Source organism: Pseudomonas sp. 3B-A001-10F, assembly GCF_056313565.1.
This window is the reverse complement of sequence record NZ_JBQYFW010000016.1, coordinates 57672-142636: the sequence shown is the minus strand read 5'-3', so window position 1 is coordinate 142636 and position 84965 is coordinate 57672. Positions and strand designations below refer to the sequence as shown.

Annotated in this window: 69 protein-coding genes, 3 tRNA genes, 1 other RNA gene and 1 pseudogene (1 of these 74 only partly in view); 28 read left to right on the top strand and 46 right to left on the bottom strand. The window is 59.0% G+C overall.

The window, feature by feature from the left end:
- Positions 1 to 234: 234 nt before the first annotated feature.
- Positions 235 to 1818, bottom strand: coding sequence for a peptide chain release factor 3 (locus tag AC0ZWN_RS16660; RefSeq protein ID WP_095049730.1), 1584 nt, complete (start codon positions 1816 to 1818; stop codon positions 235 to 237).
- 358 nt (positions 1819 to 2176) lie between these two features.
- Between AC0ZWN_RS16660 and AC0ZWN_RS16655 the strand changes: the two genes are divergently transcribed.
- From AC0ZWN_RS16655 to AC0ZWN_RS16635, 5 genes are all read left to right on the top strand, one after another.
- Positions 2177 to 2866 carry an ABC transporter permease gene (locus AC0ZWN_RS16655; protein WP_169844036.1) on the top strand — a complete coding sequence of 230 codons (690 nt, stop codon included), beginning with the start codon at positions 2177 to 2179 and terminating at the stop codon, positions 2864 to 2866.
- 21 nt (positions 2867 to 2887) lie between these two features.
- Positions 2888 to 3793: a glycine betaine ABC transporter substrate-binding protein gene (locus AC0ZWN_RS16650; protein WP_476335786.1), complete on the top strand. Its 906-nt coding sequence runs from the start codon at positions 2888 to 2890 to the stop codon at positions 3791 to 3793.
- Between the two features lie 12 nt (positions 3794 to 3805).
- Positions 3806 to 4459: an ABC transporter permease gene (locus AC0ZWN_RS16645; RefSeq protein ID WP_476335785.1), complete on the top strand. Its 654-nt coding sequence runs from the start codon at positions 3806 to 3808 to the stop codon at positions 4457 to 4459.
- Positions 4456 to 5613: an osmoprotectant ABC transporter ATP-binding protein OsmV gene (locus AC0ZWN_RS16640; protein WP_476335784.1), complete on the top strand. Its 1158-nt coding sequence runs from the start codon at positions 4456 to 4458 to the stop codon at positions 5611 to 5613. The genes AC0ZWN_RS16645 and AC0ZWN_RS16640 overlap by 4 nt, the downstream gene beginning before the upstream one ends.
- 632 nt (positions 5614 to 6245) lie before the next feature.
- Positions 6246 to 7409: a type III PLP-dependent enzyme gene (locus AC0ZWN_RS16635; protein WP_007915304.1), complete on the top strand. Its 1164-nt coding sequence runs from the start codon at positions 6246 to 6248 to the stop codon at positions 7407 to 7409.
- Between the two features lie 254 nt (positions 7410 to 7663).
- On the opposite strand, the gene AC0ZWN_RS16630 is transcribed toward AC0ZWN_RS16635, so the two are convergent.
- A complete protein-coding gene (locus tag AC0ZWN_RS16630; protein ID WP_476335783.1) occupies positions 7664 to 8419 on the bottom strand; it encodes a tetratricopeptide repeat protein in 756 nt (251 codons plus the stop codon).
- Positions 8416 to 9096 carry a Fe2+-dependent dioxygenase gene (locus tag AC0ZWN_RS16625; RefSeq protein WP_095049726.1) on the bottom strand — a complete coding sequence of 227 codons (681 nt, stop codon included), beginning with the start codon at positions 9094 to 9096 and terminating at the stop codon, positions 8416 to 8418. Before AC0ZWN_RS16625 ends, AC0ZWN_RS16630 begins: the two co-directional genes overlap by 4 nt.
- A gap of 206 nt (positions 9097 to 9302) precedes the next feature.
- On the opposite strand from AC0ZWN_RS16625, the gene AC0ZWN_RS16620 reads away from it, so the two are divergent.
- A complete protein-coding gene (locus AC0ZWN_RS16620; RefSeq protein WP_476335782.1) occupies positions 9303 to 11618 on the top strand; it encodes a TonB-dependent receptor in 2316 nt (771 codons plus the stop codon).
- Positions 11619 to 11854: 236 nt separating this feature from the next.
- On the top strand, positions 11855 to 14383 hold the full coding sequence (locus tag AC0ZWN_RS16615) for a PepSY domain-containing protein (protein WP_476335787.1): 2529 nt from the start codon (positions 11855 to 11857) through the stop codon (positions 14381 to 14383).
- Positions 14384 to 14592: 209 nt separating this feature from the next.
- On the opposite strand, the gene AC0ZWN_RS16610 is transcribed toward AC0ZWN_RS16615, so the two are convergent.
- The 4 genes from AC0ZWN_RS16610 to ptsP form a co-directional block, all read right to left on the bottom strand.
- A complete protein-coding gene (locus AC0ZWN_RS16610; protein ID WP_476335780.1) occupies positions 14593 to 16134 on the bottom strand; it encodes an alkaline phosphatase D family protein in 1542 nt (513 codons plus the stop codon).
- A 186-nt stretch (positions 16135 to 16320) separates the two neighbouring features.
- Positions 16321 to 18054 (bottom strand): PTS fructose-like transporter subunit IIB, encoded by a 1734-nt coding sequence (locus tag AC0ZWN_RS16605; RefSeq protein ID WP_476335778.1) that lies wholly within the window; start codon positions 18052 to 18054, stop codon positions 16321 to 16323.
- Between the two features lie 11 nt (positions 18055 to 18065).
- Positions 18066 to 19007, bottom strand: coding sequence for a 1-phosphofructokinase (gene pfkB, locus AC0ZWN_RS16600; protein ID WP_093435812.1), 942 nt, complete (start codon positions 19005 to 19007; stop codon positions 18066 to 18068).
- A complete protein-coding gene (gene ptsP / locus AC0ZWN_RS16595) occupies positions 19007 to 21868 on the bottom strand; it encodes a phosphoenolpyruvate--protein phosphotransferase (RefSeq protein WP_476335777.1) in 2862 nt (953 codons plus the stop codon). The genes pfkB and ptsP overlap by 1 nt, the downstream gene beginning before the upstream one ends.
- A 307-nt stretch (positions 21869 to 22175) precedes the next feature.
- Here ptsP and cra point away from each other — a divergent pair, with 307 nt between their 5' ends.
- Positions 22176 to 23171, top strand: coding sequence for a catabolite repressor/activator (gene cra / locus AC0ZWN_RS16590; protein ID WP_093435805.1), 996 nt, complete (start codon positions 22176 to 22178; stop codon positions 23169 to 23171).
- A 3-nt stretch (positions 23172 to 23174) separates the two neighbouring features.
- Positions 23175 to 23951 carry a TatD family hydrolase gene (locus AC0ZWN_RS16585; RefSeq protein ID WP_095049721.1) on the top strand — a complete coding sequence of 259 codons (777 nt, stop codon included), beginning with the start codon at positions 23175 to 23177 and terminating at the stop codon, positions 23949 to 23951.
- Here the strand turns inward: AC0ZWN_RS16585 and AC0ZWN_RS16580 are convergent, their stop codons facing one another.
- The 5 genes from AC0ZWN_RS16580 to AC0ZWN_RS16560 all read right to left on the bottom strand — a co-directional run bounded on the left by AC0ZWN_RS16580 (position 23952) and on the right by AC0ZWN_RS16560 (position 30458).
- A complete protein-coding gene (locus AC0ZWN_RS16580) occupies positions 23952 to 24341 on the bottom strand; it encodes a hypothetical protein (RefSeq protein ID WP_095049720.1) in 390 nt (129 codons plus the stop codon).
- Positions 24342 to 24587: 246 nt separating this feature from the next.
- Positions 24588 to 26618: a methyl-accepting chemotaxis protein gene (locus AC0ZWN_RS16575; RefSeq protein ID WP_258709243.1), complete on the bottom strand. Its 2031-nt coding sequence runs from the start codon at positions 26616 to 26618 to the stop codon at positions 24588 to 24590.
- Positions 26619 to 26816: 198 nt separating this feature from the next.
- Positions 26817 to 27656 carry a regulatory signaling modulator protein AmpE gene (ampE, locus tag AC0ZWN_RS16570; RefSeq protein ID WP_258709242.1) on the bottom strand — a complete coding sequence of 280 codons (840 nt, stop codon included), beginning with the start codon at positions 27654 to 27656 and terminating at the stop codon, positions 26817 to 26819.
- Positions 27653 to 28213 carry a 1,6-anhydro-N-acetylmuramyl-L-alanine amidase AmpD gene (gene ampD / locus AC0ZWN_RS16565; RefSeq protein WP_007915273.1) on the bottom strand — a complete coding sequence of 187 codons (561 nt, stop codon included), beginning with the start codon at positions 28211 to 28213 and terminating at the stop codon, positions 27653 to 27655. The genes ampE and ampD overlap by 4 nt, the downstream gene beginning before the upstream one ends.
- A gap of 64 nt (positions 28214 to 28277) precedes the next feature.
- Positions 28278 to 30458 (bottom strand): DUF1631 domain-containing protein, encoded by a 2181-nt coding sequence (locus AC0ZWN_RS16560; RefSeq protein ID WP_476335775.1) that lies wholly within the window; start codon positions 30456 to 30458, stop codon positions 28278 to 28280.
- 370 nt (positions 30459 to 30828) lie between these two features.
- Here AC0ZWN_RS16560 and nadC point away from each other — a divergent pair, with 370 nt between their 5' ends.
- Positions 30829 to 31677, top strand: coding sequence for a carboxylating nicotinate-nucleotide diphosphorylase (gene nadC, locus AC0ZWN_RS16555; protein WP_099757973.1), 849 nt, complete (start codon positions 30829 to 30831; stop codon positions 31675 to 31677).
- A gap of 51 nt (positions 31678 to 31728) precedes the next feature.
- On the opposite strand, the gene AC0ZWN_RS16550 is transcribed toward nadC, so the two are convergent.
- From AC0ZWN_RS16550 to rlmE, 17 genes are all read right to left on the bottom strand, one after another.
- Positions 31729 to 32028 (bottom strand): DUF6388 family protein, encoded by a 300-nt coding sequence (locus AC0ZWN_RS16550; RefSeq protein ID WP_123452824.1) that lies wholly within the window; start codon positions 32026 to 32028, stop codon positions 31729 to 31731.
- Positions 32029 to 32269: 241 nt separating this feature from the next.
- Positions 32270 to 32345 (bottom strand) — tRNA-Thr (locus AC0ZWN_RS16545).
- 126 nt (positions 32346 to 32471) lie between these two features.
- Entirely contained in the window at positions 32472 to 34577 is a 2106-nt protein-coding gene (gene pnp / locus AC0ZWN_RS16540; RefSeq protein ID WP_007915263.1) for a polyribonucleotide nucleotidyltransferase, read from the bottom strand.
- 193 nt (positions 34578 to 34770) lie between these two features.
- Complete coding sequence (gene rpsO, locus AC0ZWN_RS16535) at positions 34771 to 35040, bottom strand: 30S ribosomal protein S15 (protein ID WP_003177875.1); 270 nt, start codon at positions 35038 to 35040, stop codon at positions 34771 to 34773.
- Between the two features lie 143 nt (positions 35041 to 35183).
- Entirely contained in the window at positions 35184 to 36101 is a 918-nt protein-coding gene (gene truB / locus AC0ZWN_RS16530) for a tRNA pseudouridine(55) synthase TruB (protein WP_093435771.1), read from the bottom strand.
- A gap of 4 nt (positions 36102 to 36105) precedes the next feature.
- Entirely contained in the window at positions 36106 to 36507 is a 402-nt protein-coding gene (gene rbfA / locus AC0ZWN_RS16525; protein ID WP_016986495.1) for a 30S ribosome-binding factor RbfA, read from the bottom strand.
- 160 nt (positions 36508 to 36667) lie between these two features.
- On the bottom strand, positions 36668 to 39199 hold the full coding sequence (infB, locus tag AC0ZWN_RS16520) for a translation initiation factor IF-2 (protein WP_095119526.1): 2532 nt from the start codon (positions 39197 to 39199) through the stop codon (positions 36668 to 36670).
- Between the two features lie 27 nt (positions 39200 to 39226).
- On the bottom strand, positions 39227 to 40708 hold the full coding sequence (gene nusA, locus AC0ZWN_RS16515; protein ID WP_093435760.1) for a transcription termination factor NusA: 1482 nt from the start codon (positions 40706 to 40708) through the stop codon (positions 39227 to 39229).
- A 47-nt stretch (positions 40709 to 40755) separates the two neighbouring features.
- Positions 40756 to 41214 carry a ribosome maturation factor RimP gene (gene rimP / locus AC0ZWN_RS16510; RefSeq protein ID WP_007915250.1) on the bottom strand — a complete coding sequence of 153 codons (459 nt, stop codon included), beginning with the start codon at positions 41212 to 41214 and terminating at the stop codon, positions 40756 to 40758.
- Positions 41215 to 41353: 139 nt separating this feature from the next.
- A tRNA-Met gene (locus AC0ZWN_RS16505) sits at positions 41354 to 41430 on the bottom strand.
- A 97-nt stretch (positions 41431 to 41527) separates the two neighbouring features.
- A tRNA-Leu gene (locus AC0ZWN_RS16500) sits at positions 41528 to 41613 on the bottom strand.
- 21 nt (positions 41614 to 41634) lie between these two features.
- A complete protein-coding gene (gene secG / locus AC0ZWN_RS16495) occupies positions 41635 to 42021 on the bottom strand; it encodes a preprotein translocase subunit SecG (protein WP_016986497.1) in 387 nt (128 codons plus the stop codon).
- Between the two features lie 4 nt (positions 42022 to 42025).
- Positions 42026 to 42781 (bottom strand): triose-phosphate isomerase, encoded by a 756-nt coding sequence (gene tpiA, locus AC0ZWN_RS16490; RefSeq protein ID WP_016986498.1) that lies wholly within the window; start codon positions 42779 to 42781, stop codon positions 42026 to 42028.
- A 65-nt stretch (positions 42782 to 42846) separates the two neighbouring features.
- Positions 42847 to 44184 carry a phosphoglucosamine mutase gene (gene glmM / locus AC0ZWN_RS16485; RefSeq protein ID WP_476335771.1) on the bottom strand — a complete coding sequence of 446 codons (1338 nt, stop codon included), beginning with the start codon at positions 44182 to 44184 and terminating at the stop codon, positions 42847 to 42849.
- A gap of 16 nt (positions 44185 to 44200) precedes the next feature.
- Positions 44201 to 45052, bottom strand: a complete 852-nt coding sequence (gene folP / locus AC0ZWN_RS16480; protein ID WP_476335770.1) for a dihydropteroate synthase — start codon at positions 45050 to 45052, stop codon at positions 44201 to 44203.
- A gap of 8 nt (positions 45053 to 45060) precedes the next feature.
- Complete coding sequence (gene ftsH, locus AC0ZWN_RS16475; RefSeq protein ID WP_016986501.1) at positions 45061 to 46968, bottom strand: ATP-dependent zinc metalloprotease FtsH; 1908 nt, start codon at positions 46966 to 46968, stop codon at positions 45061 to 45063.
- A gap of 202 nt (positions 46969 to 47170) precedes the next feature.
- The gene (gene rlmE / locus AC0ZWN_RS16470; protein ID WP_007915237.1) at positions 47171 to 47800 is read right to left on the bottom strand and encodes a 23S rRNA (uridine(2552)-2'-O)-methyltransferase RlmE; all 630 of its coding nucleotides are present in this window, start codon (positions 47798 to 47800) and stop codon (positions 47171 to 47173) included.
- 101 nt (positions 47801 to 47901) lie between these two features.
- Between rlmE and AC0ZWN_RS16465 the strand changes: the two genes are divergently transcribed.
- A complete protein-coding gene (locus AC0ZWN_RS16465; protein ID WP_003221534.1) occupies positions 47902 to 48210 on the top strand; it encodes a YhbY family RNA-binding protein in 309 nt (102 codons plus the stop codon).
- A gap of 9 nt (positions 48211 to 48219) precedes the next feature.
- Here the strand turns inward: AC0ZWN_RS16465 and AC0ZWN_RS16460 are convergent, their stop codons facing one another.
- The 8 genes from AC0ZWN_RS16460 to grpE form a co-directional block, all read right to left on the bottom strand.
- On the bottom strand, positions 48220 to 48624 hold the full coding sequence (locus AC0ZWN_RS16460; protein ID WP_095049710.1) for an MFS transporter: 405 nt from the start codon (positions 48622 to 48624) through the stop codon (positions 48220 to 48222).
- A 28-nt stretch (positions 48625 to 48652) separates the two neighbouring features.
- Positions 48653 to 49129, bottom strand: coding sequence for a transcription elongation factor GreA (gene greA, locus AC0ZWN_RS16455; RefSeq protein ID WP_003221530.1), 477 nt, complete (start codon positions 49127 to 49129; stop codon positions 48653 to 48655).
- A complete protein-coding gene (gene carB, locus AC0ZWN_RS16450) occupies positions 49126 to 52347 on the bottom strand; it encodes a carbamoyl-phosphate synthase large subunit (protein WP_007915231.1) in 3222 nt (1073 codons plus the stop codon). The genes greA and carB overlap by 4 nt, the downstream gene beginning before the upstream one ends.
- 125 nt (positions 52348 to 52472) lie before the next feature.
- Positions 52473 to 53609: a glutamine-hydrolyzing carbamoyl-phosphate synthase small subunit gene (gene carA, locus AC0ZWN_RS16445; protein ID WP_476335768.1), complete on the bottom strand. Its 1137-nt coding sequence runs from the start codon at positions 53607 to 53609 to the stop codon at positions 52473 to 52475.
- A 257-nt stretch (positions 53610 to 53866) separates the two neighbouring features.
- Positions 53867 to 54673 (bottom strand): 4-hydroxy-tetrahydrodipicolinate reductase, encoded by an 807-nt coding sequence (gene dapB, locus AC0ZWN_RS16440; RefSeq protein WP_476335766.1) that lies wholly within the window; start codon positions 54671 to 54673, stop codon positions 53867 to 53869.
- Positions 54674 to 54682: 9 nt separating this feature from the next.
- The gene (gene dnaJ, locus AC0ZWN_RS16435) at positions 54683 to 55807 is read right to left on the bottom strand and encodes a molecular chaperone DnaJ (protein ID WP_476335765.1); all 1125 of its coding nucleotides are present in this window, start codon (positions 55805 to 55807) and stop codon (positions 54683 to 54685) included.
- 297 nt (positions 55808 to 56104) lie between these two features.
- Positions 56105 to 58021, bottom strand: coding sequence for a molecular chaperone DnaK (gene dnaK, locus AC0ZWN_RS16430; protein WP_007915221.1), 1917 nt, complete (start codon positions 58019 to 58021; stop codon positions 56105 to 56107).
- 102 nt (positions 58022 to 58123) lie between these two features.
- Positions 58124 to 58690, bottom strand: a complete 567-nt coding sequence (grpE, locus tag AC0ZWN_RS16425; RefSeq protein ID WP_007915219.1) for a nucleotide exchange factor GrpE — start codon at positions 58688 to 58690, stop codon at positions 58124 to 58126.
- A 240-nt stretch (positions 58691 to 58930) separates the two neighbouring features.
- On the opposite strand from grpE, the gene recN reads away from it, so the two are divergent.
- Positions 58931 to 60604, top strand: coding sequence for a DNA repair protein RecN (recN, locus tag AC0ZWN_RS16420; protein WP_007915217.1), 1674 nt, complete (start codon positions 58931 to 58933; stop codon positions 60602 to 60604).
- Between the two features lie 75 nt (positions 60605 to 60679).
- Here the strand turns inward: recN and fur are convergent, their stop codons facing one another.
- Positions 60680 to 61084: a ferric iron uptake transcriptional regulator gene (fur, locus tag AC0ZWN_RS16415; RefSeq protein ID WP_003221515.1), complete on the bottom strand. Its 405-nt coding sequence runs from the start codon at positions 61082 to 61084 to the stop codon at positions 60680 to 60682.
- A gap of 97 nt (positions 61085 to 61181) precedes the next feature.
- Between fur and AC0ZWN_RS16410 the strand changes: the two genes are divergently transcribed.
- Positions 61182 to 61709: an outer membrane protein assembly factor BamE gene (locus tag AC0ZWN_RS16410; protein ID WP_093435741.1), complete on the top strand. Its 528-nt coding sequence runs from the start codon at positions 61182 to 61184 to the stop codon at positions 61707 to 61709.
- A gap of 60 nt (positions 61710 to 61769) precedes the next feature.
- On the opposite strand, the gene AC0ZWN_RS16405 is transcribed toward AC0ZWN_RS16410, so the two are convergent.
- The 3 genes from AC0ZWN_RS16405 to AC0ZWN_RS16395 are packed head-to-tail and all read right to left on the bottom strand — an operon-like array spanning position 61770 to position 63922.
- Positions 61770 to 62084 carry an RnfH family protein gene (locus tag AC0ZWN_RS16405; protein ID WP_095049704.1) on the bottom strand — a complete coding sequence of 105 codons (315 nt, stop codon included), beginning with the start codon at positions 62082 to 62084 and terminating at the stop codon, positions 61770 to 61772.
- Complete coding sequence (locus AC0ZWN_RS16400) at positions 62077 to 62511, bottom strand: type II toxin-antitoxin system RatA family toxin (protein WP_016986510.1); 435 nt, start codon at positions 62509 to 62511, stop codon at positions 62077 to 62079. The genes AC0ZWN_RS16405 and AC0ZWN_RS16400 overlap by 8 nt, the downstream gene beginning before the upstream one ends.
- A 7-nt stretch (positions 62512 to 62518) precedes the next feature.
- On the bottom strand, positions 62519 to 63922 hold the full coding sequence (locus AC0ZWN_RS16395) for a sodium-dependent transporter (RefSeq protein WP_093435729.1): 1404 nt from the start codon (positions 63920 to 63922) through the stop codon (positions 62519 to 62521).
- 119 nt (positions 63923 to 64041) lie between these two features.
- Here AC0ZWN_RS16395 and smpB point away from each other — a divergent pair, with 119 nt between their 5' ends.
- Complete coding sequence (gene smpB / locus AC0ZWN_RS16390; protein ID WP_007915208.1) at positions 64042 to 64524, top strand: SsrA-binding protein SmpB; 483 nt, start codon at positions 64042 to 64044, stop codon at positions 64522 to 64524.
- Between the two features lie 103 nt (positions 64525 to 64627).
- Here smpB and AC0ZWN_RS16385 read toward each other — a convergent pair whose 3' ends face one another.
- The gene (locus AC0ZWN_RS16385; protein ID WP_414926682.1) at positions 64628 to 65395 is read right to left on the bottom strand and encodes an FCD domain-containing protein; all 768 of its coding nucleotides are present in this window, start codon (positions 65393 to 65395) and stop codon (positions 64628 to 64630) included.
- Between the two features lie 262 nt (positions 65396 to 65657).
- Here AC0ZWN_RS16385 and AC0ZWN_RS16380 point away from each other — a divergent pair, with 262 nt between their 5' ends.
- The 7 genes from AC0ZWN_RS16380 to ssrA all read left to right on the top strand — a co-directional run bounded on the left by AC0ZWN_RS16380 (position 65658) and on the right by ssrA (position 74149).
- Complete coding sequence (locus AC0ZWN_RS16380; protein ID WP_320413892.1) at positions 65658 to 67352, top strand: lactate permease LctP family transporter; 1695 nt, start codon at positions 65658 to 65660, stop codon at positions 67350 to 67352.
- A 150-nt stretch (positions 67353 to 67502) separates the two neighbouring features.
- Positions 67503 to 68327, top strand: coding sequence for a (Fe-S)-binding protein (locus tag AC0ZWN_RS16375; RefSeq protein WP_186623055.1), 825 nt, complete (start codon positions 67503 to 67505; stop codon positions 68325 to 68327).
- Positions 68324 to 69778, top strand: a complete 1455-nt coding sequence (locus AC0ZWN_RS16370) for a LutB/LldF family L-lactate oxidation iron-sulfur protein (RefSeq protein ID WP_476335761.1) — start codon at positions 68324 to 68326, stop codon at positions 69776 to 69778. The genes AC0ZWN_RS16375 and AC0ZWN_RS16370 overlap by 4 nt, the downstream gene beginning before the upstream one ends.
- Positions 69778 to 70449, top strand: coding sequence for a LutC/YkgG family protein (locus AC0ZWN_RS16365; protein ID WP_460097871.1), 672 nt, complete (start codon positions 69778 to 69780; stop codon positions 70447 to 70449). The genes AC0ZWN_RS16370 and AC0ZWN_RS16365 overlap by 1 nt, the downstream gene beginning before the upstream one ends.
- Complete coding sequence (locus AC0ZWN_RS16360) at positions 70446 to 73256, top strand: FAD-binding and (Fe-S)-binding domain-containing protein (protein ID WP_476335760.1); 2811 nt, start codon at positions 70446 to 70448, stop codon at positions 73254 to 73256. Before AC0ZWN_RS16365 ends, AC0ZWN_RS16360 begins: the two co-directional genes overlap by 4 nt.
- A 130-nt stretch (positions 73257 to 73386) precedes the next feature.
- On the top strand, positions 73387 to 73665 hold the full coding sequence (locus tag AC0ZWN_RS16355) for a hypothetical protein (protein WP_476335759.1): 279 nt from the start codon (positions 73387 to 73389) through the stop codon (positions 73663 to 73665).
- Positions 73666 to 73760: 95 nt separating this feature from the next.
- Positions 73761 to 74149, top strand: a transfer-messenger RNA (tmRNA) gene (gene ssrA / locus AC0ZWN_RS16350).
- Positions 74150 to 74326: 177 nt separating this feature from the next.
- Here the strand turns inward: ssrA and AC0ZWN_RS16345 are convergent.
- Together AC0ZWN_RS16345 and AC0ZWN_RS16340 are read right to left on the bottom strand one after the other, a co-directional pair.
- Positions 74327 to 74953, bottom strand: a complete 627-nt coding sequence (locus AC0ZWN_RS16345; protein ID WP_258709227.1) for a hypothetical protein — start codon at positions 74951 to 74953, stop codon at positions 74327 to 74329.
- Between the two features lie 76 nt (positions 74954 to 75029).
- The gene (locus AC0ZWN_RS16340) at positions 75030 to 76070 is read right to left on the bottom strand and encodes a DMT family transporter (RefSeq protein ID WP_476335757.1); all 1041 of its coding nucleotides are present in this window, start codon (positions 76068 to 76070) and stop codon (positions 75030 to 75032) included.
- A gap of 204 nt (positions 76071 to 76274) precedes the next feature.
- Here AC0ZWN_RS16340 and AC0ZWN_RS16335 point away from each other — a divergent pair, with 204 nt between their 5' ends.
- The 5 genes from AC0ZWN_RS16335 (at position 76275) to AC0ZWN_RS16315 (ending at position 81619) form a co-directional block, all read left to right on the top strand.
- Complete coding sequence (locus tag AC0ZWN_RS16335; RefSeq protein ID WP_476335756.1) at positions 76275 to 77198, top strand: hypothetical protein; 924 nt, start codon at positions 76275 to 76277, stop codon at positions 77196 to 77198.
- Between the two features lie 84 nt (positions 77199 to 77282).
- Complete coding sequence (locus AC0ZWN_RS16330) at positions 77283 to 78689, top strand: DUF2252 domain-containing protein (RefSeq protein WP_476335754.1); 1407 nt, start codon at positions 77283 to 77285, stop codon at positions 78687 to 78689.
- A 211-nt stretch (positions 78690 to 78900) separates the two neighbouring features.
- On the top strand, positions 78901 to 79275 hold the full coding sequence (locus AC0ZWN_RS16325) for a DUF6124 family protein (RefSeq protein ID WP_095049694.1): 375 nt from the start codon (positions 78901 to 78903) through the stop codon (positions 79273 to 79275).
- Between the two features lie 248 nt (positions 79276 to 79523).
- Positions 79524 to 80111, top strand: coding sequence for a ribosomal protein S5-alanine N-acetyltransferase (rimJ, locus tag AC0ZWN_RS16320; protein WP_476335752.1), 588 nt, complete (start codon positions 79524 to 79526; stop codon positions 80109 to 80111).
- 29 nt (positions 80112 to 80140) lie between these two features.
- The gene (locus tag AC0ZWN_RS16315; protein WP_476335751.1) at positions 80141 to 81619 is read left to right on the top strand and encodes an ArnT family glycosyltransferase; all 1479 of its coding nucleotides are present in this window, start codon (positions 80141 to 80143) and stop codon (positions 81617 to 81619) included.
- Positions 81620 to 81687: 68 nt separating this feature from the next.
- Here the strand turns inward: AC0ZWN_RS16315 and AC0ZWN_RS16310 are convergent, their stop codons facing one another.
- Complete coding sequence (locus AC0ZWN_RS16310) at positions 81688 to 82503, bottom strand: phosphatase PAP2 family protein (protein ID WP_476335749.1); 816 nt, start codon at positions 82501 to 82503, stop codon at positions 81688 to 81690.
- A complete protein-coding gene (gene pmrG, locus AC0ZWN_RS16305; protein ID WP_414926698.1) occupies positions 82500 to 83171 on the bottom strand; it encodes a lipopolysaccharide core heptose(II)-phosphate phosphatase PmrG in 672 nt (223 codons plus the stop codon). Before pmrG ends, AC0ZWN_RS16310 begins: the two co-directional genes overlap by 4 nt.
- A 253-nt stretch (positions 83172 to 83424) precedes the next feature.
- Here pmrG and AC0ZWN_RS16300 point away from each other — a divergent pair.
- Positions 83425 to 84486: pseudogene (locus AC0ZWN_RS16300) on the top strand (methyl-accepting chemotaxis protein); the annotation flags it as partial.
- Positions 84481 to 84965: the 5' portion of a methyl-accepting chemotaxis protein gene (locus AC0ZWN_RS16295; protein ID WP_371748303.1), read on the top strand. It continues 379 nt past the right edge of the window; 485 of the gene's 864 nt are visible here — the first part of the coding sequence; it begins with the start codon at positions 84481 to 84483; the stop codon falls past the right edge of the window. The pseudogene AC0ZWN_RS16300 and the gene AC0ZWN_RS16295, both read left to right, overlap by 6 nt.

Genomic DNA, 84965 nt, shown 5'->3' with positions numbered 1-84965 from the left:
CGCCCGGATCGATCCCGCAGCGAAGGAACCCCGAGCCCCAGCGAGCGGGCCGCACGTAGGAGCAAGCGTTTTTTTGCTTACTTTTTTTAGGCGTTTGTAAAAAAAGTGAGTCGCCGTAAGGGCGAAACCGTAATCAGCAACACCCGCAGAAACGGATATACCCCCAAAACCAACCAAACAAAAAAGCCCCCTAGGCATACACCTAGGGGGCTTTCGAACAAACCAGCTCAGAGCTTAGTGATGCTCACGCGTCGCCCGGAATTTCACATCCGGCCAACGCTCTTCCATCAACGCCAGGTTAACCCGAGTCGGCGCAAGGTAAGTCAGGTGACCACCGCCATCGACCGCCAGGTTCTCCACAGCCTTGTTGGAAAACTCCTCAAGCTTCTTCTTGTCGCTGCATTCAATCCAGCGCGCGGAATACACAGTAATCGGCTCGTAAGAGCACTCAACCTTGTATTCCTCCTTCAAACGGCTGGCGACCACATCAAACTGCAGTACACCCACGGCGCCCAGAATGATGTCGTTGCTGCGCTCCGGGAAAAACACCTGCGTCGCGCCCTCTTCAGCCAGTTGCTGCAGCCCCTGACGCAACTGCTTGGACTTCAGCGGATCACGCAGACGCACACGACGGAACAGCTCCGGCGCAAAGTGCGGAATGCCGGTAAACCCGAGGGTTTCACCTTCACTGAAGGTATCGCCAATCTGGATCGTGCCGTGGTTGTGCAAACCAATGATGTCGCCGGCAAACGCTTCTTCAAGCTGTTCCCGCTCGGAGGAGAAGAACGTCAAGGCGTCGCCGATACGCACGTCCTTGCCGGTGCGCACGTGGCGCATCTTCATGCCTTTCTCGTACTTGCCGGAGCAAATGCGCATGAAGGCAATACGGTCGCGGTGTTTCGGGTCCATGTTCGCCTGGATCTTGAAGATGAAGCCCGAGAACTTCTCTTCCACCGGCTCAACGGTACGCTCGTTGGCGACACGGGCCAGCGGACGCGGCGCCCAATCAACAACGGCGTCGAGTACATGGTCAACACCGAAGTTGCCCAGTGCAGTACCGAAGAACACCGGGGTCAGTTGACCGTCGAGGAACTCCTGCTGGTTGAATTCGTGGCAGGCGCCCTGCACCAGTTCCAACTGCTCGATGAAACGGTCGTACTCGTCGCCCAGATGCGCGCGGGCTTCGTCGGAGTCGAGCTTCTCGATGATCTTGGTTTCGGTGCGTTCGTGACCGTGACCGGCGGTGTAGACAATGATGTAGTCGTCAGCCAGGTGGTACACGCCCTTGAAGTCACGGTAGCAACCGATCGGCCAGGTGATCGGCGCAGCCTTGATCTTGAGAACGGCTTCGATTTCATCGAGCAGTTCAATCGGGTCGCGGATGTCACGGTCGAGTTTGTTGATGAAGCTGACGATCGGCGTGTCACGCAGACGGCAGACGTCCATCAGCGCAATCGTCCGTGGCTCAACACCTTTACCGCCGTCGAGGACCATCAATGCCGAGTCCACCGCTGTCAGGGTGCGGTAGGTGTCTTCGGAGAAGTCTTCGTGGCCCGGGGTGTCGAGCAGGTTGATCATGTGTTCGCGATACGGGAACTGCATGACCGACGTGGTAATGGAAATACCCCGTTGTTTCTCCATCTCCATCCAGTCGGATGTCGCATGGCGATCGGATTTACGGGATTTCACCGTACCGGCCACTGCAATCGCCTTGCCCATCAACAGGAGCTTTTCGGTGATCGTGGTTTTACCGGCATCGGGGTGGGAAATAATGGCGAAAGTGCGGCGTTTCGCGACTTCGGCGGCCTGGTTGGTCATGGGAAATCGCCTGGCGGTGATTCAAAAAAGGGCCGCGATTATAGCCCAACTCGCCGCAATAACCGAACCGTTGAACACATTAAGGGTGGCCAAATGCTGCCGCAGATGGGAACCTTTTAAAGCCCGGAGACGTCCATCCCCTGTTACGAATTTTCGTCAGGGGCTGAAAAATCAGCAAGTTAGCCTGACGAGGCTGCGCTCATGGCTCGCTTTCAGACCGCTTTTTGCCGGTGCTGAGGGAGCTGCTTCTCGCGAACGTTTATTCCCGGCAGCCATGTATGGCATGCCACACGGGAGGGCGTTCGCCGACTACAAAAAAAGGAGTCCGCCTGTGGCTATCCGCTATGGCAAAGGGCTGATGGGAGGTGCGGTGGTGATCGCGCTCCTGGCCCTGCTGGTCCACTGGATCGGCATCAACACGATCGAACACTACCGCGACGATTTGTTGTTTTACCTGCAAGCTCATCTGATTCTCGTCCTCGCTTCAATGCTGGCCGCCCTTGTCGTGGGCATCCCCGCCGGCATCTTCCTCAGTCGCCCGACCATGGTCGGCCGTGCTGAACGCTTCATGCAGATCTTCAATATCGGTAACACCGTGCCGCCGCTGGCCGTGCTCGCGATTGCTCTGGGCGTCCTCGGCATTGGCAGTGGCCCGGCGATCTTTGCTTTATTCCTCGCTTCGTTGCTGCCGATTGTGCGCAACACCTACGAAGGCCTGAAAAATGTCCAGGGTTCGCTGAAAGAAGCGGCCGTCGGCATCGGCATGACCCCGCGCCAGGTGCTGTGGAAAGTCGAATTGCCCAACGCCGTGCCGATCATCGTCGGTGGTGTGCGCGTGGCGCTGGCAATCAACGTCGGCACCGCGCCGCTGGCGTTCCTGATCGGCGCCAACAGCCTCGGCAGCCTGATTTTCCCTGGCATCGCCCTGAACAATCAGCCGCAACTGCTGCTCGGCGCCGCGTGCACCGCGCTGCTGGCCTTGCTGCTCGATGGCGTCGTCACCCTCGCCAGCCGTCTCTGGCTGGAACGCGGTTTGCGCCCGTCTTAAGGCTTTTGCGAAGGAATATTTATGAAACGATTTAGCTCGTCTTTGGGATTGATAGTGGGCTGCATCCTGCTGTTCGCAGGTGTCGCCCAAGCCGCTGAAAAACCGGTTATCCGCCTCGGCGCCCGAGTCTTCACTGAGCAAACCCTGCTCGCCGAAATCACCGCGCAATACCTGCGCAGCAAAGGTTACGACGCGCAGATTACCGGCGGTCTGGGCAGCAACCTCGCCCGCAGCGCCCACGAAAGCGGGCAGCTGGACATGCTTTGGGAATACACCGGCGTGTCGCTGGTGGCCTACAACCATGTCACTGAAAAACTCGACAGCGCCCAGTCCTACGCCCGGGTGAAAGAACTCGACGCGAAAAAAGGCCTGGTCTGGCTGACCCCGTCGAAATTCAGCAACACCTACGCCCTCGCCCTCCCTGAAAAGGTCGCCGAGGAATATCCGCAGATCAACAACATCAGCCAGTTGAACGAAGTGCTGCGCGCCGAGGCCAAGACCAATCATCTGGTGGCGCTGGACACCGAGTTTGCCAACCGCTCCGACGGTCTGATCGGCATGGTCGATCTCTACGGCATGAACCTGACCCGCAAGAACATCCGCCAGATGGACGCGGGTCTGGTCTACACCGCGCTGCGCAACGGTCAGGTGTTCGCCGGTCTGGTCTACACCACCGACGGTCGCCTCAACGCCTTCGGCCTGAAACTGCTGGAAGACGACAAGCATTACTTCCCCGACTACACCGCCGCACCGGTGGTGCGTCAGGCTTACCTCGACGCGCACCCGCAACTGGCCGAGCAACTCAAGCCATTGGCCGAACTGTTCGATGACGAAACCATGCGCCAGCTCAACGCGCGGGTCGACGTCGATCACGAGAGCCCATCGAAAGTGGCCGCCGATTTTCTGCGCCAGCACCCACTTAATTAAGGAGGAAAAGTCATGGAATTTCTGAACGCCTTTTCCCACCTCGACTGGCAGCAGGTGATGCACCTGACCTGGCAGCACATCACCCTGGTCGGCATCGCCGTGACCCTGGCGATTGTCGTTGGCGCGCCACTGGGCATCCTGATGACCCGCTTTCCGACCCTTGCCGGGCCATTGCAGGCCAGCGCCACGGTGCTGCTGACCGTGCCGTCGATTGCCCTGTTCGGCCTGCTGCTGCCGTTCTACTCCAAATTCGGCCAGGGCCTCGGGCCGATGCCGGCGATCACCGCCGTGTTCCTTTATTCACTGCTGCCGATCATGCGCAATACCTACCTCGCCCTCACTGGCGTGGAACCGGGCATCCGTGAAGCCGCACGCGGCATCGGCATGACCTTCGGCCAGCGCCTGCGCATGGTCGAACTTCCGATCGCAGTGCCAGTGATCCTCGCTGGTGTGCGCACCGCCGTGGTGATGAACATCGGCGTGATGACCATCGCCGCGACCATCGGCGCCGGCGGCCTCGGTGTGTTGATCCTCGCCTCCATCAGCCGCAGTGACATGTCGATGCTGATCGTCGGCGCGCTGCTGGTCAGTCTTCTGGCGATTTTCGCCGACCTCGTTTTGCAGTGGCTGCAACGCTCGCTGACTCCAAAAGGACTCCTGAAATGATCGAACTTCAAAATCTCAGCAAGACCTTCCAAAGCAACGGCAAAGACGTCAAAGCTGTGGACTCGGTAAGCCTGACCGTCAATGAAGGCGAAATCTGTGTGTTCCTCGGGCCCTCGGGCTGCGGCAAAAGCACCACGCTGAAGATGATCAACCGCCTGATCAAACCGACCTCGGGCAAGATCCTCATCAACGGCGAAGACACCACCGATCTCGACGAAGTAACCCTGCGTCGCAACATCGGTTACGTGATCCAGCAGATCGGCCTGTTCCCGAACATGACCATCGAAGAGAACATCGTGGTCGTGCCGAAACTGCTCGGCTGGGACAAACAGAAATGCCACGACCGCGCCCGCGAATTGATGAGCATGATCAAGCTGGAGCCCAAGCAGTATCTGCATCGTTACCCACGCGAACTGTCCGGCGGTCAGCAACAGCGTATCGGTGTGATCCGCGCACTGGCGGCGGATGCGCCGCTGCTGCTGATGGACGAGCCGTTCGGCGCGGTCGACCCGATCAACCGCGAGATGATCCAGAACGAGTTCTTCGAGATGCAGCGCGCGCTGAACAAGACCGTGATCATGGTCAGCCACGACATCGATGAAGCGATCAAACTCGGCGACAAGATTGCGATCTTCCGCGCCGGCAAACTGCTGCAGATCGATCATCCGGACACGCTGCTCGCGCACCCGGCAGACGACTTTGTCAGCAGCTTTGTCGGCCAGGACAGCACGCTCAAGCGTCTGCTGTTGGTGAAGGCTGAAGATGCAGCGGACAACGCGCCATCGGTGAGCCCGGAAACCCCGGTGGCCGACGCTCTGGAGTTGATGGACGAACATGACCGTCGCTACGTGGTGGTCACCTGTGCCGAGAACAAGGCGCTGGGTTATGTGCGTCGTCGCGATCTGCACCGCCAGACCGGCACGTGCGCGCAGTTCCTGCGTGAGTTCAACGCCACCGCCGCGTACGACGAGCATTTGCGCATCCTCCTGTCGCGGATGTACGAGTTCAACCGTTCGTGGCTGCCGGTGATGGATGCCGAGCGGGTGTTCCTTGGCGAGGTGACGCAGGAGTCGATCGCGGCTTATCTGAGTTCGGGTCGTTCGCGCGGGATGAAGACCAATATCGTCTCGCCGGCTGAAGCGGTAGTCGCATAAAACACGAAACCTGTGGGAGCGAGCCTGCTCGCGAAAGCGCAATATCAGTCAACAATGATGTTGGCTGTGAAAATGCCTTCGCGAGCAAGCTCGCTCCCACAGGATCCGGGTGATTTTTTCTTCATTCGCCTAGCGGAAAAGAATCTCAACACCTGCGGATCGGACAGCACGTATGAGACAACCCGCGAAACAGCCAAAATCCCCTTCACCCTCACCTCTCGCGGCCAACGTCGCCGATATTGCCGCCATCACACTTACCCACGACTTCGCCGACAAAATCCACGAACGTGCAGGTATTTTTAACACTCGAAAATTCCCGGGGAACATCTGCCCGTCATCTCGGTCGGCTACAAAGAGTGCTGAACGCGACGCACGTCAGAAGCGTGCAAAAACGCGACATTTTTAGTTGATCTCACGCCCCTCACGCCCTAAAGTTCGCGCCGAACGTCCATGCTGGAAACGATCCATCCGGCTCAAGTACTGACGACGAGACAGCAAGGCCAAGGGCAACGCCCCATGGCCTTTTTGCTTTCGGCGACATGCCTTGGGAAGTAGGCGAACCAAAGTGGGGATACGGAGGACGTTCATTTGCACCCATTGATTAACGACGTTTGCCACTAGGAGTCCCAAGTATGTCGATCCAGGTCGAAGACTATTTCGCGCGCGCTACATTCGACAAAATGAAGGCGTTCGCCGACAAACAGGAAACCCCGTTCGTGGTGATCGACACCGCGATGATCGCCCAGGCCTACGATGACCTGCGCGCCGGTTTCGAATTCGCCAAGGTCTACTACGCGGTCAAAGCCAACCCGGCCGTCGAGATCATCGACCTGCTCAAAGAAAAAGGTTCGAGCTTCGACATCGCCTCGATCTACGAGCTGGACAAGGTAATGGATCGTGGCGTCAGCCCGGACCGTATCAGCTACGGCAACACCATCAAGAAATCCAAGGACATCCGCTACTTCTACGAGAAGGGCGTGCGTCTGTTCTCCACCGACTCCGAAGCCGACCTGCGCAACATCGCCAAGGCGGCCCCGGGTTCGAAAGTCTATGTGCGCATCCTCACCGAAGGCTCGACCACGGCTGACTGGCCACTGTCGCGCAAATTCGGCTGCCAGACCGACATGGCCATGGACCTGCTGATCCTCGCTCGCGACCTCGGCCTGGTGCCTTACGGCATCTCCTTCCACGTCGGTTCGCAACAGCGCGACATCAGCGTCTGGGATGCGGCGATCGCTAAGGTCAAAGTAATCTTCGAGCGCCTGAAAGAAGAAGACGGCATCCACCTGAAGCTGATCAACATGGGCGGTGGCTTCCCGGCCAACTACATCACCCGCACCAACAGCCTGGAAACCTACGCCGAAGAAATCATCCGCTTCCTGAAAGAAGACTTCGGTGATGACCTGCCGGAAATCATTCTCGAGCCGGGCCGTTCGCTGATTGCCAACGCCGGTATTCTGGTCAGCGAAGTGGTATTGGTTGCACGCAAGTCGCGCACCGCCGTCGAGCGTTGGGTGTATACCGATGTGGGCAAGTTCTCCGGCCTGATCGAAACCATGGACGAAGCGATCAAGTTCCCGATCTGGACCGAGAAAAAAGGCGAGATGGAAGAAGTGGTCATTGCCGGCCCGACCTGCGACAGCGCCGACATCATGTACGAGAACTACAAGTACGGTCTGCCGTTGAACCTGGCGATTGGTGATCGTCTGTACTGGCTGTCGACCGGTGCGTACACCACCAGTTACAGCGCGGTTGAGTTCAATGGCTTCCCGCCGTTGAAGTCGTTTTACGTGTAAGCGCTGAAGCGGTAATGCAAAAAGCCCATGACGTGTCATGGGCTTTTTTGTGTCTGTGCGTTCGGCTTGAAGTTTTGCCGGGTACTTGAGACCGAGGCCCCTCACCCCAGCCCTCTCCCGAGGGAGAGGGAGCCGATGTGTAAGCTTTTCAAAATTGAGTTCGACTGGATATCTCAGGTCGATGTATAGCGCCAGAACGACGCGGTCAGTCCCCTCTCCCCCTGGGAGAGGGCTAGGGTGAGGGCTTTGCGAATTCAGACGCGCTGCAAGTCTGTGCATCGAAGCGCGAACTGAGCAGCCATCCCCTGAATTCTGTGATCTTTCGCACTTAACAGCGCCTGACTCGCCACCCGCAGAAAATTCAGATTGCCGCCGGCCAAAGCTTTCTCAAGCCAATCGACCGCCTCATCAATCCGCCCCTCATCCGCTAAAACTGCAGCGAAACTGAACTGCCCACGAAAATCCCCACCGTCGGCCGAACGCCGATACCACTCACGCGCCGCAACCGGATCCGCCGGGCACACCCGCCCTTCTTCCAGATACCGCCCCAGCAGATTCATCGATTTCGCATGACCCAATTCAGCCGCGCGCCGATACAGCGCCAACGCCTGCAGATGGTCCACCTCCACTCCCCGCCCGGTCGCCAGCAGATTGGCGAGGTTGTACATCGCCCAATCCAGTCCGGCATTCGCTGCGATCCGATAATGCTGCGCAGCAACCGACGCATCCGCCGCAATGCCCCAACCATGCTCATGACAACGCCCGAGCATGTTGCGCGCCATCAGGTGCCCACGCCCGGCAGCGATGCCGAACCAGCGCAGCGCCAGCGCTTGATCCTGGGCGATGCCTTGGCCGTCGAGCAGGATTTGCCCAAGCAACGCCTGCGCCTCTATTTCGCCCTCACCCGCCGCCAACAAAATCGCCTGCGCAGCACGGGCCGGGCTTTCGGCGAGCATGGCGCTAAGTTGTTCGCCGTCGAGGACTTCTTCCCGACGCAGTTGAAAACTCATACCTCGACCCAGCGACGGAGCAAGTTGTGATACGTGCCGGTGAGGCGAATCAGTGACGGGTGATCAGGCAGATCTTGAGTCAGTTGCTGAATCGCCCCGTCCATCTCGAACAACAGCGCGCGCTGGCTATCTTCACGCACCAGACTTTGTGTCCAGAAGAACGACGCATAACGCGCGCCACGCGTGACCGCGTTGACCTTATGCAGGCTGGTGCCGGGGTACAAAACCATGTCGCCGGCCGGCAACTTCACCCGTTGCGTGCCGAAGGTGTCCTGGATCTCCAACTCGCCGCCGTCGTAATCATCGGGCTCGCTGAAGAACAGCGTCGCCGACAGATCGGTGCGCACCCGCTCGATGCTGCCCTTGGGTTGGCGCACGGCGTTATCGATGTGGAAATCGAAACTGCCACCGGCCGTGTAACAGTTCACTAACGGCGGGAAGACTTTGTGCGGCAACGCGGCGGACATGAACAGTGGATTTTTCCACAAACGTTCCAGCATCGCTGCGCCGATCTCTTTGGCCAGCGGATGGCCTTCGGGCAGCTGCAAATTGTGCTTCGCCTTGGCCGACTGAAAGCCAGCGGTGATCTTGCCATCAGCCCAATCGGCCTGCTCCAGCGCCTCACGGATACGCTGCACTTCGTCTTTCGCGAACAGTCCAGGGATGTGCAGCAGCATGGCGATGTCACCTGATGGCAAAGAGGCGGCAATGGTATTGATTCTTATTGACCGTGTAAAACCCGGGAGACGAATGAACTGGCAAAAACCGTAAGGTTAAAATGTAAAGAATGTAAATTCAGTGCGAATAACAATGTTTCGCAATTGATACGAATACCTGTTTACCCTATATTCCGCGGCCTCAAATCCTTGGGGAGGGGAATAAAATGGCACGTCAACACGCACAATTACCGGTCAGTTCACCACGTCTGCTCGCCTCTGCAATCGGTGTGGCAATCACCGCCGGTTCCGCTGGCCAGATGGTGTTCGCCGCTGAAAAAACCGACAGCAAAGCCTCCGGCAATGCCATCGCCCTGGACGCCACCGCTATCACCGGCGAAGCCCAGGATTCGACGTCCTATCAGGTCGAAAAAGCCTCCTCGCCCAAGTACACCGCGCCGCTGGTCGACACGCCGCGCTCGGTCACCGTTATTACGCAACAAGTGCTCAAAGACACCGGCGCCCTGAACATGCAGGACGCGCTGCGCACCGTGCCGGGCATCACCTTCGGCGCCGGTGAAGGCGGCAACCCACAGGGCGACCGTCCGTTCATTCGTGGTTTCGACGCGCAGGGCGACACCTACCTCGACGGCGTGCGCGACACCGGTTCGCAAAGCCGCGAAATCTTCGCCGTGGAAAACATTGAAGTCAGCAAGGGCCCGAATTCCGCCATTGGTGGTCGCGGCGCAGCGGGCGGCAGCATCAACCTGGTGAGCAAGAAAGCGCACCTGGGCAATTCGTTCGACGGCGGCTTCACCTGGGGCTCCGACCAGACCCAGCGCTACACCCTCGACGGCAACTACCAGTTCAGCGACACCGCCGCCGGCCGTCTGAACCTGATGAGCCACGAGAGCAATGTCGCCGGTCGCGACAAAGTCGATTACGACCGCTGGGGCATCGCCCCGTCCCTGGCGTTTGGCCTAGGCACCGACACCCGCGTCAACCTCGATTACTACCACCTCGAAAGCAACGACACCCCGGACTCGGGCGTGCCGTACACCATTCCGGCCGGCGGTTCGGCTGCACGCACCAAGTCCAATCCGGACAAGCCTTACGCTGGCGGTGACCACAGCAATTTCTACGGTCTGGATCGTGACTTCCGCAAGGGCCGCACCGACACCGCGACCTTCGCCATCGAACACGACCTGAGCGACTCGCTGACGATCAAGAACACCCTGCGCCACGGCACCAGCATGCAGGATTACATCCTGACCCAGCCGGACGACAGCAAGGGCAACGTCAACAACGGCACGGTCTGGCGTCGTGCCAACACTCGGGTGAGCAACACCGAGACCACCACCAACCAGACTGACCTGTTCGGCAATTTCTACGTCGCCGGCTTCAAGAACAGCTTCTCCACCGGCGTTGAATACACCCGTGAGGAAAGCCAGAAGTCTTCGTACAACGTCAACACCGACACCACGCCGCGCACCAGCGCAGTGACCACTAACTGCAACCCGGGCCTGATCGGCGCGTCGAGCGGCTACAACTGCACCTCGCTGTCGAACCCGAACCCGAACGATCCGTGGAACGGCGCGATTTCGCGCAACTACGCCGGCACCGACACCCAGGCCAACACCTACGCGCTGTACGTGTTCGATACGCTGGAGCTGAACGAGCAGTGGCTGGTGAACATGGGCCTGCGTTACGACCACTTCGACACCGACTACAAGACCTACAACGCCGCTGGCACCACCACGTCCAAGGGCGATGACACCAGCGAGTTCGTCACCGGTCAGTTCGGCGTCGTCTACAAGCCTGCGGAAAACGGCAGCATCTACGCCTCCTACGCCACCTCGGCCACGCCACCGGGCAACACCTTGGGCGAGGGTCAGGAAGGCAACCCATTGGGCGGCACCCCGGATCGCAGCGGCAACCTGCTGAGCAGCGACATGGAGCCGGAAACCACCAAGAACTATGAAATCGGCACCAAGTGGGATCTGCTCAACGATCGCCTGTCGCTGACCGCTGACATCTTCCGCACCGAGAAAGAAAACGCTCGTGTGCAAGTCGACACCACCTCGTACGAAAACGCCGGCAAGACCCGTGTGCAAGGTGTCGAGCTCTCGGCCAGCGGCAAGATCACTGACAAGTGGCAAGTGTTCGCCGGTTACGCCTTCATGGACAGCGAACAAGTCGACGGCGGCCCGCTGGGCAAGGCCAACGACGGCAACGAACTGCCCAACACGCCGAAAAACAGCGCCAGCCTGTGGACCACTTACCAGGTCACGCCGAAGCTGACCATCGGTGGCGGCGCGTTCTACGTCGACGATGTGTACGGCAGCGTGGCCAACACCACCATGGTTGACTCGTATGTTCGCTACGACGCGATGGCTGCGTACAAACTGACCAAAAACGTCGACCTGCAACTCAACGTGCAGAACCTGACCAACGAAACCTACTACGACAAAGCCTTCTCGACCCACTTCGCCAACCAGGCGGCGGGCCGTACGGCACTGTTGAGCACCAACTTCCACTTCTGACCGATGTGGAAACCTGTGGGAGCGAGCTTGCTCGCGAAAGCGCTGGGTCAGTCAGCCTTCATGTCACTGACAGATTGCATTCGCGAGCAAGCTCGCTCCCACAGGTGATGTGATCAAAAGGCTTGGCCCCGTTCATTCCATTGAACGGGGCTTTTGTGCGTAATAAAGAACGCTTCTCGATAACCCACGGCATAATGCGCGCCGTGAAGACAATTTCCGAATGGACGGCGAGTGACGTGTTGAAGAAAACCCTGTTCCAGTTGCACTGGTTTTTTGGCATCACCGCAGGCCTGGTGCTGGCGTTGATGGGCATCACCGGCGCGGCCTATTCGTTTCAGGACGAAATCCTGCGGGCGCTGAATCCCTCCGTTCTGCAGGTGGAAAAACAAGTCGCCGGCGTCTTGCCGCCCGTCGAACTGGTCGAGCGTATCGAAGCCACATCCGGCAAAAAAGTCTCGATGCTCTGGGTCGAAACCGACAGCGGCAACGCGGCGAAAGTGTTCTTCACCCCGCCCAAGGGTGAACGTCGCGGCGAGATGCGCTACTTCGATCCGTACACCGCCGAGTTCATGGGCGACGCGGTCGGCCAGGATTTCTTCGGCCTGATGCTGCAACTGCACCGCTTCCTCGCCATGGGCGATACCGGGCGCAACATCACCGGCGCCTGCACGCTGATCCTGCTGTTCTTCTGCCTGTCCGGCCTGTACCTGCGCTGGCCGCGTCAGTGGCATAGCTGGCGCGTCTGGCTGACGCTGGACTGGAAGAAAAAGGGCCGCGCCTTCAACTGGGATCTGCACTCGGTGGCGGGCACCTGGTGCCTGCTGGTCTATCTGTTGCTGGCGCTGACCGGGTTGTCGTGGTCGTACGAGTGGTACAACAAAGGCCTGACCCAACTGCTTTCCGACTCGCCACAAAACGAGCGCGTGCGCGGTGGTCGCGGCCCGGCGCCGGAAGGCCCGGCACCGATCGCCGATTACGCAGCGATGTGGAGCAGCATTTACAGCGCTGCCGGCCCGGGTCTGGCGGCGTACAACATCCGTATGCCGGCCGTCGCGGGCCAACCGGCGACCGTGTTCTACCTGCTCGACAGCTCGCCGCATGATCGCGCGCTGAACCAGATCACCCTCGACCCGGCCACCGGCATCGTCAAACGTGTCGACCGTTACGCCGACAAGAGCTTCAAGGCGCAACTGCTGACCAGCATTTATGCGCTGCACGTCGGCAGCTATTTCGGTCTGGTCGGGCGGATCATCATCACCCTCGCAGCGGTGTGCATGCCGCTGTTTTTCATCACCGGCTGGCTGCTGTACCTCGACCGTCGGCGCAAGAAAAAGCAGATCAAGGATGCCCGCCAAGGCCTCGCTCAACCGGGCGGCGATGCTTCGGCATGGCTGATCGGTTTCGCCAGCCAGAGCGGTTTCGCCGAGCAACTGGCGTGGCAGACCGCCGGCCAATTACAGGCTGCCGGACTGCCGGTGAAAGTGCAGCCGCTGGCGAATGTCAGCGAACAGGATCTGCGTGAATCGAACAACGCACTGTTTGTGGTTAGCACGTTCGGCGACGGCGAAGCGCCGGACAGCGCGCGCGGATTCGAGCGCAAAGTGCTGGGCAAAGCGGCAACCCTCGACAGTCTGAATTACTCGGTGCTCGGTCTCGGCGATCGTCAATATCAGCACTTCTGTGGTTTCGCCAAACGCCTGCACCAATGGTTGGCGGAGCACGGCGGCAAGACATTGTTCGCGCCGGTGGAAGTCGACAGCGGTGATCCCTATGCCCTGCGCCATTGGCAAACCCAACTTGGCCTGCTCACCGGCCAAGCACCGGTCGATACCTGGCAAGCACCGAGTTACGACAACTGGACGCTGGTACGCCGCGAACTGATGAACCCGGACAGCAGCGGTGCGCCGGTTTACTTGTTGGGCCTGAGCGCACCGAACACCAGCAGTTGGCTGGCCGGTGATCTGGTCGAAGTGCTGCCGCGTAACTGCCCGTGGGCCATCGAACACTTCCTCGACGGCCTCGGCATTCGCGGTGAAACCACCGTGAAAATCAACGGCCTCGACGAGCCGCTGGAAGTCGCGCTGGCCTCGCGGCAATTGCCCGAGCACCGTGCACATCTGGTCGGTCTGCATGCGCAATCGCTGGTCGACGCGATGGTGCCGCTGGCCATGCGCGAATACTCGATCGCCTCGATTGCCGCCGACGGCGTGCTGGAGTTGATCGTGCGTCAGGAACAGCATGCCGACGGCACCCTGGGCATCGGTTCCGGCTGGCTGACTGAGCACGCGCCTGTGGGCGGCAGCATCAGTTTGCGGGTTCGACGCAACAGTGGCTTCCATCTGCCGAACGAACCAGTGCCGATGATTCTTTTGGGCAACGGCACCGGCATCGCAGGACTGCGCAGCTTGCTCAAGGCACGGATTGCCGATGGTCAACAGCGCCAGTGGTTGCTGTTTGGCGAGCGCAATCGTGAACACGATTTCCTCTGTCGCGCGGAGCTGGAAGAGTGGTTGATCAATGGTGATCTGGAGCGGCTGGATCTGGCGTTTTCGCGGGATCAGGCTGAGAAGGTTTATGTGCAGGATCGCTTGCGTGAGTCGACTGCAGAGTTGAAGAAATGGCTGGCGGACGGGGCGGTTATTTATATCTGTGGCAGCTTGCAGGGAATGGCTTCGGGGGTTGATCAGGTGCTTAACGATATTCTTGGTGCCGCCGAAGTCGAACGCCTGATTGAGCAGGGCCGTTATCGGCGTGATGTCTATTAAAGAGCCCCTCACCCTAACCCTCTCCCAAAGGGAGAGGGGACTGACCGTTAGAGATTCACGCAATACGCCGACCTGAACGTCCTCTGCCGAATCCATAATCGACACGGTCTTCCAGGTCGGCGTACCTCTTTAGACACCTCCGTCGGCCCCCTCTCCCTCCGGGAGAGGGCTGGGCGGGCGGCGTTCCGATGAGGGTTAGCCTTTGATCTTTAAGCAGGCTGCAATTTTTTCTCGAAAACCGCCACCCCATTCAAATCCCGCAACACCACGCTCATCTCCCCACTCCCCCCTTCAATATTCACCTCGCCAAAAAACTGAAACCCGGCAAACGGCGAAGTGTTCTGCGCCGGCGGCGCCTTCTCGAACACCACCTCCGGGCCAAAGGTTTTATCCAGTGGATTAGGCCCGAAACTCCCGGCATTCAGCGGCCCCGCGACAAACTCCCAGAACGGTTCGAAATCCTGAAACGCCGCGCGGTCCGGGTGATAGTGATGCGCCGCGCAGTAATGCACATCCGCCGTGAGGAAGACGAAATTGCGCACCTGCTGCGCACGCAGATAGCCGAGCAATTCGGCGATTTCCACCTCGCGCCCCTGGGCCGGTCCCGGGTCACCGTTAGCCACCGCTTCCCAACGCGGGACACCCGGGCTGACCTCACCATCCGGCACGCCAAGGCCGATTGGCATGTCGGCGGCAATGACCTTCCACTGGGCTTTGGATTTCTTCAAGCCGCGCTTGAGCCAGTTCAGTTGCTCACGTCCCAAAAACGGTTTCGCCGCGCCGAGGTTGTCGTCATTGGCGCCGCGATAACTGCGCATGTCGAGCACGAACACATCGAGCATTGGCCCATAGCTCAACTTGCGATAAATCCTTCCGCCAGCATCGGCAGCCTGCAAACGCATCGGCGAGTATTCCAGCCACGCCTTGCGTGCGCGCCCGACCAGGGTGTGGATATCTTTTTCCTGATAACGCTCGTCGAGCTGCTTGCCGGGCGACCAGTTGTTGACCACTTCATGGTCGTCCCACTGCCAGATTTGCGGAACCTCGGCGTTGAAGCGGCGGATGTTTTCGTCCATCAGGTTGTAGCGGTAATTGCCGCGATAGTCGGCGAGGGTCTGCGCGACTTTGCTCTTGGCTTCGGTGGTGAGGTTGCGCCAGATGCGACCGTTTTCCGTGGTGAGCTGCGCGGGTACCGGGCCGTCGGCGTAGATGGTGTCGCCGCTGTGGATAAAGAAGTCCGGCAGGCGCAGACGCATGGCTTCATAGATGCGCATGCCGCCGATGTCCGGGTTGATGCCGAAGCCCTGGCCGACGGTGTCGCCGCTCCAGACGAAACGAATATTGCGCCGCGCCGTCGGAGCGCTGCGCAGGTGACCCAACCACGGTTCGCTGGCGACGCCGGTGCGCGCGTCCTTGAAATACACCCGATAGAAAATCGCCTGATCGGCGGGCAGCCCGGTCAGTTCAACGCGGGCGGTGAAGTCGCTGCGGGCATCGGCCAGCGCCGAGACCACCCGGCGCGGGTGACGAAACTGGCTGCGGGTGTCCCACTCGACCACCATATGCGCGGGGCGATCGCTGCGGCTCCAGATCATCGCGCGGTCGCCTTGCAGATCGCCGGACTGCACGCCGTCGGTCAACTGCGGGCGATCCTTGACCGACGCAATCACCGCCGGCGCCAGGCTTGGCATCAGCAGACCGGCACCAACGACTTGCATGACACGCCGGCGACCGGGGTTGAAATCGCTCATGGTGTTCTCCCTGAAAAAAGGAAAACTTAAGCACGCTCACATGACCCGGAAATGACACCAGACACACCACACAACCAATTGTAGGAGTGAGCCTGCTCGCGATATCGGTATATCTGCCAACATTCATGTCACTGACAGACCGCTATCGCGAGCAGGCTCACTCCTACAAGGGTTTTGTGTTGTCAGTCAGGCCTTCGCCGGTTCCAGCGCCAGCTCAACGGCTTCCGGGCGTTTGACCGTCGCATAGACAACGGCGGTCAAGAGGCTCCCCGCGACAATCGCCAGCAAATACAGCAACGCATGGTTGATCGCATTCGGAATCGCCAGCACAAACAAGCCACCGTGCGGCGCCATCAGTTTGCAGCCGAAGTACATCGACAACGCGCCGGTCAGCGCGCCACCGGCGATGCTCGCCGGGATCACCCGCAACGGATCTTTCGCGGCAAACGGAATCGCCCCTTCGGAGATAAAGCACAGCCCCAGCACGAAGGCAGCCTTGCCGGCCTCGCGTTCAGTCTGGGCAAATTTGCGCCGCGCAATAAATGTGGCGATGCCCAGACCAATCGGCGGCACCATCCCTGCGGCCATGGTCGCGGCCATCGGTGCATAACTCTGCGACGCCAGCAGACCTACCGAGAACGCGTACGCGGCTTTATTGATCGGCCCGCCAAGGTCGACGCACATCATGCCACCGAGCAGCACACCGAGCAGAATCGCGTTGGTGGTACCCATGCTGTCGAGGAAATGCGTGAGCGCACCGAGCATGCCGGCGACCGGTTTACCGACCACGTAAATCATCACCAGACCGGTGATCAGGCTGGCAAACAACGGAATGATCAGAATCGGTTTCAGCGCTTCGAGACTTTGCGGCAAGGCAACATATCGACTGATAGCCTTGGCCGCATAACCGGCGATAAACCCGGCGATGATGCCGCCGATAAACCCGGCGCCCAGCGTACTGGCAAGCAAACCACCAATCATCCCCGGCGCCAGGCCCGGACGGTCGGCGATCGAATAAGCGATGTAACCGGCCAACAACGGCACCATCAACTTGAACGCCGTCTCACCGCCGATCTGCATCAGCGCAGCGGCCAACGTGCCTTCTTCCTTGAACGCGGTGATGCCGAAGACGAACGACAAGGCGATCATCAAACCACCGGCCACGACCATCGGCAGCATGAACGACACGCCGGTCAGCAGGTGTTTATAGATGCCGGTTTTCTCTTGCTTGGCCGGTGCCTTGCCGTCACTCGCGGCGCTTTCCACTGCACCTTCGGCCAAGGCTTTTTTCAGCGTGGCTTCGGACTGCTTCAAGGCGATCCCGGTGCCGCAGCGATAGATCTTCTTGCCGGCAAAACGCTCGGTGGCGACTTCGATATCCGCCGCCAGCAACACCACGTCTGCTTCGGCAATCGCCGCTGCGCTCAACGGGGTTTTCGCGCCCACCGAGCCTTGGGTTTCGACCTGCAATTCGTAGCCCAGACGCTTGGCGGTCTGCTGCAGGGCTTCGGCGGCCATGAAGGTGTGCGCGACACCGGTCGGGCACGCGGTGATGGCGACAATGCGCGGTGCACGCGGCGCATCAGTCGCCGGCTCAGCCTCACTGGCAACGTAAACTTCTGCCTCTTCAGCACCACGACGCAGCACCGCCTCGACATCTTGCAATGCCTGCGCCGGGGCGATCTGGAACACCCGTTTGCCGACAAAACGCGTCATATCGACCGCGCCTGTGGCGACCAACAAAACCCACTCCGCCGCTGCAATGGTCGCCGCCGACAACTCGCGTTCCGGGTGCGCCGCATCGACCACTTCCACGCTGGTGCTCCAGCCCTGACGCTGCGCGGCCGCATCAAGCAAACGCGCGCACAGCACACTGGTGACCATGCCGTTCGGGCAAGCCGTAACAATGGCTAATTTCATGACAAACCCTCTTATTGTTCTGTCAGGGGACGCACGCGCACGCCCTGTTCGAGCTGCGCCAGTTGCGCCGCATCGTTGATGCCAAAACCGATCTGGGTCACCGCCATCGCCGCAATTGCGGTGGCCGTACGCAGGGTTTGCTCGGGCGTATCGGCGCTGAGCAAACCGTGGAGCATGCCGGCCAGCAACGAATCACCGGCACCGACCGTGCTGGCGACGCTGACCTTAGGCGGCGTGGCGTGCAGTGCCGAACCGACGCTGAACCAGTTCACGCCATCAGCACCGTGAGAAATCACCACGTGCTCGATGCCTTGCGCATGCAAGCGCGCCGCTGCCTGAGCCTCGGCCGCGTGAGAAACCACGTCGCAACCGAGCGCGTCGGCGAGCTCTTCGGTGTTCGGTTTGATCAGCCATGGACTGGCTTTCAAAGCTTCGCGCAATGCTGCGCCGCTGCTGTCGAGAGCGACTTTCAGACCGAGCTGATTGAGCCGTTCGATCAACTCGCGCAACCACTGCGCCGTCACGCCACGCGGCAAACTGCCAGCTACCACCACCGCATCGTGACCCGGTGCAATCTGCACCAGTCGATCAAGCAACGCTTGTTGCGCGGCGGCATCGACCACCGGTCCAGGGCCGTTGATGTCGGTGATGCGGCCACTCTGTTCAGCTACTTTGATGTTGCTGCGCGTCTCGCCCGGCACGCGGATAAACGCGTCGACAAAACCACGCTTGGCGAACAGGGTTTCGAACGCTTGCAGATTGTCTTCGCCGAGAAAGCCGCTGACCGTCAGTTGATGGCCGAGGTCGGCCAGCACTTGCGCAACATTCACGCCTTTGCCGGCAGCATGGGTGTGCATCTCGTCGCTGCGATTGACCTGACCCGCCTCCAGGCGTGGCAGTTCGACGGTGAGGTCGAGCGCCGGATTGAGGGTCAGGGTAAGAATCTTGGCCATTACAGGGCCTCCACTAATGCGCGCACTTCGTTCGCGCTGCCCACGGCCAGGGCGTGTTGAGCAAGGGTTTGCGCCTGGGTCAGGCTGAGTTCGCGGATGCGCGCCTTGACTTCGGCAATGCTGCGACCGGAAACGCTGAGTTCATCGACACCGAGGCCGACCAGCACCGGCACCGCCAGCGGGTCCGCCGCCAGCTCACCGCAGACACCGACCCATTTGCCATGGGCATGGGCCGCGCGCACGGTGATGTCGATCAGTTGCAGCACCGCCGGGTGCAAGCCATCCGCCTGCGCCGACAGGGTCGGGTGACCACGGTCGATGGCCAGTGTGTACTGGGTCAGGTCGTTGGTGCCGACGCTGAAGAAGTCGACTTCCTTGGCCAATACCGGCGCGAGCAGAGCGGCGGACGGCACTTCAATCATGATCCCCAGTTGCAGATCAGCAACCGGGATTTCCAGGCGCAGACGTTCGGTCATATCGCGGGCCTGACGCCACTCTTCGACGCTGCCAACCATCGGGAACATGATCCGCAGCGGACGGTTGTCCGCCGAACGCAGCAAGGCGCGCAATTGCGCTTCCATGATCTGCGGACGCTGCAGGGTCAGGCGAATACCGCGCACACCGAGGAACGGGTTTTCTTCCTTGGCGATCGGCCAATACGGCAGCGGTTTGTCGCCGCCGACGTCCAGCGTGCGCACCACCAGCGGTCGACCGGCGAGACCATCAAGAACGCGGCGGTATTCGGCTTCTTGCGTGGCCTCGTCCGGCGCTTGCGGGTGGGCCATGAAAATCAGTTCGGTACGCAGCAGGCCAATGCCTTCGGCGCCCTGCTCCACTGCACTGATCACACCGGCGCTTTCGCCGATGTTGGCGAACACTTCGACCGCATGACCATCGGTCGTGTGTGCCGGTTGATGGCGTTGTTCGGCGGCAATCTTCAAGCGTTGCTCACGGGTGTCGCGTTCTTCGGTGGCGCGTTGCAGGGTCGCCGCATCGGCGTCGACGTGCAGGCGACCGCGTTGGCCGTCGAGCAGCAACGGTGTGCCCGGCGCCAGCAACAACACCGCTGCGCCAGCGCCGACCAGCGCTGGAATCCCGAGAGCACGCGCAACGATTGCACTGTGCGCCGTGGCGCCGCCGCGCGCGGTGAGAATCCCCGCCACACGCGCCGGGTCCAGCCGCGCGACGTCGGACGGGCCGACCTCGTCCATCACCAGAATGTACGGTTGCTCAGGCTCGCTCGCCGTTTGCACGCCACACAGTTGCGCCAACACGCGACGACCAACGTCACGCAGGTCCGCCGCCCGTTCGGCGAGCAACGCGTCCTGTAGCGATTCCTGTTGTTTGGCCGCCGCTTCGATCACCGCCATCCACGCCGCTTCGGCGCTTTCGCCTTGCTTGAGGCGGGTGTCGACTTCATCGGTGAGTTCCGGATCGTCGAGCATTTCCTGATGGGTGATAAAGATCTCGCGGATGGCTTTGGCTTTGCTGCGTTCGATCAGGCCCTGAATGTCACTGCGCACGTCGCTGAGCGCTTGCTTGAGACGTTCGCGCTCGACCGCGGCGGACTCGCCACGCAGCGGGTAATCGATGGTTTGCTGCACCTGAATATGCGCAGGCCCGATAGCAATGCCCGGTGCTGCCGGGATCGCCTGCAACTGAGTGCCAGACGCCGGAGCGATCAGCACTTCGGCGATGTCGGCGATGACTTCGCGTTGCTGACTTACTGCTGGCAGCGGTTCGACTTCTTCACCAAGGCCTTCTTCAATGGCGGCGAGTAAGGCGGGCAAAGCATCAGCGGCGATGCTCGGTTCGGCAATCAGTTCCAGCACCTGACCACGACGGGCGCCGAGGCTGAGCAGTTTGCTCAAGCTCTTCACCGATACTGCGCTGTCCTGGCCGTCGACGATGCGCACGCGAATCTCGCCGTCAAAACTCTTCGCCAACTGCGCGAGGATCTTCGCCGGACGCGCATGCAGACCATGGGCATTGGCCAGGGCAATGCGTGCGCTTGGCCAATCGGCGGGCAATTCACCGCCTAGCACTTCGAGAACTTTGCGGCTGCTGGTGGCGCGCCCCAATTCATGGCCGCGACCTTCGATGAGCAATGCGCAAAGACGTTCGAGCAGCGCCTGATGCGCCTCGCCCAAACTGGCCAGACAGAACAAGCCACTGAGTGGCTGACCGAGGTAGCGCATAGGTTTGTCCGGCGTCACGAAAGCCAAGCCCGGACGCTTTACGGTTTGCTCGCTGTGCAACCACCACAAACCATCGCCCAGCGGCAGTGCTTCGACCTGTTGCAGCACCGCAGAAAAACCGTTGCTTACACAATCGGCCTGACGCAGCAGACGCGCACCGCGCCAGACCAATTCTTCGAAATCATCGGCCGACACGCCGAGGCCGATCATCTGCGCATCCAGCGCCAGCTCCTGCGGCGCGCCTTGCAGCAGTTTCAGCAGGGCTTCGGGGGAACTGGCGCGCCGCAGGGCCTGGCCCAGATCGGTCTCGCCGAGGGCACGGGTCAGCAGTTGCAGCAGGCGCAGGTGTTCGTCGGATTTGGCAGCGATACCAATCGCCAGATAAACGATCTGGCCATCGCCCCAATCCACGCCCTCAGGGAATTGCATCAGGCGCACGCCAGTGGCGAACACTTGATCGCGGGTTTCCGGGGTGCCGTGGGGAATGGCAATACCTTGACCGAGAAAGGTCGAGCCCTGGGCTTCCCGGGCCTGCAATCCGGCGAGGTAGCCGTCGGCGACCAGACCATCGGCCACCAGATGATTGGCGAGCAGTTGCAGGGCAGCGGGTTTATCCACAGCCGATTGGCCCATGGATATCTGCTCTATAGTGAGCTCGAGCATGCGATCTCCTTTTTGGCGCTTTATGAGTGCCAGGTATTGTTTTGGATGGTTGCAGCTTAGGCGCTCTGCCGCTTTGCTTTTCAGCGGCAGTTTTGGCGGTTTCACGGCAGAACCGGCCAAAGACGTCTAAAACGTAGAAAATACGCTTGCTGAAACGTTTAATCTAGATTGATCGGCACGTTACTCGATAATGTCCCATCCTTGAAGTCCAACTTGTCGGATGCGCTGCGACAATAGTCGCCTGCCCTAATCGGGTAGGATTGGCGAAAATGTCGCGGCAAGCTCGAAAAAACAAGGAAATCCCGGGTTGAAACTCAGTGATATCGCGCGGTTGGCCGGAGTGTCCGTGACCACCGCCAGCTACGTCATCAACGGCAAGGCCGAACAGCAACGCATCAGCACCGCCACCGTCGAGCGGGTGCGCGCAGTGGTCGATCTGCACGGCTTTACGCCAAACCCTCAAGCAGCCGGGCTACGCAGCCGGCACACGCGCACGCTGGGCTTTATTCTGCCGGATCTGGAAAACCCCAGTTACGCGCGGATCGCCAAGCTGCTCGAGCAAGGTGCGCGGGCGCGCGGCTATCAATTGCTGATCGCCAGCTCCGACGATGCGCCAGACAGCGAGCGGCAGTTGCTGCAATTATTCAAGGCGCGCCGCTGCGATGCGCTGATCGTCGCCAGTTGCCTTCCGGCCGGCGATGACAGTTATCGGCAGTTGCAGGCCAAAGGTCTGCCGATCATCGCCATCGACCGCGTCATGGAACCCGAGCATTTCTGCTCGGTGATCAGTGACGACCGCGAAGCCAGCCTGCACCTGACCCAGAGCCTGCTCGATCCGCAACCGAAGCAGATCGTGCTGCTCGGTGCGCGCCCGGAACTGAGCATCAGCCAGGAGCGTGCCGCCGGTTTCAAAGAAGCGCTGGTCGACTTCAAAGGCGAAGTGCTGGTCGAACACGCCGAATCCTTCAGTCGCGAATGCGGCAAGCAATTGATGGAAGAACTCCTGCAGCGTTTGGGACATTTGCCGGATGCGCTGGTGACAACGTCCTACGTGCTGCTGCAAGGCGTGTTCGATGCGCTGCATGACTTCCCGCTGAAATCGCGGCCGCTGCGCCTCGGCACCTTCGGCGATACGCAGTTACTGGATTTCCTGCCGCTGCCGGTCAACGCCATGGCACAGCAGCACCAGTTGATCGCCGACAAGGCGCTGGAACTGGCCCTGGCGGCGGTCGAGCAGTCGGAGTACAAGCCCGGCGTGCAAGCTATCGCGCGGACCTTCAAGCAGCGTATTCACCGGGACTGAACCGTGGAGCTGATCGACAGCCACACCCACCTCGACTTCCCCGACTTCGACGCCGATCGCTTAGCGTTGCTCGCCGAAAGCCGCGCCCTCGGGGTGCGGCGGATGGTGGTTTTGGGCGTCTATGAGGGCAATTGGCAACGGATGTGGGATCTGGTGCAGAGCGATGTCGATTTGTACGCGGCATTCGGTCTGCACCCGGTGTATCTCGATCAGCATCGTCCTGAGGATTTGTCGGCGCTTGGTGATTGGCTGACTCGATTACGCGGTCATCGGCAGTTGTGTGCGGTGGGCGAGATCGGTCTGGATTACTTTATCGAAACCCTCGACCGCGAGCGGCAACAGGCGCTGTTCGAGGCGCAACTGCAATTGGCCGCTGACTTTCAGTTACCGGCGCTGATCCATGTGCGTCGCAGCCACGCGGCGGTGATTGCGACGCTCAAGCGCTTCAAGCTCAAACGCGCGGGGATCATCCACGCCTTTGCCGGCAGCCGTGAAGAGGCTCGGGAATACATCAAACTCGGTTTCAAACTGGGCCTCGGCGGCGCACCGACCTGGCCACAAGCGTTGCGCATGCATCGGGTGCTGGCGGAACTGCCACTGGATTCGATTGTGCTGGAAACCGATTCACCGGACATGGCACCTGTCATGTTTCCCGGTCAGCGCAACAGTCCGGCGCACTTGCCGGCGATCTGCGAGGCGCTGGCCGGACTGATGAATATCAGCCCGCAACAACTGGCGACGGCCAGTACCGCCAATAGCTGCCAAGTATTCGGCTGGTAATCAGTCGGCGTGCGCCTTGGCGGCCTCCAGAATCAGCGTCAGGTGTTGACGCTGGCGCGCGTAACGGACGACCAAGAAGTACACAAAGATCGTGATCAGTGACGCGTTCAGTTGCTCAGTGACGCTAAGTAGCCCCACCCACTCCATCACCAACGCCACCAGCAGCGCAGTGCACACCGCCAACGAAGCGCTGAAGCGCAGCAGCGCCAGTGAGTCGAGCGACTTGAAGCGTTTGATCTGTTGCGGGCATCGCAGCTCCAGCGCTTTCTGGCAATGCTCGCAGGTAAACGGTTCATTGATCGAGATGGCATTGAGCTGCCAGGGTTTGAGCAGCAGCGTGGTCAGGCAATGAGCACAACGGCCCCGCACCCCCAAGGTTGCGGCAGACATGAGCGACCTCCTCTACGCGAACGATTGGGTATGGATACTGGCTCATTGATGGGGAAATGCCAGAGCCTGGAGGGAAACAGGATTAGGCTTACGGTCGGAAGTGAAGAAGTACTACAAAGGGTTCTGACAAAACCCAAAACCCTGTGGGAGCGAGCCTGCTCGCGAAGGCGGTGTGTCAGGTGACAGAGATGTCACTGACAGATTGCATTCGCGAGCAGGCTCGCTCCCACAGTTTTCGTGCGTGCCTCAGACGCGGAACGCGCTGATCAGTTGTTTAAGCTCAACGACCTGGGCTGACAGCGCCCGGCTGGCATCTTCGGTCTGATGCGCACCTTGCGCCGTGCGCTCGCCGGCGCGGTTGATCTCGACGATGTTCTGATCGATGTCGTGGGCCACCGCAGTTTGCTGTTCAACCGCAGCGGCGATCTGCTGGTTCTGATCGACGATCATACCGACCGCACCAAGGATGTTTTCCAGCGCCTGCTGGACCTTTTCCGACTGCCCGACCGTGCCATTGGCCATCTGATGGCTGACGCCCATGGCCTTCACGGCCGCGCCGACACCGCCGTGCAGTTTGGCGATCATCTGTTCGATTTCTTCAGTTGATTGCTGGGTGCGTTTGGCCAAGGTGCGTACTTCATCGGCGACCACAGCAAAACCGCGCCCCTGCTCGCCAGCACGGGCGGCTTCGATCGCGGCGTTGAGCGCCAGCAGGTTGGTTTGTTCGGCAATACTCTTGATCACTTCCAGTACTCGACTGATCGCCTGGCTGTCGCTGGCTAACTGGTTGATCACCAACACCGACTGGTCGATTTCGCTGGCCAGCGCAGCAATGCTGCCCTGCTGCGACTCGACCAGGCCACGGCCACTGATGGTCTCGTCATTGACGCTATGGGCGCTGCTCACCGCTGCCGCCGCACTGCGTGCCACCTCCAGTGAAGTCGCCGACATCTGGTTCATCGCCGTCGCCACTTGCTCGATCTGCGTGCGTTGCCCGGCGACCGCCTGATTGCTTTGCGCAGAGACGTTTTCAACCTGCCCGGCCTGGCGCTCGACCTCAGCGACAGTCTGACCTACGCGCTCGATCAAGTCGTGAATCTTCCTCACCGTGCCATTGAAGACTTCGCCCAACTCGCCCAGCTCATCGCGGCTATTGGCCTTGAAGTTGACGGTCATGTCGCCGGCCGCGACCTTGTCCATCATCGCCCCGAGGCGTTTCAGCGTGGTGCGGGTCGAGGCGTAGAAACCGCCGTAGAGATAGAAGATCAGTACGAACACCACCGACAGCGCCACCGCCTGCAAGACCATGTGTGTGCGGTTCTGCGCCAGACGCTGCTGCAATTGCGTGTCGAGGAATTTGAGGGTGGCTTCGTTGAGCTGGTAAGTCCTGTCGATCAGCACGGTGACCTGATCGTAGAACGCCTGCCACGGCGCATCGAGGGTGTCGGCCATCACCACCTGCTCTTCGAACAGCTCGCTGGCCTGTTTCAGCGAGGCCTTGCTGCTGTCGGCCACCGTGCTGAGGGTATCCCGCGCGGCTTTGCTGGAGCCGAGGGCGTCCTGCAGTTTCAGCGCGTACTCGGCCTGGAGTTTTTCGATCTGCACCATCAGCTCATCGAAACGGGTGCTCGAAGAACTGTTGAGAAAACCCTGGCCCAATGAATACGAGCCCATGGCCCGGCCTTCACCGAGGGTTTGCGTGACGGTCGGCGTGATCAGGGTGACCAGTTCGCTGAGTTGACGGATATCGCTCTGGTTGTCGCGGCTCAGGCCGGCCTGGCTGGTAATGATCTGGCTGAAAATCTGCGCACTGGCGAGCAATTTGCCGATCAACGCACTTTTGCTTTGCAGCGAGTTTTCCGTTTGCTGGGCCTTGAACGCGGCAATCATTTCATCGCGCTTACCGTCGAAGACCTGAATCTGCTCGGGATCCTCGGTCATCGCCGTCAGCCCTTGCAGGCGCGTCAAAACGGCTTGTTCGAGGGTGGTTATCTGCGCCTCGACGTTGCCGGCCTTGCCGGACTGGCCGAGGGTGACGTTGATTTGTACCAGGTTATTGAGGGTTTCCAGATCCCGACGCAGGGCCAGGCTACTGCCCAGCAGATCAAGGCTTTGCAGCTCGACCCGAGTGCCCTGGAATTCGCGATAGGAATCGCGCACCAGATAAAAATTGGTCACCAGCATCGGCACCAGAAACAGCACGCTGATCAGGCTGAACTTCATGCCGAAGCTCAGACGGTTCATCAGCGAGACGGCGGGATAGAGCAAGCTCTTCACTGGAAGTCTCCCTTGGTTTTTCTTGTTTTTATTGGCAGGCGCGGGGCGACAGCATATAGCCACTATCGAGCGCCATCTCTGTATAGCTCAAATCGGAGGGAGGTTTTGTAACTTAAGGTTAACGACATCGCAGCCCGCGACACACAGATCTCCTCGTAGGAGCTGCCGCAGGCTGCGATCTTTTGATCTTTCTTGAAATCAGTGAACCAGAACCGTCCACAAGGCAAACCCGGCATACCACAACACCGCCGCGCGCAGCAGCAATTCCCACAAGCAATCGAGGGTGTTGATGCCGTCCGGCCCGACCACGGGAGGTGGAATCTCGCCCGCCGCCAGACCTACCCGGTTGATCAATTGCGCAGCGCTGATGTTCCAGTTCAGCAGTTCATGCAGCATCACCCGACTGACCGCGACAAAATTGCCGACCAGCGCCAGGCTCGCCGCCAACAAGCGCACCGGCAGCCAGTCAAAGGCATGCCGCAGTTGCGCCGCGCGCTCGACCAGCGCCGGGTTCTGGCCGTGCTCCTGCGCCAGCGCCAACAGGCGATACGCCAACGCCGCGACCGGGCCAAGTACGAAATACCAGAAGATCACCGCAAAAAAGCTCTGATAGGCCTGCCACAGCAGATGCCCCTGCACGTTTTCAAGCAACTGCTCGCCGCTGTCGGCGCAAATATCCAGATCACGCTTGGCCACATGCGCTGCGGCTTGCAAATCCTCACGTCGCCAGGCATCACGGAACGGCCCGAGACCGCCGAGCAAATCGCCGCGCCCCAGGCTGTAAATCACCACCAGCAAATGCACCGGCAACGCCAGCAAGCCGTAGGCCACAGGCTCCAATACCAATAGCAACAACGCCAACAGCGCCACCGGGAACAGCACCAGAATCGTCAGCACCAGCCAAGGCTGTCTGGCCAGGCGCGTGCTGGTTTCGAGTTTGTTCAGTTCGCGGATCCATCCGCCATCGCGTTGAACCCGATGACGCAGGGCCGAAAACTTCTCGATCCACAACGCCAGCAGTAACACTAGAAAACTCATTGTCCTTCCTCTTGTGCCAGGGCCGCGCGGTAACGCGCCCAGTCGAATGCCGGGCCAGGATCGGTCTTACGCCCGGGTGCTATGTCGCTGTGCCCACAAATGCGGGCGCCGGTGATGGCCGGAAATGCGCTTTGTAACTGGCGGGTCAACGCCGTCAACGCCTGATACTGCGCGTCGGTGAACGGCAGATCATCGGTGCCTTCGAGCTCGATGCCCACGGAAAAATCGTTACAGGTTTCCCGTCCTTCGAAGACCGAGACGCCGGCATGCCACGCGCGCTCAAGACAGGAGACAAACTGGGTGACCTTGCCGTCACGTTCAATCAGAAAGTGCGCCGAGACGCGCAGGTCAGCAATCCCTGCAAAATAGGGATGTTCGGTGACATCCAGACGATTCTGGAAAAATTCCTGCACCTTGCCCGTGGCGAACTGCGCCGGCGGCAGGCTGATGTTGTGGATGACCAACAGGGAAATTTCGCCCGCCGGGCGCTCATTGAAGTTGGGCGATGGGCAGACCTGCACCCCGTGACACCACCCGCTAGCGGGATCCAACTGCATACCGATTCCTTCAACGCCGACTGTGTTGGCGCCCAGTATGCCGTGATCGGCCCCCGGCGCGCGATCACTTGCCGCGATTGAGTCGTCGCAGATTGCCCAGCACCGACTCCAGCGCGCGATCGAACAACAAGGTGTCGTCCAGCGTACGCACCGCGCCACGCTGGAACTCCAAGGCCAGCGCAACGCGGCTGCGCTCGAGCACCTTCATCCCGGTGCGATCGACAAATACATACTTGCCCGTGGCTTCGATAATGGCTGCCAGCTTGCAGCGCAGGCTATGGTCTTCGTCTTCCTGAAACGCCACCCAACTGCCCAGACGCAGTTGTTCGACCTGACGCAGACCGGCGGCGTCGTGGGGCAAACGTACCGAGGTTAGCCCCGCGCTGCCCTCATCAGCGGTTTGCAGGATGATCTGTTGCGACACCTCGACCATGGGCAAAGCCTGATCGGCCTGCTCGGAGCGCTCCAGCACCCGCACATGCAGGGCTTCCAGCTCACTGAAAAACTCGCTGGTGGCGAACGGATCGAACGCCGAACTGCTCAGACCATCACGCAGTGCCTTGAGCAAACCCGGCACAAGTGCCAGCAAGCGCAGGCTGGATTCAGCGTCGTCATGGCGCTGCACACTCCAGATCAGCTGCTCCATGGTCTGCACATCGGCCTGCCATTCAGCGGACTGATCGCCATGCTTGAGACAGGTCAGCAGCAGTACTTTGCTCCAGGCGTCCTGAACGAAGGTGACCACCGAGGGCGGCAGGGTTTTGCCCAGCAGCGCTTGATTCAGCGCCCGTTCGACCCGGCGCCGGGCCAGCTCGGTTTTTGCCCGCCCTTCTTCGGCGTCACGCAAACGTTGCTCAAGCAACTCACTGCGTCGGCGTTCGTCGCTGGTGAACGCGAGGAAATCGGCCAGTAACTCGGAAAAAATCGCAGGATCATCGACAAAGTCAGTCAGCAGACGCTGCACCACTTGCTCGATCCGCAGGTATAAGCTGTCGCGCGCCTCACCGTCGCAATCGCCCCAGCCCATGGCCGCCGCGGCGATTTCGTTGAGCAGGCGCCGCGCCGGATGGGTGCTGCGGCTGAAGAAACTCTTATCGAGTACCGCGACCTTGAGCATCGGGATCTGCAGACGGGCGATCAGCGCCTTAAGCGAATCCGGCACATTACGGTCTTCAAGAATGCAATCGAAGACCATGGCGATCAGGTTGATCACGTCTTCGTCCGCATCGCCGACGATCCGCGATTTGCCGCTTCTGACGCTGACCCGGGTCAACAGTTGTTCGAGCTGATTGCGCAGATCAAAGTCATCCTGCGCCGCCAGCGCCGGCACGTATTGTTGCAAATGCGAGAGCAGGCGCAGCAGGTCGCGGGTGGAAATCGGTTGCGCCGCGACGCTGGGTTCCAGCGTCGGCGCGACACTGCCGCGCACCTGTGCGAGCAACTTCTGCAACGCGGCGAAAACCTCCTGCACGCCTTCGTCGACGGGCGGCGTGTCGTCACGTTCCTCGCTGTGCACATTGGCGATCGCACGATCAATTGCGCGACGTGCAGGGGCCGCTTTCAACTCGGGCAACACACCGGTGGCGAGCAACAATTGATTGGCTTCGGCGTAAAGCTGCTCGGTGTCGGCCAATACATAGCGCTCGAACAGTTTGAGCAGGATCAGCTTGACCTTGATTTCCACGCCCAGATTACGCCCGGCCTGGAGGAAAAACTCGCAGAGCCGCGCCGGGCCGAGCGGGTTGTGCTGATCGTCGAGCGTGTTGCCGAGCAGCGCGTTAAGGCGCGCGGTCAGTTGATCGAGGGCGAAGCCGTCACGCTTGAGCACGCGACCGACCATGGTCTCGACCGCCACGCTGCGCTCCATGTCGTCGCTGCGCGGTGCCAGCTCGTCGTAGATCAGGGCGTGCGGCAGCGTGTTGTGCGTGGGGTCGTATTGCGTCAGGCCGACGAAGGCTTCGAAAAATTGCTCAAGGAAGCCACGCTCGATGTTTTTGCGCTTGAGGCGCAGGTCGCGCATGGCTTCGAAGAAGATGTTCTGCTCGACGTCGTTGCGCGCCCGGTCGGCCATTTCAAACAGCGTGTCGTCAGCGTTATCGAACAGCTCCTGTAAACCGTGGCGCAGTTGCTGGGCAGCCTTGTCGCGAACCTGAAGCAGAATCACAGGCAGGCGGGCGAGCAGCGAGTGATTCGCCTGATCGGTAGCGCTCTTGTGCAAAGGCACCACTTTCCCGTCGTTGTGCATCCAAGCCTCCTGAAACGGTGATTCGTTCGGGTAAGCCAACCCGGATCCCGTGTGGGAGCGAGCCTGCTCGCGATGGCGGTGTGTCAGCCGCAGCAATGTCACTGAAAGAATGCATTCGCGAGCAGGTTCGCTCCCACCAGTTCAATCAGGACGTCAAAGCTATGACGTCAAATGCAAGGCAGATTATCTTTCATAACTTGCCCACGGCGCCATAGTCGTCAGGGTTTCCCCTATGCCCTCTCAATGACCCTGTCCGGGCGCGTTTTGCTCAAAGAAAATCGACCGGATGCAGGCAAGCACGCGCGTTCTCGCCTTGGGTTGGCTCGCGCCATGCCCCTATAATCGAACCACTTTGTTTGTGGAGCCCGTTATGCCGAATCTACGTCTCGCCGATTTGACCGCCGAAATCGAAGCCAACGTGCGCCGTGCGTTGCTCGAAGACATCGGCAGCGGCGACATCACCGCGCAACTGATCCCGGCCGAACGTCTGGCCAAAGCCACCATCATCACGCGCGATGCCGCCGTCATCTGCGGCACGGCGTGGGTCGATGCCGTGTTTCGTCAGCTCGATCCACGGGTCGCGGTGCACTGGCAAGTGGTCGATGGCGAGCGGGTAAAACCCAATCAGCCGCTGTTTCATCTGGAAGGGCCGGCCCGTTCGCTGCTGACCGGGGAACGCAGTGCGCTGAACTTCTTGCAACTGCTGTCGGGTGTGGCGACTCGCGCGCAGTACCTGGCCGATTTCGTCGGTACTACCCAGGTCAAACTGCTCGACACCCGCAAAACCCTGCCAGGCCTGCGTCTGGCGCAGAAATACGCGGTGACCTGCGGTGGCTGCCACAACCATCGCATCGGTCTGTACGACGCGTTCCTGATCAAGGAAAACCACATCGCCGCCAGCGGCGGCATTCCACAAGCCATTGCCGCCGCGCACAAGATCGCGCCGGGCAAACCGGTGGAAGTCGAAGTGGAAAGTCTGGGGGAGCTGAAGGAGGCACTGGCCGCCGGCGCCGACATCATCATGCTCGACGAGCTGAGCCTGGATGACATGCGCGAAGCCGTGCGCCTGAACGGCGGCAAGGCGAAGCTGGAAGCCAGCGGTGGCATCAACGAAAGCACGTTGCTGCCGATTGCCGAGACCGGCGTGGATTACATCTCGATCGGTGCGATGACCAAGGATGTCAAAGCGGTGGATCTGTCGATGCGCTTGAGCCTCTGAAGGTTTCACGCAATAAAAAACGCCAGCCCGGTTGAGGCTGGCGTTTTTGTTTCAGACCACCAGATTATTCATCTCGCAGTATTCTTCCCACTCGACACCCAGCACTTCGGCCGCCTCTTTGTGCAGAACAAGGCGCTGTGCCTCGAACTCCTCCGGCGTGCTCGTGTACTTGAGTGTCAGCTCCCACGGCTGCAGGCCCTGGGCTTCGGCCTCGTCTTCGAAGGCCCACTGAATCTGATCTTTCTGATCATCGGGACTGAGATCCTTGATCTCTTCCTTCAGGTCCGGTACGTCCAGAATGTACTTTTCCAGCGCCTGTTCGTGACGTTGCTCTTGAGTTAATTCGGTCATGGCGTTCTCGCTGATCTTAGGAATGGAGGATGGATCTGGATCATCAAGGATCTCTCTGACGCGGATTGACCGGCCTTCGGAACCATTCGGGATCATCTGAAAACTGCTAAGCGATGCTCATGCAGGCACCGAATATAGGACGTTTGCATGACGAATTACACGGGTCTTTACATCTCTCCCACAAAAAGCTGACCTGCGGAACATAAATCCACATGGGGATAAGTGAGAGTGATGAAGAAGGTGGTGCCCGAGACAGGAATCGAACCTGCGACCTTCGCGTTACGAGTGCGCTGCTCTACCGGCTGAGCTACACGGGCGGTGGGCTAAACCTAGCACCGGTCTCGGGCTCCGGCAACTTTGTACCTTGACCTTTTCTGGCAGACAAAAAATGCCCCGCCGTTTTCACGGCGGGGCATTTTTATTGCGCTAACGCTTTGGGGTGATTAAACGCCCGAAGCCTTGGCAGCTGCCACGTCTTTGATCGACAGCTTGATACGGCCGCGGTTGTCCACGTCCAGTACCAGCACTTCCACTTCCTGGCCTTCTTTCAGGATGTCGGTCACTTTCTCTACGCGAGCGTCGCTCAGCATCGAGATGTGCACCAGACCGTCCTTGCCCGGCAGGATGTTGACGAATGCGCCGAAGTCGACGATGCGCTCAACCTTACCGACGTAGATCTTGCCGATCTCGGCTTCAGCGGTGATACCCAAAACGCGCTGACGTGCTGCTTCAGCCGCTTCCTTGGTTTCGCCGAAGATCTTGATCGAACCGTCGTCTTCGATGTCGATCGAAGCCTTGGTTTCTTCGCAGATCGCACGGATGGTCGCGCCACCTTTACCGATAACATCACGGATCTTGTCGGTGTCGATTTTCATCGCAATCATGGTCGGAGCGTTGGCCGACAGTTCGGTACGCGACTGGCCGATGATCTGGTTCATCTGACCGAGGATGTTCAGGCGCGCTTCCAGGGCTTGGCCCAGAGCGATTTCCATGATCTCTTCGGTGATGCCCTTGATCTTGATGTCCATCTGCAGCGCAGTAACGCCTTTGGCGGTACCGGCTACTTTGAAGTCCATGTCGCCCAGGTGGTCTTCGTCACCAAGGATGTCGGTCAGGACGGCGAACTTCTCGCCTTCTTTAACCAGACCCATGGCGATACCGGCAACCGGCGCCTTCATCGGCACACCAGCATCCATCAGGGCCAGGGAAGCGCCGCAAACGGAAGCCATCGAGCTCGAACCGTTGGATTCGGTGATTTCCGAAACTACACGGATGGTGTACGGGAACACGTCAGCGGCTGGCAGCATGGCCGAAACCGAACGACGGGCCAGACGGCCGTGACCGATTTCACGACGACCAGCGCCACCCATGCGACCACACTCGCCCACCGAGAACGGAGGGAAGTTGTAGTGCAGCATGAACGGGTCTTTTTTCTCGCCTTCCAGGGTGTCCAGCAACTGTGCGTCACGGGCGGTGCCCAGTGTTGCAACAACCAGAGCCTGGGTTTCACCACGGGTGAACAGCGCCGAACCGTGAGTCTTCGGCAGAACGCCGACTTCGATGTTCAGCGGACGTACGGTTTTGGTGTCGCGGCCGTCGATACGTGGCTTGCCGTTAACGATGTTTTCGCGAACGGTGCGGTATTCGATTTCGCCGAAAGCGGCTTTGACTTCGCTGGACGAAGGCTGGCCTTCTTCACCGGACAGCTTGGCAACGACTTGATCCTTCAGCTCGCCCAGACGCGCGTAACGGTCGGCCTTGACGGTGATGGTGTAAGCCTGGGAGATCGCTTCGCCGAACTCGGCACGGATAGCGCCCAGCAGTTCGGTGGCTTCTGGCGCAGGGGCCCAGGTCCAGGTCGGCTTGGCAGCTTCGGCAGCCAGTTCTTTAACGGCGTTGATCACCACCTGGAACTCGTCGTGAGCAAACAGTACAGCGCCCAGCATCTGGTCTTCGGTCAGCTCTTTGGCTTCCGATTCAACCATCAGTACGGCGTCGGAAGTACCGGCAACGACCATGTCCAGGCTCGAAGCAGCTTGCTGCTCGTAAGTCGGGTTCAGCAGGTAGCCGGTGCTTTCGTGGAAAGCAACGCGAGCGGCGCCGATCGGGCCGTCGAACGGGATGCCCGAGATGGCCAGGGCAGCCGAGGTACCGATCATCGCAGCGATGTCCGGATCGGTTTTCTTGCTGGTGGAAACGACGGTGCAGACAACCTGCACTTCGTTCATGAAACCTTCAGGGAACAGTGGACGGATCGGACGGTCGATCAGTCGGGAAGTCAGGGTTTCTTTCTCGGAAGGACGGCCTTCACGCTTGAAGAAACCACCAGGGATCTTACCGGCAGCGTAAGTCTTTTCCTGGTAGTGAACGGACAGAGGGAAGAAGCCCTTGCCTGGATCGGCTTGTTTTGCGCCGACTACAGTCACCAATACGCTGACGTCGTCGTCAACGGTGACCAATACTGCGCCGGAGGCCTGACGGGCGATACGGCCAGTCTCGAGGGTAACGGTCGATTGACCGAACTGGAATTTTTTGATTACCGGGTTCACGGTGTCCTACCTTCTTTGTGGCTCTTGGGGGAACTGGTTTCTTGCGAATTCTTGGGCAATGTCGGGAATCGGCCCAACCGTTGTCCGGGGTAAAACGTGTATCCAGATAAAACTTGAGGCTGGGAGCCTGCAAGCCGCCAGCGGTAAACCGCAGACGTCCGACAGACAACCAACCTCATAGCGCAATCGCTGATTAGCGACGCAGACCCAGGCGACCGATCAGAGTCTGATAACGACCCAGATCCTTGCCTTTCAGGTAGTCCAGCAGCTTGCGACGCTGGTTTACCATGCGGATCAGACCACGACGGGAGTGGTGATCTTTACCGTTGGCCTTGAAGTGACCTTGCAGCTTGTTGATGTTGTGGGTCAGCAGTGCAACTTGCACTTCTGGCGAACCAGTGTCACCAACAGCTTGCTGGTAGTCAGCAACGATTTGAGCTTTTTCTTGAACGTCGAGAGCCATGAGGCAATCCTTTTTATCAGGAAACTGTTTCAGGGAAACAGCTTCAACAGGCCAGGGACAAATCCCTGTATCTATAAATGAGTAGTGACCGTGCCTGTTAACAGCCACCCTCGCCAGCCTGCTTTGACACAGACCGGTTTCGGTCATTCCGACCGAATCAGTCGACGTGGTGCAATGCGCCCGTCTTCGCTCACTTCACCGATACCGATGAAGCGACCATTGTGATCCTGTACCCGTACCATGCCGAACTTCGGAGCATCCGGGGCACGTACCGGCTGGCCGTTGAGCCAGTAGAACGCACTCGCTTCCGAGAAGTGCAGCAACGGCCAATCCAGCAGGCCGCTGTCCGATGGCATCAGGAAGCGATCAACCGCTTCGTTGCCGCCTTCGGCATGTACTGCTTCAAGCTCTTCGAGGGTAACCGTCTGCGCCAGGGTGAAAGGCCCGGCCTGGGTACGACGCAATTCAGCGACGTACGCACCACAACCGAGTTGCTCACCGATATCCTCCACCAGGGTGCGAATATAGGTGCCCTTGCTGCAATCCACCGCAAGACGCGCAGTATCGCCTTCGAAGGCCAGTAATTCCAAGCGCGCAATAGTAACAGAACGCGGTTCGCGCTCCACTACTTCGCCTGCACGAGCCAGCTTGTACAGCGGCTGGCCATCACGCTTGAGCGCCGAGTACATCGGCGGTATCTGACTGATTTGCCCGCGAAATTTCGGCAGAACCGCTTCGACATCGGCGCGACCAACGGTCACCGGGCGCTCCTGCAAAACCTCACCTTCGGCATCTGCCGTGGTGGTGGTCTTGCCCAGTTGCGCCAGGGTTTCATAACCCTTGTCAGAATCGAGCAGGTATTGCGAGAACTTGGTGGCCTCACCGAAGCACAACGGCAAAACGCCGGTGGCCAGTGGGTCTAGGCTACCGGTGTGACCGGCCTTCTCGGCATTGAGCAGCCAGCGGACCTTCTGCAACGCAGCGTTGGAGGTGAACCCCAACGGTTTGTCGAGCAAGATGATGCCGCTGACATTACGACGGATACGTTTGACCTGAGCCACCGAATTACTCCTTGGTGTCTTCAGGTTCAGCAACGACCGGATGCTGATTGTCTTCAGCCACGGCACGCTCGATCAGCGCCGACAGGTGCGCACCACGGACAACGGATTCGTCGTAGTGGAAGTGCAATTGCGGCACGCTGCGCAGTTTCATTTCACGGGCCAATTGCATGCGCAGGAAGCCTGCGGCGGAATTGAGCACCTTGATACTTTGCGCGATATCTTCAGCGTTGTCCTGGCCCATCACGGTAATGAAAATCTTGGCGTGACCGACGTCACGGCTGACTTCCACAGCGGTAATGGTGACCAGACCCACGCGTGGATCTTTGACTTCGCGACGGATCAGTTGGGCCAGCTCACGCTGCATCTGATCGCCGATACGTTGGGTACGGCTGTATTCTTTTGCCATGATTTTGTTACCTGTTACTGCCCGGCGGTGAAACCCGCCAGGTCTGAAAGCGGCAAACGCCCGGCCTGACAAAAGCCAGACCGGGCGTTGCGTTTAGAGTCCGGGTGATGCGCCACACCGTTGAGTGCGGCCGACCATCACGGCTCCTGAAGTGCGCGAGTTAGAGGCTGCGAGCAACCTGGACCTTCTCGAAGACTTCGATCTTGTCGCCGACTTTGACGTCGTTGTAGCTCTTCACGCCGATACCGCATTCCATGCCGGCACGTACTTCGGAAGCGTCATCCTTGAAGCGGCGCAGGGATTCCAGCTCGCCTTCGAAGATAACGATGTCTTCACGCAGTACACGAATCGGACGGTTACGGTGCACAACACCTTCGATCACCATGCAGCCTGCGATCGCGCCAAACTTCGGCGAACGGAACACATCACGCACTTCGGCCACACCCAGGATGTTCTCGCGAACATCGCTGCCGAGCATGCCGGTCAGGGCTTTCTTGACGTCTTCGATGATGTCGTAGATCACGTTGTAGTAACGCATGTCCAGACCTTCCTGCTCGACGATCTTCCGTGCGCCAGCATCGGCACGAACGTTGAAGCCGAACAGTACAGCGTTGGAAGCCAGTGCCAGGTTAGCGTCGGACTCGGTGATACCACCGACGCCGCCGCCGACTACGCGCACTTGAACTTCGTCGTTGCCCAGGCCATTCAAGGCACCGTTCAACGCTTCCAGCGAACCACGGACGTCGGATTTGAGGACGATGTTGAGCGTCTTCTTCTCGGCCTGACCCATGTTTTCGAAGATGTTTTCCAGCTTGCCGGCGTGAGCGCGAGCCAGTTTGACTTCGCGGAATTTGCCTTGACGGAACAGAGCCACTTCACGGGCTTTCTTCTCGTCAGCAACCACGCTCATCTCGTCGCCAGCGTCCGGGGTACCGTCCAGGCCGAGGATCTCGACAGGGATGGAAGGACCGGCTTCTTTGATTGGCTTGCCGTTCTCGTCGAGCATGGCACGCACGCGGCCATAGTTCGAACCGACCAGAACCATGTCGCCTTGGCGCAGGGTACCGTCTTGAACCAGAACGGTTGCCACCGGGCCACGACCTTTGTCGAGACGCGATTCAACCACAACGCCACGGCCAGGAGCCGATGGAGTTGCTTTCAGTTCGAGAACTTCAGCTTGCAGCAGAACGGCTTCAAGCAACTCGTCCACGCCAGTACCGACTTTCGCCGAAACCGGAACGAACGGCGTATCACCGCCCCACTCTTCGGAAGTCACGCCGTGAACCGACAGTTCGCTACGGATGCGATCGAGATCGGCGCCCGGCTTGTCGATTTTGTTCACTGCTACAACCAGTGGAACGCCAGCCGCTACAGCGTGCTGAACAGCTTCAATGGTCTGCGGCATCACGCCGTCGTCCGCTGCAACCACCAGGATCACGATGTCGGTCGCCTTGGCACCACGAGCACGCATTGCGGTAAACGCGGCGTGACCCGGGGTGTCGAGGAAGGTGACCATGCCGCGTTCGGTTTCAACGTGGTATGCACCGATGTGCTGAGTAATACCGCCGGCTTCGCCAGCAGCTACCTTGGCACGACGGATGTAGTCGAGCAGGGATGTTTTACCGTGGTCAACGTGGCCCATTACGGTCACGACTGGAGCACGGGAGAACGACTCACCTTCAAACTTCAGGGACTCGGCCAGGGAATCTTCCAGGGCGGTGTCGCTGACCAGGGTCACTTTGTGGCCCAGTTCTTCGGCTACCAGTTGAGCAGTTTCCTGATCAAGCACCTGGTTGATGGTCGCTGGAGTACCCAGTTTGAACATGAACTTGATGATTTCAGCAGCCTTGACCGACATCTGATTGGCGAGATCGCCAACAGTGATGGTCTCGCCGATCTGCACATCACGCACGACAGGGCCGGTTGGGCTCTGGAAACCGTGAGCGTTGCGCTTCTTCAGCTTGGCCTTGCCGCGACCACCGCGACGGAAGCCATCGCTTTCTTCGTCGGTAGTGCGTGGTGCCACGCGTGGAGCCGGCGCTTTTTCTTTGACCGAGGCACGATGCGGAGCGTTTTTGCGCTCGCCATCACCGCCACCGCTGCGACGATTGTTATCGTCAGCACGTGGCTTGTCCGGACGGCGCTGTTCGTTCTGCTTGTTGCGAACGTCAGCAGACGGAGCTGGAGCAGCGGCAACCACCGGTGCGCTTTCGCGAACAGGTTCGGCAACTGCAGCCGGCGCCGCAACGGCGTCGCTGGTAGCGTTCTGCGCAGCAGCAGGCTGATTACGCGCTTCTACTTCGGCGCGTTGCTTGGCTTCTTCTTCAGCCTTCTGACGGGCAGCATTTTCTACTGCGCGACGCTCATCCAGTTCACGCTTGCGCTCGGCTTCGATTTCTTCCGGGCTGCGCTGTACGAAAACTTTCTTCTTGCGAACTTCTACGCTGATGCTTTTGCTACCAGCCACACGCAGGGTGCTGGTGGTTTTACGCTGCAGCGTGATCTTGCGTGGTTCTTCCACTTTCGCCTTGTGGCTGCTTTTCAAGTGAGTCAGCAGGGACTGCTTCTCACTGTCAGTCACATTTTCTTCGGCGGCGGTGTGCGGCAGACCTGCCTCACGCATCTGCTGCAACAGGCGCTCTACCGGTGTTTTGACCTCATCGGCCAGTTGTTTCACCGTGACTTGCGTCATGCACTTCTCTCCTCAGGCCGCGCCTAATTACTCGAACCAGTGGGCTCGGGCGGCCATGATCAACTTGCCGGCACGATCATCGTCAATGCCGTCGATGTCGAGCAGGTCGTCAATAGACTGCTCGGCCAGGTCTTCGCGGGTAATTACGCCGCGCACCGCCAGTTCCATCGCCAAATCCTTGTCCATACCCTCAAGCGAGAGCAGGTCTTCGGCCGGATGGGCGTCTGCCAGCTTTTCCTCAGTAGCGATGGCTTTGGTCAACAAACGATCCTTGGCACGAGCGCGAAGCTCGTTGACGATATCTTCGTCAAAGCCGTCGATGTTGAGCATTTCTTCCAACGGTACGTAGGCAATCTCTTCCAGGCTGGTGAAGCCTTCATCTACCAGCACCTGAGCCAGTTCTTCGTCGACTTCCAGCTCGTCGATGAAGTTGCGCAGGATGTCGCCGGTTTCTGCTTGCTGCTTAGCCTGGATGTCCGATTCGGTCATCACGTTCAGGGTCCAGCCAGTCAACTGGCTCGCCAGACGCACGTTCTGACCACCTCGACCGATGGCCTGAGCCAGATTGTCTGCGCCAACGGCGATGTCCATGGCGTGGGCATCTTCGTCAACGATAATTGCCGCAACCTCAGCCGGGGACATGGCGTTGATCACGAACTGAGCCGGGTTGTCATCCCACAGGACGATATCAACACGCTCACCGCCCAACTCACCCGACACTGCCTGGACGCGCGAACCGCGCATACCGATGCAAGCGCCCTGCGGGTCGATGCGTTTGTCCTTGGAGCGGACGGCGATCTTGGCGCGCGAACCCGGATCACGGGACGCTGCCATTACTTCGATCAGGCCTTCGGCAATTTCCGGCACTTCGATGCGGAACAGCTCGATCAGCATTTCCGGCGCGGTACGCGACAGGATCAGCTGCGGGCCGCGGTTCTCGGTGCGGATTTCCTTGAGCAGCGCACGCAGGCGCACGCCGACACGGAAAGTTTCGCGAGAAATGATGTCTTCACGGGCCAGCAACGCCTCAGCGTTGTTACCCAGATCGACGATCACGTTGTCGCGGGTGACTTTTTTCACGGTGCCGGAGATGATTTCTCCCAGGCGCTCGCGATAGGCGTCGACCACTTGAGCGCGCTCGGCTTCGCGAACTTTCTGCACAATGACCTGCTTGGCAGTCTGTGCAGCGATGCGGCCGAACTCGATGGATTCGATCTTTTCTTCAACGACGTCGCCAACCTTGGCGCCAGGATGCGTTTCAGCAACCTTGGTTGGCCAGGTTTCGATGGCCGGATCGTCGAGATCATTCTCTTCAACGACCGTCCAGCGACGGAAAGTTTCGTAAGAACCGGTGTGGCGATTAATCTCCACACGCAGGTCTACTTCGTCTTCAAAACGCTTTTTGGTAGCAGTGGCCAGAGCCAGCTCCAGCGCTTCAAAAATTACGCTTGCCGGTACGCCCTTTTCATTGGATACCGACTCAACAACCAGCAGTACTTCTTTGCTCATCGTACGCCTCGCCTTTCGCAAGCCATTGGATCCGCGGGATCCGCGTCTCAGTCAAAACTGGGAATAATGTTGGCCTTGTCGATCATATCGATCGGCAACAGGAACTCATGGTCGTCTACCTGCACCACGACATCCTGTTCTTCTACACCGCGCAGAAGGCCCTGAAAGTTGCGTCGACCTTCAAAAGGCGAGCGCAGCTTGATCTTCACTTGTTCACCGGCAAATTTTGCAAACTGCTCAAGAGTGAACAGTGGGCGCTCCATGCCAGGCGAGGAAACTTCGAGGGTGTATTCAACGGAAATTGGATCTTCAACATCCAGTACACCGCTGATCTGACGGCTGACAATGGCGCAATCGTCCACCAGCACGCCACCCTCTTTATCGATATAAACGCGCAACATCGAGTGACGACCCTGAGCCGAAAACTCGATACCCCAGCATTCATAGCCCAGGGCCACGACCACCGGGGCCAGCAAGGCCTGCAACTCTTCTAGCTTGCTCGACACCTGAACCCCCTAGTGCATGATATGTGCATGCTTTGCAAAATAAAAAAATGGGCTTAACGCCCATCCTTGAAACGCCGTCGAACAGCGGCGTTGAAAGTGTCCAGCTAACAAAAAGCCCCTTAAAAGGGGCTCCTTAAACTGGTTGCGGGGGCCGGATTTGAACCGACGACCTTCGGGTTATGAGCCCGACGAGCTACCAGACTGCTCCACCCCGCGACAAAGCTGGGGCGGAAGTATACGACCGATCCCTTATAGGGTCAATGTAACCTTCCACCTGCAAGAAAGCCCGCAACAGCGGGCTCTCCTGACTAATTGGTACCGAGAAGGGGACTCGAACCCCTACACCCTATGGGCACAACCACCTCAAGGTTGCGTGTCTACCAATTCCACCACCTCGGCAAAACTACGTTGAAACCCTTCTTACTTCTGCTCTTGAGCTGGAGGTACGTCAGTCGCTGGAGTAGCCGACTTTTGCTCTTGAAGCACCGGGACATCATCAGAAGCCGGTTGTTGTTGCTTAGGCACTTCCAACACTGCTGGATTTGGGAGACCTGCCTGAGTCAGCTGATGAGCCTTCTCTTTAGCAAAGTAACCTAACCCCAAGCTGGTTATGAAGAAACCGGCGGCAAGTATAGCAGTAAACTTACTAAGAAAGGTAGAGGAACCTTGGCTTCCGAACACAGTATTTGAAGCACCTGCTCCGAAAGACGCGCCAGCGTCCGCACCCTTACCCTGCTGCAGCAAAACCAGAGCAACTACGCCCAATGCACCCAGCAGATGAAAAACGACTACGACTGTTTCCAGCATTTTTTCAGTTTCCCGCGGCGCGACAGATCGCACCGAACTCATCTGCATTCAGGGAAGCTCCACCAATGAGCCCCCCATCGATATCCGGCATGCCGAACAGTTCGACCGCATTGGCCGCCTTCACGCTGCCGCCGTATAGAAGGCGCACACCTCGTGCGACTTCAGAATTCTCTGCCGCCAACTGCTCGCGAATGGCTTTATGCACATCCTGAGCCTGTTGCGGCGTTGCAGTCAGTCCGGTACCAATGGCCCAGACAGGCTCGTAAGCGATGACTGCCTTGGCAAAAGCACCTACACCCAGCTCCTCGATGATGCTGCCCAGCTGACGCCCGACAACCTCAAGAGTTTTTCCAGCTTCGCGCTGCTCGAGGGTTTCCCCTATACACAACACCGGAATCAAGCCACATGCCTGTGCCGCTGCGAACTTGCGATTCAGCATCCCGTCTCGCTCGCCCATTATCTGGCGGCGTTCGGAGTGCCCGACAAGCACAAGGGAACAACCTGCATCCACCAACTGACTCGGTGCAATCTCACCGGTCAATGCACCCTGCATGGATTCCACCGCAGAATTCTGCGCACCGACCGAAATCGATTTACCTTTCAAGCCATCAATCACTTGATTGATATACAAGCAAGGCGGGAATACCGCGACATCAACACCGCTTGGCAAGGCCAGATGACGAAGGCCGTTGATCAGCTCAGCGACGCTGGCGCGGGTACCGTGCATCTTCCAGTTACCAGCTACCATAGGGCGACGCATGCTGTACCTCGTCGGTCAAAGTGGGCGCAGATGTTACCCAACACAATCATGGCTTGCAAGCCGTATCAGGCAGAAACTTCAGTTACCAGTTTTGCCAGCTCTTCGGCGTAGTTGCGAACCTGGGTTTCGTCCTCGCCTTCGACCATTACGCGCACCAGCGGCTCTGTCCCGGACTTGCGCAAAAGCACGCGCCCGCGCCCCGCCATTGCCTGGGTAACGCGCGCACTGGCCTCCTTGACAGCCGGGTGTTCCAGCGGACTTTCGCCACCACCAAAACGCACATTGATCAGTACCTGAGGGCACTTGCGCAATGCCTGGCGGGTTTGCGCCAAACCTTCATTACGGGTCTTCAGCGCCATCAGCACCTGCAACGCAGCGATGATCGCATCACCGGTCGTGGTGTGATTGAAGCAAACGATATGCCCCGAGTTTTCTCCGCCGACCAGCCAGTTGCGTTCAAGCAACTCGGCTATCACGTAGCGGTCACCCACATTGGCACGAATGAATGGAATCGAAAGATCCGCCAGCGCGAGCTCCAGCCCCAGATTACTCATCAGGGTACCAACGACACCGCCCTGCAATTTGCCCCGCTCCTGCAGATCACGAGCGATGATAAACAGCAATTCGTCACCATCGACGATGGCGCCAGTGTGATCAACCATCAGCACCCGATCACCATCACCATCGAAAGCGATACCCAGGTCGGCATGCTCGGCGAGCACCGAAGCCTGCAACTGACCCATATGGGTCGAGCCGCAGTTTTCATTGATATTCAGACCGTTTGGCTGCGCTGACAGCACAACGACTTCTGCCCCCAGTTCGCGGAAGACACTCGGAGCCACCTTATAGGTCGCACCATGCGCACAGTCGATAACGATCTTGAGACCGGAAAAACTGGTCCCGGTTGGCACACTGCTCTTGCAGAATTCAATGTAGCGACCTGATGCATCGTTGATTCGCGACACTTTACCGATCTTGCTCGAGTCGACCACAGTCATCGGGGTATCGAGCAACTCCTCGATCATCAACTCCAGCTCATCTGGCAGCTTGGTGCCCTTACCGGAGAAAAACTTGATGCCGTTATCGTCATGCGGATTGTGCGAGGCACTGATCACGATACCGGCCTCAGCCTGAAACGTGCGCGACAGATAGGCAATGGCCGGCGTCGGCATAGGACCCAGCAACATCACATCGGCCCCCGCCGATGTCAGACCAGCCTCAAGTGCCGACTCGAACATATAACCGGAAATCCGCGTGTCCTTGCCGACCAGCACCTTGCAAGCGCCCATTTTGCGGAACGCCATGCCGGCAGCCCAGCCGAGCTTGAGCATGAAGTCAGGAGTAATCGGGTATTCACCGACTCGACCACGAATGCCGTCAGTACCAAAGTATTTCTTGCTCATAAGTGCTCCATCATTCTTATTCGGCTGATTCCACGGCCGCGATCATGCGCACCACGTCTACCGTTTCCGCTACATCATGGACGCGCAATATACGCGCCCCCTTCACCGATGCCAGCGCCGCCAGTGCCAGACCACCATGCAGCCGTTCGCCGACAGGACGATTCAAGGCCTGCCCGATCATGCTTTTTCGGGAAACTCCGACAAGCAAAGGCCTGCCCAGGGCATGGAAGGCTTCCATGTGCTTGAACAAGCTTAGGTTGTGCTGCAGGGTTTTGGCGAAACCGAAACCCGGGTCAAGAATGATCCGCTCCTCAGGAATACCGGCCGCCGCACACTGCGCCATGCGCTCGGCTAGAAAATCACCGACTTCGCGCGTGACATCCTGATACTGCGGATTGTCCTGCATGTCTCCAGGCTCACCGAGCATATGCATGAGACACACCGGCAAACCCGTAGCCGCCGCCGCATCCAGCGCGCCATCGCGCCGCAGTGACCGCACATCGTTGATCAACCCGGCACCCAATCGTGCGGTTTCGCGCATAACGGCTGGCGTAGAAGTGTCCACCGAAATGATCACATCCAACTCGCGATTGATCAGCTCGACGATCGGCGCCACACGCTCAAGCTCTTCGAGCGGTGACACCGCGCGCGCGCCTGGGCGAGTGGACTCGCCACCGACATCAATCAGCGTCGCACCCGCTGCAACCATAGCCTCGGCGTGGCGCAAAGCCGCATCGAGCTGGCTGTATTGGCCGCCGTCGGAGAAAGAATCAGGGGTGACATTGAGAATACCCATGACATGCGTCTGGGCCAAATCAAGAACCCGGTTGCCGCAAGGCAACCGGGTCAGGGACTGTACAGAAGTCATTTCAAACCTTAAACGTCAGCAGCCGGACCGCCAATCGGTGTTTCCGGACGCTCGTCACGAACCACCGGAGGTGGTGGTGTACCAGTGCCCCCCGACCAATCACGAGGCTCGCGTGGTGTACGACCCGCCATGATGTCGTCGATCTGTTCAGCGTCGATCGTTTCATACTTCATCAACGCATCAGCCATGGCATCAAGCTTGTCACGGTTGTCCGTGAGAATCTGTTTGGCCGTGCCGTAGCACTGATCAATGATGCTGCGCACTTCGGAGTCGATCAGCTTGGCTGTCTCACCAGAGAAGCTGGCAGCCTGACCGCCACCGCCGCGACCGAGGAACACTTCACCCTCTTCTTCGGCGTACATCAACGGACCGAGTTTTTCCGACAGGCCCCACTTGGTGACCATGTTCCGCGCAATCTGACTGGCACGCATAATGTCGTTGGAAGCGCCGGTGGTCACACCGTCGAAACCGAGGGTCATTTCCTCAGCGATACGGCCACCGTACAGCGAGCAGATCTGGCTGATCAGCGCACGCTTGGACAGACTGTAACGATCTTCTTCCGGCAGGAACATTGTCACACCCAGCGCACGACCGCGCGGAATGATCGATACCTTGTAGACCGGATCATGCTCAGGCACGACGCGACCGACAATGGCGTGGCCAGCTTCGTGATAAGCGGTGTTCTGCTTCTCTTTCTCGGACATGACCATGGATTTGCGCTCGGCGCCCATCATGATCTTGTCTTTGGCCAGTTCGAACTCTTTCATTTCGACGATGCGCTTGCCGCTACGTGCAGCGAACAAAGACGCTTCGTTGACCAGGTTAGCCAGGTCAGCACCGGAGAAGCCCGGAGTACCACGCGCGATAACGGCCGGAGCGACGTCGTCACCCATTGGCACTTTGCGCATGTGTACTTTGAGGATTTGCTCACGACCACGGATATCTGGCAGACCAACGACAACCTGACGGTCGAAACGGCCCGGACGCAGCAGCGCAGGGTCGAGGACGTCTGGGCGGTTGGTTGCAGCGATAACAATGATGCCATCGTTCATTTCGAAGCCGTCCATCTCAACCAGCAACTGGTTGAGGGTCTGCTCACGCTCATCGTGACCGCCACCCATGCCGGCGCCACGATGGCGACCGACGGCGTCGATTTCGTCGATGAAGATGATGCAAGGAGCGTGCTTCTTGGCCTGCTCGAACATGTCGCGAACACGGCTGGCACCGACACCGACGAACATCTCGACGAAGTCAGAACCGGAAATGGTGAAGAACGGAACCTTGGCTTCGCCGGCAATCGCCTTGGCCAGCAAGGTTTTACCGGTACCCGGAGGACCGACCATCAGCACACCGCGAGGAATACGACCGCCCAGGCGCTGGAACTTGCCCGGGTCACGGAGGAATTCAACCAGCTCGCCGACTTCTTCCTTGGCTTCGTCGCAACCGGCAACGTCAGCCAGAGTGGTTTTCACCTGATCTTCGGAGAGCAGGCGCGCCTTGCTCTTGCCGAAGCTCATCGGTCCGCCCTTGCCGCCGGCACCGCCCTGCATCTGGCGCATGAAGAACATGAACACCGCGATGATCACCAGGATCGGGAAGCTGGCTACCAGCAATTGGGTCCAGATGCTTTGCTGCTCAGGCTGCTTGCCTTCAACCACAACATGGTTGTCGACCAGGTCGCCGATCAGGCCATTGTCCTGGATTGCCGGACGAATGGTCTTGAAGCTATCGCCATCATTGCGCTTGCCGGTAATCACATAACCATCAACGGCTACGCGCTCGACCTTGCCATCCTTGACCTGCTGGATGAAGTCGGAATAGTTGAGGGTCTGCGGCTCGTTAGGGCTGGAGAAGTTGTTCATCACCGTCACCAGGACAGCCGCGATGATCAACCACAGGATCAGATTCTTTGCCATATCGTTCAATTAACTACCCTCTGAAGCAAGCTCCGCTACTGGCGCGCGCTTCGCATGATATTCACCGGCCTAACTTACTACATTACCTACAACTCTGGCAGGCGCCGTCTGTAACCCTTTGTGAAACACTTTCTACACAATATTCGCTTATGCACGCGGAGCGAAATACGAAAAACCTATCACCCCACCAAAAAACCTCGTTTTACTCGCTACGACCGCGGTAGCCCCAAGCCAACATGTATTGCTCACGGGAACTGCCACGGGAAGAGTCTGGCTTGATCATCTGAATCTTGTCGAATTTCTTCCGAGCATCCTTCAGGTAAACATCAAACCCTTCGCCCTGAAAAATCTTGATCACAAAATTTCCACCCGGCTTGAGGATCCGTTCCGCCAGATCAAGCGCCAACTCGCAAAGGAACATGGCTTTCGGCATATCCACTTCAGGCGTACCACTCATATTGGGGGCCATATCGGAAATCACAAGGTCCACCTGCGAATTACCCACGGCTTCTAGAATCCGCCCGAGCACTTCATCCTCGGTGAAATCGCCCTGAATGAAAGTCACGTCCGGAATGCTGTCCATTTCCAGGATGTCCGAGGCGATCAGACGTCCCTGACCACCGATCAGCCGGCTAGTCACCTGCGACCAGCCACCGGGCGCAGCACCCAGGTCGACAACGCTCATACCGGGACGGATCAGCTTGTATTTCTCCTGGATCTCCAGAAGTTTGTAGCTCGCACGCGAGCGGTAGCCATCCTTCTGTGCTTGCTTCACATAGGGATCGTTGACATGTCGTTTCAGCCAACCAAGGCTTGTCTTGGAACGCGCCATTGGGCACCTCGATGATTAGGGTCGTGATTAATTGGGCGGATCCACGAGCCCTCGGGTAAAATGGCCGCCATTTTACAGAATCCAGACGAAAGGGTCAGATTATGCCGCTCACTCCAGAGCAGAAGAAACAGTACAAATCCATTGGCCACCACCTGAAACCGGTTTTGACGGTGGCTGACAACGGTTTGACTGAAGGTGTTTTAGCCGAACTTGAACGCGCTTTGGCGGACCACGAGCTGATCAAGATCAAGCTCAACATCCTAGATCGCGAGTCGCGCCTGGCGCATATCGCAGAACTGTGCAAGGTCGGCAAAGCGGACCTGGTACAGGTCATCGGCAAGATGGCACTGGTTTACCGCAAGAACTTCAGCGTCAACAAGCAGCTGTCGAACGTTCATCGCTTCAAGTGATGACAAGGGTCAAGGGTGTGCTTCGCGCACCCTGCCACTCCATCCCGGCACCGGCTGCATCACCAGCACCAGCCCGGAAAAGCCCAGAACCAGATAACTGAAGACCTGCCAGCGCTGCGCATCCGGCCAGCCGACACGCACTGCGACAAACATCGCACACGCATACAACGCCATCAGCAACACCTGCCCGCGAAAATCCCGCCATAGACTGGCAAGACCCTCAGCTTGAACCAGCACCAGCGCCTGAAAGATCACGCATGCGGCGGCGAATCCCACCACTAGCACTTCGAATGCACTGGCCACCTCATCGATCAGCAGCGGTGCCAGGCCAATCTTGCCCAACGCCGGCTGCAAACCGAGATGAATCAGCCATAGACCGCCAACCCAAAGCATCTGGGTCAGCTGCCAAAGCATGGCGCCCGCATGCAGCGGGCGCCCTTTTTCAGATGTGACGGACTTCGACAATCTCGTACTCGATCACGCCGCTTGGCGTTTTCACGGCGACCACATCGCCCTCTTCCTTGCCAATCAAGGCACGGGCCAAAGGCGAGCCGACCGAAATCTTGCCAAGTTTGAAGTCAGCCTCATCCTCACCCACGATGTGGTAAGTGACGCTTTCGTCAGTCTCGACGTTGGCGATTTCGACGGTGGTACCGAAAATCACTTTGCCAGTGTGCGGAATGGTCGTGACATCGATGATGACCTGATTCTGAATCCGGCCTTCGATATCACGAATCCGCGCCTCGACCATGCCTTGCTGTTCGCGGGCAGCATGGTATTCAGCGTTTTCCTTCAAGTCACCCAACTCGCGAGCCGTACCAATGTCCTGGCTGAGCTTCGGACGGACGACCTTGGTCAGGTGAGCGTGTTCTTCTTCCAGGGCTTTGGCGCCCTGGACGGTCATTGGGTATTTGATCATGCCTTCAATCCTGCGTGTAGATCCTGCAAGCGGCGCACGGTTTTTTCAGGACCGAACTTCAGCGCTTCACAGATAGCTTCGCCAGCAGCAATAGTGGTTGTGCAGTAAATCTTGTGCTGCAAGGCATTACGACGAATGGAGTACGAATCAGCGATCGACTGACGACCTTCAGTGGTGTTGATGATCAGGGTGACTTCGTCATTCTTGATCATGTCGACCACGTGCGGACGACCCTCAGTCACTTTGTTCACACGGCGCACTTTCAGACCTGCGGCTTCGATCAGCTTGGCAGTGCCGGCAGTGGCTACCACTTCGAAGCCCAAGTTGATCAGATCGCGGGCCACGCCTGCAACCAGTGGCTTGTCGTCGTCACGCACGCTGATGAATGCTGTACCGCCGGTCGGCAGCACTTCGCTGGCGCCCATCTGGGCTTTGGCGAATGCTTCACCGAAGGTGTCGCCGACGCCCATCACTTCACCGGTCGACTTCATCTCTGGGCCGAGAATCGGGTCAACGCCAGGGAACTTGGCGAACGGGAACACCGCCTCTTTCACGCTATAGAAGTTCGGGATGATTTCTTTGGTGAAGCCGATTTCTTTCAGGGTCTTACCGGCCATCACGCGGGCAGCGATCATCGCCAGGGAGACACCGATGCACTTCGATACGAACGGTACGGTACGGGAAGCGCGCGGGTTGACTTCGATGACGTAGATGTCTTCGCCTTGCAGCGCCAACTGCACGTTCATCAGGCCGACAACGCCCAGTTCCAGAGCCATTTTCTTGACCTGTTCGCGCATCTCGTCCTGGATGTGCGCCGGCAGCGAGTACGGCGGCAGCGAGCACGCGGAGTCACCGGAGTGAACGCCAGCCTGTTCGATGTGCTGCATGATCGCGCCGATCACCACGTCTTTGCCGTCACAGACCGCATCCACGTCCATTTCGATGGCGCAGTTGAGGAAGTGGTCGAGCAGCACAGGGCTGTCGTTGGACACTTGCACCGCGTCACGCAGGTAACGCTTGAGCTCGTCTTCCTTGTAAACGATTTCCATCGCACGGCCGCCCAGTACATAGGACGGGCGCACCACCAGCGGGTAACCGATTTTCGCGGCGGCACGAACAGCTTCGTCTTCGCTGCGCACAGTGGCGTTTGGCGGCTGACGCAGGTTCAGGCGCTCAACCATTTGCTGGAAACGCTCGCGGTCTTCAGCGCGGTCGATGGCGTCCGGGCTGGTGCCGATGATCGGCACGCCAGCGGCTTCCAGGGCACGAGCCAGTTTCAGCGGAGTCTGACCGCCGTACTGGACGATCACGCCTTTCGGCTTCTCGACGCGGCAGATTTCCAGCACGTCTTCCAGAGTTACCGGTTCGAAGTACAGACGGTCGGAAGTGTCGTAGTCGGTGGAAACGGTTTCCGGGTTGCAGTTGACCATGATGGTTTCGTAGCCGTCTTCGCGCAGGGCGAGAGCAGCGTGAACGCAGCAGTAGTCGAACTCGATGCCCTGGCCGATACGGTTCGGACCACCGCCCAGAATCATGATCTTGTCGCGACCCGACGGCGCAGCTTCGCACTCTTCCTCGTAGGTGGAGTAGAGGTAAGCGGTGTCAGTGGCGAACTCGGCGGCGCAGGTGTCAACGCGCTTGTAGACCGGGAACACTTCCAGCTTCTGGCGATGAGTGCGCAGGTTCTTCTCGGTCACGCCCAACAGTTTGGCCAGACGCTGATCGGAGAAGCCTTTACGCTTGAGCTTGAACATCAGGTCGCGGTCGATAGCGGACAGACCGAGGGTCTTGACCTTCTCTTCTTCCTTGATCAGATCTTCGATCTGCACCAGGAACCACGGGTCGATCATGTTCATGCCGAAGATGTCTTCGACCGACAGGCCAGCGCGGAAAGCATCCGCCACGTACCAGATACGCTCGGCGCCCGGCACGGTCAGTTCGCGCTTGAGCACGCTCATGCTTTCCGGGTTGCTCAGGTCGAGCTTCTCGTCCAGACCGCAAACGCCGACTTCCAGACCGCGAAGGGCTTTCTGCAGGGATTCCTGGAAGGTACGGCCGATGGCCATGACTTCACCAACCGACTTCATTTGCGTGGTCAGGCGTGCGTCAGCCTTGGCGAATTTCTCGAAGGCGAAACGTGGCAGCTTGGTGACGACGTAGTCGATCGACGGTTCGAAGGACGCCGGGGTCTTGCCGCCGGTGATGTCGTTCGACAGTTCGTCGAGGGTGTAACCCACAGCCAGTTTGGCCGCGACTTTGGCGATCGGGAAACCGGTGGCTTTCGAAGCCAGTGCCGAGGAACGCGATACGCGCGGGTTCATTTCGATCACGACCATGCGGCCAGTGTTCGGGCAGATACCGAATTGCACGTTGGAACCGCCAGTCTCGACGCCGATCTCACGCAGTACCGCCAGCGAGGCGTTACGCAGGATCTGGTATTCCTTGTCGGTCAGGGTTTGTGCTGGAGCCACGGTGATCGAGTCACCGGTGTGCACGCCCATCGGGTCGAAGTTTTCGATCGAGCAGACGATGATGCAGTTGTCCTTTTTGTCGCGGACAACTTCCATTTCATATTCTTTCCAGCCGATCAGCGATTCGTCGATCAGCAGCTCTTTGGTCGGCGACAGGTCCAGACCACGGGCGCAGATTTCTTCGAACTCTTCACGGTTGTACGCGATACCGCCACCGGTGCCGCCCATGGTGAAGGACGGACGGATGATGCACGGGAAACCCAGGGTTTCGAGAACCGCGTTGGCTTCTTCCATGCTGTGGGCGATACCGGAACGCGGGCACGCCAGGCCGATGGACTTCATCGCCTTGTCGAAACGCGAACGGTCTTCAGCCTTGTCGATGGTGTCAGCGTTGGCGCCGATCATTTCTACGCCGAACTTCTCCAGAACGCCTTCGCGCTCCAGATCCAGGGCGCAGTTCAGAGCAGTCTGGCCGCCCATGGTTGGCAGCACGGCGTCCGGGCGTTCTTTTTCGATGATCTTGGCAACGGTCTGCCACTTGATCGGCTCGATGTAGGTCGCGTCGGCCATGTCCGGGTCGGTCATGATGGTGGCCGGGTTGGAGTTCACCAGGATGACGCGGTAACCCTCTTCGCGCAGGGCTTTACAGGCCTGCGCGCCGGAGTAGTCGAATTCGCAGGCCTGGCCGATAACGATCGGGCCAGCGCCGAGAATCAGGATGCTTTTAATGTCTGTACGTTTTGGCATGGGTTTGTCACTCAAATCCGCAGGTCAGTCGGCAAGCCGTCTTGATCGATTTCTGAAGTCTCGAGGGGGCCACCGGTGTCGGGGCCGCCCTCGAGGGCTTCTCTCTACAGTCTCAAGGCGAACGCTTAGCGTCGCTTGGCCATCTCGTTGATGAAGCGGTCGAACAGTGGCGCGACATCGTTCGGGCCCGGGCTCGCTTCAGGGTGGCCCTGGAAGCTGAACGCGCTCTTGTCGGTGCGCTCGATGCCTTGCAGGGTGCCGTCGAACAGCGATTTGTGGATCGCACGCACGTTGACTGGCAGGGTTTCTTCGTCTACCGCGAAACCGTGGTTCTGGCTGGTGATCATCACGACGCCCGTGTCCAGATCCTGCACTGGGTGGTTAGCACCGTGGTGGCCGTGGCCCATTTTCAGGGTCTTGGCGCCGGAGGCCAGAGCCAGCAGTTGGTGACCGAGGCAGATGCCGAATACCGGAATTTCGGTTTCCAGGACTTCCTTGATCGCCTTGATCGCGTAGTCGCATGGCTCCGGATCACCAGGGCCGTTGGACAGGAACACGCCGTCCGGCTTCAGTGCCAGCACATCAGCGGCAGGCGTCTGCGCAGGTACGACGGTGACGCGGCAGCCGCGCTCAACCAGCATGCGCAGGATGTTGACCTTGACGCCGTAGTCGTAGGCAACCACGTGGTAAGGCAGCTCGGAAGCGTCGATGGTCGCGTGGCTGTCGGTTTTCAGATCCCAGACAGTCGAGCGCCACTCGTATTGAGTCTTGGTGCTGACGACTTTCGCCAGATCCATGCCTTTCAGGCCCGGGAAGCCTTGCGCAGCGGCGATGGCCGCTTCTTCGGAGATGTTGTCGCCGGCCATGATGCAGCCGTTCTGTGCGCCTTTTTCACGCAGGATGCGGGTCAGGCGACGGGTGTCGATACCGGCGATTGCCACAACGTTGTTGGCTTTCAGGTAGTCGGACAGGGACATCGTGTTACGCCAGTTGCTCGCTACCAGCGGCAGGTCACGAATGACCAGGCCAGCGGACCAGACGCGGTCGGACTCGGCATCTTCCGGCGTGGTGCCGGTGTTGCCGATGTGCGGGTAAGTCAGGGTAACGATCTGTTGGGCGTAGGAAGGATCGGTAAGGATTTCCTGATAGCCGGTCATTGCGGTGTTGAACACCACCTCACCAACGGTTTGACCGTCGGCACCAATGGCTTCGCCGCGAAAAATGCTGCCATCAGCAAGGGCAAGTATGGCTGGCTTAGTCAAGAAGACCTCCCGTAAATAACGCATGAAAGGGCGATCGCAGGTTGTAAAAAAGCGGAGTGACGTATGGACACGTCACCCCGCTTCTTCACTGAATTATTCTGCGCGCTTTTAGTGGACACACTAAAGCTGTAGCTTACAGAAAAAGGCTTTTTTGGTCCACCGCTAAAGAGCCGAAAAGGCCGGAGAATGCGACAGGTCGTCGCCAAGCGGAGAAAAACCAGCGCAAACAGGGCGTTTGCGCCGGGTTCAGCAGTGTATCAACGCAGGTCGAGCACGTCTTGCATGTCGTACAGACCCGGCTCGCGACCATCCAGCCACATCGCGGCACGCACCGCGCCCTTGGCGAACGTCATACGGCTAGACGCCTTGTGCGTGATCTCCAGGCGCTCACCTTCGCAGGCGAACAACACGGTGTGATCACCGACCACATCACCACCACGCACAGTGGCAAAACCGATGGTTTCACGCTCACGAGCGCCGGTATGACCCTCACGACCGTACACCGCGACTTTCTGTAAATCACGATCAAGCGCACTGGCAATCACTTCACCCATGCGCAACGCCGTACCCGACGGCGCATCGATCTTGTGCCGGTGATGGGCTTCGATGATTTCGATATCCGCATCATCACCCAGCACGCGCGCCGCCATGTCGAGCAGCTTCAGCGACAGATTGACGCCGACACTGAAGTTGGCCGCGAACACGATCGGAATATCTTTGCCCGCGTCGGCCAGCAACTGCTTCTGCGCCGCGTCCAGCCCGGTGGTACCAATGACCATGGCCTTGCCGGCCTTGCGGCAGAACGCGAGGTTTTTCAGCATCACTTCCGGCAGCGTGAAGTCGATCAACACATCGAACTCTTCAGCCACAGCTTCGATATGCCCGGACAGCGGCACACCGATACGCCCCAGCGAGGCCAGCTCCCCCGCATCGACGCCGATCAGCGTGCTGCCAGGACGAACCACCGCGGCGGTCAAACCGGTCAGCGGCGCGCGCTGCTGCACGGCCTCGACCAGAATCTTACCCATGCGCCCAGCAGCGCCCATCACAGCTATACGTCGCATGCCGACTCCTTACAGATCGCCGAAGAAGCGCTTCACGCCGTCGAACCAACCGGTGGTTTTCGGCGAGTGGCTATTGTCGTCGGCCAGCGAGCTGCGGAATTCTTCCAGCAGTTCGCGCTGACGACGATTCAGATTGACCGGAGTTTCGACCGCAACGCGGCACATCAGATCGCCCGCACCGCCGCCACGTACCGGCGCCACGCCTTTACCGCGTACGCGGAACTGCTTGCCGGTCTGGGTGCCTTCAGGGATTTTCAGTTTGACGCGACCGTCGAGGGTCGGAATTTCCAGCTCGCCGCCCAGCGCCGCATCAACGAAGCTGATCGGCACTTCGCAGAACAGATGCTTGCCATCGCGCTGGAAGATGTCGTGCTCGCGGACATTGATAACCACATACAGGTCGCCCGTCGGGCCGCCCTGCGTACCCGCTTCGCCTTCGCCGGACAGACGAATGCGGTCACCGGTATCGACGCCGGCCGGCACTTTGACCGACAGGGTTTTGTACTCTTCAACGCGACCGTCACCGTGGCAGGAATCGCACGGATCGGAAATGATCTTGCCCTGACCATGGCAACGCGGGCAGGTTTGCTGCACCGAGAAGAAGCCCTGCTGCATGCGCACCTGACCGATGCCGCCGCAGGTCGGGCAGGTCGATGGCGACGAGCCTTTCTTGGCACCCGAACCGTCGCACGGCTTGCAGTTGACCAGTGTCGGAACACGGATATTCACCGACGTGCCGCGCACTGCTTCTTCCAGATTCAGTTCCAGGGTGTAGCGCAAGTCGCTGCCACGCTGAGCGCCGCCACGGGAACCGCCGCGACCGCCACCGAAGAAATCACTGAAGACATCACCGAAGATGTCCGAGAAGTTCTGACCGCCGAAACCGGCGCCACCGCCACCCATGCTCGGGTCGACGCCGGCATGACCATACTGGTCGTACGCCGCACGCTTGCTCGAGTCGGACAGTACTTCGTAGGCCTCATTGGCCTCCTTGAACATATCTTCCGACGCTTTGTCACCGGGATTACGGTCCGGGTGGTGTTTCATCGCCAGGCGGCGATAGGCCTTCTTCAGCTCCGCCTCGCTTGAGCCGCGCTCAACACCCAACACTTCGTAATAGTCACGCTTTGCCATAAGTCTTCTGCACTCTTGAGGACGTTCGGCAAACCCCTCCTGAGGATGGCCAAACTCGTTGAGCCCCAATACAGGCCCGGACCCAACTCACGTCAATTCAACGATCCTGGTCTTTGTTTCTTGCGGTACTTGCGGCGCGAAAAGCAGGAGCATTCCCGGCCATACCGCCAACATCCGAACCTTGTCGCATGCTGTAAAAATTCGCGTATTCCAGATACGCCAACGCGGGAGCTAGCTCCCGCGCGGCGACATCCTACCAGTCACTGCCTAAAGGCAGTCAACCGGCCGACCAACAACTTACTTGTGGTCTTTGACTTCTTCGAACTCTGCATCGACAACGTCGTCAGCCTTCTCAGCCGATTCGCCTTGCGGGGCTGCGCCATCAGCTGGCTGCGCCTGTTCGGCGTACATCTTCTGAGCAACCGGAGCGGAGACTTTCGACAGCTCTTCAACCTTGGCTTCGATAGCGGCCTTGTCGTCGCCTTTGACAGCGGCTTCCAGAGCAACCACAGCAGCCTCGATCGCAGTCTTCTCTTCGGCGGTGACTTTGTCGCCCGCATCAGCAATCATTTTGCGCGTCGAGTGAACCAGTGCGTCACCCTGGTTACGGGCAGCGGCCAGCTCTTCGAACTTGCGGTCTTCCTCAGCGTTGGCTTCGGCGTCACGCACCATGCGCTCGATTTCTTCGTCGGACAGACCGGAGTTGGCCTTGATCACGATCGACTGGGTCTTGCCGGTGGCCTTGTCTTTCGCACCAACGTGCAGGATGCCGTTAGCGTCGATGTCGAAGGTCACTTCGATCTGCGGCACGCCACGTGGAGCAGGTGGAATGTCGGCCAGGTCGAACTTGCCCAGGGACTTGTTCTGAGTGGCTTGCTTACGCTCGCCCTGCAGAACGTGAATGGTCACAGCGCCCTGGTTGTCGTCAGCAGTCGAGAACACTTGCGATTTCTTGGTAGGAATCGTGGTGTTTTTCTCGATCAGCGCGGTCATCACGCCACCCATGGTTTCGATACCCAGGGTCAGCGGGCTGACGTCGAGCAGCAGAACGTCTTTCACGTCACCAGCCAGAACAGCGCCCTGAATCGCAGCACCCATGGCAACAGCTTCGTCCGGGTTAACGTCTTTACGAGCTTCTTTACCGAAGAAATCGGTAACCAGCTTCTGTACCAGCGGCATACGGGTCTGACCACCGACCAGAATCACGTCGTTGATCGCGCCAACGTCCAGACCGGCGTCTTTCATGGCGATGCGGCAAGGTTCGATGGTGCGCTGAACCAGGTCTTCAACCAGTGCTTCGAGCTTGGCACGCGAGATCTTCACGTTCAGGTGCTTAGGACCGGTCGCGTCTGCAGTGATGTACGGCAGGTTGACGTCGGTCGACTGAGCGGACGACAGTTCGATCTTGGCTTTCTCAGCGGCTTCTTTCAGGCGCTGCATGGCCAGCGGGTCACCTTTGAGGTTCATGCCGCTTTCTTTCTTGAATTCGTCAACGAGGTAGTCGATCAGACGAATGTCGAAGTCTTCACCGCCGAGGAACGTGTCACCGTTGGTGGCCAGAACTTCGAACTGGTGCTCGCCATCAACTTCAGCGATCTCGATCACGGAAACGTCGAAAGTACCGCCACCCAGGTCATAAACGATCACGGTGTGATCGCCCTTGGCCTTGTCCATACCGTAAGCCAGAGCAGCTGCGGTCGGTTCGTTGATGATGCGTTTTACGTCCAGACCAGCGATGCGGCCGGCGTCTTTGGTCGCCTGACGCTGGCTGTCGTTGAAGTAGGCCGGAACGGTGATCACCGCTTCGGTCACGGTCTCGCCGAGGTAGTCTTCGGCGGTCTTCTTCATCTTCTTCAGAATTTCAGCCGAGATTTGTGGCGGTGCCATTTTCTGGCCGTTCACTTCAACCCAGGCGTCGTTGTTGTCAGCCTTGACGATCTTGTAAGGGACCATCTGGATGTCTTTCTGCACAACTTCTTCGTCGAAACGACGACCGATCAGACGCTTCACCGCGTACAGAGTGTTGTGCGGGTTGGTCACAGCCTGACGCTTGGCCGACTGACCTACCAGAATTTCGCCATCGTTGGCGTAAGCGATGATCGACGGCGTGGTACGCGCGCCTTCAGCGTTTTCAATAACTTTTGCTTTGCCGTTTTCCAGCACGGAGACGCAGGAGTTGGTAGTCCCCAGGTCGATACCGATAATTTTGCCCATGTTAACTCTCCCGAAACTTTGGATTTTTTTGCCGCAGCAGTGGTGGCTGACTGCGGTAATACTTAAACGCTTGACTTCTAAATGGGGGCCTTGCGGCTAATTTCAAGCCTTCTCGTCAATCGAAGGCGAAATTGGCGCAGGCGCCTTGCTGACCACAACCATGGCCGGACGCAGCAGGCGACCGTTGAGCTGGTAGCCCTTCTGGAACACCTTCAGAACGCTGTTCGGTTCTACGTCGGCGCTTTCTTGCATGGCCATCGCCTGATGCTGAACGGCGTTGAACGGTTCGCCGTGCGGATCGATCGCTTCCAGCTGATAACGCTTGAGGGTGTCATGGAACATTTTCAGCGTCAGCTCGATGCCTTCGCGCATCGGACGAATGCTTTCGTCGTCCGGGTTCGACAGCTCGAGGCCGCGCTCCAGGCTGTCGACGATCGGCAATAGGTCGCCAGCGAATTTTTCCAGGGCAAACTTGTGCGCCTTCTCGACGTCCTGCTCGGCACGGCGACGGACGTTCTGCAGATCGGCAGCAACACGCAGAGATTGATCCTGCGCGGCGGCCAATTGCTCTTCGAGCACTTGTACACGGGTCGCCAGGTCATCACCCGAACCTTCGGGCGCCTGATTGGCTTCTGGGTTTTGCGTATCTACTGTCTGTTCGTCAGCCATAGAATTCTCCTTTCAATTTCGTCCGCGAGCCTGACTCGCGCTTCTGCCCCGATATATGGGGCCGCAAAATCAGGCTTCAAGGGCCTTCAAACATTAACCCTACAAAAAAGTGTCGAATCTTCATTCCTCAATGCACTAAGCAGATTTTCGGTTCAAGCAAATCGACCTAAGGGAGGGCATTGTCAGCGCGAAACAAAACACTGTATAAATAACCAGACCTTTAGCTTGGGAGCGGCCTTTATGCTGGTGCACCTGTCCGTACATAACTACGCCATCGTTGAACATCTCGATCTCGAACTTGATCGCGGGATGAGCGTGATCACGGGTGAAACCGGCGCCGGCAAGTCGATCATGCTCGACGCGCTGGGCCTGACCCTCGGCGATCGTGCCGACAGCGGCGTGGTGCGCCCCGGCGCCGACAAGGCCGACATCCTCGCGACCTTCGATCTGGCGGACATCCCTGAAGCCAGCGCATGGCTGGCCGAGCGTGACCTGGAGACCGACGGCCCGTGCATTCTGCGCCGGGTGATCACCTCCGAAGGTCGTTCACGCGGCTACATCAACGGCACCCCCTGCCCGCTCGGCGACCTCAAGTCATTGGGCGAGTTGTTGATCGATATCCATAGCCAGCATGAACACCAGTCCCTGCTGAAAACCGATACTCACCGCCGCCTGCTGGACGAGTACGCCGGCGCTACCGACCTGGCCCGCCAGGTTCAGCTCGCCGCCCAGCGCTGGCGCCAGACTCGCCAGGAGCTGGAGCGCCTCTCCAATTCCGGCGACGAACAACGCGCCCGCCATCAATTGCTGAGCTATCAACTTGAAGAGCTGGAAAACCTCGGCCTCGGTGATAACGAGCTGGAGCAACTTGAGCAGGAACACAAAAACCTGACCAACGCCGAAACCTTGCTGGGCATTTGTCGGCAAGTGGTCGAACAATGCAGCGAAAGCGATTCCGGCAATGTATTGAATGCACTGACTGCCAGCCTCAATCGCCTGTCGAGCGTGAACAATTCCGTTGGCGCACTGGGCGAAGCGAGCAGTTTGCTCACCAGCGCACAGATTCAGGTCGAAGAAGCCGTTGGCGAACTCAATCGCTTCCTCGATAACTTCGATGCCGATCCGGCGCGCCTGCAATATCTGGAAGAACGTCTCGACGCTATTTATACCCTGGCGCGCAAACACCGGATTCAACCCACCGAAGTCGGCGAAATGCAGCAGAAACTGCTGGATGAGATCGAAACCCTCAACGCCAATGACGAATCCATTGAGCGCCTGGGTGAAGAATTGGCCTCCTACGCCCGCCACTATCAGGAGAAAGCCCGAGAACTGAGCGATTTGCGTCATCAGGCCGCCGGCAGTCTCGCCAGTGCTGTTGAGCAGGAAATTCAGCGACTGGGCATGCCGGGGGGTCGCTTCACCATCGAATTGAAGGCCAACAGCAGCGACGAGTTATTGCCCAACGGGCTGGAACAGGTCGAATTGCTGGTCAGCGCCAACCCGGGCCAGCCGCTGAAGGCGCTGGCGAAAGTCGCTTCCGGCGGTGAGCTGTCACGGATCAGCCTGGCGATTCAGGTCATCACCGCACAGACATCCCGTGTTCCGACGCTGGTATTCGACGAAGTGGACGTCGGCATCGGTGGCCCGACCGCAGAAATTGTCGGCCAACTGTTGCGCCGTCTCGGCGATCGCGGCCAGGTACTGACTGTCACGCACTTGCCGCAAGTGGCCGCGCAAGGCCATCAGCATCTGTTCGTGCACAAGGTGCGCGGTGAAGAGGCAACGCACACTGCCGTTTCCAAACTGAGCAAGAATGACCGTATAGAAGAAGTGGCACGGATGCTCGGCGGCATCGATCTGACCAAGGAATCCCTGGCCCACGCGAAAAAAATGGTGGTCACTGCCAAGGTTTAGCAATGACAGAAAGCACGAAGGCGACCCTTGGGTCGCCTTCGTTCGTTTCGCGAATGTGAAATTCGCGCGACATGCTTACTTTTTCTTGCGCACGTACAGCACCAGATTGTGATCTACCAGATCAACACCGTGCTCCTCGGCAATTGCCTTCTGGAGCTTTTCGATTTCCGGGCTGACGAATTCGACGACTTCACCGGTTTCCACGTTGACCATATGGTCGTGGTGGCCACCGTCGGCCAATTCGAATACCGCATGGCCGCCGTCGAAGTTGTGACGGACCACGAGGCCAGCCGCTTCGAACTGGGTCAGAACACGGTAAACCGTGGCCAGACCGACGTCCTCACCAGCCTCCATCAACGCCTTGTAGACGTCCTCGGCACTCATGTGACGCTGCTCTGTAGAGTCGAGCATTTGCAGGATCTTGACCCGTGGCAGGGTCACTTTGAGGCCGGCTTTGCGTAGTTCGCTATTTTCAACCATGGTCAGCTTTCTCGCGATGCTGCTTCGCAGCTTCTCTTAATGCGGGTATGATCGGCGTTTACGTTGTCCCAGCCAAGATAGTGGAAGTCGCCCACCGATGCAAAACACCAAGCTCTTGCTAACCAGTTTCACCTTTGTGGGACTGCTCGCACTCGCCGGTTGTTCATTCCCCGGGGTTTACAAAATCGACATCCAGCAGGGCAATGTCGTCACGCAGGACATGATAGACCAGTTACGCCCGGGAATGACCCGGCCGCAAGTACGGTTTATCATGGGTAACCCTCTGCTTGTCGACACGTTCCATGCCGATCGCTGGGATTATCTGTACAGCCTGCAACCGGGTGGCGGTGAACGCCAACAGGAACGCATCAGCGTTATTTTCAACTCAAACGACCAGCTTGTCAGCCTGTCCGGTGACTTTATGCCGGGCGTAAGCCGTGATGAAGCCATTCTCGGCAAGGACAATGGCACGACCGTGACCGCTCCTGCTGAAAACGCCGAGAAGCCAAAACCGGAAAAACCGGTCAAGCCAGGTTCCTTGCTGGATCAGATCCAGAAGGACGTCGATGGTGTGGAAACCGTTCCGGTTCCAACACCAGAGCCGCTGGACACCTCGCCGCAATAATTTGCGACGCAATAAAAAACCCGGAAATTCCGGGTTTTTTATTGCCTGCGATTTGGCTTTTTACGCGTTTCGCGCTTTGGCCTCGGCAGCCTTGGCCGCTCGCAAGCGTCGAACCTCTTTCGGATCGGCAAGCAATGGGCGGTAAATCTCGATGCGCTCCCCTGCCTGAATAACCCGCGAGTCCGGGTCAGCAACCACTTTGCCAAAGATGCCCAGCGGGCACTCCGCCAGATTCAACTCGGGAAACTCGCTAGCGATACCCGACGCAAGCACCGCAGCCCGCACCGTCGCACCTTCATTGACACTGAACGAGCGCAATACCTGACGATCCACCGCCGCGTATACCACCTCTATCTCGATCACCGGCTCAACCATGCATCTGCTTGGCGCGCTGACAGAACGCGTCCACCAGCGTATTGGCCGCCTGATTGAACAGCGGCCCCAGCGTCGCGCGCACCAGCGGTCCGGCGTAATCGAACGACAGATCCAGACTGATCTTGCAGGCCTTCTCGTTCAATACCTTGAACACCCACACACCGTGCAACTGATTGAACGGGCCTTCTTCCAGGTTCATTTCAATCGACTGCCCCGGCACCAGCGTATTACGCGTCACGAAATGCTGACTGAGCCCGCCCTTGGCTACGCCAACACTGGCGCGCATATGCTCCGGCGAGCTTTCCAGCACTTCCGCCGAGGAGCACCACGGCAGAAATTCCGGGTAGCGCGCCACGTCGTTGACCAGGTCATAGAGAAATTGCGCCGGGTACGGCAGCAACGCCGATCGTTGAATATGTGTCGTCATGTGAGCGTTACTTCCAGAGCTGAGCGGCAAACACTACAAGAATGCCGATGGGCGCCACGTAGCGCATCAAGAACAAAGACAGGGCGAACAGTAGCGGATTGCGGATCGACAACTCGTCGCGTACCGCTTCACGCCCCATCACCCATCCGGCAAACAGCACGAAACACAAGCCACCGAGCGGCAGCATGATCCGTGAGGTGAAGAAATCGATCACACCAAAGAAGTCCAGACCGCTCTGCGCCCCCCATTGGTAGAGATGGAACATCCCGCCTTCGTTCACGAAAAATTTGGCTTCCTTCCAGATATTGAAGGAGAACACCGTGCCCAGACCGACGAACCAGCAAGTGAAGGCAAGCCAGAAAGTCACCCACGCGCGGCTGACTTTGGTGCGCTCAACCAAGTAGGCAACCATCGGTTCCAGAAGGGAGATCGCCGAGCTCCAGGCAGCGATCGCCACCAGCACAAAGAACACCACGCCCATCAACTGCCCGAACGCCACATTACCAAAGGCAAATGGCAGACTGACGAACATCAGCCCCGGTCCTTCGCTAGGGTTCAGGCCTCCGGCAAATACAATCGGGAACAAGGCCAGACCGGCGATCAGCGAAACAAAGGTATCGAGCAGCGCCACACCGACAACGGTGCCCGACAACGATGAGCTCTTCGGCATATAAGCACCGTAGATCATGATCGAACCGACACCGACGCTCAGCGAGAAGAACGCGTGCCCCATGGCCGGCAACAAGCCGTCGAGGACTTTTTCCGGGTGGAAGTCAAACATGAAATGCACGCCCTCCATGAAATGCCCGGTGGTCATGCTGTAACCCAGCAACACCAGAATCATCACGAACAGCAGCGGCATCATGATGCGCAGGCTGCGCTCAAGCCCGGCGACCACGCCCTTGGCGATGACGAAGGCCGACAGCAGCATGAAAATCGTATGCCAAAGTGTCAGACGCCATGGATTGGAGATGACATTACCGAAATAGGCGCCGACCTGATCGGCCGTGGCGCCCTGGAAGTCGCCGCGGCCCATGTCGACGATGTAGTCCAGCGACCAGCCGCCGACCACACTATAGAAAGACAGGATCAACAACGCTGTGATCATCCCGGCAAATGCGCCCCACGACCATTTGCCCGAGTGCCCGGCTTCCAGCGCCAGCACCTTCAAGGCGTTCGCCGGACTCTGGCGGGCGCGCCGGCCGATCAGGGTTTCAGCGAGCATAACCGGGATGCCGATCAGCGCGATGCACGCCAGAAACATCAGCACAAAGGCGCCGCCGCCGTAGACCCCGACCATGTAGGGGAACTTCCAGATACTACCCAGTCCCACGGCCGAACCGGTCGCGGCGAGTATGAATACCCAGCGGCTAGCCCAACTGCCGTGGACAGAAACCTTGTCTGTCGACATCGTTTATCACGCCCAAGCGTTAGAAAAAGAGGCCGCATTGTCCGGGATTCACTCAACCTGCTCAAGCACGCAGCAACACCGTAGCCGACGGCGGTTTATCTCCATATAATGCCGCCCCTATGGCTAAACAGAAGAAACACCCAACAGGGACCATCGCGCAGAACAAAAAGGCGCGACACGATTACTTCATCGAGCACAAGTTCGAGGCTGGTCTGGTCCTGGCCGGCTGGGAAGTAAAAAGTCTGCGGGCAAGCAAGCTACAGCTGGTCGACAGCTATGTCCTGCTCAAGGATGGCGAAGCATGGTTGCTCGGCAGCCACATCACGCCTCTGATGACCGCAAGTACCCACGTCATCGCTGACCCGGTGCGCACACGCAAATTGCTGCTCAACCGCCGCGAGCTGGAAAAGCTCGCCGCCGCTGTGCAGCAAAAGGGTTACGCCTGCGTCTGCCTGTCCTGGTACTGGAGCAAGCACATGGTCAAGTGCGAAATTGCTCTGGGCAAGGGCAAGAAGGAATACGACAAGCGTGATACCGAGCGCGAGCGCGATGCCGGTCGCGAACTGCAGCGTGCGGTGCGCAACAAGGGCAAGGAAGACTAGTCTTCCCCCCGAAAGCAAAGATCGCGGCCTGCGACAGCGCCTACAGGGGAATACATATTCCAATGTAGGCGCTGTCGCAGGCTGCGATCTTTTGCTTTGAAAATCACATCCCCTTGCGCCGCTCCGCCCGGGCCATGCGCTGAACCTCTTGCCGCACCTCTTCCAGCACTTCCTGCACATACAAGATATGTCGGCTGGAGACTTCTCGCGCCTGCTCCGCGCGACCTTCAATAATCGCCAGATACAATTCCCGATGCTGGGTGATCAGCATGTCGCGGGTTTCCGTGCGCTGCTTGTACATGCCGCCGATGTTGGTGACGACGTTGCGCTTAAGCAGATCGAACAGTCCGCGAATGGTGTGCAGCAACACCGCGTTATGGCTGGCTTCGGCAATCGCCAAGTGGAATTTCGCATCCGCCGCGCCCTCCTCCGCCCGACTGACTTCATCGTGCCGCGAATAGCAGTCCTGCAGCTCTTCAAACGCGGCGGTCAGTCGCTCACGATCGACATCGGTGGCGCGCAATGCGGCGTAATAGGCGCACGATGCCTCCAAAGTATGCCGAAACTCCAGTAGATCGCGCTGTGCTTCAGGATTGCTTTCGAGCAACTGCAGCAGCGGATCACTGAACGTCGAGCCGAGGCTTTCCACGACATAGTTGCCGCCGCCCTGACGACTGATTAGCAGACCTTTGGCCGCCAGTTTCTGGATCGCTTCACGCAGCGAAGGCCGTGATACGCCAAATTGTTCTGCCAGCGTGCGCTCCGCCGGCAACCGCTCACCGGACTTCAGCGTGCCCTCAAGGATCATCCCCTCAAGTCGCTCGACAATATCGTCAGACAAACGGCGCTGACGTATCTGATCAAACCCCATAACTCATTTCTCCACGATCCCGACCGCTCGCCGGGCTCTCTATTCTGGCCTATCGGCGCCTTGCCGACACCTACCAGACACCACTTGCGCAAACCAGATCAGATGCGATCTGCACCGCTTGTTCGACAAAAGTTTCAGGGCGACAAATTGACACACCGACACCAAGGCTTTTACCCTAGCCAACAGCGATTGTAAATTGGTATTACCAATTATCCAAGAACGCTGACAGTGCCTGACCAACAACAATTAGGGGCCACCCCATATGCAAACCTGGCAACAGCTCTACAGCCCGCTCGGCAGTCTCGGCGTGTCCGCACTCGCGGCCGTCATCCCCATCGTGTTCTTTTTCCTCGCATTGGCGGTGTTCCGCCTCAAAGGCCATGTGGCCGGGAGCATCACCCTCGCTCTGTCGATTGCCGTGGCGATCTTCGCGTTCCACATGCCGGTCGACATGGCCTTCGCCGCTGCCGGGTATGGCTTCGCCTACGGTCTGTGGCCGATTGCCTGGATCATTGTCGCGGCGGTGTTCCTCTACAAACTGACGGTCAAAAGTGGTCAGTTCGAGGTCATTCGCAGCTCGGTGTTATCGATTACTGACGACCAGCGCCTGCAAGTACTGCTGATCGGTTTCTGCTTCGGTGCGTTCCTGGAAGGTGCCGCCGGTTTCGGCGCGCCAGTGGCAATTACTGCCGCGTTGCTGGTCGGGCTGGGCTTCAACCCCCTGTACGCCGCTGGCTTGTGCCTGATCGCCAACACCGCACCGGTAGCGTTCGGTGCACTGGGGATCCCGATCATCGTCGCCGGCCAAGTCACCGGTATCGACGCGTTCAAGATCGGCGCCATGACCGGTCGCCAACTGCCGTTGCTGTCGCTGTTCGTGCCGTTCTGGCTGGTGTTCATGATGGACGGCCTGCGCGGCGTACGTGAAACCTGGCCGGCTGCGCTGGTTGCAGGCCTGAGCTTCGCCATCACCCAATATTTCACCTCGAACTTCATTGGGCCAGAATTGCCGGACATCACCTCGGCGCTGGCCAGCCTGATATCGCTGACCCTGTTCCTGAAAATCTGGCAGCCAAAACGCACCGCAGGCGCGCAAATCGCCGGCGCCACGTCGAGCGCAGCGATCACCGCCAGCGTCGGCGGTTTCGGCCAGAAGCGCACCACCGTGGCGTCGCCTTACAGCCTCGGGGAAATTTTCAAAGCCTGGTCGCCGTTCCTGATCCTCACCGTACTGGTGACCATCTGGACGCTGAAGCCTTTCAAAGCGATGTTCGCCGCTGGCGGTTCGATGTACAGCTGGGTGTTCAACTTCGCGATTCCGCACCTTGATCAACTGGTGATCAAAACCGCACCGATCGTGGCCACCCCTACCGCCATTCCAGCAGTGTTCAAACTCGACCCGATTTCCGCGACCGGCACGGCGATTTTCTTCTCCGCGCTGATCTCGATGCTGGTCTTGAAGATAAACTTCAAAACTGGTCTGACCACTTTGAAAGAGACCTTCTACGAACTGCGCTGGCCCATCCTGTCGATCGGCATGGTGCTGGCGTTCGCTTTCGTCACCAACTACTCCGGCATGTCTTCGACCATGGCGCTGGTGCTGGCCGGTACGGGCGCCGCGTTCCCGTTCTTCTCACCGTTCCTCGGCTGGCTGGGCGTATTCCTCACCGGTTCGGATACTTCATCCAACGCCCTGTTCAGTTCGTTGCAAGCAACCACTGCGCACCAGATCGGCGTCAACGACACCTTGCTCGTGGCGGCGAACACCAGTGGCGGCGTGACCGGCAAGATGATCTCGCCACAATCGATCGCCGTGGCCTGCGCCGCGACCGGTCTGGTGGGCAAGGAGTCGGATCTGTTCCGCTTCACCCTCAAGCACAGCCTATTCTTTGCAACGATTGTCGGTTTGATCACCCTGGCTCAGGCCTACTGGTTCACCGGCATGCTGGTCCACTAAACCTACACGCGAAACAGAAATAACCGACGCCGATCCGTGATTTCGGCGTCAGCAATTCACAACCCGGTCTGTAAGGCTGCTGAAAGCAACGCTCTTTATATTCAGCAGCCGCCACAGACGGATAACCGGGCCCACCCGGAGACACGCCTGATGAGCGAGCTTTTTTACAACGCTGTGCCAAACGCGACCCGCGTGGCACCGCCACTGCCCGAACCTCGGCAATACCCCAGCGAGAAACCGTCGCGGGTCTACCTGTTCGGCACGTGTGTGGTCGACCTGTTCTACCCCGAAGCCGGGATGGACGCGATCCACTTGCTGGAGCGCGAAGGGATCCGGGTCGAGTATCCGCAAGGGCAGAGTTGCTGCGGCCAACCGGCCTACACCTCGGGTTACACCGAGCAGGCGCGGACGGTAGCGCGCTCGCAACTGGCGCTGTTTGCCGGGGATTATCCGGTAGTGGTGCCGTCGGGTTCCTGCGCCGGCATGCTGCGTGAGCATTACGCCGACTTGTTCAAGGACGAGCCGGAGACGTTGAAACAGGTTCAGGCCCTCGCGGCCCGCACCTATGAACTGGCCGAGTTTCTGCTGTTCGTCTGCAAGGTGCAGCTCAAGGACAGCGGCGCACCGGTCAAAGTCGCGCTGCACACTTCGTGTTCGGCACGGCGCGAAATGAACACCCACCTGCACGGCCGCGAGTTGTTGGCGCAGTTGAGCAACGTGGAACGGGTCAACCATGACCACGAAAGCGAATGCTGTGGCTTCGGTGGGACATTCAGCGTCCGTATGCCAGACATTTCCGGCGCGATGGTGGCTGACAAGACCCAAGCGTTGAAGGATTCAGGCGCGCACAAGGTGTTGAGCGCCGATTGTGGCTGTTTGATGAACATCAACGGCGCATTGGAGAAACAAAAAGAAGCGCTGCGCGGGCAACATCTCGCGAGCTTCTTGTGGCAACGAACCGGGGGTGCGCAATGAGCACTTCCGCGATTATTCCTACGGTCGCCGTAGAAGAAGATTTCCGCACCCGGGCACACAATGCCTTGGGCGATCAGCAGCTACGGAACAACTTCCGCACTGCCATGGACTCACTGATGGTCAAGCGGGCAGCCGCTTTCAGTGATGCCCACGAAAGAGAACATTTGCGCGCACTGGGCAATTCGATCAAGGCCCGCGCGCTGTCCAAGCTGCCCGACCTGCTCGAGCAACTGGAACAGAACCTGACCCGCAACGGTGTGACAGTGCACTGGGCGGAAACGGTGGACGAGGCCAATGGCATCGTCTTATCGATCATCCGTGCTCACGAGGCGCGGCAAGTGATCAAGGGCAAATCGATGGTCAGCGAAGAGATGGAGATGAACCATTTCCTCGAGGCTCGGGACATTGAATGTCTGGAGTCCGATATGGGGGAATACATCGTCCAGCTCGACCACGAGAAGCCTTCACACATCATTATGCCGGCGATCCACAAGAATGCCGGTCAGGTCGCGTCCTTGTTCCACGACAAACTTGGCGTGGAATACACCAAGGACGTTGACCAACTCATTCAGATCGGTCGCAGAGTCCTGCGGCAGAAATTCTTCGAAGCGGACATCGGCGTCTCCGGTGTCAACTTCGCCGTCGCCGAAACCGGCACCCTGCTGCTGGTGGAAAACGAAGGCAACGGGCGCATGACCACCACCGTGCCGCCGGTGCACATCGCCGTCACCGGCATCGAAAAAGTCGTGGAAAACCTACGCGACGTGGTGCCGTTGCTGTCACTGCTGACGCGTTCGGCGCTGGGCATTCCGATCACCACTTACGTCAACATGATCTCCGGCCCGCGCAAGGAGCACGAGCTCGACGGCCCGCAGGAAGTGCATCTGGTGTTGCTCGACAACGGTCGCAGTCAGGCCTTCGCCGACAGTGAACTGCGTCAGACCTTGAACTGCATCCGCTGCGGCGCCTGCATGAACCATTGCCCGGTCTACACCCGCGTCGGTGGCCACACCTATGGCGAGGTGTACCCGGGACCGATCGGCAAAATCATCACCCCGCACATGGTCGGTCTGGCCAAAGTCCCCGATCACCCGAGCGCTTCGTCGCTGTGCGGTGCCTGCGGTGAAGTGTGCCCGGTAAAAATTCCGATCCCGGCAATCCTGCGGCGCCTGCGCGAAGAGAACGTCAAAGCCCCGGACAGCCCGAATCAAGTGATGCGCGGTCAGGGCAGCAAATACTCGCGCAAGGAACGTTTCATCTGGAACGCCTGGGCCAGGCTCAACAGCTCGCCGACCTTGTATCGATTGTTCGGCTTCTTCGCCACGCGCCTGCGTGCATTGACGCCGAATAACGTCGGCCCGTGGACACAAAACCACAGCGCGCCGAAACTCGCTGCCCGCTCACTGCACGACATGGCCCGCGAGCATCTGGCCAAACAGGGAGACCGCTGATGAGCGCCAAGCAAAATATCCTCGGCAAGCTGCGGAAAAGTCTGACTGGCGCCACACCGATTGCCGACAACTTCGATGTCGAACTAGTGACGCAGCCTTACACCTACAGCGCCGAACAACGCATCCCGCAACTGCGCAAATTGATGGAAGCGGTGCACACCGAAATCCACCTGACCTCGGGCGAAGAATGGCCGGCGTTGCTCGCACAATTGTTGCGCGACCGCCAGTTGCCGAGTTTGTTGATCGCGCCGACGACAGCGCACGGGCAGAAAATCAAACAGCATTGGGCGAACAATCCTGATCTACCGACACTGAAATCCTACGACCGACCAATGGAAGAGTGGAAAGCCGAACTGTTCAACGACACCCCGGCCAGCCTCACCGGCACCCTCGGTGCCATCGCCGCCACCGGCAGCCTGATCCTCTGGCCAACCCGCGAAGAACCGCGGTTGATGAGCCTGGTACCGCCGGTGCATTTCGCCCTGCTCAAGGCCAGCGAAATCCGTGACAACTTCTATCAGGTGCAAGAGGAATTCGTGTGGGCCCAGGGCATGCCGACCAATGCGTTGCTGGTGTCCGGCCCGTCGAAAACAGCGGACATCGAGCAAGTGCTGGCTTACGGCGCCCACGGCCCGAAAGACCTCGTGGTGCTGATCCTGGAGGACCAATGACGCTTCCGGTAAATTTCCTGCGTGATGCGCAACAACTGATTCCAGCCGAGCGCCGTTTTGATGACCCGTTATCGACTCTGGCCTTTGGTACGGATGCCAGTTTTTATCGACTGATCCCGAAGCTGGTAATCCGCGTCGAGTCCGAAGATGAAGTGGTGGCGCTGCTAAAACTGGCTCAGCGCGACCATGTTCCAGTGACCTTCCGTGCGGCGGGCACCAGCCTCTCCGGTCAGGCGATCAGCGATTCTGTTTTGATCGTGCTTGGGGATAACTGGAACGCCCGCGAGATTCGCGGCCAAGGCACGCAAATCCGTCTGCAACCCGGGGTGATCGGCGCACAGGCCAACGCATGGCTGGCACCGTTCGGGCGCAAGATCGGCCCGGATCCGGCGTCGATCAACGCCTGCAAGATTGGCGGCATCGTCGCTAACAATGCCAGCGGCATGTGCTGCGGCACCGCGCAAAACACCTACCACACGCTGGCCGGGATTCGGCTGGTGCTGGCCGATGGCACGCGTCTGGATACCGAAGACGCGGCCAGTGTCGCGGCATTCCGCGTAAGCCACGGCGATCTGCTTGAGCGCTTGGCAACTTTAGGTCGCGAGACCCGCGCCAACGCCGAACTGGCTGCGCGAATCCGCCACAAATACCGTCTGAAAAATACCACCGGCCTGTCACTCAACGCCCTGGTGGATTTCGATGAGCCCGTGGATATCTTGAGCCACCTGCTGGTCGGCTCCGAAGGCACCCTCGGTTTTATCAGCGCGGTGACCTACGACACGGTGATCGATCACCCGAACAAGGCCTCGGCGCTGATCGTGTTTCCGGATGTGGAAACCTGCTGCAACGCGGTCACCGTACTGAAAAGCCAACCGGTGTCCGCCGTAGAACTGCTGGATCGGCGCAGCCTGCGCTCGGTGCAAGACAAACCGGGCATGCCCGCTTTCGTACAACAGCTGTCGAACAATGCCTGCGCGCTGCTGATCGAATCCCGCGCCGCATCTTCCACTTTGCTGCAGGAACAACTGGCGCAGATCATGGCGTCGCTCAGCGGCTTCCCAGTGGAGAAGCAGGTCGACTTTACCGAAGACCCTGCCGAGAACGCCAAGCTCTGGGCGATCCGCAAGGACACCTTCCCCGCCGTCGGCGCAGTGCGCAAAACCGGCACCACGGTGATCATCGAAGACGTGACCTTCCCGGTCGAACAACTGGCGATCGGCGTCAATCGCCTCATCGAGCTGTTCGACAAACATGCCTACGATGAAGCGATCCTTTTCGGACACGCACTGGAAGGCAATCTGCACTTCGTCTTCACCCAAGGCTTCAACAACCCGGAAGAAGTCGCACGCTATCAAGCGTTCATGGACGACGTCGCGCAACTGGTCGCGGTGGAGTTTGGCGGTTCGCTGAAAGCCGAACACGGCACCGGGCGCAACATGGCGCCGTTCGTGGAACTGGAATGGGGCAGCGACGCCTATCAGTTGATGTGGCAGCTCAAACGTCTGCTCGACCCTAACGGCATTCTCAATCCCGACGTGGTGCTCAGCGAAGATCCGCAGATCCACCTCAAACATCTGAAGCCGCTGCCAGCAGCCGACGAGATTGTCGATAAGTGCATAGAGTGCGGCTTCTGCGAACCGGTCTGCCCGTCGAAAGGACTGACCCTGAGCCCGCGCCAGCGCATCGTCATCTGGCGCGATATTCAGGCGAAAAAACGTGCAGGTGTCGACACCAGCGAACTGGAAAAAGCCTACGAGTACCAAGGCATCGACACCTGCGCCGCGACCGGTCTGTGCGCGCAACGTTGCCCTGTAGGCATCAATACCGGTGAGCTGGTGAAAAAACTCCGAGCCCGACACGCAACGCATCAGAAAACCGCTGACTGGATCGAAGGAAATTTCGCCAAGACCCTGCAAGGCGCGCGCTTCACCCTGCATGTGGCCAACGGCGCACGAATGATGCTCGGCGCACCGCGTCTGGCGAAACTTTCGGCAACCATTACGCGCCTGTCCAAAGGCCAGGTGCCGTTGTGGACGAATGCGATGCCGCAACCGGAGAAAGCCATTCGCTTCAGCCCCAGCGTGTCGGACGAGCGCCCGCGCGTTGTCTATCTGGCCGCGTGTGTGTCGCGAGTGATGGGCCCGGCGGCGGGTGACAAAGAGCAAATGTCGCTCTACGACAAAACCCGTGGCTTGCTGGAGAAGGCCGGCTACCAAGTGGTCTTCCCGGACAATCAGGACAACCTCTGCTGCGGCCAGCCCTTCGCCTCAAAAGGCTACGCCGAACAGGCCGAACACAAACGCCAAGAGTTGATCAGCGCACTGCTGCATGCGAGTCGCGGCGGACTCGATCCGATCTACTGTGACACCAGTCCGTGCACGTTGCGCCTGGTTCAGGACGTAGGAGAAATCCGTCTGGATCTGTACGACCCGGTGCGCTTCATCCGTACGCACCTTCTCGATCGACTCGAGTTCTCCCCGCAAGATGCACCGATTGCCGTGCACGTGACCTGCAGCACGCAGCATCTGGGCGAAAGCCAGGCGTTGATCGATCTGGCGCGCAAGTGCAGCAACAACGTGGTGATCCCGGAAGGCATTCACTGCTGCGGGTTTGCCGGCGACAAGGGCTTTACCACGCCGGAGCTGAACAGCCATTCGCTGCGCACGCTCAAGGATGCCGTGCAGCATTGCAGCGAAGGGATTTCCACCAGTCGGACCTGTGAGATCGGTCTGACGCAACATGGCGGAATTGAATACCACGGGCTGGTCTATCTGGTGGATCGCGTGACCCGGGCGAAGGCCTGCTGAAGAAAAATAGAACCCTTGAGTTCGACTGTAGTCCACAGAATAACCCCGGCTGATCGGGGTTTTTCTTCCATACGGTTGCCCGTCCTGACGGCCAGCGAAGTCTGGACCCACTCGGTTCAAGGAGATACACATGAAACGTTCTGTACTGTTAGGTCTGTTCGTTACTGCATCGATGATGGCGTCCGCTTCGTTCGCCGCTGACAAGCCTGCTGACCTGTGTGATGCCAATATCCAAGAGATCACCAATCTCAAGGCCGGACTCTCAGCTTCGCCAGAAAAGGCCCAGCTTGCTGAAACCAGCTTGAGTAAAGCCCAAGCGCTCAAACAGGCTGGCAGAACCGACGACTGCGTTGCAGAAACCTCCAAAACCAAACTGGAACTCCAAAAAGCTTCCGGCACCAACAATTGATTCAAGCCCGGCCAACCTTCGGGTTGGCCTTGCAGGCCGATTGGCGTACACTGCACACGCTTGTTGCTCAAACAGATGTACTGAGCAATGAGTTCGGGGCCGTTTAGGATTCGACGCCGGTTGCGAAACTTTAGGTGCATGCCGACTTGGTAACAGAAGTCGTAAATCCACTGTTGCAACTACTTATAGTTGCCAATGACGACCAATACGGTGTTGCTCTCGCTGCTTAATTGCAGCTGACAATGCTCCTGGTACCTTCGGGTCCAGCAATCATCAGGGGATGTCTGTAAACCCAAAATGATTGTCATATAGAACAGAATCGCCGTGCAGTACGTTGTGGACGAAGCGGCTAAAACTTACACAACTCGCCCAAAGCACCCTGCCCTTCGGGTCGCTGAGGGTTAACTTAATAGAAACGGCTACGCATGTAGTACCGACAGCGGAGTACTGGCGGACGGGGGTTCAAATCCCCCCGGCTCCACCAACTCTCAACGACAAAGCCCGCCAAGTGCGGGCTTTGTTGCATCTGGGCATCTACCACGCTGCGCACTAAAGACCGCAGCCTGCACTCGATCAGGCTCGATACCCCGGCAATGCTTTACCCACCCCAAAAAAAGGACGACCTAATGTCGTCCTTTTCCATACCTGCACTCATAAACAATCAATGAGCAACGCCAAGCAAATCCGGCCGACTGGACTTGAGCATCGCCTCATTGACCTTGCCCTGAATCGAGCAAGTAAACATCCCCTTACTCCCAGCACTCAGCTCTTCCGGAGCCGGTTCAATCAAGAACACCCGCTCAGCACTGTCGACCACCAGCTTACCGGCAGTGGCAGCAGGATCTTCCGGCTGCCAGCTGGATTTGCCATGGGACCAGATTTCCGCGCGAGCGTAGAGTCCCTGCGACATGTCCAGGCGTGGGCCGCCCGCTTTTTCCAATTGAGTGTGGAGTTCGTTCGGCGTCTGTTTGGCGTAGAAGCCCCAACTGATGATGCGCGTGCCCATCAGATCCATGTCTTCGGCGTAAAAGCCGGTCAACGACATGCCATCGATCTCGACCGGTTTGGCAAACATCCAGCGCTGCCCCATGTCGCTCTTGGTGCCGCCGGACAATCTGATCTGGCCATTTTCAACGGTGCTTGGCACCAGATCCTTGATCAGAGGTGATTGCACAACAGCCAGTGAGTGATCGTCACAAGCGGCAAACGACGCCACCGGTGAGGGTGCAGCGGCAACGCTGAAAGCAGAAAACAGGGTCACAAGGGGCAGCAGGAAAAAGGGTTTCATGGAATGACTCGAATGAAAGACTGAAGACAAAAAATGATATCACAATGATATCAATCACCAGACTTCAGACATTCAATCAATGCTCATGCCGATGATGCACATCCGGAAAATGCGCATGCCGATGCCGCATCGGCGTATGCACATGCGGATGACTGTGCGGCTCCGCTCCATCCCATTCAAACCCGTGCGTATGCTGATGATGCTCGTCGTGGGTGTGGCGATGATCATGCTCGAGCAATTCGTGCTGATGCTCATGAGCATGGTTCTCCATCAGGTGAATCCATACCCCCACGGCCATTAACGCTGCAGCGAGCAGGAACATCAGCGATACCGACTCGCCCAATAGCAGAATCGATATAGCTGCGCCCAGAAACGGCGCGGTGGAAAAGTATGCGCCGGTGCGTGCACTGCCCAGCCCGCGCAGGGCGAGGACGAACATCACCAGGCTGACGCCGTAGCCGAGAAACCCGACCAGCAGGATGGGCACCAGCGTGGTGGCCGCAGGCATTTGCGTGCCGATGAGCAAGGCCAGGCCGCAGTTGACCAGACCGGCGACCAGGCCTTTGCTGCCGGCGATGAACAGTGCGTCCGAGGCAGAGACTTTCCGCGTGAGGTTATTGTCGATGGCCCAGCAAAAGCAGGCGAAGGCGACGGCCAGCGGGCCTGTCCAGTCCTGCGCCGACACGGTCTCTTGCGGCCAGGACAACACGACACCGCCGGCCACGATGGCGAGCATGCCGATCACGATTCGCCGATCGGCATTTTCCTTGAACACTACCCACGCCAGCAGCGCCGTGAGCACTGATTCCAGGTTGAGCATCAGTGACGCGCTCGCACCGGACGTTCTGGTCAAACCGAACATCAATGCCACTGGCGCCAGCACGCCGCCAAAGCCGATGGCTCCGACCAGCCACGGCCATTCGCCGGCTCCGAGTCCGGACCGCTGCCAGCCTCGATCGCGGGCAAAACGCAGGACGGTCAAACCCAGCCCGCTGCCCAGATAGAGCAACCCGGCCAATAGAATCGGTGAAATCTGTACCCCCAGCAGCTTGGCGAGTGGCGTGCTGGCGCCAAACAATGCTGCCGCAACCAAAGCGTAGAGAACGCTCACATTCATGACGGGATCACTCGCTCGGGCCGATGGAATACCGGTAATGATCATGGCAAAACTCAAGTGAGAATTATGTGAACAGCTGATTCGTGTCAGAAACATCACCTCAAGCACGTGCTCAAATCCAGCAACATTTAATCCGCGTAATCACTGGGTGCCTGCTCGACGCAGCCTCTATGCTGGGTACATCGAGATGCGATGGAGTTGATGATGAAAACCTGGATTGCCGCCGCGTTGGCCGCACTGATTTCTCTGCCGGTCCTCGCAGCAGATACTGGCGCTGTGCGCGTCGAACCGATCGATTTCCCAACCAGCGCCGACAGTGTCCAGCGCAAACAGTCGATCAAGGGCGAGCAGACGGCGGAGTACAGATTCAACGCCAAGGCCGGCCAACTGCTCACCGTCGATTTCAAACCGTCCAACACCTCCGCCTACTTCAACATCACCGCCAAGGGCGCGGATTACGCGCTGTTTAACGGTTCGATCATGGGCAATCATTTCCTCGGAACATTGCCGGCCGATAGCGAGTACACGGTTCAGGTCTATCTCATGCGCAATGCCGCACGGCGCAACGAAGTGGCCAACTACGAGCTGTCTCTGCGACGGGTCAATGGCGACGCCACCAGCGGGAAACAGTCATTCGAGCAGACGCTGGAATGGCAGGGCATTGCCTTTCACGTCAGCACCGAACAGGTCGATGGCAAACCGACGCTGCGCATCACCCCCAAAGGTCTGGAGATCGATAACGCGGTCATCAGCGGGGCGCTCACCGGTGAGGTCGTGCGTGCCGAGGTTGCTGACCTCAATAACGACGGCTCCCCCGAACTCTACGTGTTTACCCGCTCGCCCGGACGCGGCATGCCGGGCGAGCTGATCGCCTATTCCGCCAACAACAAGAAATCCCTGAGCGAAATCTACCTGCCGCCGGTCAGCGACAATCCGAAAATCGCCGAGGGTTATCAGGGCGAGGATTCGTTTGCAGTGGTGGAAAACGCGCTGGTGCAGCGCTTCCCGGTGTATGACAGCGCTGATGCAGGCGCAGGCCGCACGGGGAAGATGCGCCAGGTTCAATACACGTTGATGGCGGGCGAGGCCGGGTGGGTTTTGCGCGAAGATAAGGTGGCGGAGTATTGAGTTGACGTCACCGGGCTCACGCCAACGGATAAACCCCAAAAGCGCTTCTACACTCACAGCGCCCCTTCCGCCGGACCGAGCCCAATGACCTCACTCAAAGACCGTATGCAACAAGGCAAGGACGCCCGCAAGCAGTGCTCACGCAGCACTCAGGCGGCCACCGGCAAGATGAACCGTGACCCGATTCCGTTGATCAAGGCCTCCAGCCAGGGCCGCGTCGCGTCGCTGGTCGAACTGCGTTACGGGCGCATGCTGGTGTCGCCGTTCACGTTCTTTCGCGGCAATGCCTTGTTGCAGGCGCACGATCTGTCGGGCACGGCGAACATGGGCCTGAACTTGCCCATCTGTGGTGACAGCCATCTGATGAATTTCGGCGGTTTCGCCACGCCTGAGCGCAATCTGCTGTTCAGCGTCAACGATTTCGACGAAGCACATCCCGGGCCGTGGGAGTGGGATCTGAAGCGTCTGGCGGCAAGTTGCGTGGTGGCCGCCCGTGACTTGCGCCACGGCGAATCGGTCGAGGAACAGGTGTGCCGTGAAATGGTCGGCGCCTATCAGACCACGCTGCTGGAATGCGCCGAGCAGAGCACGCTGGAAAACTGGTACGAGTCGATCAGCTACAACGACCTGCTGGCGCAGGCACGCAAAAGTACCCTTGAACATGTGGAGCGCGCCATCGAGAAGGCCGAACGGCGCACACACGCCGAGCTGCTGCCGAAAATCAGCGAGCGCGATGCCCACGGGCGTCTGATCATTCGCGATGACCTGCCGGAAATTTTTCACCTGCACAAAAACACCACGCTGCTGGATGCCGAGGATGACTGGCTGCGGCTCGCGGACTGGCGGCCGCTCTTCGACACCTTCATGCGCGAGTATCGCAGCACGTTGCAACCCGACCGCCGCGAGTTGTTGTCGCGGTTTCACGTGCAGGATCTGGCGTTCAAAGTGGTGGGCGTCGGCAGTGTCGGCACGCGTTGTCTGGTGGCGCTGCTGACCGACGATCAGGAGTTCCCGCTGTTCCTGCAATTCAAGGAAGCCCGGCGTTCGGTGCTCGCCGACTACGTCAAAAGCAAAGCGCGGGTACGTCATGAAGGGCAGCGCGTGGTCGAGGGGCAGCGCCTGATGCAGGCGGCCAGCGACCTGTTTCTGGGCTGGACGACCGGCCCCAGCGGTCGGCAATTCTACGTGCGGCAATTACGCGACATGAAGATCTCCGCCGAACTGGAAAACTTCGACGCTGAAACCTTTGCCGCTTATGGTCGCGTTTGCGGCCGCGCCCTCGCCCGGGCACATGCCAAGGCCTCCGGCCTCGCTGCGCAGATCAGCGGTTACATCGGCAAAGGTGATGCGCTGGCGGATGCGCTGTTGAAGTACGCGCAACATTACACCGCGCAAAACGAACGTGACTTCGAACGCTTCCAGACGGCCTGTCGCAAGGGGCAGTTGCGTGCCCGATCAGAGGCAGACTTTGCCGCTGACCATATGCCTTGAAATGGCGTCCGTGATCACCGCGACTGCCATTGGTTTTGTCGCCACGCCCTCCTTCCCACATCGAACGTCCTAGGAAAATTCCCGCAACACGCGTCGACTTTGATGAACTGGTGCACAGTTCCTCAGGGCGTTACGCTCCACGACCACTGCCATCCAGCGGACGGTTTGGCAGCCGCAATTGCAGTGAATGTTCACTCCACGGAGCTACGTCATGAAGAAAATCCCCCGCCTTTCGCTGGTTGGCCCGGCACCGTCCGATGCGCCAACGTCCAGCACCCAACCGCCATCGAATACCAGCGCACGCAGCGAAGCGCACAAGCGGCGCCGTAGCATCCCGCTCAATCAGCTCATCAGGGTGCGCGACGATGTCGACACCCTGACCCTGCTCACCCACGCCAGTGAGATCCTCGATTCCCTAGCGGCCATCAGCGCAACCTTTGCCGATGAGTTCGACGGTTCGAAACGTCATGTGGCGGTGGCCATGAAGCAATTGAGCGCACTGGCCGAGATCCTGATTTGTCGGGCACGGGACAATCTTGATCCGCAGAAACCGCTGAACACTACCGGGCCTGAAACCCGCCATTGACGGGCGAAACCCCGGCGTTCGGTTGCGCATCGGACTGCATTGGAGCCGCCCATCGAGATGAATTTTTCTTCACTGCAGCTGCGCGGCCAACCCTTGTACAGTCCGCTCGCTCATTCAAGAAACTACGGTTCGCCCGCGCTCCTGCGGGCTTTTTTTTGCCTGAAACAAAACCCCTTCTTCGTCACAACTTGCCGTAACCCCAGTGATTGCGCGACTCTGCGAGCAGATCCCACAAGCCGGAGCGCCCGATGCCGCTGTTGACCCTGCCCTGCCAACGCCTGACGCTCGCGATACTTGCACCGGAGCAGGCCGAGCTGGAAAGCGAGTTCTACCGACGCAACCTGCGCCACCTGGCGCCATGGTCGCCCATCCGCACCACTGAATATTTTTCCACCGAGCAAATTCGCCGACGCCTTGAAATACAGGCCAGCGCATTCGAGGCCGGGCTGGCCATGCATTTCGCGCTGCTGACCCCGGACGGCCAGCAGATGATCGGCGCCTGCAACTTCAGCGGCATCATTCGTGGGGCCTTTCAGGCGTGCTATCTGGGTTATCACATCGACGAGGCCCAACAGGGTCGAGGTTTGATGCAGGAAGCGCTGGAGGCTGGCATCGCTTACATGTTCGATACCCAGAACCTGCACCGGATCATGGCCAACTACATTCCCGGCAACGAGCGCAGTGCGCGCTTGCTTGAGCGCCTGGGCTTCGAACGTGAGGGTTACGCCAAGGCGTATCTGAACATTGCCGGGCGCTGGCAGGATCATGTGCTGACGGCGCGGGTCAATCCGCTGTTCGAAACGCCGGAGAAGCGTTGGTCGCGACAAATGGCCTAGCTTCACAATTTGTTCAGGATTGCCGACGTATGCTCAGGCCTCCCGCCCCTTCCGGTTGCCTGAACCCCATGTCGCGTGCCGCCACTTCGCTGTTTCTGCTTGCCGCCCTGCTGTTTTTCTTCGCGCTGGGTGGCCACCAATTGCAAGGCTCCACTGAGGCCCGCGTCGCCGGTATCGCCATGGAGATGCACTTGGACGACGACTGGGTGACGCCTCGCTTGTTCGGCGAACCGTTTCTGGAAAAACCACCGTTGAGCCTATGGCTGGATGCTGGCGCGATGCGCGTGTTCGGCGTTTCACCGTGGGCCGTGCGGCTGGCGTCGGCCGTTGCCGGTTTGCTCAGTGTGATGCTGCTGTACGGCATGTTGCGGCGTTTCGAGCGGCCGAAAATGATTGCCTGGGCCGCAGGCATTCTGCTCGCGACCATGGCCAGTTATTGGAGCAATGTGCGCGGCGTCGGCGAGGATGCGCTGCTCGCACTCGGCGTGACCACGGCGCTGCTGGCCTTTTATCAGGCGCAGCGGGCCTCGACTCTGGGCAACTCGCTGCTGTTTGTCGTCGGGATCGCCATCGCCACGTTGAGCAAAGGTGTGCTGGGGCTGGCGATGCCGGGAGTGGTGATTTTTGCCTATCTGCTGGCCGACAACCTGATAGACAAACGACTGAAAATCGCTGACTGGCTGCGACCGGGTTTCCTGACCCTGCTCGGTTTGATTCCGCTGCTGATCTGGCTCGTCATCCTCTTCCAGCACGGCGGCGCACAAGCCGTCAAAGAAGTGCTGCTGACCAACAGCGTCGGACGCTTCAGCGGTTCGTTCGTCGAGGCCGGGCACTACGAACCGTTCTACTACTACCTCGCCAAACTGCCGGAAGCCTTTCTGCCGTGGAATATTCTGGTGTACCTGGGGCTCTGGCATTTCCGCAAACACCTGAAGGCCAATCGTTACCTACTGTTTTTCAGCCTGTGGATCGTGGCGCAGTTCATCATGCTGACGTTGGCGTCGAGTAAACGCACGGTGTACCTGATGTCGATGACACCCGCCGCGGCGGTGATCGCAGCGGAGTATGCGGGCGTGCTGTTCGAGCGCTTGAAGCAGTATGAATCCGGTAATGGATTCGTAGGCCGAATCGCCAGGCAGCGTCAGACACTGGCAGTCGGTGTGCTCACGCTGGTGATCGGCAGTTACCTCGCCGCCGCGCAGTGGGCGTTGCCTCATGCCGACAAAAAGCTTTCGTTCCTGCCGTTGAGCGCAGAGATTCAAACGCTGCAAACCGCCGGGCATCAAGTCGCACTGTTTCAGGCCAATGAGCGGGTCGGTGGCGCCACGGTCTTCTATACCCAGCAAGTACTCAAAGGTCTGGATACCGAAGTGCAGTTGCGAGATTTCCTCGCGGCATCACCCTCGCATGTCGCGGTGATGGCCGGCGACAGCGAACCCACGCCGCCACTGCAAGTACTCAAGACCATGATGGTCGGACGACAGGCGTATTACTTCGTCGGGTATTGAGGGACCTGCGCAGCCCCATAAAAAAACCCGCCGATGATTGGCGGGTTTTTCATTTGATTCGAACGGACTCAGATAGAGACCTCAGCACTGAAAGCTTTCTGCTCACGCTTGCTCAGCACCGGCACATCCAGCCGTGCCCGCCCGTAGAAAGCCAGCGCCGTCAGCAAACACGCCAGCCAGACGAAGATTCCGGCCCAGAACGTGTGGGACATGTAGTGCCAGCCTTGCAGGACGCGAGTAGTGCCATAAACCAATCCCAGCAACAGTGAGCCCCACAAGATGGCACTGGAAAAACGCCATTGATAACGTCGCGCCACGAAATACAGCGCCAGCATGGTAAAGCCGCCCGACGCATGGCCACCCGGCCAGCACCGGCCACTACCAGCTTCATGGAACAGTTGAAAATTGCTGTACCACTCAACGTGAGCCATTTTCCCGCCGTACAGCGTGGTCTCGATCGGGCAGTAAACGCTGGTGTGGGACTTGAGGAAGTGAATCACCCCGGTGCAAACGGCAAATGCGACCACCACAAACAGAAAATCCCTACGGTGATCAGCGGCAAATCGCAGCACTGGCGCGACTTTGCTGCGCTCCAGCATTGCGCCGAGTCGCGGACGTTTGTACGGATTGACCAACGGCCAGACCACCGATAGCAGCGCGCCGATCAGGGCGATTTCCGCCGTCCAGTTGGGAATGATCCGCGCCCATTTGTGCGTGAGCTTTTCAAAGAAGTGGATTTTGTCGAGCGGGAAGGTCTGGGTCATCGGATCGAACAGCAGGTTGCTGAAGGCGATGTCGATTTTGGTCATGTCGAACATCAGGAACACCAGCGCCGCACAAGCGAGCGGAATACCAAAGTTGTAAGCGTAGAAGCGGGATCTCATCGGGTATTCACCGTGCGCCAGTCGGAGGCTTCAATAAAGCCGAGCATCTTGGGAGCCGCCGGGCTGGCAGCGGAAACAAACAATGACGAGCCGTAACCCATGTCCGAGGCCGAAACTTTGAGGTCTTTCTCGATTTGCGCCATGCACTCGCTGTGGGTCACCAGAATCAGGTTGCGCCCCGGGATCTTGTGGGCCAGCGCATCCTGCAACATGCGCCCCCGGCAGTTGATCAACCAGTCGTCGCCGCTGGCGGCATGATTGAACATGTAGCCGGCCGTCTGCACCGTGCGCATCGACGGACTGTTATAGATGTCGGCGTTGTTCAGGCCCAGTTGTTCGAACCGGGCACCAACCGCCACCGCGACACTGCGCGAGCGATCGGTGATGCCGTCATTGCCACTCAGGCACGCGGCTTTGGAGTGATCGCAACGCTCGACATGACGCACCAGCACGATCATCTCGCCCTTGGCCCAACCTGTCGCCAACGCTTGCGCACCGGCGACATTGCCGTGGGCCAGGTCCGGCACCGCCGCCGGCGCCAGCAACCACAGAGTCAGCGGGATCACCAACACTGATGCCACCAACACCACCCAAGTGTTGCGAAAACGCGCTAAAAAGCTCAGATCGATCGAGCGTTTGACGCCGAACAGACTCAGTCTCAATTCCACAAAAAACGCCTCGCCACTGTGCATCTCGGGTTCATTCGATGCGGCGAAGGTACAGAGGCGCGCGTGGGCAACCAGTGAAACCCATGTGAAAAAAGTCTTGGGATCCGGCGTTACAAATTCCGTAGGACAAAATCCTTTCAGCTCTGGGAAATGCGGCCGATACAGTCCTGCTAACACCCTTGCTGGCTCAAAAAAACAACAATCTTCCAGCCTAACCGACGACAAGAAACCCAACGTTTCTGGAGGATTTTTGATGAATAGCTGGTTCGGCAACATCAGCGTGAACATGAAACTGGGCCTGGGCTTCGGCCTCGTGCTGGCCCTGACCTGCGTGCTGGCCCTGACGGGCTGGACCAGCCTCGGTGGCCTGATCGACCGCAGCAACTGGATGAGCGACATCACCCAGCTCAATGCCGGTTTGACCAAACTGCGCGTGGTGCGCCTGCAATACATGCTGACCAATGGCGATGAAACCGCCGCACAGAATGTGCAAACCACCCTCGAAAGCTTCGCCGCGCAACAACAGAAGCTGATCAACAGCTTCAAGAGCCCGGAAAACGTCAAACTGCTCAAAGAGCAGGCAGCGACCATCGCTGAATACCAGACCTCGCTGAACAAAATGCGCAACGCTTACCGCACCGGCAACAGCGCGCGCGACAGCATGAGCGTGAGTGCCGAGACCGCGTACAACCAGATCGAATCGATCAGCAAACGCGTGCAGCAGATGGACATGAGCGAGCAGCGTTTCGAACAGTTCCAGGCGATCACCGCCGCCAAGGAAGCGTTCATCCTCGCGCGCTACGAAGTGCGCGGCTACACCGCCACCAGCAACGCCGAAACCGAGCAGAAAGCCGTCCGCCAGATTGACGCCGCCATTGCCAGCCTCAAGCAACTGAACGTGCATTTTGCTGACTCGCAGCAAGACGCCCTGCGTCAGCTGGAAACCGCACTGGTCAACTATCGCAGCGCATTGATGGCGTACAAAAACGCCAACACCGACGCAGTGCAGGCCCGTAAGGAAATGACTGATCAGGGCGCCGCCATCGTCACCACCAGCGAGCAGCTGTACCAGATTCAACTCGACCGCCGCGATGTCGAAAGCGCCCAGGCGCGTACCTTCCAGTTGATCAGCACCCTGCTGGCGCTGTTGGTTGGCGTGATTGCTGCGGTGATCATCACCCGTCAGATCACCCGTCCGCTGCAAGAAACCCTGGCCGTGGTCGAGCGCATCGCCAGCGGCGACCTGACCCAGAACGTCACCGTCACCCGCCGTGACGAGCTTGGCGTGCTGCAACAAGGCATCGCGCGCATGGGCGTGACCCTGCGTGACTTGATCAGCGGTATCCGCGACGGCGTCACCCAGATCGCCAGCGCCGCCGAAGAACTGTCCGCTGTGACCGAGCAGACCAGCGCCGGTGTGAACAGCCAGAAAGTCGAGACCGATCAGGTCGCCACCGCCATGCACGAGATGACCGCCACCGTGCAGGAAGTCGCACGCAATGCCGAAGAAGCCTCGCAAGCCGCTGCCGCCGCTGACGGCGAAGCCCGCGAAGGCGACAAAGTCGTCAACGAAGCCATCGCGCAGATCGAGCGTCTGGCCAGCGAAGTAGTGCGTTCCACCGAAGCCATGAGCGTGCTGCAACAGGAAAGCGACAAGATCGGCAGCGTCATGGACGTGATCAAGGCTGTTGCTGAACAGACCAACCTGCTCGCCCTCAACGCTGCAATCGAAGCCGCGCGTGCCGGTGAAGCCGGTCGTGGTTTTGCCGTGGTCGCCGATGAAGTTCGTGGTCT

Bases quoted from the DNA above. Each gene is read 5' to 3' on its own strand.
- AC0ZWN_RS16660 (WP_095049730.1), bottom strand. From the start codon at position 1,818: ATGACCAACCAGGCCGCCGAAGTCGCGAAACGCCGCACTTTCGCCATT.
- AC0ZWN_RS16655 (WP_169844036.1), top strand. From the start codon at position 2,177: ATGGGAGGTGCGGTGGTGATCGCGCTCCTGGCCCTGCTGGTCCACTGG.
- AC0ZWN_RS16650 (WP_476335786.1), top strand. From the start codon at position 2,888: ATGAAACGATTTAGCTCGTCTTTGGGATTGATAGTGGGCTGCATCCTG.
- AC0ZWN_RS16645 (WP_476335785.1), top strand. From the start codon at position 3,806: ATGGAATTTCTGAACGCCTTTTCCCACCTCGACTGGCAGCAGGTGATG.
- AC0ZWN_RS16640 (WP_476335784.1), top strand. From the start codon at position 4,456: ATGATCGAACTTCAAAATCTCAGCAAGACCTTCCAAAGCAACGGCAAA.
- AC0ZWN_RS16635 (WP_007915304.1), top strand. From the start codon at position 6,246: ATGTCGATCCAGGTCGAAGACTATTTCGCGCGCGCTACATTCGACAAA.
- AC0ZWN_RS16630 (WP_476335783.1), bottom strand. From the start codon at position 8,419: ATGAGTTTTCAACTGCGTCGGGAAGAAGTCCTCGACGGCGAACAACTT.
- AC0ZWN_RS16625 (WP_095049726.1), bottom strand. From the start codon at position 9,096: ATGCTGCTGCACATCCCTGGACTGTTCGCGAAAGACGAAGTGCAGCGT.
- AC0ZWN_RS16620 (WP_476335782.1), top strand. From the start codon at position 9,303: ATGGCACGTCAACACGCACAATTACCGGTCAGTTCACCACGTCTGCTC.
- AC0ZWN_RS16610 (WP_476335780.1), bottom strand. From the start codon at position 16,134: ATGAGCGATTTCAACCCCGGTCGCCGGCGTGTCATGCAAGTCGTTGGT.
- AC0ZWN_RS16605 (WP_476335778.1), bottom strand. From the start codon at position 18,054: ATGAAATTAGCCATTGTTACGGCTTGCCCGAACGGCATGGTCACCAGT.
- pfkB (WP_093435812.1), bottom strand. From the start codon at position 19,007: ATGGCCAAGATTCTTACCCTGACCCTCAATCCGGCGCTCGACCTCACC.
- ptsP (WP_476335777.1), bottom strand. From the start codon at position 21,868: ATGCTCGAGCTCACTATAGAGCAGATATCCATGGGCCAATCGGCTGTG.
- AC0ZWN_RS16580 (WP_095049720.1), bottom strand. From the start codon at position 24,341: ATGTCTGCCGCAACCTTGGGGGTGCGGGGCCGTTGTGCTCATTGCCTG.
- ampE (WP_258709242.1), bottom strand. From the start codon at position 27,656: ATGAGTTTTCTAGTGTTACTGCTGGCGTTGTGGATCGAGAAGTTTTCG.
- ampD (WP_007915273.1), bottom strand. From the start codon at position 28,213: ATGCAGTTGGATCCCGCTAGCGGGTGGTGTCACGGGGTGCAGGTCTGC.
- AC0ZWN_RS16560 (WP_476335775.1), bottom strand. From the start codon at position 30,458: ATGCACAACGACGGGAAAGTGGTGCCTTTGCACAAGAGCGCTACCGAT.
- nadC (WP_099757973.1), top strand. From the start codon at position 30,829: ATGCCGAATCTACGTCTCGCCGATTTGACCGCCGAAATCGAAGCCAAC.
- AC0ZWN_RS16550 (WP_123452824.1), bottom strand. From the start codon at position 32,028: ATGACCGAATTAACTCAAGAGCAACGTCACGAACAGGCGCTGGAAAAG.
- rpsO (WP_003177875.1), bottom strand. From the start codon at position 35,040: ATGGCTCTCGACGTTCAAGAAAAAGCTCAAATCGTTGCTGACTACCAG.
- rbfA (WP_016986495.1), bottom strand. From the start codon at position 36,507: ATGGCAAAAGAATACAGCCGTACCCAACGTATCGGCGATCAGATGCAG.
- infB (WP_095119526.1), bottom strand. From the start codon at position 39,199: ATGACGCAAGTCACGGTGAAACAACTGGCCGATGAGGTCAAAACACCG.
- nusA (WP_093435760.1), bottom strand. From the start codon at position 40,708: ATGAGCAAAGAAGTACTGCTGGTTGTTGAGTCGGTATCCAATGAAAAG.
- secG (WP_016986497.1), bottom strand. From the start codon at position 42,021: ATGCTGGAAACAGTCGTAGTCGTTTTTCATCTGCTGGGTGCATTGGGC.
- tpiA (WP_016986498.1), bottom strand. From the start codon at position 42,781: ATGCGTCGCCCTATGGTAGCTGGTAACTGGAAGATGCACGGTACCCGC.
- glmM (WP_476335771.1), bottom strand. From the start codon at position 44,184: ATGAGCAAGAAATACTTTGGTACTGACGGCATTCGTGGTCGAGTCGGT.
- folP (WP_476335770.1), bottom strand. From the start codon at position 45,052: ATGACTTCTGTACAGTCCCTGACCCGGTTGCCTTGCGGCAACCGGGTT.
- ftsH (WP_016986501.1), bottom strand. From the start codon at position 46,968: ATGGCAAAGAATCTGATCCTGTGGTTGATCATCGCGGCTGTCCTGGTG.
- rlmE (WP_007915237.1), bottom strand. From the start codon at position 47,800: ATGGCGCGTTCCAAGACAAGCCTTGGTTGGCTGAAACGACATGTCAAC.
- AC0ZWN_RS16465 (WP_003221534.1), top strand. From the start codon at position 47,902: ATGCCGCTCACTCCAGAGCAGAAGAAACAGTACAAATCCATTGGCCAC.
- AC0ZWN_RS16460 (WP_095049710.1), bottom strand. From the start codon at position 48,624: ATGCTTTGGCAGCTGACCCAGATGCTTTGGGTTGGCGGTCTATGGCTG.
- greA (WP_003221530.1), bottom strand. From the start codon at position 49,129: ATGATCAAATACCCAATGACCGTCCAGGGCGCCAAAGCCCTGGAAGAA.
- carB (WP_007915231.1), bottom strand. From the start codon at position 52,347: ATGCCAAAACGTACAGACATTAAAAGCATCCTGATTCTCGGCGCTGGC.
- dapB (WP_476335766.1), bottom strand. From the start codon at position 54,673: ATGCGACGTATAGCTGTGATGGGCGCTGCTGGGCGCATGGGTAAGATT.
- dnaJ (WP_476335765.1), bottom strand. From the start codon at position 55,807: ATGGCAAAGCGTGACTATTACGAAGTGTTGGGTGTTGAGCGCGGCTCA.
- dnaK (WP_007915221.1), bottom strand. From the start codon at position 58,021: ATGGGCAAAATTATCGGTATCGACCTGGGGACTACCAACTCCTGCGTC.
- grpE (WP_007915219.1), bottom strand. From the start codon at position 58,690: ATGGCTGACGAACAGACAGTAGATACGCAAAACCCAGAAGCCAATCAG.
- recN (WP_007915217.1), top strand. From the start codon at position 58,931: ATGCTGGTGCACCTGTCCGTACATAACTACGCCATCGTTGAACATCTC.
- fur (WP_003221515.1), bottom strand. From the start codon at position 61,084: ATGGTTGAAAATAGCGAACTACGCAAAGCCGGCCTCAAAGTGACCCTG.
- AC0ZWN_RS16410 (WP_093435741.1), top strand. From the start codon at position 61,182: ATGCAAAACACCAAGCTCTTGCTAACCAGTTTCACCTTTGTGGGACTG.
- AC0ZWN_RS16405 (WP_095049704.1), bottom strand. From the start codon at position 62,084: ATGGTTGAGCCGGTGATCGAGATAGAGGTGGTATACGCGGCGGTGGAT.
- AC0ZWN_RS16400 (WP_016986510.1), bottom strand. From the start codon at position 62,511: ATGACGACACATATTCAACGATCGGCGTTGCTGCCGTACCCGGCGCAA.
- AC0ZWN_RS16395 (WP_093435729.1), bottom strand. From the start codon at position 63,922: ATGTCGACAGACAAGGTTTCTGTCCACGGCAGTTGGGCTAGCCGCTGG.
- smpB (WP_007915208.1), top strand. From the start codon at position 64,042: ATGGCTAAACAGAAGAAACACCCAACAGGGACCATCGCGCAGAACAAA.
- AC0ZWN_RS16385 (WP_414926682.1), bottom strand. From the start codon at position 65,395: ATGGGGTTTGATCAGATACGTCAGCGCCGTTTGTCTGACGATATTGTC.
- AC0ZWN_RS16380 (WP_320413892.1), top strand. From the start codon at position 65,658: ATGCAAACCTGGCAACAGCTCTACAGCCCGCTCGGCAGTCTCGGCGTG.
- AC0ZWN_RS16375 (WP_186623055.1), top strand. From the start codon at position 67,503: ATGAGCGAGCTTTTTTACAACGCTGTGCCAAACGCGACCCGCGTGGCA.
- AC0ZWN_RS16370 (WP_476335761.1), top strand. From the start codon at position 68,324: ATGAGCACTTCCGCGATTATTCCTACGGTCGCCGTAGAAGAAGATTTC.
- AC0ZWN_RS16365 (WP_460097871.1), top strand. From the start codon at position 69,778: ATGAGCGCCAAGCAAAATATCCTCGGCAAGCTGCGGAAAAGTCTGACT.
- AC0ZWN_RS16360 (WP_476335760.1), top strand. From the start codon at position 70,446: ATGACGCTTCCGGTAAATTTCCTGCGTGATGCGCAACAACTGATTCCA.
- AC0ZWN_RS16355 (WP_476335759.1), top strand. From the start codon at position 73,387: ATGAAACGTTCTGTACTGTTAGGTCTGTTCGTTACTGCATCGATGATG.
- AC0ZWN_RS16345 (WP_258709227.1), bottom strand. From the start codon at position 74,953: ATGAAACCCTTTTTCCTGCTGCCCCTTGTGACCCTGTTTTCTGCTTTC.
- AC0ZWN_RS16340 (WP_476335757.1), bottom strand. From the start codon at position 76,070: ATGAATGTGAGCGTTCTCTACGCTTTGGTTGCGGCAGCATTGTTTGGC.
- AC0ZWN_RS16335 (WP_476335756.1), top strand. From the start codon at position 76,275: ATGAAAACCTGGATTGCCGCCGCGTTGGCCGCACTGATTTCTCTGCCG.
- AC0ZWN_RS16330 (WP_476335754.1), top strand. From the start codon at position 77,283: ATGACCTCACTCAAAGACCGTATGCAACAAGGCAAGGACGCCCGCAAG.
- AC0ZWN_RS16325 (WP_095049694.1), top strand. From the start codon at position 78,901: ATGAAGAAAATCCCCCGCCTTTCGCTGGTTGGCCCGGCACCGTCCGAT.
- rimJ (WP_476335752.1), top strand. From the start codon at position 79,524: ATGCCGCTGTTGACCCTGCCCTGCCAACGCCTGACGCTCGCGATACTT.
- AC0ZWN_RS16315 (WP_476335751.1), top strand. From the start codon at position 80,141: ATGCTCAGGCCTCCCGCCCCTTCCGGTTGCCTGAACCCCATGTCGCGT.
- AC0ZWN_RS16310 (WP_476335749.1), bottom strand. From the start codon at position 82,503: ATGAGATCCCGCTTCTACGCTTACAACTTTGGTATTCCGCTCGCTTGT.